Genomic DNA, 112,355 nt, shown 5'->3' on the forward strand with positions numbered 1-112,355 from the left:
GACCCCAGGCGGGCGAGGTACCTCCGGCCTCGGGGACATCTCCGTTCTCCACGAAGAACTTCTCGTGCCCTCCTGGTGTGAACAGGAAGAGCATCCGCGCGTCGGCGTCCCCGACGTTCTTGAACCGGTGGCGGGTCCCTCTGGGGATGAAGACGAAGTCCCCGGGACCTGCCATCTGAACTGGCATCGCCGTTGAGGAATTCGAGCTGCCCAGACAAGACGTAGAACGCCTCGTCCTCGTTGCCGTGGCTGTGGGCCACAGGCCCGTTCCCGGGTGGTGCCGACGGCCTCGGCAAACCCGAGGGAGCCGTTCGTCTCCTCCGCCGTGATCTTGATCGTGTACGTGTCGCCCGCGAGCCACCGCCGGGCGCCCTCGAGTGCCGCACGAACACGCCGCCGCGGGTGGTCCAACGCGGGTCGTCCTTGCTCGGCACGAGAAACGGGAAACTCATCTGATTGCTCCTCGGAGGCCGGTCATGTGTCATGCGTCTGGGCGTGAACAACGGTTGCAGGAACAGGGCCTGGACGTACCCGGGTTCACCACGGGGGAGGTCCCTGGCGTCCAGCCGGTGGCGAATCCGGGTTCATCAGGCTCACACGGCCGAGCGACGACAGTGGTCAGGTGCTCGGAGCGTCATTGGTGGGGTTCGAGCGCGGTGACCGTGACGGTCATCCACGAGCGCGGCGGCAGGGTTCCGAGCACCCGGTCGTGGAGTTCGTCCTTGTCGGCAGCGCGCCAGGGCTACCGACGCTGCGCAGCTCTCCGACCGGTCGCCACAGGCGCGCCAGGTGGCCTTCGGCGGCCAGTTCGCGGGCGCGCACCGCCTCGGCAGCGCGGCGGCGGTCGACTCTCTTCGGGCGTGGTGCCCTCGGGAATGGTGGTGGTGATCTCGACCAAGTACTCGTTCATGGTCCTCTGCCTTCCTCGACGGCGCCGGCGGCAACGCCCCAGGGCTTCTGTGGTGGCGCGCTGAGCCATGTCCTCATCGTGCGCCCGGCACCTGCCGTCGCCACGACCGGTGTCCTCCTGGTGATAGGCGGAGCCTCCCACCGGCCGTAGCATCGGCGCGTGGAGCTTCGCCAGCTGCGCTACTTCGTCGCGGTCGCCGAGGAGCTGAACTTCGGCCGGGCGGCAGCCCGGCTGCTGATCGCAGACCGTCGCTGTCCCAGCAGATCAAGGCGCTGGAACGGGATCTGGGAGTGGCGCTGTTCGAGCGCGACCGGCGTTCGCGGCGCTGACCGCGGCAGGCATCGCGCTGCTGCCGCACGTGCGGTCCCTGTTGGACCGGGCCGATGACCTCACGATCCGGGCGCGGACGGCTGTCGGGATCACAACCGAAGTGCGCCTCGGCTACGTCAACTGGCTGCCACCCGATCTCGCCGCCGCCCGTGCCGCGGGGGTGGCAAGAGTGCACGTGGACGCGTGGATCGCGCCGTCCCACACTCTGGCGTCAAGGGTCGCGGAGGGCAGCCTCGCGATCTCGCCGTGTGCCGGGTGCGCCGAAGACCTGGAACGGCTCGGCCTGGTGGCGCGCCTGGTCGGCGCCGACCGGCTCTTCGCCGTGTCCCCGGCGCCCGTTCGGGTCCGGTGAGCGCGGGACACTGTCGTCCTGCTGGACGACGACGCCGCTTCCTGGTCGTCGTGGAACGACTATGCGCAGGAACCTCCCAGGACACGTGCCTGGTGAGCGGATCTCGACGGCGGTGACGGGCCCCGCGTTCTTCGACCACGCGCGCCGCTCCGGCCCGGCCGGTCGTGGTACTCGCCAGGCGGGCCAGACCGTCGCCCTCCCGCCCGACATCTGGTCCGGCGCCCGGTGGCAGGGCCGCGGGTGTACTGGACGTGTGTCGCTGGTGTGGCGCGACGGACGAGGAGCGTTCGGTGGTGCTCGCCGCGGCCGACGCACTGTGCGGCGAGGTCGGCGACCTCGGACTGCACGCACCGGACGTCTGGCTCCCGGCTGGTGACCCGTACCGGCCGGACTCCGCCGAAGGGCGCTGACCAGCGCTGGTAGTCCAGGCCTTCCAGCAGGGAGGAACCCGGTCCCGGGGCGGGGCCGGTAGGGCGTTGCCCGGCATGGGACACGGTGCCTACTGTCGAGGAACCGACCGGCGGCTGGAGCCGCGGTCGAAGAACCCCGCCCCCAGCGAGCCGCGTACCCGTGCTCGACGGGAGTCCAGGAGACATGTCATGAACACGTTAAACATCCAGAGGGTTGCCGTCATCACCGGGGCCTCCCAGGGCATCGGCGCAGGCCTGGTCGACGCCTACCGCAAGCTCGGCCACGCCGTCGTCGCCACCTCGCGCACCATCGCCCACGCCGACGACGCGGGCGTGCTGACCGTCCCCGGCGACATCTCCGACCCGTCCACCGCCGACCGCCTCGTCTCCGCCGCCGTAGAACGCTTCGGCCGGATCGACACTCTGGTCAACAACGCCGGCGTCTTCCTCGCCAAGCCCTTCACCGACTACACCGACGAGGACTACGCAACCGTGGTCGGCGTGAACCTGACCGGGTTCTTCCGCCTCACCCAGCTCGCCATCGGCCAGATGCTCGCCCAGGGCGGTGGCCACATCGTCAACGTCACCACCAGCCTCGTCGACAACGCCGACGCCCGGGTCCCCTCCGTACTCGCCTCATTGACCAAGGGCGGCCTGCAGTCCGCGACCAAATCCCTCGCCATCGAGTACGCGAGCCGCGGCATTCGGGCCAACGCCGTCTCCCCCGGCACGATCCGCACCCCCATGCACGCCCCCGAGACACACCAGTTCCTCGACGGCTTGCACCCCGTCGGCCGCATCGGCGAGATCTCCGACATCGTCGACGCCGTTCTCTACCTGGAGAAGGCGCCGTTCATCACCGGCGAGATCCTCCACGTCGACGGCGGCATGAGCGCCGGCCACTGAACACCCCCGACCTCCAGGAGTTTCGCCATGCACCACACCACCGCGAGCGAAGAGAAGATCCTGCGCGGCGTCCTGGACGGCTGGAAGGAGGCGGTCGACCAGCACCAACCCGACCGGATCGCCGCCCACTTCACCGAAGACGCCGTCTTCCAGGGCCTGCACCCCTACACCGTCGGCCGCCCCGGCATCACCGCCTACTACGACGCGCAGCCCCTCGGCCTGAGGGCCGACTACCGCATCCTGGAGACGCGCCGCCCGGCCGACCACCTGATCCTCGGTTACCTCAGCGTCGACTTCTCCTTCACCGACCGCCCCACACTCACGGTCAGCCTCGGCATCCTGCTCCAGGAGACGGACCACAGCTGGGCCATCGCCCACTACCAGGTCTCCCACCTGGCGTGACCACCACCCGCAGCCGCTCGTCCCCACGCCGGCCGTCGGGACGAGCTGCAGGAGTTCGCCCTGACGACCGAAGCCACGCCCCAGCACACGCACTCGGAAGCCGTTGTCCCCACTGCCCCTGGCCTTGGCCTTGGCCACTACGGCCGGACAGTCGACCGTAGGGCGGATGGCAGGGTGTCCACAGGTTGTCCGGTCAAGCGCCTCGTTGCCTTCCCCGGAGTTAAGCCGCCCGTAACCGATCGCCTCGGGTACGCACACCTGCTCTCCCGATGGTGGGCGTGCTCACCGGTGACCCAACCGCCCGAGACGTTCGAAGGACGACCTATGCACCGCCACCTCCGCGTTCCTCTCTGCGCCGCCGCGGCCCTGCTCCCGCTGGTGCTGACCTCCTGCGGCCAGAGTGCGGCCGACGACGGCTCCAGTTCGGCGGGGCGCGACCCCGACACCCTGGTGGTCGCGGCGATCCCCTCCGAGGACTCGAACTCGCTCGCCCAGGCCTACGCACCGGTCATCAAGCTGCTGAAGGCGGAGACCGGCAAGAAGGTCCAGATGCAGAAGGCCACCAGCTACGCCGCCGTGATCGAGGCGCAGCGGGCGCACAAGGCGGACATCGCCTTCTACGGTCCGCTCTCCTACGTCGTCGCCAAGGACAGCGACGTGGGCGTGGAACTGGCCGGCTCGCTCGTCACCGCGAAGGACGCCAAGCCGGGCTACCGCTCGTACGGCATCACCCTCAGCGGCAACAAAAAGATCAACAGCCTCACGGACTTCAAGAACCACAAGGTCTGCTTCGTGGACCCGACCTCGACCTCCGGCTACCTCTACCCGCAGGCCGGCCTGGTGGAGGAGGGAGTGAAGCCCGCCGACTACACCAAGGTGATGGCCGGCGGCCACGACGCCTCGGTGCTGTCCGTCGCCTCGGGCGACTGCGACGCGGGCTTCGCCTACGACACCATGGTCGACAGCGACCTGATCAAGCAGGGCAAGATCAAGAAGGGGCAGATCAAGGTCGTCTGGAAGTCCGACGAGATTCCGGGCTCCCCCGCCGCCGTCTCGACCGACCTGGAGCCCGGCCTGCGCAAGAAGGTCATCGACACCTTCCTGACCAAGGCGAACGCCGACTACATGAAGTCCAAGGGCTACTGCTCCGGCGACGGCTGCATGATCGACGGCAACTGGGGCTTCACGAAGGTCGCCGACGCCGACTACGACAGCGTCCGCGCCGTCTGCGACGCCACCAAGGACGCCCAGTGCAAGGCGGGCTCGTGACGGCCGCCGTCCCGGCCGCCGCCGACACCCCGCGCGTCGCCGCCGCGGCGGACGGCGGGGAGCCGGTGATCCGGCTCGAGGGTCTGACCAAGCGGTTCGGCAGCGGCAGCGGCTCTCTGCTCGCCCTGGACGACGTGTCGTTCGACGTGCGGCCGGGCGAAGTGGTGGCGCTGCTCGGGCTGTCCGGGTCCGGCAAGTCGACGCTGCTCTCTCATCTCGACGGTCTCCAGGCACCGACCGCAGGCGACGGCACCGTGCTCGGCACCCGCCTGGCCGGGGCCGGGCGGGCCGAACTGCGGGCGCTGCGCCGCCGGATCGGCTTCGTCTTCCAGCAGTTCCACCTGGTCGGCAGGCTCACCGTGCTGGAGAACGTCTGCACCGGCGCGCTCGGTTCGCTGCGCGGTCCCCGCCTCGGCCTGCCGACGTATCCGAAGGCCGTACGGGAGCGGGCGCTGGACGGTCTGGAGCAGGTCGGTCTCGCCGCGCACGCGTTCCAGCGCGCGGACACCCTCTCCGGCGGCCAGCAGCAGCGGGTGGCGGTGGCCCGCGCGCTCATGCAGGAGCCCGCGCTGCTGCTGGCCGACGAGCCCGTGGCCTCCCTCGATCCGGAGTCCTCCGCGCAGATCATGCGTCTGCTGTCCCGAGTCGCGAAGGAGCGTGAACTGACCGTGCTGTGCAGCCTGCACCAGGTCGACCTCGCCCTGTCCTGGGCGCACCGCGTCGTCGGCCTCCGTTCCGGCCGCGTCGTGATGGACGTCGCGACCCGCGGCATCGACCGGGCCACGGTGATGCGGCTGTACGAGGCGGTCGAGGCCGACGCCACGGTCTCCGTCGATCCGGCGCACGCGGACGGCACGGCCGTGGGCGAGCCGGTCGCGTCGACGGCCCTCGGGAAGGGGGCCTGAGTGCCCGTCGTCGAAGAACGTCCCCGCGTGGTCCCCGCCCCCGACCCGGGCGGAGAGGGCGAGCAATATCAGGCACGGCGCACCCTGGCCCGGCCGACAGCGGCCGGGCTGAGCGCGGCGACGGCGCTGCTGGTCTGTGTGGGCGGTGGGGTGTGGGCGTTCGTCGCGCTGCGCCTGAACGTCGCCACTCTCGTCGACAGCGCCGGCAACGGCGTCGATTTCCTGTCCCGGACGGTGCCGCTGGACTTCCCGCCCGCGGGCGAACTGCTGTCGCTGACCTGGCAGACGCTGGCCATCGTCATCAGCGCGACCCTGCTGTCGGTGGTGCTCAGCGTGCCGCTGGCCCTGCTGGCGGCCCGTAACACCACCCCCGGCCGGACCTCGCGGGGCGTCTCCCGCACGGTGATCGTGCTGTGCCGGGCGGTGCCCGAAGTGGTCTTCGCCATCGCCGCGTTCCGGGTCTTCGGTCTGGGCGGCATGACCGGTGTCGTGGCGCTCGGCATCCACTCCGTCGGCATGGTGGGCAAGTTGTACGCCGATGCCTTCGAGCAGATCGACGAGGGGCCGCGCACCGCGCTCCGCGCGACCGGGGCGGGCGCGCTCCAGCAGATCACCGGCGCCGTGCTCCCACAGGCGCTGCCCTCCCTGGTGGCGACCGCGCTGCACCGCCTCGACATCAACCTACGCGCCTCGGCCGTGCTCGGCTTCGTCGGCGTCAACGGGCTCGGGTACGCGCTGTCGACGGCCATCGGCACGCTGAACTACCGGCGGGCCATGGCCGTCGCGCTGGTCCTGCTGGTGCTCTGCTTCGTGGCCGAGTCGGTCTCCGGCGCCATCCGCCGCACGCTGTTGCAGGACGTGACCACCACGGCCCGGACCTCCCGCCGCGCGCGGCGCACCGAAGCCCTGCGGCTGACGCAGCTGCGCGAGCCCGAGCCGAAGCGGTCCCCCGCGCAGGAGGCGGCCGGCGCGCCGCGCACCCTGCCCCGCTGGGACGCACCCCGCCTGCGCCGCGCCACCTGGGTGGTGCTGGGCCTCGCCCTGCTGGTGGCGTCGGCATGGGGGGCGGGGCTGTCGTGGCGGACGCTCAGGCGCGGCACCGAGTCCTTCTTCCCGACGCTGGGCGACTTCCTGCCGCCCAGTACCGGCGGTATCACCGGGCAGTTGTGGGCCGATCTGTGGGTTACGCTCCAGATCGCGCTGGCGGGCACGTTCATCGGCGTGGTGCTCGCGCTGCCGCTGGGCGCCCTCGCCGCCCGCAACGTGGTCGGCTCCCACCGGGTGGCCCGCTTCTTCCGCACGCTCGTCCTGATGGTGCGGGCCGTGCCCGAACTGGTCCTGGCGATCGTGTTCGTCGTGGTGACCGGGCTCGGCGCCGTCGCCGGGGCGCTCGCGCTGGGCATCGGCTCGGTCGGGCTGCTGGGCAAGCTGGTGGCGGACTCGCTGGAGGAGACCGATCCCGGTCCGGCCCGCGCGCTGACCGCCACGGGCGCCCGCAGGCACCAGGTGTTCTTCGGCTCCGTACTGCCCCGGGCCTGGCCCGCGATCGTGGGACACCTGCTGTACCAGCTCGACGTCAACGTCCGTTCGGCGACGCTGCTGGGCATCGTGGGCGCCGGCGGCATCGGCTACGACCTGCTCAACGCCGCCCGTGTCCTGCAGTTCCCGGTGGTGACCTCGGTAGTGCTGATGGTGCTCGCCGTGGTGCTGCTCATCGAGGGCCTCGCCGTCTGGGTGCGCAAGGTCTACGCCTGACGCCCCGTGACACCTCCGGAGGCCGCCGTCCCGCAACGGGGTGGCGGCCTCCGGCTTTGCCGGTCCCCGAGACGGCCCGGCCGGAATTCCTGGCGCTACGACAACTGCTCCCACCGTTCACCTGCCGGAACCGGAACCGTTCATACCGCCAACCTGTCCGGACAACTCGCGAGGCGAGAGTGAACAGGTGCCCAGACGAAGCCGATACACCGAGATTGCCGAGGTGCTCGCCGCGGAGATCGCCGATCAGGCGGTCGGCACGCGCGTCGCGAGCGAGCACGAGATCGCCGCGCGTTTCTGCGTCAGCCGGGCCGCCGCTCGGTCCGCCGTACAGGAGCTGGAGGGCCGCTATCTGGTCCGCCGGGTCCGGGGCGCGGGCACCTTCGTCAACCGCCCCCTCGACTACGTGCTCTCGCAGAGCCGTGCCCCCTCGATGCACCAGACCGTCCGCGAGGCGGGCGGTGAACTGCGCACCGTGGTGCGCGAGGTAAGAACGGTCACGATCGAGGGTGTCGTCGCCGAGCGCCTGGAGCGCGAGGCGGGCAGCGCGGTCCATCTACTGACCCGGCAGTCGTACATCGACGGACTGCTCAACGGCTGGTCCCAGGAGTGGATCCCGGTCGACATGCTGCCGGAGCTGGACGCGGCCGTGCACGCCGTCGAGTCGCTGGACTCCATCCTGCGGCAGATGTGCGGAGTGACCCCGGTCCGCGCCTGGTGCCGGGTGAGCAGCGTGCTGCCGGACAGCCGTGTGTCGGAGGGGCTGGAGACGGAGAACAACCGGCCCGTGTGGCTGGTGGAGAGCCTGAGCCGGGACGCCGGGTCCGGGCGCGCGGTGATGTGCAGCTCCACCTGGTCCCGGCCGGACAGCACCCGGATCATCGTCGAACTCGACGGGCCGTCGGCCACCGCCTGATCCCTCGCCCCTGCCCCACCACTCCGTTCGTCCGATCCCACCCGTTCCCCGCTCTGCGGCAACGACGCCGGCGGCTCCCTTCCCTCCTCGTGGCGACGACGCCGTCGGCCTCTCGCGCCCACCGTGCCACCTTCCCGGTGCACGGCCGGGCCCGCCCGCCGACCTGCGCCCCCGCACGGCCCGGCGCGCCTTCCGCGCTCCAAGGCCCACGCCCACGGCGGCCCGAAGTCCCCCTGCAACAACGCCCATGCGACAAGGAGTTCCTGTGCCCTCCCCTGCTTCCCGTGAACGGCGGTGCGAGCTGCTGGCCGCCGCCGGACACGACGACATCGTCCCGCTCGCCGAGCGGCTGATCGCCGCGTCGGACGATCCCGAACCCACCGTGTTCAAGGGCCCCGAGACCGGGATGGTCGTCCTCCAGGTGCGTGAGCCCGTCGAGGAGACCCGCTTCTACCTCGGCGAGGTCCTGGTCACCGAGTGCTCGGTCGAGGTCGCCGGGGTCCCCGGCTGGTGCATGCGCCCCGGTGACGACCGGGTCGCCGCCCTCGCCGGCGCCCTGCTGGACGCGCTGGCCGAGACCGGCGGACCGGCCGCCGCCGAGATCGACGCGGTCTGCGCCGAGGTCGCGGCGCGGCTCGCCGCCGAGGAGGCCGCCGAGTGGGCCGACGTCACCGCCACCACCGTCACCTTCGATGAGCTGGTATGACCGAGACCCCCACCCTCGCCCCGCAGCCCCGTACCGCCGTCGGCTCCGGCCTTTCGGCCGCCGACCAGGTCCGTGCCCTGCGCCGTACGTCCGTCGCCTCGCAGCGGGACTTCACCGCGCTGCTCGACGTACTCGCCCGGCCGGGCCGGGTCCGGGAGCTGGAGGTACCCGAGGGCGCTCCCGCCGCCGCGCTGGCCGCCTGCGGTCTGCTGGACGTCGAGGTCCGCACCCACGTCCTGGCCTCGCCGGACGACACGCTGTGGGCCGAGGCGCTGCACGCCGCCACCTCCGCGCCGCACGCCGAACTCTCCCGGGCCCGCACGGTCGTGGCCCTGCGCCCGGTCACCGCCGACGACATCACCGCTCTCGCCGTCGGCACCCCGCTCGCCCCGGAGAACGGCGCCCGCCTGTTCGCGTCGGTCGACGCGCTCGACGGGGACGGACCGCACGACGTGGACCTGCTGCTGTCGGGCCCCGGGATACCCGACGGGTCCGAACGCCGGCTGCGGGTGCGCGGCCTCGATCCGACCGTGCTGGAGGCGCTGGCTCGCGCCAATTCGTCCTTCCCCTGCGGTGTCGACGTGTTCTTGGTCGCCGCCGACGGCCGCGTCGCCGGGCTCCCCCGCACCACCCGGGTCCGTACGGCGGAGGCCGCCTGATGGGGTACGCCGGAGTACGCGGCGGCCAGGAGGCCATCGCCGCCGCCGAACGCCTGGTGCGCGCCGCCCGCTACGGAGGCGAGAGCGCCTGGCTCGATCTGGACCAGATCACCGCCTGGCTCCCGCTCGGCACGGACCGGGTGATGGGCGAGGCGGGCCTGTGGGCGCCGGAACTGGCCGCCCGGGCCGTCCGCCAGTCGCAGGGCGACCTGCTGGAGGCGGCGCAGCTCCTTCGCGCCCACCGGTCGACGCTGCCCCGGCTGGGCTACAGCCTGCCTTCCGGGACCACCGACCTGCGCCCCGCCCGCCGTGTCGCGCCGGCACACCGCAATCCGCCCGGCGGCCAACTCCCGGGCCCCGCAAGCCGATACGCGCCCCGCATCCTCGACCTCACCCCCGAGGAATCGCTGCGCACCACCGCACACACGCGCGCCGACACCCCCGGGCACGAGCCCGATCACTCCCCCACCCGCCCCGCGCCGCTCGACGACGGTCTGGAGGCCTCCGGACTGCTCGCCTCGCGCAGCGACCCCGCCGACCCGGAGCCGTACGACATCACCCGTGCGCCCGCCCGGCCGGGCACCCCGCGGTCGGCGCGGCTGAGTGCGCTGGCCAGGGCGGAGACCGGGTCGCTGACGCACCTCTGGTACACGGCCACCCGCTCGCCCCGGCACAGCGCGTCCGACGTGGCGCTCGAAGTGCGGTACGGGCGGCTGCCGTTGCGGATGCCGCACCCGGTGACCGGTCGTGCGGTGACCGTCGCCCGAGTGCCGGTGACCGAGGCCCGCACGGTCCGTCCCGACGACCGGCCGCGCCTCGACGGCAGCCGTTTCGACGCGGGCTACGGCCTGTGCCTGGGCGACGCCGAGACCAAGGCCCTCGGGATGGCGGCGCTCGACCTGATGGTGCACCGCGACCCGGTGACGGACCGACTGGAGCAGAACGTGCTGATCGCGCTGGACGGCCCGGAGGCGTCCGGCTTCCTGGAACACCTCAAGCTGCCGCACTACGTGGACTTCCGCTCCACGCTGGACCGCATCCGTGCGGTGCACGCCGCCGTGGCCGCGCCCGAGCGGACGGAGGTGGCCCGGTGACCGTGATCGACTCCCCCACCACGACCAAGGCCACGCCCGCCTGGCTCGGGCTCGACCAGATACTCGAACGGCTCCCCCTCGCCGTGGACCGCGTGATGGGCGAGGCGGGCCTGTGGGCCCCCACGTACGCGGCGCGGGCCCTACGGCAGGCCGGGGGCGACCCGGTCGACGCGGCACACCTGCTGCGCGCCCACCGCACCGCGCTGCCCCGGCTCGCCGTCTCCGACCCGGTGCACACCGGCGAACTGCGGGTGGCCCGCCGGATCAGCTCGGCGTTCCGCAACCCGCCCGGCGGCCAGGTGCTCGGCCGGACGCTCGACTACGTGGGCCGGCTCCTGGACCTGCTGCCGGAGGGCCAGGGCCGCGAACGGCACCGCACCGCACGCCCGGACGACGCACACGACCACACGCACAGCCACGTCCATGGTCACCAACACGGCTCGCCAGAGGACCAGTTGGACAGGGGCGACGACGCAGTGGAGCGGACGCCCGGTCATGTCCTGTCCGTCTTCCGTGAGATGGGAGTGGTCGGCCCGGCCGCACCCCACGACGATCCCGACCCGTACGACATCACGCGGCGGCCGGTCCGCCCGGGCGTGCCCCGCTCGGCGTGGCTGCAGACGATGGCCCGCGCGGACACCGGGTCGCTGCTGCACGTGTGGTACGGCTCCGACTGGCGGCCCGCGGGCCACGAGGTTCCCGGTGAACTCCGGCACGGGGCCCTGCCGGTCCGCGTCGCCCACCCCTTCACCGGCCGGCCCGTCCGGGTCGCCGGGGTGCGGGTGAGCGAGGTGCAGACGTTCCACAGCCTGCCCAAGGCCGGCGAACTGCCCACCCACCTCGACGTCGGCTACGGCGTCTGCCTCGGCCACAACGAGCGCAAGGCGATCTCCATGGCGGGCCTCGACCTGCTGCTCGCCCACCACGACGGCGCGTCCGACCTCCAGTACGACGTACTGCTCACCCTCGACGGGCTGGACGCCACCGGCTATCTCCAGCACCTGCTCCTGCCGCACCACGTCGAACACCGCTCGGTCCTGGACCGGGCGGAGGCGGCCCGCGCGTACCACCCCCGATCCGAAGGATCCGCATGACCACCGCACCCGTCGGCCCGGCCGAGGGCCTGACCACCCGGCTGGCCGGTCCCGCTCCGCGGCCCGGCATCTTCGACGAACTGTCGCGGCGGGAGATCCGCCGCTCCATCCTCACCGCGCTCGCCGTCCCGGGCTACCAAGTGCCGTTCGGTTCCAGGGAGATGCCGGTGGCGCGCGGCTGGGGCTCCGGCGGTCTCCAGGCCACGCTCGCCCTCGTCGGCGAGGACTCCCGGCTGAAGGTGATCGACCAGGGCGAGGACGCCGGCGTCAACGCCTCCAACCTGCGCCGCCTGGTCACCGAGCACGTCGGCTGCGAGGAGGAGACCGACACCCGCGCCGCCGACGTCATCCAGTCCCGCCACCGCATCCCCGAGGAGCCCCTGACGGACGGTCAGGTCCTGGTGCTCCAGGTGCCGGGCGCCGAACCGCTCGCGGGGATCGTCAAGGAGATGGACGAGCAGCGGCGCATGCACGCCGAGGCCGACTACTCCAAGATGTGGGTCCGCCTCTACGAGGACGTCGTGCACAACGGCGTCATCACCGCGGCGGCCGGCTATCCGGTGCTCGTCGAGGGCCGGTACGTGATGACGCCGAGCCCGATCCCGCGCTGGGACGTGCCCAAGCTGAACGACTCCGAGGCGGTCACCGTGCTGTCCGCAGGGCGCGAGAAGCGGCTGTTCGCGGTGCCCCCGCACACCAGGGTTGAGCCGCTGACCTTCGAGGACCGCCCGTTCGAGGCGGAGTTCACGCCCGGCGCCGTGTGCCGGCTGTGCGGTTCCGCCGACACGTACATCGTCCAGGAGCCCGGTGCGGACGGCACGTTCAGCACCTGGGTCTGCTCGGACACCGACTTCTGCCGCCGGCGCCGTTCCGGCGACGCCCCCGACCCGATCCCCGGGCGGCCCTGGATCCCGGTCGCCGACGGCGGCGTACTGGACGAGGCCGAGGTCCGGCAGCACGACGAGGAGCAGCACGCGTGAACACCACCCCCGTTCCGCCCCCGTGGGCACTCAAGGTGAGCGGTCTCGGCCGCGTCTACGGTGATCCGGGCCCGGCCTCGCTGGCCGGCACCGGGCCCGAGTTCGGCACCGCGGTCTCGCCGCAGACCGGCGCGGTCGTCGCCGCCTGGGACGTGTCCTTCGACGTGGCGCCCGGCGAGGCCCTGGGCATCATCGGCGAGTCCGGCTCCGGCAAGTCGACCGTGATGCGGTGCGTGGCCGGTGACGAGCGGGCCACCGCCGGCGGCATCCGGCTGCGCGGCGTCGCCGACGGCGCGGTGGACCTCAACACCCTCGACCCGTCGGACCGGCGCCGCCTGCGGCTGCGCGACCTCGCGGCCGTCTACCAGGACCCGGCCGCCGGACTGAACCTGGACGTGACGGCCGGCGGCAACATCGCCGATCCGCTCACCGCCGTCGGATGGCGCAATTACGCCGAGATACGCGACCGGGCAGCAGCCCTGCTCCAGCGCGTCGAGGTGCCCCTGAGCCGCATGGACGACCTGGTGCGCACCTTCTCCGGCGGCATGCGCCAGCGCGTACAGATCGCCAAGGCGCTCGCCAACGAGCCGCCGGTGCTGCTGCTCGACGAGCCCACCACCGGTCTGGACGCCTCCGTCGCGGCCGGGGTCCTCGACCTGCTGCGGAGCCTGCTGGAGGAGACGGGGGTGGCGGCGGTCGTCGTCTCGCACGACTTCGGCGTCATCGACATGCTCACCCGGCGGGTCCTGGTGATGCAGCACGGCCGGGTCGTCGAGTCCGGCCTGACCGACCAGTTGCTGGAGGACCCCCAGCACCCCTACAGCCAGCAGCTCATCGCGGCGGCCCGAGGATGATCGCAGTGAACCCGACCACGACCCCCGTACCCGTTCCCGCGCCCGTCGGCCCGGTCCCCGACGACACGGTCCTTTCGGTGCGCGGCCTGCGCAAGTCGTTCACCCTGCACACCGTCGACGGGCGGACCGTGGGCGCCCTGCACGGCGTCGACGTCGACGTGCGGCCCGGCGAGCACGTGGCGCTGGCCGGCACGTCCGGCGCCGGCAAGTCCACCCTGCTGCGCTGCGTCTACCGCACGTATCTGGCGGGCGGCGGCGCCATCTGGTTCCGCACCTCCGACGGGTCACTCGTGGACGTCGCGGCGCTGCCCGACGCGGAGGCCGCCGACCTGCGCGGCCGGGAGATCGGCTACGTGTCGCAGTTCCTGCGTCCGCAGCCGCGCCGGTCCGTCCTCGACATCGTGGCCACCTCGGGCACCGCCCGCGGCATGGACCGTGCGGCCGCCCGTGACGCCGCCGCGGCGGCGCTGCGCCAGGTGGACATCGCCGAGAACCTCTGGGACATGCACGCCACCGTGCTGTCCGGCGGGCAGAAGCAGCGCGTCAACATCGCGGCCGGCACCATCGCCCCGCCCCGGCTGCTGCTGCTCGACGAGCCCGTGTCGGCGCTCGACCCGGCGAACCGGGAGGCCGTCCTCGGGCTGATCGCGCGCCTGGAGGACACCGGCACCGCGGTGCTGTCCGTCTTCCACGACCTCGACGCCATCGAACGCCTCGCGACGCGCGTGGTGGTGCTCGGCGGCGGCCGGGTGCTGGCCTCGGGCGCGCCCGGCGACATCCTGCACGACCCGACTCTGCCGCTGGAGGTGGCCCGATGAGCCGTCATGTCTTCGCTCACGCCCGAGCCGTACTGCCCGACCGCACCGTGGACGACGCGCTGCTGGTCGTCGAGGACGGCATCGTCGTCGCGGCCGGTCCTGTCGTGCCCGGCAAGGTGCCGGCCGAAGCCCAGGACCTGCGCGGCGCGCTGGTGATGCCGGGCATCGTCGACACCCACAGCGACGCCCTGGAGAAGGAGCAACGCCCGCGTCCGACCGTGGAGTTCGCCCCGGAGTTCGCGGTGGCGAGCTTCGAGGGCCGGGTCCGCGCGGCGGGCGTCACCACGATGCACCACGCGGTCAGCTACCAGACCAACGTCTACAAGGACCGCACCATCGAGCGCTCGCTGGAGCTGGCCGCGGCGGTGCGCGAGCGCGCCGCCTCCGGTCAGGCACTCGTCGACCACCGGCTGCTGCACCGCCTGGACGCGCGGGACGCCGATGCTCTGAAGGTCCTCCGGGACACCCTGGCGGCGCTCCCGGCCCAGGACGTGCCGCCGCTGGTGAGCTACGAGGACCACACCCCGGGACAGGGCCAGTACCGCGACCTCGACTCCTTCCGGGCGATGATCCAGCAGTCGGAGAACCTCGACGCGGAGGGGGCCGCGGCCTACGTCCGCGACCGGATCGAGTCCCGCTCGTCGGGTCTGGCCCAACGGCTGCGCACGCTGGAGCAGTTGGGCTCCTGGGCGCGGGCCGGCCGGGTGCGGCTGCTGGCGCACGACGTGGAGAGCGCCGAGCAGGTGGCAGAGGTGCGGTCCGCCGGCGCGGCGGTCGCCGAGTTCCCGACCACCGTCGAGGCTGCACGCGCGGCGAAGGCGGCCGGACTGCCGGTCGTGGCGGGCGCCCCGAACGTGCTGCGCGGCGGATCGCACAGCGGGAACGTCTCCGCCGAGGAGCTGATCGCGCTGGACCTGGTGGACAACCTCTCCAGCGACTACATGCCGACGACACTGCTCGCCGCGGTGCTGGACCTGGCCGGACGCGGAATCGTCCCGCTGCACCGCGCGGTGTCCCTGATCACCTCGGGCGCGGCCCGCACCGCCGGTCTGGACGACCGGGGTTCGCTGGCGCCCGGCCTGCGGGCCGACCTGATCGTGCTCACCGTGCACGGCGGCCAGCACACCCTGCGTATGTCCCTGCTCGCGGAGGAGACCCAGGACAAGGCGGAGGCTCCACTGTCGTTCGCTCGGCTGCTCGCCGGGGCGGTGACCCGATGACCGCCGCGCACGAGAACGCCCACCCCGCGCTGGCCGCCGCGGCCGGCGCGGCCCTGAGCGCCTATCGCGAGGCCCGCGCCGCCCACAGCCGCGAGGCACTCGCCGAGACGGTGGCGCAGGGCGCCGACGGCACCCCCACGATGCGGATCGACCGCCTGGTGGAGGACGCCGTGCTGCGGGCGCTCGACGCGCACCACGTCAACGTCCTTTCGGAGGAGTCCGGTTGGCTGGACGAGGGCTCCGAGATCTCCTTGGTGATCGACCCGCTCGACGGTTCGGCGAACGGCGCCGCGGGCGTCCCACTGACCGCGTTCGCCGGTGCGGTGTCGGTGGCCGGGGAGTTCACGGAGGCGTTCACGGTGTGGCTGGACACCGGCCGTTCCTGGTGGGCGCACCGCGACCGTCCGGTGCCGTACCGTACCTCGGGCCGCCGTGAGCTGGTCGGCTCGGCCCTGTCGATGCTGCGCCCGCACACCGCCGAGCCGGGTCCGGCGGCGGCCTGGTGGGCGGCGGCCTCGCGAGCCCATCGCGTCCGCATCCTGTCGACGACCTGCCTGGAGGCGGCGCTGGTGGCGGAGGGTGCCACCGACGCGTTCGCCGACGCGTGCTCCGACACGCACCGACTGGTGGACCTGGCGGCGGCCGCGGTCATGGTCCCGGCCGCGGGTGGGGCGGTCCTCGACACCCGGGGCCGTCTCCTCACCTTCGACACCGATCTCACCCGCCGCTGGTCGGGCGTCGTCGCGGCGACACCCGAACTCGGCGCCGAACTCGTGTCGGTGCTCGCTGAGGCGGAGGATGCGGCCGGGACCGGAGCAGGTAGTTCCACGGCCCCGCCCGGCCTCTGACAGGAGGAACAGGGAGCAAGCCCGACCACGTCCCCGGGTGAGGGCCGGCGCACCGGGCCGTCACCCGGCGGGCCCCACCATCCTCGAACTGGCCGACGACTTCGCGATGGAGATGGCCCAGCGGCCTGTGCTGCACGGCCTTGCGAAGAGCCTCGCCGGGGTACCCGGGTCAGTCGTCCGCCTGCCGGATGACGTGTACCCGGTCACCCCTCGGCGTCGCGGACCATGAGCGCGATCTGCACCCGGTTGTCGACCGCCAGCTTGGCGAACAGGTTGCCCGTGTGCGCCTTGACGGTCGCGATGCTGATGTGCAGCCGCTGGGCGATCTCCGGGTTGCCCAGCCCGTCCGCGATGGCCCGGGCGGTGTCGAGTTCCCGTTCGGTCAGCGCGGACAGTTGTCTCCGCGCGGCTTCGCGGGACGAGCGGCGGGCCTCGGATGACTGCGGCCCGGTGGCTGCGGCGATCACTCGTGCCGTGGCCGCCGGGGACAACACGGGGTTCCCGTCCGCGACTGTTCGCACCGCGTCGAGGATCCGGGCCGGCGGGGTGTCCTTCAGGACGAAGCCGAGTGCTCCGGCGCACAGCGCGCCGAGCACCAGGTCGTCGGAGTCGAACGTGGTCAGCATGAGCACCCGCGGCGGCACCGGCCGGGTGAGGAGTTCCCGCGTCGTACTGAGACCGTCACGGCCCGGCATCCGGATGTCCATCAGCACGACGTCCGGCCGCTGCTCTTCCACCACGGTGAGCGCGGCGTCCCCGTCGGCAGCCTCGGCCACGACGGTCAGGTCCGGTTCACCGTCGATGACGAGTCGCAGCGCCAGCCGCACCAGTTGTTCGTCGTCGACGATGACGACACGCACCGGCTCCGGCTCGTCGTCCACTCAGCTTCTCTCTTCGTGATCGTGGTTCGGCCAGGGTAGTCGCACCGCGAGGACGTACCCGCCCTCGTCTGTCGGGTGGTGTCTGAGTTCTCCGCCGGCGAGGGCGATCCGTTCGGCGAGACCGAGCAGGCCGAACCCTGATGCCGGCGGCCGAGTCGTCGTCCTGGCGGACGGGGAGTTGTCGACGCTCACGTGCAGTTCGTGCCCGGCCGCTCCTTCAACAGAGATGCGTACGTTGGCGTCGGGGGCGTGCTTGGCGGCGTTGGTCAGCCCCTCCTGAATGACCCGGTAGCAGGTTCGTCCGACGACGTCGGACGGTTTGCCCCGCACCGTGATGGTGAGCGTGACGTCCAGTCCGGAGGCGCGGGCGTCGTCCACCAGGTCCGGTATGCGGTCGAGGGAGGGCTGTGGCGGTTCGGGGCTGCCCGGGTCGGCGCGGAGCACACCGAGGACGTCGCGAAGTTCCTCCAGCGCCTGGTGGGAGCCGTCGGCGATGCCGCGGATCAGGGAGCGGTTCTCCTCAGTGGTGAGGCTGCCGCGGTGGTCCAGCACACCGGCCTGCAGGGCGACCAGGGAGATCCGGTGCGCGAGCACGTCGTGCATCTCCCGGGCGATGCGGTTCCGCTCCTCGGCCCGAACTTGCCCCGCCCGTGCCGCCTGTTCCCGTTCCGCACTCTCTGCCCGGTCGCGCAAGAACCGCATCTCGACACGTCGTGCGCCGATGGCCATGCCCATGGCCACCGCGATACCCGCGGTCAACGCCGTGAGGGCGAGCTGGAGCCAGGTCGAGCCGGGCGGGCTCGTGACCGGATAGAGCACGAGGGTGAGTTGCGACGCCGCCACGTACACGAGCGCGACAACTCCGATCGGCACCGCACGACGGCGCGTGGAGATCGCGCACAGCGCCAGCAGCGAGGCACCGATGGCGAGTGTCGACACGCCCGAAGCGATGGCGACGGCCATGGCGACCACCAGCGGGAACCGTCGCCGCCACAGAAGCGCCGCCAGGCAGCCGAGTGCCACCAGCGGATCACCGGTGACGAACCAGGAACACGTGCCGGTCGCGCACCCCGGCGGCAGCGCCGCTGCCGTGGAGAGCCAGAAGGGGATGCCCAGTGCCGCGGCCGCCGCCAGCCGCCAGGTCTGCTGCCACCCTCCGAGTCGTGGCGCGACGTCCTTGTCCATCCGGCCATTGTGGCGAAGCCGTGCGGCCGGATCAGCAGACCTGGGGACAGTCCCTCCTCCGACCAGAGGCGGATCACCGCTTCGCCTTTGGTCGAAGGTGGCTCAGGCCGCCGGGCCGATGTGCCGATGACGCCGGATGGACAGACTCGTGCCCGTCACCGACCGTTCCGGCGCGCGACCTCGTGCGTCACATCAGGAGGACACCCGATGCGCAAGATCTTCTCCCTCGCCCTCTCCGCCACCGCAGTCGCGGCGGCCGCGCTGTCGGGCGCATCGGCAGCGGCGACCTCGGACACGGTGGCGGCCACGCCGGACTCCCTGCGCTGGGGCCCGTGCCCACAGCAGGCCGAATCGAAGAAGGTCGGATCGCAGAAGGTCGGATCGCAGAAGGCCGAGGCGCCCGGTCTTGAGTGCGCAACGCTCGGCGTCCCGCTGGACTACCGCGATCCCGGCGGTCGGCAGATCGAGATCGCCGTATCCCGGCTCGCGAGCAAGGATCCTTCGAAGCGCCGCGGTGTGCTGCTGACCAACCCGGGCGGCCCCGGCGCGTCCGGGCTCGACTACCCGGCTCTCCTCGCCGGCGCCGGACTGCCCAAGGACGTCCTCGACTCCTACGACGTGATCGGCATCGATCCGCGTGGGGTCGGCCGCAGTACGCCGGTCACCTGCGACCTGACACCGCAGCAGCAGGATCGCGGCAACTTCCCGCCGTACGCGCACACCTCGGCCGACGTCGCCCGGGAGGCGCCGCACGCACGGGCCGTCGCCGAACAGTGCGCCACCTCACGGACGGCGTGGATGCTGCCGTACGTCACCACCGCCAACACCGCGCGCGACATGGACCGGATCCGGACGGCGCTGGGCGAACCGAAAATCTCCTACCTCGGCGCCTCCTACGGCAGCTACCTCGGCGCGGTGTACACGACGCTGTTCCCCGGGCGCAGCGACCGGATCGTGCTCGACAGCAACATGGGCCCCGAGGGCTACGGCCTGACGGACTTCCGCCTGCTCGCTCGCGGGATGGAGGACCGGTTCCCGGACTTCGCGGCGTACGCGGCCGCGCACCCGGAGAACGGTCTGGGCACCACGCCGGAAGAGGTGACGGCCAAGTTCTTCGAACTCGCGAAGCGGCTGGACGCCGCACCGGTCGGCGGCATCGACGGGACGCTGTTCCGCGGAGTGACGTTCGAACGCCTCTACGTCGAGGGCCTCATGCCCCAACTGGCCAAGGAATGGCAGGCGCTGGACAAGGGCAGGCCGCTGCCGCCTCCGCCGTCGGTCCCGGAGAACTTCTTGGCCAGTCATCTCTACGTGGCCTGCGGGGACTCGCGTTGGCCCGGCAAGGTCCGGGACTACCAGCTCAACGCCGCGGTCGACCGGCTCAAGTACCCGATGCTGGGCGGAAGCACCGGCAACATCAAGCTCTGCGCGTACTGGCCGGACAGCCGGGTCGAGCAGCCGGTGCGGATCGGTGACCGCGGCCCGTCGAACGTCCTCATGGTGCAGAACGAACGGGACCCGGGAACGCCGCTGGTCGGCGCCATGAAACTGCGCCGCGCCTTCGGCGACCGGGCCGCGATGGTGACCGTCGACCAAGGCGGGCACGGTGTCTACCCGTTCGGCCGCAACACGTGTGCGAACGACACGGTGACCGCGTTCCTGGCGGGCGGACAGCGCCCGTCCGAGGACCTCTCCTGCGCGGCGGAGCCGAAGTGAGAAGGAGCGCAACCGGGCCCCTCTCGCCGTGTCCCAGAGGTCAGGAACCAGCCACAAAGCAAGCACGGCAGGTGAGTCCTGGTCACGCCGTGGATCATCCCCTGAGTATCGTCCTTGCATGAACCTTCTGAGCCCGGACGATCCACGTGCGATAGGGCCCTATCGACTCCTCGGAGTCCTCGGGGAAGGGGGCATGGGCCGGGTGTACCTCGCGCGGTCCGCAGGAGGACGCACCGTCGCTGTGAAGGTTGTGCGGACCGAGTTCGCCAGACAGGACGACTTCCAGCGGCGGTTCGCCCGGGAGGTCGACGCCGCACGGCGTGTCAGCGGTCACTGGACCGCGCCGGTCCTGGACTTCGACACGAGTGCGGCGACCCCCTGGGTCGCCACCGGGTACGTACCGGGTCCCGACCTCCAGACCGTCGTCGCCGTCGACTACGGGCCGCTGCCCGAGCACTCCCTGCGCACCCTCACGAACCGGCTCGCGCTCGCCCTGGCGGCCATTCACGACGCAGGTCTCGTGCACCGGGACCTCAAGCCCTCCAATGTCCTGGTCACCGTCGACGGCCCGCGCGTCATCGACTTCGGCATCGCCCGTGCCCTGCACTCCTCGTCCGGGGCCGACTTCCACACCCGCACCGGCATGGTCGTCGGCTCCCCTGCCTACATGTCGCCCGAACAGGCGCGGGGGCTGGAAGTCGGCCCGCAGAGCGACGTGTTCAGTCTCGGGTCCGTCCTCGCGTACGCGGCGACCGGTCGGCCGCCGTTCGGCAGCCCCTCCATCGGACTGCACGCCCAGTTGCTCCGGGTGGCCGAGGAGGAGCCGGACCTGGAGGGCGTGCCGGACGAGCTGCTCGGGATCGTACGCCAGTGCCTGCAGAAGGCCCCCGAGGGCCGGCCCACGCCTGCGGAGCTCGTGGCCCGCACCGCCGCCGAGGAGGTGCGGCCGTGGCTGCCGGGAGAGGTCCTCGAGCAACTGGGAAGGCATGCGGCGTGGTTGCTCGACCTGGATCCGCAGGCTCATGCGTCGGAAGTGCCTACGGCTACACAGCTGGACGTAACGGCGGACCCTCCGACCGATGTACGGCCGGACACCCGACCGGACACTCCGGTGTCCGACGGCCAACCGCCACAGCCGAGCGCCCCGCCCGCGCGGTCACGGTTCAAACGGGCCCGATTCCTCGTCGCTGTCGTCGGTGTGCTGGTCCTCTCCGCCGGTGCGCTGATCGCGGCGAACTCCTGGGAAGGAAGCGGTGAGGACCCCGGTGGCAGCGGCGGTACGGACGGCAGCGGGGAGTCCGCCCCGGCAGCGGTGACCGTGCCCCAGAACTTCCTCGGGGCTTGGGAAGGCGTGCCGTTGAGCGACTCGCGCATCCGCGTCGAGTTCAAGAAGGACGAGCAGCATCTCACGGTCGCCAGGTCCTTCTTCCTGACCGGCACGTCGCTCTGCGTTGTCAACAAGGAGCCCAAGAAGGCGTCCAAGAGCTCGGTTTCCCTGGGTGACGCCCGCAACGAGAACGCCTTCGGCAGCGGCACGTGCACATTCCTGCCGTCGTACACGCTCAAGGCCCGCAGGGACGGCAGACTCAACTTTGCCACCGACAACGGCCGGTACAAGGCCGTCCTCTTCAAGGCCAGGACCGGCGATGCGCCCGTGCCGGAGAAGTACTTGGGGCAGTGGGTGCCCAAGGGCGAGGAGAAGCACCCGACGGCCCAGGTCACCATCGAGCAGGCGAAGACCGGGGACGTCTTCGCCAAGGGCTGGGACAACTCCTCCAAGAAGCACTGCACTTGGAAGGAGATCCTGGTGTTCGTCAACGACACCGGAATCGTCTCCAGACCGGTCTACCGACGCGGTGCGGCGGACCCCTGCGGCAGGGCGCCGACCAGCGCCCGCGGGTACGCCCTCGACGGCTCCGGCATTCTCTCGGTGGGCGGTCGCGCGGCACCGAAGATGGAGTTCGTCCGCAAGCCCGGTGCCTGACTCATAAGTAAGGGCAAGTTCATCAGCCGGGCTCAGGCCGGCGAGTCCGTCCGGAGCGCGGTGGGCTCGCCGGGACCCCTCTGAGGGCGTGCCGGTCGACTGTGGGAGCCGGTCGCGGCTGTGTGCCGGAATCCACTGGGGCTGATGCCGCGGATCCGTTTGAAGGCCGCGCTGAACGCGAACGCGTCGGAGTAGCCCACGGCGCGGGCGACTTCCCCGATGGTGGCCGCCTCGTCCTCGACCAGCAGGTCCGCCGCGAGCGTCATGCGCCAGCCGGTGAGGTAGGTCAGCGGTGGTTCGCCGACCAGGTCGGCGAACCGCTTGGCCAGCGTGGAGCGCGACACCCCGGTGCGTTCGGCCAGGGCGGAGACCGTCCACGGCGCCGTCGGTTCGGTGTGCAGCAGTCGCAGCGCGTCGCCGACCACAGGGTCCCGCTGGGCCGTGTACCACGCCGGTGCCCCACCGCCCGGCCGGTCGAAGTACTCGCGCAGCGCACACACGAGCATCCAGTCCAGGAGCCGGTCGAGGACCACCTGCTGGCCCGGGACGTCGGCGGCGACCTCCGCGGCGAGGTGGCTCCAGATGGGGTCGGATTCGCCGCCGCCGGGCACGCGCAGCACGCCGGGCAGCGCGTCGAGGAGCCGGCGGCTGAGCTCGCCGTGCACCGGGTACGCACCGACGATCAGCGTGGTCGCTCCGTCGTCGGCGTCACCACGGTCGTGCCAGCCGCGGCGGTGCCGGGTGCCCCCAGACTCGGGTGTCGCGCAGTGCTCGCCGCACGCGATGCGTTCGGCCTGCGTGCCCACCTCGTCCACGAAGGCGAACGGCATCGGGCCGCGCACGATCACCGTCTCCCCCGCACGCACCTCCTCGGCCGGGCGATGTTCCGGCACGATCCAGCCCGCTCCGGAGAGGACGGTGCACAAGGTCAGTGGCGCACCGTCCACGAAGTCCAGCGCCCAGGGCGGGGACAGGATCGAGCTGCCGAACAGCGAGCCCTGAGCCCGCACTCCACGTAAGAGATCACCGAACGCGTCCACACCGGTGAGGCTAGACGATGGCAAAGGCCATTCGGCTTCTCACCCATGGAATCGTCCAGGCCGGGGCTGTTGACTGCTGTCATGAGCAACGACAGAGTTCTCGTCCTCGGAGCCACCGGCAAGACCGGCCGGAGGGTCGCCGCCCGCCTGCGGCTGCGCGGCACACAGGTGCGGACCGCCTCCCGCTCCAGCCGGACCCGGTTCGACTGGTCCGACCCCGACGGCTGGGACACGGCGCTGCGTGGCATCACCGCCGCCTACGTGGTTCCTCCGCCCGTGCCCGGCCCGGTACACGAGTTCGTGACGCGGGCCGAGGCCGCCGGTGTGCGGCATCTGGTCCTGCTGTCGGGGCACGGCGCCGACTCCTGGGGCGATTCCACCTTCGGCCTCGAGATGCGCTCGGCCGAGGACGCCGTACGCGGCTCGGCACTGGACTGGACCATCGTGCGGCCGTCGAACTTCAACCAGAACTTCGACGAGGACCTCTTCCACGCCCCGCTGCTCGCCGGCGAGCTGGCGCTTCCGGCCGGAGCGGTCCCCGAGCCCTTCATCGACCTGGAAGATGTGGCCGATGTGGTGGACGCGGTGCTCGCCGATCCCGGGCCGCATGCGGGCAGGATCCACGAGCTGACCGGGCCGCGCGCACTGACCTTCGCCGAGGCCGTCGAGTTGATCTCGCGAGCGTCCGGTCTGCCCATCACCTACAAGCAGATCTCTCCGGCCGAATACATCGGTGCGCTGATCGAGACGAGCTGGAGCGAGGACGACGCCCGGCACGTCGCCGAGATGTTCGCCCTGATGGAGCGCGGAGTGATCGCCGGGGCGACGGACGGGGTCGCCGCCGTCCTCGGACGCGCGCCCCGAACCTTCGAGGACTACGTCCTCCGTGCCGCGGCGAACGGGGCCTGGCGGCGATGACCTCTGCCGCCCCGTCGCTTTCCCCTCCGGACCGCGTCCCTACGCGCGGGTGCGCAGCAGGTCCGCGGCGCGCTCGGCCACCGCGTACACAGTGGCCACGGTGTTCGCCGACGGAATGGACGGGAAGACCGAGGCGTCCGCGACCCGCAGCCCCTCGACTCCGTGGACCCGCAGGTCGGGGCCGACCACGCAGCCGGGATCCTCGCCCATCCGGCAGGTGCCCACCGGATGGCAATAGGAGGCCAGCGTCCGGCGCACGTACGCGCGCACCGCCTCGTCGTCCCGCGATCCCGGCCCCGGCAGAGCCTCCTCACCGCGCCACGGTGCAAGGGCGGGGGCCGCGCCAATCTCCCGGACCAATCGCACACCGGCCACGACCGCTGCCATGTCGCGCTCGTCGGCGTAGAAGTTCGGATCGAGCACCGGCGGGACGTCCGCTGCGGCGCTCGCCAGGCGTACGGTGCCGCGGCTGCGCGGGCGCATGAGGGCGACGCTGATGGTGTAGCCGTTCTCGGGACCCTTGATGGAAGGCAGATGCGTCGGGGCGTCGACGAAGAGGATCTGGAGATCCGGGGCGTCGAGGAGCGGGTCGCTGCGCACGAGACCGATGGCCTCGCCGAGGTTGCTGCTTTCGGGTGCGGAGATCGGCCGGGCTCCGCCGAACACGACGCTGGCGATCGGATGGTCGTGCAGCGCACTGCCCACCCCGGGCAGGTCCAGGACGGTCTCCACTCCCACGTCCGTCAGGTGGGAGTGCGGGCCGACGCCGGACAGGAGCAGCAGCTGCGCGGTGCCGATGGTGCCGGCGGCCAGGACGACCTCGCCTGCGCAGTGCGCGGTCACCGTCTCGCCTCCGGACCGGAACTTCACACCGTGGCAGCGCCCGCCGGTGATCCGCAGGCGATGCACCACGGCGTCGGTCACGACCGACAGGTTGGGACGGCGAAGCGCCGGTGCGCGGTAGGCGTCGGCGGCGCTCTGCCGCCTGCCGTCGACGATGTTCAGGTCCGTGAGGCCGAAGCCCTCATCCAGCCCGCCGCTGATGTCGGCGGCGCGGGGGTGTCCCGTCTGCGCGGCCGCCTCCAGGCACGCCTCGATCACCGGGTGCGCGGGAGCCGCCGGTGCGACCGTGAGCGGGCCGCCGGTCCCGCGCAGTGCGCGGTCCCTGCCCGGAGCGTTCTCGCTGCGCTTGAAGTACGGCAGCAGATCGTCGAAGCCCCAGCCCTTCGCCGCCTCCCCCGCCCAGCGGTCGTAGCCGGAGCGATGACCGCGGGCGAAGACCATGGCATTGATCGCGGACGAGCCACCCAGGCCACGTCCTCGGGGCAGGAGCGTGGCGGTTCCCGTGGCCGCCTGCTCCGCGGTGAACTCACCCCAGCTCGCCGGTCCTTGCAACAAGGTCGGCCACAGGGCGGGCACGCTCTGCGCGGAGAGCGTGCCCGACCCCCCGGCCTCGAGCAGCAGGACGCGCGCGCCCTCGTCCTCGGACAGCCGGGCTGCCAGCACGCAACCGGCGGTGCCCGCACCGACCACGATGAAGTCGTGTTCCGGCCCGGCCGTCCCCTGCCTCGTCGTAGCCATCGACTCGGTCCCTGCTGTCGGAGCGACTGGTGTGAGGGCGTCCTCGCGCTGGGCGGTTCCGTGTCCGTCCGCGGTTCCGCCTCTTTCGGTGCCGCCGCGTCGGCATTCTCCTCCTTCGCGCGGCGCGGCAAGGACGCGCGGATCAGCCATGTCGGCGACGACCGGCGCCGCCCCTCGCGCGGCCAGGGAGGCTCAGGTTCGTCCGCGCAGTGACCTGAAGGCCGCGCGGATCTCCCGGGAGAACAGGCGCGGCTGCTCCCATGCGGCGAAGTGGCCGCCCCGGTCGACCTCGTTCCAGTAGATGAGGTTGCCGTAGGCCCGCTCGCCCCAGCTCCGGGGTGCGGGGTAGATCTCGGCAGGGAACACCGTGACCGCGACGGGGACGGTGGGGATGTCGACGGCGTCGAAGGGGCCCCCGCCGCCGCGCGCGGCCTCCCAGTAGAGCCGGGCTGACGAAGTGCCGGTATTGGTCAGCCAGTACAGGGAGATGGCGTCGAGCATCTCGTCGTAGGTGAGGACCTTCTCGGGTTCTCCACCGCTGTCGGTCCACTCCGCGAACTTGTCGTAGTTGAACGCCGCCATGCCGACCGGGGAATCTGCCAGCGAGTATCCGATCGTCTGCGGGCTCTGGTTCATCATCGCCGCGTACCCGTAGCCGTCGCGGTAGAAGTGCAGCAGCCGGGCATAGGCGGCCTTCTCGCGCTCGGACAGTCCCGCGGGCGCCGGGTCGAAGTTGCGCAGGTGTCGAATGACGGCCGGCGGCACGGTTCCGGGCATGTTGACGTGAATTCCGAGGAGTCCATCGGGGTGCTGGATCCCGAGCTGGTGCGAGATGGTCGCCCCCCAGTCACCGCCCTGCGAAACGTACTTCCGGTAGCCGAGCCGCCGCATGAGCCCATGGAAGGCGCGCGCCGTCCGCGCCGGGTTCCAGCCGGTCGCCGTCGGTTTGGCCGAGAAGCCGTATCCGGGCAGGGTCGGCAGGACGAGGTGAAAGGCATCCTCGGCCCGGCCGCCGTGCGACGTCGGATCGGTCAGTGGACCGATCACCTTCAGCAGCTCGATGACGGAGCCGGGCCAGCCGTGGGTCATGAGCATCGGCAGGGCGTCGCTGTGCGGGGAACGGATGTGGGCGAACTGGATGTCCAGGCCGTCCAGTTCGGTGATGAACTGTGGCAGGGCATTGAGCTCGGCCTCGACCCTGCGCCAGTCGTAGTCGGTGCCCCAGTACTCCACCAGAGGGCGGATCTTGGCCAACTGCACGCCCTGCGTACGGTCGTCGACGGTCTCCCGCTCCGGCCAGCGCGTGTCCCGAAGCCGGCGGCGGAGCGCGGTGATCTCCTTCTGCGGGACCTCAATGCGGAAGGGCCGGACACCATCGACGTGCCGCACCGGGGCGGACGCACCACCTGCTCTCGCTGAGGAGGCGGCGACCGGCTCGCCCGGCGTCGCTGCTCGCGCCCCGCTGGGGAAACCGAACGGGGCGGCGAGGGCACCGCCGGCCGCGAGGTGCAGCAATCGCCGACGGCCGGTACCGGACCGGCCGGAGTTCTCGTTCGCACTCATCGAAAGCTCCTTCTCCCGGTGGCGGATCGTCGTCCGCTGCACCGTTGAGCTGGAATCCTGGATGCGCTCGGAATCTGTGCTGAAGGTCGTTCCTGTCGCCTTTGCGGGCGCAGACGCGTGAGGGACCTCCTTGCGTCGTGCCCTCCTGCGACTCGGGCCCACCGTAGGGATGCGACCGCCGTGCGGTGAGTGCCTTGTCAGCCTTCCGCCAACGATCACTGATCTGTCCGCCAGGGCGGTGCGCACATCGAGTGCACCCGAAGGGCGCCGGGGCCATGACCGGCAACTGTGTTCCGCCCTCTCAGTCGGCGTCCTTCAGGTCGCTCAGCGCGTCACCGAGGTGCAGCTCGGTGTTGCCGCGTGTCTGCAAACCCTGGCGGAACAACTCCGCCGTGCGCCGCTGCGCTGTCTCCCCCCGCACCAACTGCTGGAACAACGCGGCGTCCGCGCGCACGTCGGCGACCGCGGGCAGGCTGATGGCGTTGATGGCTTCCTTGGCCGAGACCAGCGCATCGTGCGGGAATCCGCCGATGCGCGCGGCCATGGCGGCGACGAACTCGTCCAGTTCGGCGTCGGGGATCGCCCGGTTGATCCAGCCGTAGCGTTCGGCGAGTTCCGCATCGAAGTCGGCCGACGTCAGTACGGCCTCCAGGGCCCGGCCCCGGCCCAGCAGCCGCGTGAGGTGCTGCAGGGCGCCTGCCCCGGGCGGTGCGCCGATGCCCACCTCGGGCTGGCCGAGAACGGCGTTCTCCCGCGCGGCGAACCGCATGTCACAGGCCAGGAGGAACTCGCTGCCCGCCCCTCGCGCGCGTCCGCGCACCTTGGCGATGGTGATGACCGGCACGCGGCTCAGCTTGTGGAACAGCATGCCCAGGGAGGCATCGCCCGGTCCCCCGGCCTTGCCGGCCTCCGCGGTGTACTCGGCGACTTTGGTCATGTCGACGTGCGGGAAGAAGAAGTCCGGATCCGCGCTGTCGAAGACCACCACGCGCAGCCTGCCCGGCCTGGCGAGCTCCTCCACCAACACGACCAGGTCGCGCACCACCGCGGGCCCGATGAGATTGACCGGCGGGGCATCGAAGGTCACGGACAGGACCCCGCCGTCCAGCCTGGTGCGAAGCGTCTCGTGCGAGGCGGTCATCGCCCCTCCTCTGAGCCCGGAGCACGCCGGTCGGATGCCAAGGCCGGCGCCGACGATGGTGTCACGTCCGCGCTCGAGCTGCCCGCGGCGTCTCGCGGCTCACCCGGGCGTCTGTCGTGCGGCTCCTTCGCCCGGCTGCTCCGCGAGCCACCGCAGCGCCGACAGGCTGGGCATGAAGAGGTACTCACCGCCGCGCAGCACATTGAACGTCTCGATGCCGTGGACGCGGTGGCGGACGGGCTGTTTGGGGATGGTGAACGTGGCGCCCTCGTCCTGCAAACCCGACGTTCGGGTCGCGCTCGGTCCCCAGGTCCATGAAGTTACCGCTGTTGATCCACTCCTGTTGCAGGAACTCCATGGTCGCCATCGCCTTACCGCTCAGGAAGATGAAGTAGATGCCGCGCGGCACCTCGTCCTCGGTCTCGGAGAGTGCGTCCGGGTCGTACGGCGCGCCGTAACTGGTATGGCTCAGGGGCGCGAGGTGAGCGCCGGAAGGTGTGCGGGTCCGCCAGCCGGATCGGGAGGGGGCCGGGCAGCCGCCACGGGATGGGTTCTTCGTGCGGCCGCCTCTCCACTCAGACGTCTACCACCGGCCGCCGAGGCCCTGCAACGGGTCAGGGACGGAAACAGGCCGAGGTCAGGCGTAGGCGTCCTCGACGGCGACGCTGCGCACGGTGCGCAGCGTCGACCGGAGGCTGTCCAGATCGGTGGAGCCCAGGGCCAGGCGGATCGCCTGTGGTGTGTGCGTCGTGGTGGCGAAGGGCTCGGCCGTGCTGACCGAGATGCCTCGGCGCGAGAGAGCGGCGGTCACGCGGTCGGCGCGCGCATCGTCGGGCAGTGGCAGCCAGGTGAAGTAGGACGAGGGATGGCCGATGTGCGGGAGGTCCGCCAACTCCTGCCTGACGAGCGCCTGGCGCGTCTTGGCGTCGTCTCGTTTCCGCGCTTCCAGGTGGTTCACCGTCCCGTCGTCGAGCCAGCGGCAGGCGATTGCGGTGGTGAGGGCGGGGGTGTTCCAGGTGGTTGCCCGGATGGCGCGTTCCAGCGAGGGCACCGCGGACGGCGGGGCGAGGACGAAACCGACGCGCAGGCCGGTGGCGATGTTCTTGGACAGACCCGAGACGTGGACGGTGATGTCGGGGGCGGTTGTGACCAGGGGCGGTGGAGGGTCCTCGGCCAGGTAGGCGTACGAGGCGTCCTCGATGATGAGGGGACCGTACTGTCGGGCGATCTGGACCAGGCGAGTGCGGTCGGCTGCCGGCACGACCCAGCCCAGAGGGTTGTGCAAGGTGGGCATGGTGTAGATCGCGCGCACCGGGCGGGTCGCGCAGAGTTGCTCCAGGGCATCGATGTCCGGCCCGTCGGCGGTGGTGGGGACGGGCTCCAGGTCGAGTTGGAGGGTGTGGGCGAGCACTTTGAAGCCCGGGTAGGTGAGTGCGTCGACCGCGACGACGTCCCCGGCGCTCAACATGGCCATGACGGTGATGGCCAGTCCGTGCTGGGCGCCATTGGTGATGAGGATCTGATCCGCGTCCGCGGAGATTCCCCGTCGTCCGAGGTGTCGTGCGATGGAGGCCCTGTCCTGTGGACGCCCGCGGTGCGGTTGGTAGTTCAACAGCGAGTCGAGATCACCGGAGCCAGCCACCTCGCGCAGAGCCTGCCGCAGGAGATCGGCCTGGCCGGGCAGCGACGGGTAGTTGAAGTTCAGGTCGACCATGTCCGTGGCGACGGCCTGCTGGTCGATGCCGTGACCGGCGGGGACCGCGATGTCGCGCACGAACGTGCCGCGGCCACGCTCCCGACTCACCAGGCCCATCGCTTCCAGCTCCGCGTACACCCGGGTCGCGGTCACCACGGCGATGCCTTCGCGGGTGGCGAGAGCGCGGTGGGTCGGCAACCGGAAGCCCGGGGCGAGGCGCCCGGTCCGGATGTCGGATGCGAGCGCGTCGACCAGCTTCTTGTATCGCGCGGCTGCCATGCACCGCATTGTATCCATGACAATTCTTTGACTGTCCTACATGCGGGTCCCTACCGTCGAGTTCCGCTCCTCCGGAAAGGACAGCCGTCGTGCACATCGCCATCCTCACCTTCGAGGGCTACAACGAGCTCGACTCGCTGATCGCCCTCGGCGTGCTCAACCGCATCAAGTCCGACGACTGGCGCGTCACCATCGCCACCCCCACACCCAAGGTGACGTCGATGAACGGTGTGGCCATTGAACAGATGTCCACCCTCGAGGAGGCGTGCGCCGCTGACGCCGTCATCGTGGGCAGCGGCATCGCCACCCGCGAGGTCACCGAAGACCCGGGCATCATGAATGTCCTGCACGGCCTGGACCCCTCACGCCAGCTCGTCGCAGCCCAGTGCTCCGGCGCGCTCGTGCTCGCCAGGCTCGGCCTACTCGACGACATCCCCGCCTGCACCGACCTCACCACCAAGCCGTGGGTCGTCGCCGCCGGCATCGAGGTCCTCAACCAGCCGTTCTACGCCAAGGACAACATCGCCACCGCGGGCGGATGCCTGGCCTCGCACTACCTCGCCGCATGGGTCATCGCCCGCCTCAAGGGCCATGACGCCGCAGAAGGCGCGCTGCACTATGTCGCGCCGGTCGGCGAGAAGGAGGAGTACGTCGAGCGCGCCTGGCGCAACATCACTCCCTATCTGCCCGCGGTTGCACCGGCGGTCGTCTGATCTGCCGGTCGCAGACAACGGCCGACCAGGAAGCCGCGAGTGCCGACGCACATGCGGTCTCGTCCCCACCACTGGGCATCGGTCGAGCAACCCCGCCGCTCAGGACCGATGTTGGCGAGGTTGCTCGCGCCCGGAGCCTCCGATGACGTTGTCGGTCACTCCTGGGGGCTCCAGGTGCCGTCGAGGGGAACACCGGCGGCTGCGGCAACACGGTCGCGCGAATCCAGCAGGCGGTGCTTGAGCGGGGCCACGTCGACGCCGACCAGCGCTCCGTCGCGCTTCACGATGCGTCCGGCGACGAGGACGGTGTCGACGATGCCGGGGTGCCCCGCGCTGACGACGGTGCCAGCCGGGTCGGTGACCGGGAAGACGGTCAGGTCGTCGGTGCGCAGGACGATGACGTCGGCGTCCTTGCCGGGTGTGATGCTGCCGGTCCGGTCGCCGAGGCCGCAGGAGCGGGCGGCGTCGATGGTGGCGAAGTGGAGCAGGTCGCGTGCACGCAGACCGCCGTCCAGGCCGCGCTGGGCGGAGAAGGCGGTGCGCATGGTGGAGAACATGTCGCCGCCGACCGAGGGGACCACGTCGATCGACAGGGTGGGGCGCAGGCCGACGGCCAGGGCGCGGCCGGTGAGCGGGGCACCGAAGCCCATCTTCAGCTCGACGTCGGGGCTGACGGACAGGAAGCTGCCGGCGTCGGCGAGCATGCGCAGTTCGTCGTCGCCGATGCCGTTGCCGTGGACGAAGGTGGTGGTGGCGCGCAGCAGGCCGTGCCTGTGCATGTCGTCGATGGGGCGGTGGTCGCCACCGGTGTGGAGGCTGGTGCGCAGGCCGAGTTCGTCGGCGACTTTCAGTTCCCGTGCGAGGGTGTCGATACCGGTGTCGTCGGCTCCGCGCAGGCCCCAGGCCATGGTGACCAGTCCGTCGCCGTCGAGTTGGGAGCGGACGCGGCGGATGTCGGCTTCGACGGAGATCGGCGTGGCCCATCCGGCGCCGAGGCAGAACACCGACCGCGCGGGGGCTTCCTGCAGGGCGGCGACTGCGGCGTCTTCGTGGGGGTGGCCCTGGGCGACGTGGTACCAGTCGAGCATCGTTGTGATGCCCGAGTGCAGGGCTTCCAGGCGGCCCAGGAGGGTGGCCGCGTACACGTCTTCAGGCGTGTAGTGGGGCTTGACGGTCCCGTGCATGGCCTTGGCCCACTGGGCGAAGGTCCAGTCGGCGCCGATGCCGCGGAACGCGGTCTGCCAGGTGTGGCGGTGGTTGTCGACGAAGCCGGGCATGACGATCCGGTCGGATGCGTCGATCATTTCGGCATCGGGCGCGTTGATACGCTCGGCAACCTCGATGATCTTGCCGTCCTCGATGAGGACGGCGCCGTGGGCCAGGTCGCCCACGGCCGGGTCCATGCTGATCACGGTGCCGCCGGCAAGCAGAGTCTTCATGAGAGGAAATCCTTCAACTTCAGTGGTGCGAGGGCCTGCCTCCCCGGCCTGCCGCCGCGGGCGGGCAGGCCGGGGGCCCGGCCTTGTCACGGGATCGGCGGGGCGGATGCCTTGTCGGCCGCGGTCAGGACGTCGGCGACGAGGTCATTGGTGTCCTCAGTGCCGGCGGCCAGTCGGACGAGGCCGGGCGGAACGGCGTCGGTGATCTGTTGGTCGCTGAGCATGCCGCGCCACATCGAGGCCGGGTGTACGGCGAGGGACTCCACGCCGCCGAGGCTGGCCGACCGGCGGGGGTAGCGCAGGTGGCCGAGGAAGGCGTCGGCCACCTCGTAGCCGCCGCAGAACTCGACGCTGAGCACGCCGCCGAATCCGCTCATCTGGCCGATGGCGACCTTGTACTGGGGATGGCTGTCCAGGCCCGGGTAGTGGACGCGGCTCACGGCCGGGTGTTCGCGCAGGGTAGCGGCCAGTGCCCTGCCGTTGTCGTTGTGGCGCGACATGCGCAGGGGCAGGGTCCGCAGGCCGCGCAGCAGCAGCCAGGCGTCGATAGGGCCGAGGGTGGCGCCGGTGAGCAATCCGGTTTCCCAGACACGGTCCAGGATCTCGGCGGGGCCTGCGACGGCGCCGGCGGAGACGTCGGAATGTCCGTTGAGGTACTTCGTCGCACTGTGCCAGGTGACGTCGATGCCGAACTCGGCCGGACGCTGGTTGAGCGGGGTCGCGAAGGTGTTGTCCGCCATGGTAATCACCCCATGGGCGCGCGCCAGTTCGGCCACCGCTCGCAGGTCGGTGATCTGCAGGAGCGGGTTGCTCGGGGTCTCCACCAGGATCAGGCGGGTCTTCGGGGTCAGGGCCCTCGCCCATGCGTCCGGGTCGGTCTGGTCGACCAGGGTGGTCGTGACGCCGAGTCGGGGCAGCAGGTTCAGCAGCACCGATGCGGTACCACCGTAGGTGGAGCGCTGGCCGATGACGTGGTCGCCGGCCGAGATCAGGGCCAGGACGGCGGTGGTGAGCGCCGCCATCCCGGAGGCGGTGACCATGGCCGCCTCGGTGCCTTCCAGTTCGGCGACGACGGCAGCCACCTGTGCATGATTGGGGTTGCCGAAGCGGGTGTAGAAGTCCTTGCCGCGCGGCTCGGCCGCGCCCCGCGCGAACGTCTCGGCGTCCTCGGCGGAGAAGGCCACGGTCTGATAGATCGCAGGCGCCACTGCACTTTCGGGATGTACGTGGCGGTCGGCGTGCACGGTGACCGTGGTGTTGCCCGGCATGGCTGCCCCTTCCGAGATGCGACGCAACGTCCCCTCCACTGTGGTGGCCGCTCCGGCACCCCGAGACGCCTGGACGCAATCTTGGCAAGATATTGCGCCCAACTGAAACATGTCCTTGTGCAAAACCAGCCGAGTCAGCAATATTCTGCTACTCATGGATGATGTGGATCGGTCGATTCTGGCCGTACTCGAACGCAATGGGCGGATCAGCAACAACGAGCTCGCCGCTCAGGTAGGACTGTCTCCCTCGCCGTGCCTGCGGCGGGTACGCAATCTGGAGGAGGCCGGGGTCATCCGCGGCTACCGGGCCATCATCGACCCGGCTGCGGTCGACCGCGGGTTGCGGGTGCTCGCCGGGGTCCGACTGGCACGGCACACCCGCCCGGAGGTGATCGCTTTCGAGGAGGGCGTGATGGCACTGCCCGGTGTCCTGGCCTGCCACCACATCACCGGCAGCTTCGATTACCTGATCCAGGTCGAGGTGGCCGACCTGCCCGCGTACGAGGAGTTCCACGCCAACCAACTCGCCGCACTGCCCGGCGTGGCCACGGTCAACAGTTTCGTCATCATGAAGACGCTCGGCACTCCCTGACTCACCCAGCGATGGCCGGGCGGGCAGGGCAGGTCAGGCAGGAGACGCCCTTCCATGTGAAGCCGTCCTGACCGCTCTCGCCCTGCTCGGCCGACGCGGACCATGATGGCGACCAGCAGCTTGGAGAGGCCCAAGGGCCGATCCCCGGGAGGAAGACGATGTCGTTGCTGGCGGTGTGCCAGACGGAGACAGCCAGTTCCTAGCCTCGAGCAAGGCCGAGCCACCTGGGCAGCAAGCCGAGGTAGAGCCGGCCGAGCAGGCCGAACGCGACGCCTGGAAAACGGAGTTGAGGGCGACCAGCACGGCGACCGCCTCGCGGTCGCCGCAGGCCGAGTCGTTCCACCGGAAGGCAGCGCAGAGCTGCCGGGCTGGGCTCAGCCGCGTGCCTACCCCTCCGGCGCGGCAACGGTCGCGACGGTGTCCAGATAGAACCGAACCCATGCCAGCCGCCCGTCGCGGACACCGTGGATGGCCGCACCGCGCGCCAGATACAGTTTTCCGTCTTGCGTATTTCCGCGAATCTCCCACTCGCTCCAGATCTTGTCCCCGTCCGCAACGGACTGCAGGACCGTCCCCACGAGATCCGGAACGTATGCGAAGAGCCCTGACCAGTTCTTCCTAACCCCCTCGCGCCCGACGAAGTTCCTCTCGGGGTGCAGTGGGAGCTCGGAGACGAAGTCCTCCGTGAAACAGTCGACGAATGCGTCCACGTCGTGCGCGTTCATGGCCAGTTCCATGCGCCGCAAGATGTCCGTCGCACTCATCGTGTTCTCCAGTCCGGTCGGCGAAGAAAGACGCTGTTTGTGTCCGTTGAGGATGTCAGCAGTGAAGGCCATGGCGCACAGATCACTGTCCCCGACGGCCAACAGATCACAGCCCAGAGCGATGTCGCCCTCACGGAACGGTCCGCCCGCACGCTGGCTCGTCCTTCGCCCCAACCTGCACCGCACTCTTGCCTCCTGGCGCGACCCGTGGCTACCTGGCGACGGCACAGTTCGACGCACAGAAGATCGCCGACGCCTCCGCCTCTCCCCCGATCTCCTCCGGCCAACACAGTCGCCACCGTCTACGCCGTGGCCGAGCAAGCCGCGGACCTGATCCGCGCAAGGCGCTGAACGCTTCCGCTCCGGGAGGAACTTCCACATGAACGCACTGTCCACCAGGTTCACCGAGCAGTTCTCCGTTCAGTATCCGCTGGCCTGCGCCGGCATGGCCTTCGCCGGTGGTACTGCCAATCTGGCCATCGCGGTCTCTGCGGCCGGCGGCATCGGTGCCGTGGGCGCCGCGCTCCTGCCCACCGATGAACTGCGCCGCCTCATCCACGAGATCAGGAAGGGCGTCGGAGACGCCCCGTTCAACGTCAACCTGATCAGCTACTTCGACAACACCGATGCCGTACGCATCTGCGCCGAGGAGCAGGTGCCGATCGTGTCCTTCCACTGGGGCCACCCGCCGGCGGACCAGCTCAGGCAGCTCCGTGAATCCGGCGTGTCGGTGTGGGAGCAGGTCGGATCCGCCGACGCGGCCAAGCACGCCGTCGACGACGGTGTGGAGGTGGTCGTCGCCCAGGGCTGGGAAGCGGGCGGCCACAACTACGGAGGCCTGCCGACCATGGTCGGAGTTCCGGAGATCGTGGACGCCGTCGGGGACGATGCCCTCGTCCTGGCCGCGGGCGGAATCACCGACGGCCGCCAGGCCGCCGCGGCCCTCTGTCTGGGCGCCGACGGCGTCTGGGTCGGCACCCGCTTCGTCGCCTCGGCCGAGGCGCAGGTGCATCCCGAGCAACACCGCCGCATGCTCGCCGCCCGGGGCGAAGACACGGAACGAAGCCCGATCTTCGGCCCCGAATGGCCGGACTTCAACCCCATGCGCGTGCAGCGCAACCGCGTGGTCGCCGAATGGACCGACCGGCTCGACGAGGTACCGACCGTCCGGGACACCCTCGATCAGGTCGGCACCACGGTCTTCCTCGGAGAGGAGCAGGTGCTGCGCAAGTTCAGTGTCCTGCCGCCCCTGCCCGCGACCGAGGCCGACTGGGAGGAGATGCCCTGGCTGATGGGCCAAGGCGTCGGCCTCATCCACGACGTGCAGCCGGCGGGAGACATTGTGCGGACCATGATGAGCCAGGCCGAACAGGTCCTGACCGGGCACCGGACCTCGTCGTAAAGCCCCTCCCGGCCGACGCCACGCATCGCGTACAGCCGGTCCCGTTCACTTCTGCACCTCCAGGCCGGAAGAACTGGAGGTGTGGGGGGTCTCAGCCCCGCGCCGAGGGAATCGTGAAGGTCGGAGTCCGCGGGGTCAGCTTCTTCGTGTACGCCTTCAAGTAGGTGTCGAGGTATGGCGAGCGCTCGCCCTCGGTGGCCTGGTCCTTGGAAGGGTCGTCTACGGAGAGGTCGAGGCGCGCACCGGTCACCTCGATGCGGTCGCCGGTCGGGGTGTCGATCCACCCGCCGTCCTGGACGGTGCCGGTCTCGACGGCCAGGGAGTGCCCGGCCTTCAGCCACCAGTCGGTCGACTTCAGGTCCATGGCGACGTGCCCGGAGGCACCGGCGAGGGCGACTTGCTCGTCGAACATGACAGCGGAGCCGTCCGGTGCGACGTCGTACAGCTTGACCATGACGCTGCCGCGCCCCTCGGTGCCTGTCGGCTTCAGGCCTACCGGCCGAGCTCGGCGGTCACGATGTCCGAGAGGCGTTGTGCGGTGGTGAAGTCGGGGGTGAGGCGGTTCTTGGTGAGTGCGAACGACGTCCCTGTGGCGGGGTCGGCGTAGGCGTAGCTGCCTCCGCCGCCGGGCCAGCCGAACGTGGTCGGTGCCTCGTCCGGCGGGGCGCCGATGCGGCCGAGCGGGTAACCCAGGGCCAGCCGCGCCGGGTTGCCGAAGACCTGGTCGGTGCCTTCGAAGGCGGGAGCCGACAGCTCCGCCAGCTGGTCCGGGGCGATCAGCCGGCCGTCCAGGACCGCCGCGTACACGGTTGCGATCCCGCGTGCGGTGAAGGTGCCCACGGATGGGATGTCGGCCTGGAGGACGGTGGAGTTGTTGCCCATCGAGGCCCGGGGTTGACGTTCCCACGGCGCCAGGACGCTGTTGTGCTCCGCCGGCTCGGCGGGGTGCGGTTCGGCGTCCTCCAGCCGGGCGAGGCGGGCGAGTTCGGCCGGGGGGACGCCGAAGTACAGCTCACCGGTGATCCCGAGGGGCGCGGCGATCCAGTCGTGCAACAGCCGCCGCACCGGCCGCCCGGTGACCCGGCGCGCGATCTCGCCGACGAGGAAGCCGAAGGTGAAGGAGTGGTAGCCGGTCCGGGTGCCGGGCCGCCACCGTGGCTCCGCCCCGGCGAGCGCCGCGCACACCCGCGGCCAGTCGGCCAGGTCGTCGGGGCCGAGCCCGCCCGGCATCGCCGGCACACCCACCGTGTGCGTCAACACATGGCGCAGGGTCGCGGTCTCCTTGCCGTACGCCCCGAACTCCGGCCACACCTGCGCCACCGGTGTGTCGTAGCCGACCAGATCGTCCCTGACCAGCAAGTGGGCGATCAGCGCGGCCAGACCCTTGGCGGTGGAGAAGCTAAAGAACAAGGTCTCCGGGGTCACCGGCCGCCCCGTCGCGCGGTCGGCGACACCGGCGACGGCATCGACGAGCCGATGACCCCGGTGGTGGACGGCGACCTGCACGCCGGTCTCGGCCCCACTGCCGACGAGTTCGTCCAGGACGTCCTGGATCCGTTGCTGGAGGGTCGTCACAGCTCACCGCGCAGTACGGCGTGGCCGGTGTCGGCGTCGAAGGGCACCGACGCGTGCTCATGCACGATGGTCCAGGCGCCGTCCTGCCGGCGCAGACAGCTCGTCGCGCGCACCCACATGCCGACCTCGGTGCCGTCCCGCATCGTGCCGCTGATCCGGACCAGGAAGTGACAGAACGCGAGATCGCCCTCGGCGGTGATCTCCAGGTCGCGGATCTCGTGCCCGATCCCGGTGCCGTACAACGCGATCCAGCGCTCCAGCCGGTCCGTCGGATCCTCGTCGCGGTGGACGAACGGGCCGACCGCGTCGAACAGCACGAGGCCGTCGTCGTAGGCGGCGGCCGCGGTGGCGGCGTCGCGGCGGCCGAACGCCCGCGTGCGGGCCTCCAGCAGTGCGCGGATCTCCCGCTCGCTGTCCCGGCTCATCGTGGGGCCACCTCACGGCCGAGGGCGTCCAGCCAGTCGCCGGTGCCCCGTTCGCGCCACTCCGGCTGTTCCCGGCCGTCCAGGAAGGTGCCCTGTTCGGTGAGGAGCAGGCGGGTCCCGTCGCCGTCGCGGGCGAACCGCACGGTGGTCAGGGACACGGTCGACAGGACCTCGTCGGTGAACAGGGCCGTGGTGTAGACGATGCGCTCGTCGGGGACGATGTCGTGGTACTCGCTCCGTGCGACGAGACCGCCCTCGTCGCCGCCCCCGTCGCCGTCACCTCCGTGCACGACCTCGGTCCCGCCGACCCGGAAGTCCAGCGAGTAGCGGCCGTCTCCGGCCGCGAACCACTTCGCCTTCGTGTCGCGGTCGGACCAGGCCGCGAAGACCGCGGCCGGGGAAGCGGTGTAGGTCCGCTCCAGTGTGAACGTGCTGTGTTTCACCGAGTGGCCGGTCATGATCCTGACTCCTTCGACTGATCGTCGAGGACCGCGCCCAGACGGTCCAGGCGCTGCTCCCACGCCGCGCGCTGGCGCCGCAGCCACGCCTCTGCGTTGCGCAGGCCCGCCGTGTCGATCTGGCAGGTGCGGACCCGGCCGACCTTCTCCGACCGTACGAGTTCGCTGTCCTGCAGCACCCGTAGATGCTGGACCGTCGCGGCGACGGTCACCCCGAGCAGGGTCGCCAGCTCGCTCACGGTGGCCGGACCACGGGTCAGGCGCTCGATCATCGCCCGCCGGTTCGCGTCCGCGAGTGCGTGGAAGATCCGGTCCGCAGCCTCCGCCTCACGCTTAAGCATGTACTTAACTTTAGTCGCCGGGTCCATAAAGTCAAGTGGAGACTTAAGTGTCTGGCCGTGTTGGTGACGGGCGCCAGTCGGCGGGATGAGGCTCTTGGGCCGCGCGTGATCGGTGGACGGGATGCCGGATCGGCGGGCATCGTCCAGGGAGGGACCGGCAAGGCCACGGAGGCGGCCGGAACCGGCACGGGCTCCCGGTGGAGGGATCGACGGCCGGCCGCTACCACTTCACAGTCCGTCACGGTGGCGAGAGCCTGGCCGCGGCGCCCCCGTTATGTTCTCCGCGGTCCTGCAAGAGGGCCGCTGGCCTCCGGGCCCGGGAGGTGTCGTCGGAGGCGCTGATGAAAGGGTCCGGCCACCGTCCGGTCCGGTGCAATGCCGGGCAGTTCGCGGGCGGCAGGTCTGCATGACGTGGATGCGCGAGAACGACACCGAAGCGCAGGCCGGCCGCACCAAAGGAGTTGAATCACGATGTTCGACACCGGCGACATCGGCGTGTTCCTCGGCCTGGACGTCGGCAAGTCCGCCCATCACGGCCATGGGCTCACTCCGACCGGCAAGACGGTCTTCGACAAGCCGTTGCCCCACAGCGAACTCAAGCTGCGGGCCGTCTTCGACAAGCTGGCCGCGAAGTTCGGCACCGTCCTTGTCGTGGTGGACCAGCCAGCCTCGATCGGCGCCCTGCCGCTGACCGTCGCGAGGGAGGCGGGCTGCAAGGTCGCCTACCTGCCCGGACTGGCGATGCGGCGGATCGCCGACCTCGACCCGGGCGAGGCCAAGACCGACGCGAAGGACACCGCGGTCATCGCGGACACCGGCCGCACCATGCCGCACACCCTGCGATCGCTGGAGGTCACCGACCCTGGAGGCATGACGAGTGCACCGATGGTCGTCCACCCGCCGCTCGGCGCGGGCGGTCGGCGGGTGACTGCGCGCGGCGAGGTCCTCGGCCTCGCGCACTCCGACGCGGACGTGTTGGAGTTCCTGCGGCGGGCTGGGCTGGAGGGCGGGGAGCAGCTCCTTGATGACTCGGCATGGGTGAAGTGGCGGGGCGGGCATGCGCACCACTACGAGGCGGCGTGAGGGTTCCTGCTCTGCCCGCCCTCGTGCCTATCCGTCGTCAGAACCTGGGTTCATCCGTGATAGGACCGTGCGGGCTTTGCGTTCCACGAGGACCGGAACGAAATCGCGTATCGGCACGTCGTCGAAGCGGCTGTATGCCTGGCCTACGGCTGTCTCGACGTCGGCGGGGCTGTGCGTCGCGCTGTAGATGTTTGTCAGGCGCTCAACGATGCCGCGGATGGTTTCACCTTCGGATGTGTCGGTCACGGTGTCACCTGCCTGAGATCTTGCCTTCGGTTTCTACCTGGTTCCCCCGTGGACTCGAACTGCTGCGAGAGGCGTTGCAGCGTGCAGGAGTGCCATTGCCCAGAACCGGCCACGAGCGGTGGGCCTGCAGCGCGAGACTCACCAGCGTTGCCAGTAGGTCAATGTCCGCCGCAGCGTCGAGATGGAGAGTCACCCATGGCGAGTTGGGGACCAGCTGGGCCGGGCTTGCTTCCCGGAGGTGATCTTCGAATCGCCGGATGGCCCCTTCTGTCAGATGCAGGTCAACATCAGTGTCGGAGTGGAAGTGGGCGATCTCGGCGTGGGCCGAGGTGAGTGCCCTACCGATGCCGCAACCTGGCTCCGCCTCGGTGAGGTCAGGCCAAGTCGCAAGTTGCGCGAACGCACGCGCGGCCAGCGTCATATACCCATGATGGTCTGCTCTTTGAGCGGCGGCCAACGTGTGAGGGATCCGTAATCAATATGAAGCGCGATCCGTTCCGGTCGCTCAGGAACGGACCGAATCGATTCGTCACGAGATGTTCCATGTTTCAGAACCCGAAGGGTACCAACCCTTGCCCCCGGACCTTGAGTTCGGCCTTGGCCGCGTCGAACGAGCCGGCGGTGAAGCCCCCCGGGAGACGATCTTCGATCCTGAGCTGAGTGTCTTCGTCATTGAAGATCTCCCACGCGACATACTCGTCCTCGGCGGTGATGACGCCGTGCCAGGTATTGCCAGTGCCCCTGGTGGAGATGTCGAGCACGGCTGTGACCGGGTACTCAGTGCCGCTGGCGATGACGGTCGCAGGGCCGTCGTATGTCGTCATGTAGGCATGGTGGACGACGTCGGCACGGCCGAGCCGAGGGTTTCGAGCCTGATTCCGCCTCGTCCGAATCAGTCCGCACCCCGGTCGGCCCAACAGCTCTGGGCTGATGCCCACGGGCGCCGGTTCAGCCCCGCGAAGGGGCACACCACTGCACGCCCGTGCGCACCCGGTGCAATATCCCGTCGATCACCTGCCGATGGTCTCGCCACCGGCCACAACGCCTGTTGCTGACTGGCAGGAGCGGCCACAGCCGTTGCCACTCGGCATCCGTCAGATCACCCCGCCTCATACCCGGGCCATCGCGCAAGGCAGGGGCGAGTCACATGATCGACCGGACAGCTCATCCCTGCAACCGCACAGACCACCCAGGGAATGGACCCCGAGCGCAGCTGTTGGCGAGAACCGTCAACTAGTACTCCAGCAGCGGTTCGCTATCTGGCCTGGTCAGAAGCGTCGCCGGGAGTGTAGTTGGCTGATGGCGGATCAGGGACCGTGTTGGCAGATGACCCTTCCAACGAGTGGATGGAGAACTGTCTGGGCTGTGAGCCGGGCAGCCTCCCGGCGTGATCGACGACCTCCCGGACGCAGCCTGGGACCGGGAACTCAACGACCTCTTCCTCCGTATCGGGCACCGCTTCGGACGCGCCGACCTACGACGCCGCATGCGCGACTACGTCCGCGCCCTACTCGGTCCGGTCGGCCGCAAGAACGGCTGGCAACTGGCCGAATACGCGGGCCACCACACCCCTGACGGCCTGCAGCGGCTGCTGAACGGGGCTACCTGGGATGCCGACAACGTCCGCGATGACCTACAGACATACCCGCGGTCCGCCTCGCGGCCGGTCTCTTTTCGTTGGTGGCGGGGTTCGATGAGGGTGGCTTGGCTGTCGCCGCGCTGACGTTCTCTTCGCGATGCTCCACGGCGGCACACCTCCTACCAATCGGACTGCATCGTGAACAATGCAACGAGGTCCGTAAGGCCTCTGATCGCCGCAGCCGAGCAGGAGGTCGCCGTACCCGCCCAGGAGTTCATTTCGGCTTTTCCTGCAGGGCACCGGGACGCCCGCAGCAGTGCTTGAACTTGCGCCCTGTGCGCATCGCGCAGGGGCAGGCGCTGTTCCTTCCGGGTCGTCTCACCGTCAGTGGCACCGTGGCTCCCACTGTTTGCCCCATAGCCATCGCACGGATCAGATGTTTGTCGTCGTCGGCCACCATCCCCGTCAGGTGCCGGCCGACCACCACGATCAATGCTCCGCGGGCTGCGTACCGGTACCAGTGTGGCGTGAAGCCGAGTCGCATGCCTGTCAGCAACTCCCCGCCCGGGCCGGTGAGCGAGAGCTTGTTGCCCATCAAGCAGGCTCTGACCTGGTCGCCCTGGGTAGGCGGGATCGTACTCAGGTCGAGCCCGCCCCCGTCGTGCACTTCCAGCATGGGGCGCAGGTCGATGAAGCCCGCCTCTCGATAGCTGTCGAGCATGAGGTCCTGGAGGCCTTCGCCGCCCGGTGCCCCCGGTGCCATCAGACCGCCGTGACAGTCGAGGATCACACCGGCCGTGTCGTCTCCGAGCACGATGCACTCCGCATCAACCCTTGTCGTGACGACCTCCTTCGGCGCCTGGGTCATCTCCACGATCCGAGAGCTCGCACAGTTGCTGTGGGCCAGGCGTGGGATGTGATGGCCCGTCTCCTGGTGTCGTAGCAGCAGGAGTTCGGAATCTGCAGACTCATCGATCCGCAGATCACATGCCACGCAGGACTGTCGGGAGACGGCAAGGTGCCTGGCCGAAGCACTTTGAGACCGAACGGCTCCATCGCGGGGGCCACTGTCGGGGCGACGGCGATCCTGCGGCGATGCCAGAAGAGCGTCTGTCCCACGACAAGTTCGGTGCCGGTGTTCGTGGCGACGTCTGGGGTATCGGAGGCTTGGCGAAGTCGTCGATCTCTGAGCTGTAGTCGCCCCAGGACGGCCTCGACGATCCGCGGGTCGGACACTGACGGCTCGATGCGCAGCAGGTCCTGGGCGTGGGCGTCTCGCTCCCGGATGCGGCGAGGCCGTCCAGGGCGACCACGAACAGGCGCGCTTCAGCCGCCCGGGCCCAGCGCCGCCAGTGATCCTGGTACAGGACGAAGCTGACTCGCATACGCATCGAGCCTGATCGGCGTCGCCCAGTGCTGCAGGGCGGGCAGAACGGCCAGGTTGAGCAGGCATTGTGCGCGCAGGCGGTCGTCGCCGCTCTGTTCGGCCAAGGTGAGGGCAGCGGCAAAGCGCTCGATCGCCGGCTCGTGGCGATCCTCCAGGGCATGGTGCGTACCACACGTTGTTGTGCAGCGCGGCCTCCAGGGACGTCATCCCGACCTGTTGCTGCACGATCGGCAGGATCCCAGTGAGGCGTGCGAGCGCCTGCTGCTCGTCCTCTGTCGCCGCCCTCGCCTTGCAGTCGGGTCGCCCTCGGCGTGGTCTCGGCCGTGAGCAGCATGGGCAGGATTCATCTGTGTTCGGGCCAGTTGGACAGCGCGGTGGCCTCCTCGGTGGCTTGCGGCCATTCGTCGTTGCGGCTCAGTGCAGATTCGCCAGTGTCATGTACGGCAACGCAGGACCATGGCTGCGTTGCCCTCCGATGTTCACTCCCGTCGAGGGCCCTGGTGATCGCGGTCATGGCTTCCTTGTGGAGTCCTCGGTGCGAGTAGAGGACTGCAAGGCCCCGTTGCGCCTGGGCAAGGGCGGCACGTGGAGCGTTTGATGTCTCGGCGACGAGAGGCTGCAGGATGCGGGCACCCTCCTGCCACCGTCCGGCGATGTACCAGGGCCTCGCCCAGCGACGCCTTCATCTGGGCGAGGGCTGCTCTCCGGCGTGCCGTTCAGCGCTGCTGACCGCGTCCTCAGCAGCGTGACGGCCTCTTCGATCCTGCTCTGGTCCCACAGGTAGGCGGCGTAGCTTGTGCAGCGTCCACGCCATGAGGACAGGGTTTCCCACGTGGTCGAGCCATGCTGCGGGCTGCTGCGTGGAGTCCTGCGGCCGCCTCGTCGAGCCGGCCGACTTGCCCGCGGAACGCCGCCAGGTCCGCGAGGGCCCGGCAGCGTGCTCGTAGTCCCCAGCTCAGTCGAGCAAGTTGCGCACATTCGCCCGGGCTACTCGATCGACCTCCGGGATGTCTGCGCTGTCGACGGCCCGCCGTCCGAGGCGGAAGAGCGCCCAGCACTCGTCCCTGCTAATGTCTCGGGTGTCGCGGTAGATGGCCAGTGCGGCGCCGAGGGGATCTGCGCTGACAGCGGCCGCTCCTGTGGGCGCGTCGTCGGCCCGGGTCGAGAAGGGCTTGTGCGCCACTCGCGGCTTCCGGCGGCCCGTGCACGCTCGATGTCCACCGCGGCTTCCTGGGCCGCCTGCGCCATCCGCCCGGTCATACGCAGGAGCAGACTGAACGTTCCTCGGCCCCCCGGATCAATGTCGCCCTCAGCGAGAGAGACAACTTGCTGCGTTATCGAGGTATCGCTCGGCAAGCGCGTCCTGCACCGAGCAACGTGTACGCCTTGCCGAGCGCCCAGAGCGTGGGCCAGTACGGTCCGTTCGCCCGCCAGCCGCCAGAACCGCACGCCGTGACGTAGGTGAGAATCGCCTCGCGAGCACGGCGGTTGATGAGCAGCGACCCCATGGTCGAGATGCGTGAGATACATCAGGAAGGTGGTCAGCCTCGCGAGCGGCCTGCGCGCACGACGCAGCAACTCCATGGCCCGCTGGCTCTCTCCGAGGTGTGCGGCGTGTCGGGCCAGGTTGTGTGCAGAGCGGTCGCCGATCAAAGCGAGCCGTCTCGCCGGTGGATGTACCAGCCTCGTGCACACACTCGTAGACCCGCAGAGATATCGCTCAGTGGCCGCCCTGCCATAAAGGGCGTCATCGTCGAGGCGAGGTCTGTCTCGGTCCACGCCTGGTACGCCCTGGCGGACTCGACGAGCGCGACCGCCCGCGAGTCGGTCCGCGTCCAACTGCCGCAACGCCTCAGTGTTGCGTCTCGGCTGGCTGCGCGGCCGCACTGATCGAGGAAGCCGATCGATTCCGTCGCCACTTGCGCCGCGCGGCCACCATGGCATAGCAGGCCCGGCCCAGGACGACCTCGCGACGCTCGTCGGCCGGGACTTCACTGGGACTGCAGCCTCGCAAACCGGTGGAGGATCCCGTGGAACACAGAGCCGCTCGTCATCCAGCTGTTCGACGAGGCACAGCTCGAACAGGGCATCCAGCTGGTCGGCCGTGGCCTCCAGAGATGCAAGGTCCAGTTCGTCGGCGTGCCCACCCGCATACGCGGCCGACGTCCACGGTGACGGACATGTGCGGCAGGACACCGAGGTGACGGGCAGCTCTCCTGCTCGGGGGTGAGGTCTACAACGCTGCGCTCCAGCACGGTCTGCACGGCCGACTGTCCAGCTTTCAGGGCACGCATCCCGTGCGTCCGGGGTGGGAGATGTCCGCGGTGAATCGGTCGGCATCGACGCGCGGCCGGCTCTTCAGGTGGGCGGCGGCGATGTGCAGAGCGAGGGGGTGGCCGGTGCATGCCCGGGCGAGTTCGACGCTCTGTTCGTCCGTCAGCCGCCCGGTCCGGCCGCCGATCTAACGAGATCGGCCGCAGACAAATCCTGCAGCGGGTCCAGCTCCAACACGTGCACCACTGTGACAGGCCGCCGTGAGCCGCGATCGGCTGGTGCACACCACGGCGCGAACGGACCGTCCATGGACAGCACTTCGAGAAGAGCCTCCTCGGAGGCGACATCGTCCAGGAGCAGCAGCACACGCCCTGTCGACAGCACCTCGCGCAGCATGGTGAGTCTGGCTGAACGCACTCGTTGAGGTAACGGGCCGCGGCACAGCGTGTGCAGCAGCGTCGAGACGAGGTCCTCCGCTCCGATCCGCCGGTGGCGAGCGCCAACGGAACGTGGAATTGCCCGTCCGGGTAGGCGGCCGCCACGAGCCGGGCCAGGTGCAGTGCAACCGCACTCTTGCCGATGCCGGGCGCGCCGGTCGCCACGACCGCAGCCGCACCGTCACCCTGGGCTTCCTCAAGCAGCTTGCGTCCCTCGGCAACGATCGCTTCCCGGCCGAACAGAGGGCGCGGAAGTCTCGGCAGGCCTGCTGCCGACCGATCCAGACAGGAGGACCGGGCTGCGGCGCCATGTAGCAAGCCTGGTACGTGCCGGTCTGCACAACCGTCTGCGCGCTCCCCCACTGATCTCGTTGTGCACCGTCATGCTGTGCTCCGCCGAATCGGGCGCCGAGTCCCCGCCATGTTCCGCTCCCCTCACGTTGGTCCGAGGCGGGCCACCCTACGGGTCAGGTCTGACAGACCAGCCGGCTCCGGGAACCAGGACAGGAGCCTGCCAAACGGACAGGCCCGACCGCGTGCCCCAAGCAAGTCGCACACCGGCGTATTGACGACCATGCAGCCCACTGCCGCAGCGAACGGCCGAATCGCCCGGCAATCGTCCCGACCGCTGCGATCGGGCCCTCCGATCGCGGTGCTGCTTCAGTGGCGCGCTGGTTCACGGGAGGGCGGCGCCGAGGGTGACGCCGAGGAGAGTGCCGATAAGTGAGTGACGGCCCGAAGGGCAGGCGTGTTGCGCCGGTTGCTTTGCGGCGGGCCATCAGGACGATGCCGTGGGCGGCGGCGATGAGGTAGCCCGCGAGGACGCCGAGGAACAGTGCGCGCCAGCCGTACCAGCCGAGTACTGCGCCGACGGTGAGGGCGAGTTTCACATCGCCGAACCCCATGGTTTTCGGCGGCCAGGAACATCAACAGGAAGACTGCGCCCAGCGCGAGGGAGCCTCAGCAGGGCGCTCGCGAAGGATCCTCGGGCGCCGGGTATCCCGGCGGCGAGGGCCAGGACGGCGAGGGCGAGGAGAGCCGTGGGCAGAGTGAGCCTGTCGGGAGGCGGTGTACGCGGGCGTCGACGAGCGCCAGCAGGATGGCGACGGGGGCGAGCGTCAGCCAGGCGATCGCCGGGATGCTGTCCGGTGGCCAGGGCCAGGAGAGCGCAGACCATGGCGCCGACGGCCGGGACTGTACGAGCTGTTGCTCCGACGGTCGTAGCGATGCCGGCCGGCAGGGCAGAACGGAGCCGTGCCAGGTACGGGCTCCGTGGGCAGCGGGTGCCCGTCGGGACACGTGGTGCGCCACGGGCCACGGTCGGGTACGCAGAGACGGTGGTGGGCGGCCAGCGTGCACCACCCTGCTGCAGCACCCCACCCGGCGGCCGCCACGACCATCCCTCACCATCAGTGCTCCCCCAGCCGCCGTATCCCTGCCTCATTGTGGATCACGTGCGTCACGCTCCGGCGGCGAGTCGGGTGCACGGTGGGCACAGCTCGCCGGGCGCAGGACCGGGCGCCCGCACAGGCCGTCCTGTCCCGCACTCCGTTTGGGCGCGGCCACGCCCAGCGCGGCGGTGCCCAGGGTCGGTGCGTCTGCGGGCTGTGGGGCACGGTCGGGGTGTCGCGGGCCCGGTCGGCGGCCGCGGCGATCAGCGTCAGCTGCTGCAAACGGGCAGCGACGAGTGCGGCCAGGGAGTGGTGCGCTGCTCCGGTGGCGGATAGGGGCGGCCGACCAGGGCTTCGCGGATGTGCTCCCGGCTCACCCCGCCTGCGAGGAGGCGGCCGACGAGCGGCGCCTGGTCGGCGAGCGTGGTGCCAGTCGCCAGCGCCGCATGGAGTTCCGGGTGATGCCGGGCGATCGACAACAGGATCTGCTCACCGCGGGCAGCCGTCGTTCCGTCCGTCCCTGCGGTGGATGCGCGTGTGGTGGGCGCGGAGGGAGGGAGGGGTTGGTGCTCTGCGGTTGGTCTTCTTGAAGTTCTTGTTCTTCTTATGTGTCGGATGAGCCAACGTAGGCTCAGCCAACGTAGGGAAATCCGACGTAGGTTGTGACCTGCAGGTTTGTGGGTCGCTGTCCAGGGACGGAGTCCGACGCAGGTTGTGACCTGCGGGAACTCGATACCCGTTCGTCGGGCTCGTCAACGGCGTCCGGAGACGGCCGGCAAAGGGGCGCAGATACGGTCACGCCGTCGGGCATGTCCGTGATGACGTACCGCGTCTCCCCAACCGTCCCCGCTGTCCGTACGCGCTCACGCAGCAGGTAGCCGTGCCGCTCCAGCTCGCACAACCCTGCTCGCAGGGCGTCGCGCTTCTCGGGGCCTTGGGCGAGGAGCATCTCGAGTGAGATCCCGTATCCCTCGCGGTGGCTGAGGAGTTCGACCAAGAGGCCGCGGGCCCGGCGGGACAGGCGCTGGTCGCGCACCGCCTGGTTGAACACGGATGTGTAGTGCGCGCCGAGCACATCGCTGGCCATCGGGCCGCGCTGGATCATTCCTCCGAACCCGCGGACTGCTCCACTCAACTGCCTGCTCCGTCCCATTCGGGCCCGCACCCCAGGAAGGAGTGTGCGGCCTTGGCCCAGGTCGGAGTTGACCCCTGGGGCGTACCGGGTTGCGTACCGATTCCCGCAGGCTGCGATCACATTTCCATCACGTTGTGTGACTGCTTGCCCGGTGCGCAGACCGGTACGCAAAGTCGCGCACCCGTCCGCCGGAGGGACTGCGCACCAGTTGCGCACCGGTCCACGGCACCGACTGCGCAACGTCGCCGACCACTGCGCACCACGCCCAGCCACTCGGTGCGCAAAGCCCAGTAATAGCCGCCGCCGGGTGCCGGTCCGATCGGTGCGCAGTGAGCTCGCGCGCACCATCGACGGCGCGGGTGCGCAGTGGAGTTGCACAGCGGCCGGGCGCTCCGACGCCGCAACTGCGCACTCCCCAGGGCCGGTACGCGTACGGTTTTCCAACGCGTACTGGTCGCCTGCCGTGACGCCGGCCCGACCGGCCGGGCCGCTGCCGGATTCAGGCGCACCGCCCCAGCCCCGGCTGATCGGTACGCGTTTTCGGGTGCGCTACGAAAGGCGTACCGAAACGCGTACCGGTCTGCGTCACCTCCCAGGTCAACGGCCCTGCGTTGACTCTCGGGACCCTCGTGGCCAGCCGCCAGCGCGGGCACCGGTCTGCGTTGGGAACGAGCCCCGACGGTCGACCGGTACGCGTTTCACGGGCCCGGAGAACGCGTACCGGCGCCCCGCCGATGCCGGTACACGTCGGCGCAGCACCCTGTGCGCAGCTCTCGACGGCAGGACTTGCGCAGTGCTCCGCGGAGCAGGCCGGGGGCTGCTGCGCACTGTGGCCGGCGGAGCTTTGCGCAGTGGCCTCTGGCGGCGGTGCACTGCGCAGCCGGGACGGGGTGCTCGACGGCACTGCGCACCGCACTGCGCACCTCGCCCCGACCCCTTGCGCACGAGGCGTTCAGTGCTGCGCACCGGTCCGCCACAGCGCCGGAGAGCCGGTGCGCAACACAGCGCCGTCCGGCTGCGCACCTCCATGTCGGGACGATGCGCAGCCGCGCAACACGCCCTGCACCGCGCCGCGTTGGCCACACAGAGTGAAGACGCACCGGCCGGGGCACGGGCGCTCCTGCTCCGTGCCGTCCCAGAACGCGTACCGGTGAGGTCGGCCCGCCAGGCAGCCGGCGTGTCGGCGAAGGCGCTGAAGCCGCCCCGCCGTTGGGGGTGCGGGATGCGGCACCCATCGGTACGCGTTCTGTGCCGGCCCCCGCACAACGCGTACCGGTAGGCGTACCGGTCGCATCGTGACCCACTCGCAACCGCAGCTCCCAAAATCGGTACGCGGACCGGTACGCCCTGCTGCTGGCTCATGGCATCACCTCGTTTCCCCTCTCCTTGAGAACGCTGATGCCAGCACCCTTTATCCAGGCGCCGCCGATGGCGGCCGGGCTCGACCTGCGGCGCACGCGCCGCACCGTCCGGCTCGGCCGATTCAGTGTGTGGGCCTGTCTGTTGGCCGGTCCTGCCGGACTCGCCGCGGCCCTCATCCAGCCGGCCACGACCGTCGTCGCGCAGGCCGCGCCGGCGCCGGTGCGCACGTCCGCCGCGGTGGCGCCGGCCGATCCGTCCGGCTACGTCGCGGAGTTCGTCGACGCGTGGCTGCGCTCGGATGCCAATGCTCCTGACAGCTCCAGCGCGATGCGTGCGCTGCGGCTGGCTCCAGGGGTATTGCTGCCCGAGCCGGGCGAGGGTGCGAAGGCGCCGCAGAAGGTGACGGCGGTGCGCAGCGTGGCCCGCGCGGGTGGCCGGTGGTCGGTCACCGCTGCCGTGCAGTTTGCCGACGGGGTGCGCTACTTCGCCGTGCCGGCGGCCGCGTCCGCTGCCGGGGACGCGGTCACGGTGACGGGGTGCCCGCGCTGGTGGCCGGGCCCGTGGCAGCGAAGGCGACCGCCTCGGCCTACAGGGTGAATGTCTCCGGCGGCCCGCTGGTGGACACGGTCAAGCGACTTCCTGTCCGCCTATCTCTCGGGCAGCAGTGAGGTCGACCGCTACCTGGCGCCGAAGACCTCGCTTGCGGCCGTGGATCCTGCACTGACCGATCAGGTCGACGTCGATGTGGTCGCCGCCCGCGAGGAGAGCGCGGCCGGCGAGCACGTGCCGGGGGACGGCACCCGCGTGCACGTCCAGGCGTCCGCGAGCGCCCGCACCGCCCGGGGCAGGTGGCCGCCGTCCTACGAGCTCATCCTCGTTTCCCGCGGCGGTCGTTGGGAGATCGCAGCGCTCACCTCGGGTGGAGGCGAGGCGAAGTGAACTCCGTGCATCAGGTGGTGCTCGCCGGTCAGCTGGACGATCTCGGCACCGGCTGGATCGACATGTTCAAGGGCCGGGCGGATGCCGGTCTCAAGGTCGCTCTGGCCTGCATCGTCCTGTACGTGCTGGTCACGCGGTTCAGTCTGAAGGCCGGGGTCGGTGCGCTGCTGCTGATGGTTCTTGCGCTCGGGATCTACAACGCCCGGGAGCAGTTGGCGGACAAGGTCGAGGACGAGGTCACCAACCCGGCCAAGGGTGCCGCCCGCCAGCACGTGCCCTATCCTCGTCCGAGCTGGCGCCGGGTGTGCGGGTGCCCGGTCTTGCAGGTGCGGCGTGAGCGCGGGGAGCGAGCCGGTGCGCACGGCCCGTTTCTATACGACGGCGCGTCGTCTGCCGTGGGTGATCGGGAAGTTCGCCGACTGGAGGATCCCGCTCGGCCCGTTCAACGCGGTGCAGGTCGCGCTCATGTCGCTGGGCGGCCTGGTGCTGGTGAAGACCTCCTCGTTCTGGTGGTCGCTGGCGGGTCCCGTCCCCTGCCGTCGTGCGGGCCGTGGCCATCTTCGCCGCCGCCGCCACAGGTCGCCGGCCGCACGCCGGTCGGTGCCGCGCTGGGTGTCCTGGCGCGCGTGGTCCAGCCGGCGGGCGGCCGCACATCGGCGGCCGGGCGGCGCGGGATCGCCGTCCGCAGGCGGTCTGCGGCACCTCACCCTCCAGCCCCTGGCCTCCGGCCGGCACCTCCCCTCGCCCAGCCCCGCGACGGCACCAGCGGGCCCGGCCCGTGCACGCCCGGTGTCCTTCGGCCGCGCGCCCCGCCGCGGTTCGCCCGCAGCTGCCGCAACTGCTGTCCTCGGCGTCGGCCGTCGGCCGCTCTCCCGGTCCAGGTCGCCCTCCTCGCCGCAAAGGAGCGGAACTGATGCGTGTCCCGATCCGGCATATCGCCGGTCATCTGCTGTGGTCGGCCGACGGGCATACCTGGGCCCTGTACCGCCTGCATCCGGGCGCCGATGAGCCCGGCCATTCCACCGAGGCCGAGTCACCGGCACCTATCTGCCGGCCGCGGTGCGCGAGAGGAGCAGCTGCAGCGCATCACCCAGTTGGTGCGCTCGCTGTCGGGCGAGCCGCGCCTGTTGGGGGTGTGTGCCCAGACTGATCCGGCGGAGGTCGCCTGGCGGATGCTGGAGGGTCTGCACGACGAGGACAGCGGCGAGCTGCGGCCCGAGGCCCGGCCCTGGGTGCAGCATGTCGAGGCCGCTCTGGATGTGCTGGACGGGCAGGAGATGCACCGGCGCACCCTGTGGCTGGCCGTCCCGTTGTCGACGGACACGGTGGGCAGGCGCGGCATGGTGGCTCCGGTCTGTGGGCCTGGGCGCGTTCGGGAGTTGTCGGATGCGCTGGGCCTGCAGCCGTCCCCGGTCAGTGGCAGGGACGTGGCCCGCGCCCGGGAGAAGGCGGTGCAGATCGAGGCGCAGATGGCGGGCGCCGTCCCGTTCCGGCCGGTCCGGCCGGCGGAGATCGTGTGGCTGGTCCAGCACGCGCTGCATCGTGGTCTGCCCGAGCCTCTGCTGTCCGAGGCGACGGCGAGCTCCTTGTATGCGGGACGTGTGCGCGAGGGCTGCTCGCCTCGCCCAGCTACGCCGATCTCGGTCAGGTCCGTCTTGAGGAAGGCGGCACGCCCCGCACCGGGCGGGCTGCTGGCGAGCGCACCGGGTGGCGTGGCCTGTTCGCGCGGCCCCGGGTATCGGGGGCGCGGGGACGGGCCGGCAGTGGTGGAAGGATGCCGTCTCGCCGATCCAGCGCCGGTGGCTGCAGGTCGAGTCCCCGGACGGCACCGGCTATCAGGCGCATCTGGTGCTCGCCGAGGCGCCGCCGGCCGTCTCCGTGCAGGCCGCCGACTTGTTCGCGCAGCTGGAAGTCCTCGACTTCCCGGTCGACTTCGCCGTGAGTCTGTCGCTGGTGGCGGCCGCGGAGGCCCGCCTGCAAGATCCAGCGCAAGCGCACCGAGCTCGTCGACCAGGTCGACCAGTACGACGCCCGCCCCACCGGGTTGCCCTCCGATCTTCCCGAGGCCGCCCGCGATCTGGGCGAGATGGACGCCCGCCTGGCCCGCACCTCCGCCGAGGTCGAGGTCCAGTCGGTCACCGTGCTCACCTGTGTGGGCACCGGCCGCCGAGCTGTGTGATGCCCGGGCGCGGGCGCGTTGGAGAAGCTGCTCGCGGGGGCCGACTACCGGATCCTGCGCCCCGTCGGCTTGCAAGGCGATCTGTTCCTGCTCGGTCTGCCCGGAAGTGTCCGACCGCTGACTCTTAAGGAGTTCACCCAGCATCAGCTGGCCGAGGACTGGGCGATGTCCGGGGCCTTCACCCGCAGCGAGGCCGGTGACCCCAACGGGATCCTGCTCGGCTTCGACCTCGACTGCGGCACGCCCCGCCCCGTCACCGTGAATGTGGCCGATGCGCCCAAGCAGGACGCCTCTCGCGTCCCTGGCCGTGATCGGGGATCTCGGCGGCGGCAAGAGCGTGCTGCAAAAGACGGTGCAGAGCGCGGTCGTGGACCGCGGTGCCCGCGCCATCTGCATCGACCGCACCCCGGTGCGCGAGTGGGCCACGTTCGCCCGCGGCTCCGCGCCCGGCCGCTGCCAGGTCATCGACGCCGCGCAGGCCGAACTCTCCATCGATCCGCTGCGCCTGTTCCCCGGGCCGGAGGGCCGCCAGTACGCGCTCAACTACCTCACCCTGCAGCTCGGCCTCGGCGCCATGAGCATTCAGGGCGAGGTCCTGCACCACGCCGTCGAGCAGGCCGCCGCCCTGCCGGACGCCTCCATGGCCAAGGTCATGGACGCCCTCACCCAGAGCGCTGCGGCGGTACGGGCACACGCGCCGATGCGGCCGCCTCGGTGGCCGGGATGCTGCGCCTGGTCACCAGCAACCCGCTGGCCCGGATGGTGTTCGACCCGACGCTGCCGGTCGCCCGGCTGAACGGCTCGAGCAGCGCGGACCTGATCGTGATCACCACGGCCGGTCTCACCCTGCCGCCGAAGGCCGCGTTCACCCATCCCGAGATCCTGCACCAGCAGCCCCTCGAAGCTCTTGATCGGCCGGGCCGTGCTGTATCTGATCGCGGCAATGGCCCGCCAGGCCGCGTTCGCGGACCCGTCCCGGTTCTGCGCGGTGGTCACCGACGAGCTCTACTGGCTGACCAGCTCGGCCGAGGGCACCGCACTGGTGCACGAGATTCTCCACGACGGCCGCAAGCACCATGCCGGGCTGTTCGCCGGCTCGCACGACGAGCGCGAACTGGGCCCCGACCGCGGCCTGTTCGCCTACAAGGCCCTCTCCCGCACCGCGGACCGCGACCGTGCGCGCCGCGCTCTGGACTTCATCGGCCTCGACGGCCGCGACGACGACCTGCTCCGGCTGGTGACCACCAACCTCTCCCCCGTCGGCATTGCCGAGCGGGCCGGCGAGATCCTGCTGACCGGCCCGCGCCAGAACACCGGCCGCATCAAGGTCCACATCCCCGCCCTGCCGAGGATCGCCGACCACATCCGCACCACCCCCTCGACAGCCCGCGCGCCCCGGCAGCCACGCCCCGGCTCGGGAACGAGGGGTCCGCATGACGAGCCCGCCTGCGGAACTACCGGCGTGTGCCGCCGCCTACGCCGTGCTCGCCACCGTGGTGGCACTGCTGATCACCGCCATCATGCTCGTGACGCACCACGCCGGGCGTGCCGGAGGTCTGGTGGCCGCAGACCGGCAACGCGTTCGCCGCCTCCCCCACCACACGCGCCACCGAACAGGCCACGCGCAGGCGCCACCGCCACCGGCGTGCCCGACAGGCCCAGTGGCCCGGCCGCCGCCCCGGCGCACACAGTCGAGGTGTGTGACGCGATCGTGGGCCCGGGGCGAGGCGTCTGCCTGGGCGCCCCGGCCCCCGCAGCCGGGCCGGTCGCCTCACTCACGCCGGCCCACTCGTGGCCGCTGGGCGTCCTCGCCGTCGGCGTCACCACCCTCTGCATCCTCAACCGCCGCCGCCGGAGGCGATCGCGGGGACGCCCCGATGGCGGCACGCTGCGCGCGGCCGGGTTCGTGGCCGTGCTGGTGACGGTATTCCTGACCGTGAACACCTCCGTCGCCTACGCCGCCGGCAGAAGCCGACGGCGTAGGCGGGCTGCTCGCGCCCCTGGAACTGGACACCGTGGAGGGCGCCCCGCTGCAGGGCTATGAGCTCGGGGCGCAGGGCGGCAGCGTGTTCTCGCTGATCTCCACACCCAGGCCATGGTGCTGGGCGGACTGTTCACCATGGTGAGGGTCGTGGTGGGGCTGGGCTGCTGGGCCGTCGAGGTCGCCTACCGCTTCCCGCTGCTCCAGCTGCTGGCCCACCCGGTGCAGCGGCTGTCCGACGTCTACACCGACATCGTCGTCGAGGATCTCGGCCTCAAAGCACTGCTGCTGGCATGGGCGTTCGTGCTTCGGTCTGGTGCTGGTCGTGCGCGGCAAGCACAGCGCGGATTCGGAGATGGGTCTCACGCTGGTGCTCGGGGCGCTGGCGGCCTCGGTGTTCGTCACCCCAGCTTCCTGCTCGGCAAGGACGGGCCCGTCCTGCAGGCGCAGTCGGCCGCGGCCGAGGTCGCACATCGGACGGTCAGCGCGCACTCCTGGGGCGGAAAGATCTCCTCCGACGATCCGTGCGCGGGCCTGTCCGGACCGGCCCTCGACAAGTGCTACGGCATCCAGGACGCGACCACACCGGACGCGAAGAAGATCGCGAAGCCGATTCAGGACGCCGTCACCAACTCGCTGGTCGTCAAGCCGTTCATGCTCCTGCAGTACGGGCGCATCCTCGACCCGGGCAGGCCACCGACCGCAAGGCCTATGCCGCGCACCTGAAGTGGGTGTCCGGCGGCTACGCCACCAAGACCGAGAAGACCAAAGACAAGGACGATCCGTGCCGACTGCTGCGCGGGCCGGGCCGCAAGTACTGCGAACGCGAGCCCGGCGACAAGGGACCGGACACGCTGCCCGAACTCACCCCGGGCGGCCAGCTGCTGGACAACGTCGCCCCGGTCCTGTCGAAGGACGATCAGGAGTTTGCCGCCTTCCTCACCGACCTGAAGAAGGCCGGGCCGGTCGGCAAAGCGTGCGCGGAGTATGCCGCCCAGCCGTCCTGGTGGCGCGTCGCCGCGGTGGTGATGGTCTTCCTCGCCGCGCTGCTCATCTGCGCGCTGCTGCTGTCCGCGGCCATGGTGCTGCTGGGCGTCTCGGCGGTGTGTGCCGGCGCGGCCGCGGCAGGGGCGGGGTCACCTTCGTGTGGGGGATGCTGCCCGGGCCGAGCAGGACCGTGGTGTGGAAGTGGCTGGCGCTGTTCGGCATCTCGATGGCCGTGATCCTCGCCGATGCCGCGTTCATCCCGGCGGTCGGCATCACCATCGACGTGATCCTGACCGACGGCCCCGACCTCTGCTGAGCGAACGCCTCCTGCTGATCGTCGTGCTGGCGCTGGCCGGTCTGGCCTTCCACCGCCGCCTGCTCGTGATGATCACCTCGTTCGGGCAGCGCCTCGCGCTGCGGATGCGCTACGCCAAGATCGGCGGCAGCCATCTGGCCGGCGACTCCGACTCGGTGCCGCCCTCGCCATGAACGGCGTCGGCAGCTCTGCGGGCAGAGCCTTCACCGGCGGATCCCTGCGCGGCCGCGGCCTGACCGGGCTCGGCCTGAGCACCGGGCACCTGTGGCAGGGCGTGGTCGCCGGGCTGAGTGACGGGACCGGCATGCCCGGCGAACCGGGCCGGCTGCTGCTGGCCGATGCGAACGCCGAGGCCTCTCGCGGTCTGGCCCCCGTCGGCGCCGCCATCGGCACTGCCCGTCTCTGCGGCCGGCGGTGCCTGGGCGGCTTTGGTCGGCGGGCCCGCCCGGCGCCGACCGGCTCGCCCGGCTGCGCAAGCCCACCGCCCACGGCGAGAACCCGGCCGCAGACCGCCCGCGCCAGGCGAGCGCCGCAGCGACCACCACACCCGCCAACGGCGCCCGACAGCCGGCGGAGCGCCCGACCGCTACCGCAACGAGCACGGCCAGATCGTCGCCCCGGGCACCGGCGAGATCCTCCACGACCAAAACACCGACCGCACGCTGCTGTCCACCCGGGCCCTCAACCGTCTGGTGCGACTGCGCGGCTACCGCATCGCGCCACACCGGCGGCCGCCTGCTGTACGGGGCGACGATGGGCCTGCCCGCAACCACCCGCCCCGCAGCTCCGCGCTCCGCTCGACGCCACCACCGACGTCCGCCAGCAACTGCAGGTGTGGGGCAACACGCTGGACCAGGACCGCCAGGCCGCAGGGCAGCATGCTCCAGCAGCCCGAACCGCCCGCGCAGCAGCCGCCGCCTGACCCCGGGCCACGGGACTGCTGCCCGCCGGCGCGGCCCAGCGCCCCGACCGCGGCCACCCCAGCGAGCACCCCCGCCAACAGCGCACCGGCGTCGGCGCCGCGACCGGGCTCCCCTCCGGGGCGTGGACTGCTGCCACTGCCCCCTCGCGGCGCCAGCAGCCAGACCACAGACAGCTGCGCGGTCGTGGGGCGGAATCACAGCTTCCGGGCCCGGCGCGATCGGCCCCAACCCCGCCCCCGCCCCCGCCCCGGTCCAGCAGCCGCTGCTCCCTTACCGCCGCCGGCAGCACCCGCCGGGTGCAACGTCCCCGGCCTCGGCTCTCCGGCGGCCTTGGCTCCTCGGCCGCCGCACGTCTGGCAGGCGCAGGAGATGTTCCGCCGCCTCCAACAGGACAACGCCCCCAACCCGCCTCCGCTACCCCTTCGACGACGACGGTGACGGCGGTGAGGGCACATGAGCCGTCACCCGGCCGCGGCGCCTGCCGCCGCCGCTCCGTACGACCCGCCGCGCCCGCCGCCTGGCTCAAGTGGGCGCTGCTCCTCGGCCTGCTGCTCGCTCTGACGGTGTGCTGCATGGCGCCGCTGTCCGGGGCCGCAGGCACGATGGCAGTGCTCACCCAGCAGGAGAACAGCGATAACGGCCTGGCCGAGGCGGGCAGCAACGCGGACATCCCGCCGCGCATGCTGCACGCCTACAAGAACGCGGTGAAGCGCATCAGCACGGTGGTGCCGAAGTGCCGGGGATGCGCTGGCCGATCCTGGCCGGGATCGTCAAGGTCGAGTCCAACCACGCCGCCGGCCGCACCATCGCCAACAACGGGGACGTTAGCCCCAGGATCTACGGGGTGCTGCTCAACGGCAGCGGGGCGGGCGGCAACACCACGGTGTTCACCGACACCGACGACGGCAGGTGGGACGGCACCGCGACCGGTGAACGCGCCGTCGGACCGTTCCAGTTCATGCCCGCCACCTGGCAGTCCACCGGTCAGGACGGCAACCGGGACGGCGCCCGCGACCCGCACAACGCCGACGACGCCGCGCTCGGCGCCGCCGCCTACCTGTGCGGGCGCGGCCGCAACCTCACCCAGACCGGTCAACTGCGGGCGGCAATCCTGCAGTACAACCGCAGCACCGAATACCTCACCAACGTGCGCCGCTGGATCGACCAGTACACCGCCGCCGCACGCGCAGGAGGAAACGCCGACCTGAGCAAAGTGACGGGCAGAGTGCGCACGGTGCTCCAGGCCGCGCTGTCCCAGCGCGGTGTCCCCTACTCCTGGGGCGGCGGCAACGCGTCCGGCCCGTCGAAGGGCATCTGCTGCTCGCCCAGCGGCAAGTCCGGCACCTCCATCACCGGGTTCGACTGCTCGGGGCTGACCACCTATGCGTTCGCGCGCGTCGGGATCCGGCTGCCGCGCACCGCGGCCGCGCAGGCCTCCCGGGGTCAGCGCATCTCGGCCTCGGCCGGTCACGGAGCTCTGCGCCCAGGGGACTTGGTGTTCTTCGGCTACGCGCCGGGCCGGGACTCCACGATCTACCACGTCGGCATCTACGCCGGCGGCGGCCGCATGATCAACGCTGCTCGGCCGGGCACCGTGGTGCGCTACGACCCGGTCGACGCCATGCCCGGCTATGCGGGAGGGGCCCGCCTGCTGTGACCACCACGCACGCGTCGAGGCCTCCGGGTCGTGGCTGGCTGCTGCTGGCCCTCTCCATCGCCCTGGCCATGGTCGGCGGCTGGCTGCTGCTGTCCCCACCCCGCGCCGTGCCGGCTTCCTCGTCACCTGGTGCGGCGGGCGCTCCCCCGGGCGTCGCGTCTGCCGCGTCCGGCGCCGCTGCCGGGGCCGGACGCGGCGCCGCCGGACCGGCCGTGCGTTCCACCCCGCCGACGGCCACACCGCCTACCGGACCCAGCCCTGAGACCGAACTGCCGCCGCGCGGCGAGGGAGTTGCCGGGGACCGGGCCATCCAGCAGCTGCTGGACCGTGCATGGCCCGCCGACCTCCCCGCCGAACAGGCCCGGCCCCTGGTCACGCTCGGCCGCACCGTGCTGCTCGCCGACCTCACCGGACTCCACCGGGCCGAGTTCCCGACCGCGTTCCCCACGGCGGCCGCCACCGGGACGGCGGTGGTGAGGCCAGCCTTCAGTCGGATCCGGATCCAGGCGGCCATCGCCCGCCGCGACCCTGCCGTGCCCGGCCGGGCGATCGTGCACCTGGTGTGGGCCGGCGCCGATCGCGGCGGCACTTACACCGACGGCCGCCTCACCGACCTCACCTTCCGCCACGCTCCAGGAGACGACCGATGGACACCCCTGCCGCCCACCACCTCGTAACCGCGCCCCTGGCCCTGCCCGGCGTCGCCGACGCCGCGCTCGACCTCGGCCGCGGCCTGGGGTGGCTTGTCCTGAACTGGTATGTGCCCCTTGCCGTCGCGCTGGTGGGCTGGCTGGCGTGGGAGGTCCTCACCCGGCAGGCCGCGACGAAAGCCTCGCGGCAGCGGTTCGTGCTGCGCATGACGCCCGCCTCCTACTTCGATCCGGACGCCGAACGCATCCTGCGCCAGGGCCTGAGCATGCTGAAGGCCGCGAACGCCCTGCCGTGGTGGGCACCCAAACGCAGCCGCACGGTCCGCATCCGGATGCGCTCCGACGCCGACCACCCCCTCGCCTACCAGCTGGAGGGCCCGCCCGGAGGCGCAAAGTTCCTGCGCACCAGCAGCTTCGGGGACGCCGTCACCATCGCCCCACCCGACCCGGAGGCCGACGAGCCGGACGACACGCGGGACTTCGTGGTCCGCGGCGAGCTGGTGCTGCGCGGCAGCCCGGCAGCCTCCCTGCGCGCCGTGCCCCTCGACCCCGACCCGCTGCAGCCCCTCGCGGACGCCCTCGCCACGCTCAAGACCGAACTCGGCGACCTGGTGGAAATCTGCGTGGACCTGCAGCCCGCCCCCCGCCTCGCCAAGCGCCTGCAGCAACTCCAACTCCTCCGGCAGGCCCGCGACAGGGAACGGCGCGAGGCCAGTGCCGCCGCCCGCACCGCACACCGGGACACCACCACCGACTCGCTGCGCACCCTGGTCCACGACACCGGCCGGCCCACCACGCCGGTGATCGTGCCCCAGCCGCGCCGGATCGACCGGGACCAAGTGCTCGGCAAACTGGCCGGACAAGCCCCGCTGGCCCGGGTGCAGATCCTGATCCGCTGCGCCTCCAACCGGGAAGGCCGGGCCCGCGCCCTGCTCTCCCACGTGCAGGGCAGCTTCACGGTATTCACCCAGGAGGCCCGTCTCACCCCGCGCGGACTGCAGCTGCTGCGCTGGCGCTGGGGACCCGACCAGCGTCCGCTGATCACCAGCTGGCAGCGGCGCTGGGACAGCGGACAGTGCCGCCCGCCCCGCACCAACCTGGCCCGACTGCCGGAGATCGCCGGGCTCCTCAAACCCCCCACCACCCACTGCACGCTGCCGCTGCTGCCCACCCAGCTGCCCACCTTCCAGATGGACGCCCTCCCCGAGATGAGCGGCCTGCTGCTGCAGGGCGCCGTGGTGGAGGCCGACGGCTCCCGCCGACTGATCGCCACCCTCGAAGACGAGACGCTGTTCGAGACCGGGCTGGGCAAAGCCGGCGGCGGCAAGACCGAACGCGCCCTGGCCCAGGCCATCATGGTCGCCCACGTCGGCGGCGGGCTGCTCTATGTGGACCCGCACCGCGACTCCTTCGAGCGCGCCGCCCCCTACCTCGCCCACCGCCACATCATGGCCCGCATCCAGCTCATCGACCTCACTCCCGGCCACGACACCGACCCCATCGGCAGCTGGAACCTGCTCGACATGCGACCGCGCCGCCCCCGCCACGACGTCGTCGCCGCCCTCGTCGACGGACTCGCCGCCGGCATGAACTGGGACGAGGCCAACGCCCCACGCGGCCTGACCATCCTCACCGCCTGCGTCCAGGTCCTGGTCGCCGTCAACGAACACGCCTGCCACGACCAGCAGTTCCACGCCCAGACCACCGTCTTCCACATCCGCGCCCTGCTCACCGACAAAGACTTCCGCACCCGCGCCCTGCACGCCGTATCCGGCGACCTGAGCGAGGACACCCTCTCCTGGTGGCGCACCGTGTTCCCCACCCTCCCCTACGACGCCTTCGGCATCATCCTCAACCCCCTGGCCCGCCTGGCCGCCAACCCCGTCTACCACGCCTTCCTCGGCCAGCCACTCAGCCACTTCGACCTGCGCACCGCCATGGACACCCGCCGCATCGTATGGATCTGCACCGCCGGCAACAGCCCCACCGACCGCCTCGTCTCCTCCCTCATCACCCACGAACTCCTGCGCGCCGGCCGCTCCCGACGCGACACCCCCAGCCATCAACGCGTCCCGTTCCGCGCCTACCTCGACGAGCTCATCACCATCGCCGGCAGCGCACCCGAATCACTGGCCGCCATGTTCGAAGACCTCCGCAAATTCCAGGTCCGCATCCACGGCATGACCCAAGCCCTCAGCCGACTGCCACAACCCGTGCGCGACGCCCTCCTGCAGAACTCCTCCACCCTGGCCACCACCACCGGCTCCCGCAAAGTCATCACCGCAATCACCGCCGAGTGGGGCAACAAACCCACCCCCGACCAGGTCATCGCCCTGCCCCGCTACCAGCACTACGCCAGCTTCACCATCGCCGGCCAACGCATCGGCCCCCTACGCCTGCACGGCATCCACCTCGACACCGACCTCCACCACCTGGCCCGGCCCAAAGCCGTCCCCGCCCTCCTCGACGCCGCCCACCAAGACACCGGAAGCCAAGCCCTGAGCGAACAGACCAAGCACACCACCGCGCAGACCGACCGGGTACGCACCTACCTCAACAACATGGCAACTCCGGCAAATCCGCAGACGGGAGGCGCAGCCGCACCATCCAGTGGATTTGCAGCCCTCACCAAATCATTCGAGTAACGGGCTACCCGATCGGTATCTGCTGCCGAATGGAGGAGACGAGTCGCCCGCGGACCTGCAGTGCCCATAGACCGGCAGCAGTTCACCGGTGGTACGGCAACGTTCCTCGACGCCAGTGACCTGCTCTGACCTTCCCTCACCCGGTGTCCTGTACTTCCGGTTCCTCGCACACGTCCGAGGCCACCCGGGCCTGGCTGGCAACGCACCCACGAATCATGGCGCATTACACCCCCAAGCATGCCTCCTGGCTCAACAGGTAGAGATCTTCTTCTCCCTGATGGCCCGTGCCGTCCTGCGCCACGGCGACTTCTCCTCCCGCACCGACCTGCTGGACAAGGTCACCGAATTCGCCATCGCCCACAACGAGACGGCCCGCCCGTTCCGTTGGAACTACGAGGGCCGGCCCCGCCAGACTGGGGAGGAGAGCACCGCCGCTGCGAAGGAACCGTGCCATGCCCACTGACTCCGTCCTGCAGATCAAGATCACTCTGGCCGACATCCGCCCGCCGGTCTGGCGGCGGCTGCAGGTCCCGGCCGACCTCACACTCGACCGCCTGCATCTGGTGATCCAGAGGGCAATGGGCTGGGAGAACTACCACATGCACCTCTTCCAGACCCCTGCCGGCGACTACGGGCACCGCGACAGCGAGCTCGGGCACCGTGACGAACGCAAGGTCCCGCTCTACGCGGTTGCTCCCGCCGTCGGGGACAAGATCAGCTACACCTACGACTTCGGCGACGACTGGGTGCACCGCATTGAAGTGGAGAAGGCCCTGCCCAAGCAACCAGGCACCGCCTATCCACGCTGCATCACCGGCCGTCGGGCCTGCCCGCCCGAGGACTGCGGCGGCCCATGGGGCTACGCGAACTTCATCGAGGCCATCACCGACCCTGGGCATGAAGAGCACGACGAACTCCTGGAGTGGGTCGGTGGCGCCTTCGACCCCAGCCAGTTCGACGTCGAAGACATCAACAATCGCCTTACCGCGCGATAGCCATCGGCGGAACATGTTGCCGGATTCCAGGAAGAGCTGGTCGGCGCGTCAGGACGCGAAGTGGGCTGATCGGCGGGGCGGATATCGTCCTGGCATGACACAAGAGTTCGATCTTGCCGCATCGCTCGCCCGAGGCATCGAAGGCCGCAGTGGCGCGTGGACCTTCATCCAAGGCTTCGCCGACCACTGGGTCGGCGCTGCGCTGGGAAGCAATGACGGATGGACGCTGGCCGATCTCGACGCTGCCGAGGAAAGGCTGGGTGTCCGGCTACCGACGGCATTGCGCGAGGCGTATCTGCTGTTCGGACGCCGGCAAGATCTCACCAGCAACCACGATGCGCTGCTCGGCCCTGCAGAGCTGTATGTCGATGACGCCAAGGAGGCACTGGTCTTCCGTCACGAGAACCAGGGAGCCGCATCCTGGGGCATCCTCCTCGACAGCCTCCAGGATGACGATCCTGCGGTGTTCATCCGGCTTGACCTTGCCGACAGGAGCGCCGAGCGGTGGGAGGACTGGCTGGAGCGTCTTTCCCTTTGCTTCGTCGAGATCATCTTGTCGGAGTCCCTGCAGGCCGATGAAGAGCTCTGCGACTTCCTCGACCCGGACGGCGACAGCCTCGAACTGCTGGAGACGAACTCCGTCCGACTGCTGTTCCCGGCATACCCCATCGGCGAGGAGACCCGGTGGTTCCTGGGGCAAGACGTCCTTCTGCGCGATGACGACGGCGCGGCCGTCCTGGCCCGTGGCCGGACGGCGGACAACCTTGACCGCATTCGTGCCCTGATCCCGGGCGACTGGCTCAACGACTACTGCTGACCGGGCAGAGCGCTGCCCACCAAGCTCGTCAACGAGCGCGTCGAAGCTGCTGCCGACGAGAACCACACGGCCACAGCACCGCACCCCACACGAATGCGGGGCCCTTCTCGCTTCAGTCGCTGACGGGCTGCGCCTCGTGCGCCTTCGCAATAGCGTCGATACGGTGGGCGAGGTCGAAGTCTGCGGCGGTCAGCCTGTGGCCCGCGTCATGCGTGGTGATCCCGAAGCGGACCTTCCCCCAGCGCAGATCGACGTCGGCATGGTGACCGACGAGTCGTTCAACGTCCGCGACATGCACGATCATTGCGACGCCGCCGTGATAGCGGATCCGGAACGTCTTCGTGATCTCGTCGCCATCGCGGCGCCACCCTGGCGCGCCGTCAAGCGCGATCACGATCTCGTCCTCGGTCAGCGGGATCGGATTGTCCGCCACCCTTCACTCCCCTCGGCCACGGGCGCCAGGGCCTCTGTCAGCACCTGGCCAATCGAGGCATCGTGCCATGGGCAGGCCCATGGCACGTGGGCGTCCCAAGGCCGTCCGTGCTGAGCGGTGGCGGCCACGTTGGCAGTATCCGGTTCTGAGGGGCCGCGGCATCGCCGCGCGTACTCGCGCCGCGATCCGGCGAGTCGCAGACCAGGAGATGTGGTCCAACACGGTCGCCAAAGCACCCGAGTTGTCTCGTGTGGGCTTTCTAGGAACCCAGGCGATACCTGGATGCCTCTGCGTTTGATTCGCCGAGGGTGGGAGATGCCCGTGATGATCTGCAGTGGGCGATGCTGCGTCTTCCCTCCGGAACCGCGAGGGATCCGGGGCGCTTGATCACGCGCATCGATGAAAACTCGAGCGCCGCACCGTGCCGGAGCCCAGCTGTAATGAGTGGTCAACGATCAGCTGGTGGTGGACCAGAGCGCATGAACGCTGACGGCTCCCACAGACGTCGGCCTGGTCGGCTGCTGTGCCAGCGCCGTACTGTGCCCGAGTGCGCTATTTGGTGGAGTCATTCCTTCTCGGGGCCTTGAGGCGGGGTCGCCCGGTTGAGCAGTTTCTTGGGCCGATTGGCTCACCCGACCGGCCCGGTGTGCGGTATGCCGAGATCCGGCCCGTCGGAACCGCATTCGAGGTCTACGTCCATGCCATCGAGGACGGACACGACACCATCGTGGACCTGTACGAGCTCCCGCCGTTCGATCAGGACACCGACGAAGAAGACTTCGGCCGACTCCTCGCCTCGACCGACGGCCCGCAGGACGCCCTGGACTTGGCTGAGGAGTACACAGGCGCCTCTCGAGGACGCTGGGTCAACCAGGGGATCGCTCAGGACGAGTATCTCGACTTCGTGCGAGCGGGCCGCCCGTCGGATCGGTCACCGGGCGGCCACGCCTGGCCTGGCTCACGGACCGAACCGTGAACCACTGCCTCTTTTCGGACCGCCGACACCAGGCATAACACCCGTACCACCTGGGCGACTCGCCGGCCGCCCGGACGCAGCCGCGCCACAGGCCACGAGAGGACTGCCACCATGCGCGCACTGGCCCGCGGGGGCGACGTTCGGGCCGGTGGTCCCGGTGCCCCATGCCGCGGGCGCGGGGGCGACTCATGCACGGCATCGCGCTGTGGTCGGCGCCACGGACGATCCCCGCGCCTGAGGGGGCAACTCCTGCGTCGTCGCCCATCGCGACTGCCCAGGCAACCCATCGCCCCGGCGCACACCCGTGGGCATCCAGACTTCCGCCCCCAGGGAACCCGCTCAAGCAACCTGTCGGATCATCACGGTGAGTCGCGGAGATGCGGGTGAAGGCTGGCTGTACCCGATATCTTCGTACCCCCAAGACCGGTACAACGCATGCACCTTGCCGTTCCCGGCCGCCTCGTTGACCATGAGCGTCACATACGGCTCGTCACGGTGCGCGAGGAACTCGTCGTGGATGCGACGTGCAATGCCCGTGCCGCGCCATCCAGGTCGGACGCCGATCTCCTTCAACGCCACGGTCGGGTGGGTCGTGTACTTCTCAGGCGGTACCGGATCGGTGCGCTGCCAGTAGCGGTCTCCGCTCTCGATCCGGTTGCCGTACGCGTAGCCAACCGGGTGGTTGCCCTCGTAAGCCAAGACGGCCTGGAACCCGGGTTCGTAGCCGTGCCGGTCCAGCCGCTCACCGAACGCGGTGACCGCATAGTTCGGCAGGTGCAGCAGTGGAGCGCGCACTTCGGCGTACACGTCCAGCAGATCGCCGCGGGCTGCGTTGAGTTCGGTGAACGATCGGAGTTCAATGGCGGGTGCCGAGGTCATGCTGTGGCCCTCCAGGCGGCGGTGTGCTCGGTCCAGGAACGTGCGGTCGCGCTACCCGGAGCGGTGGCCCGCAAAGCAGCGCCGAACTCCTGAAGCATGCGGGAGACTCGCGCATGTTGGGTAGCCGCATCTTGCGGGACCATCATCGCGGAACGCGTCGCCGCGTCAGCGTCGCCCTGCGCAAGTTGGGCGTGGGCAAGGCGGCTGGTCGCAATGGCGAGGGAACGCCGCATGTGCGGCCGCAGAGCAGCCAGGCAGCGATGGGCGTGGTATTCAGCAGTGGGCCAGTCGCCAGCCGCGAGGTAGGCACTGAGGGCGAGCGAGTGCAACTCGGCGTCGTCGTAGAAGGCATTCAACCAAAGCGGCCGCGCTTCCTCAGTAGCGCGCCCCATGGCTTCCTGCGCCTGGTCGAAGGTGCGGTGCAGGGCCGTGCGCTCGTGTGCTACGCCCTGGATAGCCAGCTGCCGGGCCAGGCCTAGCGAGGCGAACATCGGGTCGCGGCGGGTGATGTGGAGATGCCTGGCCACGTCGTTCGCGGCCCGGGCATCGGCGGGGCGACCGAGGTGGCGGTAGAGGCTGCCCGCATGGGACCAGATGCGGAACTTGATCGCTTGGTCGCCGGACAACTCGGCGAGGGTCTGCGCCTCACGCATGTGCGTGATGGCGTCCTGGTACCGGCGGCCGTCGATGGCGGCCCACATCGCCGAGGAGCGGAACGAGGCGGCCGTGGCATACAGGCTGGACCTCACCCGCTGGGTAGCACTACCGGAGTTCTGTAGGTTCAGCGCTTCGTCGGCGAGTGCGGTTGCACGCCGCTCAATGTCCGGCTGCCCGCCATGCCGGTGGTCGCTGGCGATGACCTTGGCGAACTTGCCTTGAAGGTTCGCGACGTCAGTCATGCCGATCTTGCGGGTAGAGGCGGCGCCCGGAGCGGCAGCAGCAACAGCCGCCGCCGTGACTCCGGCGACTAAGGAACGGCGGTGCATAGGGTGCTCATCCTCCAGCTCTGGAGCTTGCGCCGGCGCAGGCCAGCCCCGTGGGACAAACCCTAATTCGAGAGCGGTCCTCCCCGTGACCTCTTGCAGCGCCTTCCGCGTCGCCGCGTTGGGCCACTTGACCCGCCCTGAGCGCCAGTCCCTGACCTGGCGACCGTCGTATCGTCCGGGTCGACCCGTCAGTCTCTCCAGGGCCGAATTCGCAGCCTGCGCGAGACTGTTGGCGCTGTGCTGGTGTTCTTTCATCCACGCCTCAAGAGCGATGTTCCGCGTGGCGTCCATGACCGCACGGTAGACCGGTAAGCCACTCACCGTCAGGTAAAGCGAAAGTCAAAAACCCCTAAGCGGCGCAGCGGAGAGCCTGCGGCATCCCCTAACTCCGCACGTTCGCGGCGCAGTTACCTGGGTAGCGCGGCGCAGGCCGCATGACCGATCACCCCGGACGAGCAGGAGCACCCCATGAACTCCTCCATTGGCCGAAGCAGCACCTTGAGTGCTGTACGCCTGGCAAGCATCGGGGCAGCTGAGGGCGGTGCTCTGATCCGTGCTTCTGCGCTGGGATCGGACCAATCCGTGGTTGCGCCGTCGCCAATCGCTGCTGCCGTGGAACGCTCGCCTGAGCGCGTAAGGACGCTGCGTCGTATCGGCCGATCGTGGCTGCTGAACATGTGCCGCATGCCCAAGGATCGTGCTGAAGCCGTTTTGGTGGTGATCTCCGAGCTTGTGACGAACGCGGTGCTCCACGGCTCCAATCCGTCGATCGGCTTGCGTGGCTACTTCGTAGCTCCTGGTCAGGTTTGTTTCGAAGTCATTGACGGGACGATCTCCCCCGTCCCTGAGATCCGCGAGGGCGACCTGCTTGCGGAGTCTGGCCGTGGACTGCCGCTCGTCGACGGTCTGATCGAGGAGTTGGGCGGCAGCTGGGGCTTCACGGAGGACGGAGCAATGGCTTGGTGCCGCGTCCCTGTCATCCGCGCAAGCAAGCTGCCGCCAGAGAGCCGACAGTGACGACGGGTTCCACCTCAGAGTCGTGGTCGCCGCCGCCGGACGCCGGCTACCTCGCCCACGTCTTGGCTCGGATGATCGCCTGGGAGCCGCTGGACATGGACGTTCTTCTGGATGACGTAGCCGACGCTCTCGACGAGGTACCGGTCGCCGCAAAGGACGTGCCGCCTCTGGCCGACCGACTGGTCGCTCACCTCAACCGACTGGGCGCCATCGCCATTGCGGCCAAGATCGATGAGCACGATGAGGATGTCGCCCGCACAATCAGCCACGGCGCTCGCCTGCGCGCTGTGGCGCTGCCCGACGAGCCGGACCTCGCACACGGTCACCTCCGCCGCATCGGGTGGGCTGTCAGTGAACTCGCCGACCAGCTCGTCAAGATGCGTTGTCTGAAGGGACCAGCATGATCACACGCTTCCGGCAGTATCCCCAGGGCCCTCGCAAACAGGGCGAGGGCGGCGAGGTGCTGCGGTTCGTCGAGCACGGCCACCGCGTCCCGATGGTGCCCGTGTCCGACGACGGCATCGCAGTAGACATCCCCGATGATCTCGCCCGCACCACCACCTTGCACTCCCGCCACCCTGCAGCACCTCCCCGCCTTCGACCGCCGACTCCTCTGCTCATTACCGCCGCAATGCCCACACCCCCTGCCCGACGGCCCATCACCTCCGGCTGGACCACCGCGTGAAGTACCTGGGCTGCCTTCGACTTCGACCCCCTCCAATTGGTGCTTCTGCGGTGGTGACCGACGCCGTCGCCTGGATCGTGGTGCGGCGCGCCGGTGCACACACCTGATCCTTGTTCCCCTCTTTCGTGATCGCCCGGCATGGCTGGGCAGGAAGTCCTCACCGATGTCACAGACTCAAAACGACCCGGCCAATGCGGCGGCGCTGCGCGATGAGATGGTGCTGCGACTGCGCGAGCAGGGTGTCCTCACACCTGCGATCGAGCACGCCATGCAGGCAGTGCCCCGCGAGGTGTTCGCCCCCGGCGTCCCTCTCGTCGAGGTCTACAGCCCGAATGACTCCGTGATCACAAAGTGGGACGCGCACGGCATGGCCACCAGTTCGGTGTCCGCCCCCTGGCTGCAGGCCGTGATGCTCCGGCAGGCCGGCATCCGCAGCGGCATGCAGGTTCTGGAGATCGGGTCCGGCGGCTACAACGCCGCGTTGATGAAGGAACTCGTCGGCCCGGGCGGCGAGGTGACGAGCGTGGACATCGACCCGTTCGTCACCACCCGGGCCCGCCGCTTCCTGACCCAGGCCGGCTACGGCACCGTGAACGTGATCCTGGGGGATGGCGCGCTCGGCGCCCGCCACCACATGCCCGCCCACGGCTGGGACGCCATCGTCGTCACTGCCGGCGCCTGGGACATCTCCCCCGGCCTGGTCCACCAACTCGCCGCCGCAGGGCGCCTGGTGGTGCCGCTGCGGATCCACGGCTTCACCCGCTCCATCGCCTTCGTCTGGGCGCAGGGGCATCTGGTCAGCGAGTCCATGCAGGAGTGCGGGTTCGTGCCCATGACGGGCCTGGACCAGCACGATCAACAGCGCCTTCTCCTGCACGGCGAGGAGATCGGATTCAGCTTCGGCGAACACGACGTCCCGGATCCAGCGCGCCTGACCGCGGCACTGGAGAGCGAGCCGGTGCGCGAGTGGACCGGGGTGTCTATCGCCCCGACGGAGTCGTTCGGCACCCTGCAGATGCACCTGGCCACGACGCAGCCGGGCTTCGCGATCCTGTCGGTGGACGAGGACACGGACACCGGCCTGGTCGTCCCGCTCAACCGGCACGCCACCCCCGCCGTGGTCCGCGACGGCTCGCTCGCCTACCTGACCAGACGCCCTGCCGGGGATCTTGTCGAGTTCGGCGTGATCGGGCACGGCCCGCAGGCGCCCGTCCTGGCCGGCGCGCTGGCCGCCGCAGTCAGGAAATGGGACAGCACCTACCGCCACCGCACGCTGCACGTCCGCGTGTACGCGATGGGCACCCCCGACCAGCAACTCCCGCCCGGGGAACCGGTCCTCGACAAGCGGCGCAGCCGCCTCACCTTCTTCTGGACGTGATCCTCAGCCAGGCGCATCCTTCCCCGGCGGGAGGCACCCACCTGGGGGTCTGCAGAGAGTCAAGCCCGTCTGGTCTGCGTGGACCAAGCTGCGCTCCTGGTTCGGTGCAAACCGCCTGCAAGACCCGATCGGCGTCCCGTACGAGCAGACTGAGTCCGCGGTCTGCCAACGACACTCCCCTTCCGCACGACGATCTGCGGCTGAGCTGATGGCGCGTCTCACAACTCGTCCGCGTGATGCCCGGCCTTGAGGTCGTCGACCTGGCCGACCTGAAACCCGACCCTCTATCGTGCAATGGTGGGGCCGCCCTGGTTGATAGAAGGCTGAGCTTGTTCTTTAACCTCTGGCCTCGAACAGAGTGTCGTACGACGTCACTCGGCACCAGGACGCCATCGCCTGGACGGCGCCCTGCGCGCGCTCCAGGCGCCGGCTGGCTGGCTGGCTGCCGAAGTCGCCTGGTTCATCGTGCAAAGCGGCCCGCCTCACTGTGCAGGTCGCGTGCACGGCGGACGAAACAAGACGGGTCTGAGACCTTGGGAAGTCGGCGTCGAAGGCCCGGGGCGGCCCTGGCGAGTGCCCCTCGACGGAGTGCTCGGCTACCCGCCACTATTTGCTTATGTTTCGAGGGAGATGGCGACCGGGGCAGAAGCGGCGGGCCTGGCAGAACCGGGCGTGGCGGAACGGATGACCGAGTTCTACGACTCGCTCACGAAGCTGGAGAGAGCATCCCTCCCACAGGTTGCCGTCAAGTACGGCCGCACGCTCGACTCCTGCCACGAGGTTCTCCTGAGCGAGAAGATCAGCTCCACCTCCCCGTACTACGTCGGTCTGTCCTCAGAGATGGGGAGCTTCACGCATGTAACCAAGCGGGTTGTCCTGGTCACGGACACGATGCTGTTGTCAGATCACGGCGTCGGGACGGTGCACGAACTCGGTGTGCACTACAGAACGCAATCGTTCCAGGTCCTGCCGGGGCCGGGGGCGCCGGGGGAAGGCGGCATACACTTCAGCGAATCCGCTGAACAGCGATACGGGATGGTGACCGAGGATCTCGCCGAGTTGGGGCGGTGGCTCCTTGAAGCCGAACCTCTGCTGCGCAGGGGGCTTGTCTGGTACGCGCCAGTCTTCGTAGAGGGGCCGTCCAACGGATTTAGTTCGCAGCTTGACCGATCTGCCAACAGGTCGGCAGGTCCACTCCCTTCGTTCCACGACGGGTCTATCGACTACGTGATCAGACACGGGCGGGCCGTGGATCTGTCGAGGACCAAGCCCCTTGCAAGCCGCGTGGTCCGGCCGATCCTGGAGATCGATCTGCCCTGCATCGACGGGCTCAGCCTCAGCGACTTTTGTCAGGTCACCAGCGAGGAGTTCGACTCCTATCGCCAGTTCCGCGACTTCATGCGCTCCCGGCTCCTCGAACTCGACGATGCACTGGAAGGGGTTGACTCCCAGGTGGCCCTGGAGAGGGTTGCGCTCTCCATCCGTGACGAAGTACACGCAGCCACCGCTGAGATGAGCAACGCAGCCCGGTCCCAGGCCCTCAGCCGATCCGGTGCCGTGTTGGGCACGACCAGCGCCATCCTCGCCGCAGTCCGCCCTGAGGCGCTCCAAGGAGCCCTCGCGACCAGTGCGACGCTCGCGGCCGGCGCAACCGGCCTGTGGCCCACCGTCCAGGCCTTCGCCGAGAACAGGGCTCAACGTACACACGGCAAGTGGCACTACGTCTGGGTCCTACAGAAGAACTCCGCACGCTGAGCTTGGTATTCAATCTTTGCGAGCTTTGAGGCGATTACGTTCGGTTATGGTCTCGGGTCGTCCAACTCTTTTGCCCGCGCCGTGACGAGTGGCGGGATGCCGGTTGCGCGAACCAACTGACGCACCCGGTCTGGGTGTTGAGGGTCTTGGTGCACGGGCGGGGCAGTGCAGGTGCGGGCGGAGGTTCCGAAACCCCCGCCGGACTCTTGCGGGAGTAGGTCGGGCGGGCGCGGTCGGCCTTTCGCCAGGGCGGCGCAGATCGGCGGCGGCCTCTCGAATGAGCCTCAGCTGGGTGTGGTGTGTGTTTCTCAAGGGCCTCTCCTTCGGTGATCTTCGGTTTCCCCCCTCGTCGGCCGCGGGCCGGCACGACGAGGTGATCTCGTAGTCCAGCAGGCCCCGCGCAGCAAGGGCGCCGGCGCGGCCCACCCGCTCACGGATCGCGGTTCCGGTCTCGCCGTGGTCGAGAAGGAATCGCACGAGGCTGGAGCAGTCGACCCCTTCAACTCGGCTTCCTTCATGACCAGTTGTAGTACTAGCCATGTCGTCGACAGCGACACTAGAGTCGTGCGTGGCGTGCGGGGCCGACGGTGGGGCGGGGGGAGTTCCTGATGGTGGCGGAACACGTCGAGGACGAGGGCATCGGCCTAGCGGTCGCGCTCGGAGCCATACGACGCGAGCTCGCGCAAGCGGTGGCCGCGGCCGAGGCAGAGGGCGGCCCGGTGCGGCTCGCGGTCTCCTCGCTCGAACTGGAACTCCAGACGACGCTGAGCCGGTCCCACGGCGTGAACGGCGGTATCCGCGTCCACGTGATCTCTGCGGGCGGGCAGCGCACCGAGGACCGCAGCGAGGTGCAGACGCTGAAACTCCAGTTGAACGCAACGACCCCTGACAACAAGCCGATCTCGGCGGGCGACACGCTGAGCCGACGGCCGAGGTGACGTGCCGGTGACCTCCGGTGTGGATGTCGCCCAAGTCGCTCGCGTGGTCGTCGGCCTGCCCGACGACAAGTGCTGCGTGGGCAGTGGCTACCGGATCTCGGAGCGGCTCGTCCTGACGGCGAGGCACGTGCTCACGGGCGGCGAAGCCGTGCATGTCCGGCTCGGCGGGGAAGAGTTCGACAGACCGGCGGCGGAGGTGTGGCAGGACACGGATCTGGACGTGGCCCTGCTCCAACTCGAAACGTCACCCGCTTATTGCGCTGACCCGGTTCTGCTGGGACGCGTGGACCGCACCCGGAACGCCGAGGTGACCACCCACGCGGTGGGCTTTCCCGGCTGGGCCGTGATCGACGAAAGCTCCCCTGATGCGCCGGACGACATCTGGCGCGGCAGCACAACGGTCCGTTGCCGGATCCTCACCAGCGACGTCGGGTCGCCGGACACGCTGCGCGTCGTCGTGGACGACGCCCCCGACGTCCTGGCGGCGCCAGACCCGGGCACCAGTCCCTGGCAGGGTATGTCCGGGGCGGCGCTGATCAGCGACACCGGGTTGCTGGTCGGCATCGTCAAGGAACACGTGCCGGCGGCGGGGATCGGCAGGCTGGAGGTGACGCCTCTCGACCGCATCGACGACGAGGGGTGGCGGGCTGCCCTGAGGCGCGAACGCGTGGACCCGCGCCCCCTGCTCGTACTGCCCGACAACTGGAGCCGGACCGACGGTCTCCACCAGCACCACAGCTGGTATGCCGTCGTCAGGAACATGGCGTCGCATTCGCTCGTCAAGGAGAGGCTCCCGTACGTCGATCCCGGCGACAGCAGTTCGCCCGGCGAGATCCTCACCCGGCTCGCCGACCTCGCCAAGAGGCCGGGCCTGCCCGCCGGACTGATCATCGACGGGGCGGCCGGAGCCGGTAAATCACGGCTGTGCCTGGAGGTCGCCGTGCGGGCTCAGGAGAGCCGGGACTGGCTGGTCGTGCACGTGACCCAGTCCGCACCCCTGCGTGATGTGTGGGACAGCGTCCGGGGCCTGGCGGGCCAGGTGCTCGTCGTCGCCGACGAGATCGACTGGATCGCCGACCCGGCGACTACCTACAGCAACGTATTCAGCGAGGCCGAGGGCAAAGGCGTCCGGCTTGCCGTACTGACGACCGTTCGCCGCAGCCGGCGGGAGGACGAGGCGCTTCAACTGCTGGACCCGTGGAACACCTTCACGTTCGTCCACGTCCGGGAGGACCCGGAGTACCACCGGGACATCACCCGGCAGATCGTGCAGAGCCTCGCATCCGACGCCGTGAATCAGCAGGACGACGGCTACATGAAGGAACGCTGCGCCGGTCCTCCGGAGGTCAGCCGGTTCTACGCCACGCACCTCAACCACAAGGCGCAAGCCGGTGAGGACGTCAGGGAAGCCGCGCCTTCTCCCGACTCCGACTTCGGCTCATGGCTCAACGCCATCCTGATCAACATGGGGCTGCCGCTCCTCGGGGACGACGTGCCGGACCGCGCGGCAACGGCCGTGGCTCTGACCGTCGCCCACTCACCCTGCCGGCTCAAGGACGCACTCGACTTCTTCGCTCCGGACCCCCGCGACCCGCGCCGAGAAGAGGGCGCAACGCTCTTGGGCAAGCTCCTCGACGACAACCTGCTCGCCTCCCGGAACGGCGTCCTACAGCCCGTGCACGACGTCTACGCCGACCATCTGCTCGGCTTCGCCGTGCTCAAGAAGGGCCAGAAGTCCGTGCACGGCGTCGGCCTGCGCCGGGTCCTGAACTCAGGACTGGCGAACGGTTCCGCCCTCACCCGGGTCGCCGTCGCGGTGGACCGCCTGCGTGACAAGCTGGACGAAGAGGCGGTCGACGCGCTGACCCGAGTGGTGGACGACTGGTGCGTCGCCCACCGTGCCGATGTCCAGCGCCTGGTCGTGGCAGCGGATAAGGACGGCTACGGCCGGGAGCTTCGGGCCCTCCTCCTGCGGGAGACATGGCGCCCGGTGGTGCTGCGCGAGTTCGCAAAGCCGTGGCTGCGCGACCACTACGCCAAGGCCAGGGCCCGCAACACCATCCTGGCCGTGGCATCGCAGTTGCCCGACAGCGACCGCTACCTCTCCGAGTGGATCTACATCCACGGTGAACGGCCCGACGCCGCACGCGCTCTCCACAAGGCCCTAGCAAGCGACCTCGATCCTGGGAACCGGGAATGGACAACAGACCAGGCCTACGAGTGGCTCACGCGGCACCCGCTCACGATCGACGCCAGCTTCCCTCTGCAACGACTCCTCGATACGCGGCTGGACGTCCTGCCGCGCGGCGACGCGCGTATGAACCAGGTCCGGAACTGGGCGTTGCGCTGGTTGCACCGTCACGGCACGACAGATCAAGCCGGCTACGTGGCGAGGCCACTGCTCAAACACCCCGAACTGACCGGCGCGGACCTCGAACGGACGGCCCGTCTCCTCCTCGACACGGTGGCCCCCGGCGACCCGTCGGCTGCCACCTTCGCCCTCGTAGCCGTGTTGAGCAGACACCGTATGTTGCGGGATCTGCCCGAAGACCTGTACGGGCAGGCCGTCAGGGACTCCTTCGCCTGGCTGAACCATGAGGCCGGTTACGGGCTGCGGCCCGCTGCTGCGTACCTGCTCAGAGAACTGATCGTCCCCGGACTGCCCGGACGGGACGGCCTGCCGCATGCCGTGCAGGCGGCGTGGAACTGGTTGAACGTGAATGGCGGCCGACACGTCGAGATGGGTCTGCTTCTTCCCCCGCTGCTGAAGAATGCGGCCAAGACCAGTGCTCGCGACCATGCCGCCCTCACCGAGGACGAACAACAGCACCTTGCGGTCGTGGCCATGGACTGGCTGGCGGCAGATGACGGCTCCACGTGGCTGAGTGTCAGCGAGGTGACCGGGGCACTCCTGAGCACCAGACTGCCGGACGGGGACCCGGAGCGGCTGCGGTGGCTGGCGGACCGGGCGCTGGCCCTGCTGCGGGACCGACCCGGCCCGAGCGTGGCACGCTCCGTCCTGACGCCGCTGCTGCATCGCACGAACCTCGACACCGACACCCGCGTCCGCGTGCTGGCCGCGACGTTCGTCCAGCTTGCCGCGGCTCCCGACAGCCCGCACCTGGCCTACCCGCTGACCGCGCTCCTGCGGCGCTCCGATCTCACCAGTGACGAATCCGCCCGGACGATGGCCGCGACGCTTCACTGCCTGGACAAGAACCCCAGAGCCCCCGGCGTCCTGGGCATGCTGATCAAAGCGCTGAACAGCCCCCTTGCGCATTCGGCCGATCGCGCACAGTTGGCGGCGCGGTCCGTCCGGGTGCTGTCCCTGAAGGCCCTGGTGCCGGAGAAGAACCGCAAGGAACCCAGTCTCGTCAGAGCCCTCCGGAACCACTGCGCAGAGCATTCTCCCGAGTGGAACCGTTTCGTCGCCCGCGCCTGTGACCTGCTGAAGCATGCAAGGTACCCGAAGAGAGCCGAGCCGGCGCTCGAAGACTTACTGAAGGGCTCCGAGCAACTCGAGGCTCCCGTCCTGGACCGGCTGTGCACGGCCTGCGTCGACTGGTCCGCCGTCAACGATTACGACAACCGGTCGATCAAGTTGCTGGCGCAGGTGCTCGACAACCGCAGTTCCTCGCCGCGGGTACGGCGCCGCGCGACGGAGGTCGCACGGCAACGGCTTCGGACAGGCGGCGAGCGGAACGTGCGGGACGCGGCGAACGGAAGGCTGCTGCAGGCCCTGCTGTCCGGCGGAGATTTCCCGGGCGCGGAAGCGATCGAGCAAGTTCTGGACGTCGCGTTGGACTGGCTTGCCCTCCAGTCGAACAGGCAGGCCGCGGTCGGTCCGCTGCTGGTGCAGGTGGCGCACTCGCTGGAGCACTCACCGAGGCGACCCGAGGCCGAGCGTCGGACACGGCGGGCTCTGGACCTCTCGGACGCTTGGCTGCGCGACCGTCCCGAAGACAATAGCGAACGGCGTCAGCAGGTCGAGGGCCACCGGCGCCGCCTGGCCGCGCTGCTGGGGGTCGACGACTCCGGTTGAGGTGAGTCCGCCCGGCCGGGCGGGAAACCGGGACTCGTCACTCGGGTCAGCTGCGGCACGGACCCGGCCGATCTGCCGGCGTACGTCCTCGCGCTCGTCCTCGGTGAACTCCTGCCCGCGCCCCCGGGGGACCAGGCGGCCCAGGGTGGCCCCGAAGCCATGGCACGAGCCGACCAGGTCGAGGTACTTGAGGGTGTGCAGCCAAGCCCATGGCGCGACGGACCCGCCCGGATCAGACTGCATCCGGGCGAGCGCCGTCATCCCGGCAAAGACCGCACGGGCAACGTAGGGGGCTGCGCTCCCTGTGAATCATGGTCATCGGCGGCCGCCATCTCGGGGGAACAGCGCCGCGAGCAGCGTCCGCAGCACGGCGAGTGCAGCCTTACGCCGGTCGTCGCGAGCGGACCAGACTGCAGGCAGAGCGACCCCGCAGAAAACGACCAGGACGATGACGCTCGACAAGGCGGCGGCCACAAGCGGGGCCCATGCTTGGCGGATTGCGATCAGACTCGCCAGGACGCTTAGAAGGCCTCCGGCGAGCCACCGGTTCACGGGTCAGTACACATCAAGAGATCATCCCCTTCCAGGTCCAACTCACAGTAGTCGCAGGCACGTTGGAACGCGTCGCAAATCCGTAAATTTCATGGTCGAGGGCTGGTGGGACACCGGGCACGAGTTCGGCCGGTATCCCAAGGGTGTAGCTCTCTTCCGGAGGCGGCCCCGATGGTTTGAGCTGGGGAGATCGTGGTTGTGGGTGATGGCGGCGTGGTCGGGTCTCTACCGTGTGGGTGGAGGAGGCGACGCTGATGGGGTCGTTGATCGGGGAGTTGGAGGCGCGGGAGGCGGCGGCCCGGGCCTGGGTGCGGTCGCCGCCGTCCTTCACGAGTGACGGAACCGCCGGGGCCGCACCGTGCCGGGGGCCGAGCGGGGCGGGCCGCTCACCGACTAGCATCGCCGAGTTCGTGCCACCCACCGGCCCGGGCATCGCGGCACGGCGTACAGGGGAGCTGACACGGCATGAGAACGAAGAGCGCAGCGGCGTGGGCGGTAGCGGTGCTGATGCTCGGCGCAGTCGTCGGCGGCTGCGCCGAGCCATCGGACAAGGGACCGTCCGGCAGCAGCGCGAAGCACACGAAGTCCCACCGCGAACCCGAGGACAAGCCTGATTCACGGGTCGTCGAGCACGACGACGACCACACCGTCCTCGAACTGTCCGACGGCCGGCAGGTGTCCCTCCGCTTCACTCGCCGCGGCCTGGAGGCACAGCATCGCGACACCTCTGACGACGCCTGGTCCGCCCGGAAGACGGTCTATGAGACCGGCACCAAACCGTGCCAGGGCATCAGGGCAAAGGCGTACCGGGACACCGTGTGGCTCGCGGCTGGCTTCGGCATGTACTGCAGGGACGGCGAAGAACCGCAAGAGGTGGTTGCGGCTGTCGCCACCGGGGACCTCTCCTCCTGGACCACCGACCCGACCAAAAACAACCTCGTCTGGCCGAAGGTCCGCATCCGCGACGGTGGCGCCCGAGTGGACTTCGTCCATCCCATCTGGGTGCAAACCACCACGCTGACCTGGCGCAAAGGCTCCGGATTCGCCGAGGTGGCCACGGAGTACAAGCCCATCCACCCCTGGTTCGTGGGCCGGTGGCGAGCCACGGACGGCAGCCAGCAGCTGACCATCCACCAGGTCGGGCCGGGCAGACGCGCACGCGTGGTCATCGAGACCCGCACCGGCCCGCGTTGCAAGGGCAGCGCCATTGTCGCCGGCATCAACCAGCACGACCTGTCCATGAGTAACTTCAAGCTCGATCAGGGCACCAGGACCGTCAACTGCCCGCTGGATGAGCTCAAGTACGACTTCGACGTAATGTCCTCGGACGGCCCGCTGCGCCTACGCAGTATCGGCAACCACCCGAAGACCGTCCTTACCTATGAGCGGGCGGGCTGACGTACGACTTCGCATGAGGAGCGGCGTGGTCGGGTCTCTACCGTGTGAGTGGAGGAGGCGACGCTGATGGGGTCGTTGATCGGCGACTTGGAGACGCGGGAGGCGGCGGCCCGGGCCGGGTGGAGGCGCCCGAAGCGGAGCTCGTCCGGCTGACGGCCCGTCTGGAGGACGAGCGGGAGGCATGGTCGCGGCCGCGGATCGTCCGGGAGACGGTGGCCGAGGTGATCATGGATCTGGGCGGGTCCGGAGCGACCGCACCGGTGGCCGGCGGCGCGGAGCCGGAGAACCCGGTGCACCCCGGGGTGCAGGTGGTCGGGGCGATCACAGTGCCGCACTGGCGCCGGGGCTGCCTGCTGCGGTGCTGCCGGACGTCTACCGGGACATCAATGAGGTCCTTACCGACGCCGCGAAGCCGATGCAGGCCCAGCAGATCGTGCCGCGGATCGGGCTGCCCGCGGTGACCGAAAAGATCGAAGGGATGCGGGGAAGCTGAAACGGCTGGTGGAGCGGGGCCGGCTGACCGAGTACGAGCCCGGACGGTTCACGGTGGCCCACCCCGGCGACGGTGTGGAGCCGGCGAACTCCCGGAACAATAAAGGCTCTTCTCTCTAGCTTCGGAGGTAACCAGCCAGACCTAAGCACCCAAGAAAGAAGAGCCGTGGTGGAACCCTAGTGCACGTCCTGCTCGACATCATGCACGTCAGCGAGGCCGTCTGGGCTGCCGCACACAGCCTCCACCGGCCCGGCACCCCGGCAGCCGAAGCCTGGGTCGCCGGGCACCTGACCACGATCCTCCACAGCCGGGCCAGCCGCGCCGCCGCGGAGATCACCGCGCAGGCGGAGCGGGCCGGCCTGCGCGGAGCGAAACGCGAAGCCGCAGACACCTGCGTCCGCTACCTGGACGGCCACCTTGACCAACTCTGCTACGACACCGCGTTGGCCTAGGGCTGACCGATCGTCACCGGCCCGATCGAGGGAGCGCATGCAGGCATCTCATCGGGACCGTCTGGAGATCACCGGGGCAAGGTGGGGGCTGAGCGGAGCCGAGGCCGTTCTCAAACTCCGGGCGGTGAAGGACAACGGTGACCTCGACGCCTACTTCGCCTTCCATCTCGCCCGCGAGCACGAACGGCTCTATTCCACCTCTGACCAGCACGAATACGACCTCACGGTCTGAACCGCAGGCGTCCCCCGGGGAGAGCTACACCCGTATCCCACTGTCATCTGGGTTCCCCGCACGTACAGGATGGGCCGCTGTACGCCGTCCACCAGATGCCGTTGGTGCCGTCCACGGTCGAGAATGCCTTCCCCCGCATCATCATCGAGGCGGCCCTGCATGGGCTACCCGCTCTCGGCTCGGACCGCGGGGGCATCACCGAAGCCATCGGTGACAGCAATCGCCTTGGCCGCCGCTATCTCGCAGACCGACGCGGTGCTCGCGGGGCGGCAGGCCCCACAGCAGGCGCGACGCTACGTCAGGCCGTGCCTGCCCGAGCTGGCAGGCTGCGGCATCATCCCCGCATAGCCTCATGAACGGCATCGATATGCTCCGTCCACCAGTGCAGCAGCGCCTCGTCGTCGAGGAACAGGTCGTCGAACCCGGTGTCACCGTGCTCGTAGTGGAACAGCAGCTGCCAGAAGTCGGTGAGCCGCTTCCACCACAGCCGGTGCACCGCGTCGTCCAGCGCCTCCACCGGCACGTTGACGACGCTGCGGTAACCCGCGACGAACGCCCCGGACCCGCTCCAAGTCAAAGACACCCGCAACACCGAACTGGACCTGCGCGGTGCGCGCGACCTCCTCGGCGTAGGGCCGCACCCCGAGCCGGTCCCAGTCCAGGACGGCCGCCAGCCGGCCGTTCCGCCACAGCATGTTGCGGTACTGGAAATCGCCGTGGGTCCACCCGTACGGACCGGCAGGAACGTCGCCGGCCGGACGGTCCCCTGCGAACTTGTCCAGCAGCTGCTTGCGCTGCCGCAACAGTGCTGCGGCCGACTGGTCGAACTCTGAGGGGTGTTCGAGTGCAACCGGAACCTCAGAGGTGGGGCAGGTCATCTGAACTGGCCTGCCCTGCAAGGCGGGTGGGAAGGATGTCGCGGCCTCGGACGGCACGGCCATACAGCAGCACCTGGGTGCAGGCATCACCCACGCCTCCGACCTGGGAAAGGCGCGTTGGATGGTGGAGCGCGGACTCGCCCGGCTCCAATTCAGGCGACTCCGTATCCGCTGCGAGTAACGCGCCGATCGGGACGCGCCACCGGCGCCGTCCTGAGGATCAGGGCGGCGTTCGACCGGCTCGGAACGACTGCCTGACAAGCCAGCCTCTTGCTGACGTCGTGGTGTGAGCGCCGGTGGCCGAGGGCAGTCCCGGCAAGGCTGCCGCCATCGCCCGCACGACCGGGCACGACGTCGCCACCCGGCGCCCGCAATCCTTTGTAGAACCCAGTCCGTCCGATCACTGGCCCCATGGGCTACTGCCCGGTATACAGGCGAAGTTGGGTCCGCCGGGCACGAGCCGCCGAGCGGCCGGGCGCCTCTGACGTCCCGCGCGCCCTGGTCGCCGCCGCCCGTTCGCGGACTGCCGGACGTTCAGGGGAGGGCATCATGACGCATCGGACGCATCTGGGCGAGAGCGCATCCAAGCGACGCACCGCCATCGCGCTGGCCGCGCTGAGCAGTTGCGCGCTCACCGCCGGCTTCACCGGCACGGCCTCGGCCACGACGGAGCACACGCACGGAACAGCCCGCACCGCCTACGTGGCGCTGGGCGACTCCTACACATCCGGCCCCGGGATACCGACGCAGGTCGACGCCAACTGTGCCCGTTCCGACCACAACTACCCGTCGATCACCGCGCGCGAGCGCCACATCACCTCGTTCACCGACGTGAGCTGCGGCGGTGCGACAACCGCCGAGATGTGGCAGGCGCAGGGCACCAACAGACCCCAACTGGACGCGGTGACACGCGACACCGACCTCGTGACCCTGCAGATCGGCGGCAATGACATCGGCTTCGGCTCGATCATCAGCACCTGCGCCGCTCTCAGCGCCAACGACCTCTCCGGCAACCCCTGCCAGCAGCACTACAAAGCCTCGGGCCACGACCAGTTGACGCAGCGAATCCTCCAGACAGCGCCCAAGGTCGCCCGCGTCCTGCGGGAGATACACCACAAGGCACCCCACGCGCGCGTGGTCCTCGTCGGCTACCCGGACCTCCTTCCCGACGACGGCACCGGCTGCTACCCCGACGTCCCGTTCGCCGCGAAGGACTTCCCGTACCTGCGCGACACGGGCAAGCGCCTCAACCTGATGCTGCGCGCGGTGGCGCTGCTGAACCGGGCCGACTACGTGGACACCTACGGGCCGACGGTGGGCCACGACATGTGCAAGGCCCCCGCCGACCGGTGGATCGAGCCGCTGCGCCCCGCATCTCCCGCCGCCCCGGCCCACCCCAACGCGAAAGGCGAGGAGGTCATGGCACAGGCGCTCATGAAGACCCTCAGCAGGGGGAACGGCCATCACTGATCCGTTCAGCCGGTGATGCCTGCGCTGTTCGCCCGTGCGGAGCGGGCTCGTCCGCCCGGCGGACGCTGCAGGCGGCGGGTGCCGCGCCTACGCGGCAGCGGCCAGGGCCTGGTCGCGGACGCGTGCGCAGCTGCGGGTGATGAGCCGGGAGACGTGCATCTGGGAGATACCGATCTTCTCGGCGATGCGGGCCTGGGTCATGTCCTCGAAGAAGCGCAGGTAGAGGATTTCACGTTCGCGGGCGGGCAGGGCACGCAGGCCGGCCTTGGCTGCTTCACGGTCGGCGATGAGGTCGTAGGCGCCCTCGGTGGTGCCCAGGCGGTCGGCAAGACTGAACCCGCTCTCGTCGTCAGGGCCGGTCTCAGCGTCCAAGGACAGGGCCTTGTAGCTGTCCAGCGCTCCCATACCTTCGCGGACTTCATCGACGGTGAGGCCAGCCTTGGTCGCCACTTCGGTGAGGCCGGGCTCTGCGGTGTGTCCCTGCTCCGGCTCGTTCATCAGGTCGCGGCGGGCGGTGCGGACCCTGTTACGCAGCTCCTGCACACGGCGCGGGACGCGGACGTCCCAGCCGTGGTCACGGAAGTGGCGCCTGATCTCGCCGGTGATCGTCGGAACCGCGTACGCCTCAAAGACTCCCTGGTCGGGGTCATAACGCTCGATGGCCTTGACCAGACCGACCGCGGCGACCTGCTTGAGGTCGTCCAGGCTTTCGCCACGGTCACGGAACTTCAGCGCCAGACGCTGCGCCATGGGCAGCCACGCCGTCGCCAGCTCCTCCACCAGTACATCCCGTTCACGGCTGGTGGGTGCCGCGGCCAGCCGCCGGAATGCGGCAGCGGTGTCGGGGGCGTCGTCGTGCGAGTGACGCGTGGTCATGAGGGTCCTCCTGTCGCTGCTGCCGGAAACGAACTACGACGAGCAGCGCTGGACCAGACGTCTCGACACACTGCTCCTCGCAGATGCGCCTGTTGTCCCAAGCACGTGACATCCGCCTGCCCGGCGGATCCGAAGGCAAACAGGCCCTGTGTCAGGCGACGTGTTGAACCGCGGCCGCAGCGGCTCCTCCTAAAGGGCCGCGCGGGGGTGGGCCGTTGGCGCCGGGCTGGCGCTGGCCATCGGATCTGCCGCGCCGTGTGCGTCTGCCGGCCTGACCGGCGCGCCCCGGGATCACGCACCGGATTCCCCGCTTTCGCAGGTAGGGCCGGTTGGCGTGGCAGGAGGCGGTCTGGGGTCCGATCCCGGCACGACTCATCGCGCCGGGCAGACGCACAGCGGCGCAGGACTGGGACGCGCTGAGGCGGACTCGGCACGCAATCGGCAACCGGCTGGCAACTCTCCGAAGGGACGGCCTGAGACAGGCGCCGCCCCCTACACCTTGGGGATGACCCACTCGACCGGATCACGGCCTTCAGGTGCGTACACAATCGTGTCGGGGCGCGTGCCGTGCTCCAGCGAGAAGGTGATCTTGCCTTTCAGGCAGGTGCCCGCCATGACGCGACCGGCCTCGCCCGTGGGATATTCGGGCTTGGGCACTCCGCCGCCGGACAGCAGTGGCGCGTTGAGGCGCGTGTCGTCGGGGAATCCGAGCGCCCACGGGTCCTGGGCGACGAGGACCGTCGTGCTGGTGGAGTCTGCGCAGACCTTCACTTCGAGGACTGCCCAGGTGGGGTTCTTGAAGTCGGCCGCTTCAGCGGGCAAGTCGACGCTGACGGGCTGTGTGTAGGTCAGAGCAGTGGTGGTGCCGCTGATGTGGCTGCCGTCGTTGTCGGTGTCGCTCCAGTGGTGTCCCTTGCCGAGCTTGAGCGGCCCACGCGGCTTGGTCTTGGCTGCGGGCGAGGCTGCAGGCCTTTTGCTGGCTTCGGGCGCTGCGGCTGGTCTGGGTGCGTTGCTGCTGCAGCCTGTGGCGGTGCCGAGGAGCAAGCCGCCTGCGAGAAGTCCGGTGATGATGCGGGTGCGCAAGATTCCCCCTGAGATGTGCTGTGGTGACGATGCATCATCCGTGACGCGAAGAGCTCGTGAAGGCGATGTGATGCTGCTGTGATGTGACACGCGCCGACGGGTTGCCGCATCCGGTCCCCCGCCTCGTCACCAGGTCTTGCGCCCAGCCCGCGGGCACGACACCCGTTCGGCGTCGTCCAGGCGGCTGGCGTCCGAGACGATCCATCCCGCAATGTGCCCCAGGACGCCCATCGGCACGAGGAGCCCGCGACCCGCGTGCTCCGTGAACCTCGACTCCGAGTACAGCGCCAGGGACTTGCCCGGCTCTTTGCATGAGGGCCCGATCAGATCGCCACCCGGCAAGACGTCATCCGCGAGCCTGAGCGCGTGGACCCGCCCGGCGAGCGCGGCAACCCCCTCGGCGCCGATCCGGACCGGCCGTCAGCACGTTTCGCTCGTACAGGAGTGCGGACAGCAAGGCAGCCGGGCCGGGCAGGCGTGCCCAGTCATCGCCGCGAGCACAGGCCGCTGTCTGCTCCATCTCCGTCAACGGTACCTGCAGCAGCTCAGCGAGCCATGGCAGCCGCACCTCGGGACCCGCTTGCCGCGCTCCCAGCGGGACACCTCGGTGCGCGTCACGGACTGTGTGCCGGACACATCGCGCAGCATCACGCTCGGCCCAGGCGTCGGCTGGAGCGGCGCCGACAGCCAAAGCCTGGGCTGTCGCACCCGTCTGTCTGCTCTCCGATCCCACGGAAGCAGGTCGGCTGCAGAGGCGCGAAGACAAGCCGTGCTGAATAGTTCAAAACGGCCAGGGTAGCCACTAGCCATGTTAGAGACACTCGCAAGCGCGCCTGAATCTCTCGCGCGAGCGCACTCTCCAGGTGGAGCGCCTCGACACGCCCGAGCGCGGCCTCGGCGCGGAAGGCTGCACCGACGGGTACTCGCCTACCGGGACGTACGGATCGTTCACGCGCCGGCTCCAGTGGCCCAGGCCGACAGCTTGCTGCTGGTCTACACCCGCCGCATCGTCGGTCAGATCACGTACGAGGTATGCGAATCCTGTGCGAGCGGGGTGATAACCGAGCTGTGGGTCACGTCTCCGCTGCAGGACAGCGGTCTGGGAACCCGCGCCGTGGCGCACCTGCGCGCCTGCTTCCCCGGCGTCACCTGGCGCAGCGGACTCGAACAGCGCCTGCCGCGTGACCTGGCCCACCGCATGCGCCTGCCTGACGCCCGCAGCGGGCAGGCTTGTGCGCACCGAACTGCTGACCGGCGCGATCCGGCTGTGACGTCGCGCGAGGGGGGAATGAACGGCCGGTCCTTCGGGGCGCCAGCGGCAGTTCACGGGACGTAGAAGTGGATGGATGAGGGTGGATGCGGAGCGGGAGTGCTGGGAGTTGCGGTCGGGAGCTGGTGTGGGTCCGTTGCAGTTCGGGATATCTCCAGCCGAGGTCGCCCAGGCGCTTTTGGTCCCCAGACCGCAGGAACGGGCTGGCGGTCCGTATGAGCAGGAGGACTTCCCGGGTGGGATGACAGCGTTCTACGACGCGGACAAGCTTGCCTGTGTTGCGCTGGATCCGGTCACCGGCCCGCAGGTCTTCCTGTCGGGCTTTCCGCTGGCGCTAAGCAATCCAGAGCAGGTCCAGCAGTTCCTGCTGGACCACGCTGCGGAGCACGGGAACTGTTTGCTCCACACGCCTGATGACTCGCTTTCCCTGACAGAAGTCGGGATTCTCCTGCGCTTGCAGCAGGTCGGGCAGCGCGCCCTCCCCGTCCGCTGTTCGTGAAGGAGGAGTGGTTGGAGTCGGAGTACTTCCGAGACCACCTCCGCTGGAGGGCGCCTCAGACTGAGTGCTCGAGCAGGCGAACTGACGCGAGACTCTGCGTGCACGTCGTGATGAGACGCCGCGGGAATTGAACTCGACGATCTCGGTCGGCAAGGTGTCCGGGTACGTGCTGATCTTGTTCCGGACGACCTGTGGGATCGGCCCGCCCCGTTGCTGCCCCCTCCCGAACGACGGCACCGGCATCCCGGCGGTTACGTGTTCCTCACCTACGTGTTCCTCACCGAACAGCACGCGCCGACGTCCAGTTCGTGCCTACGAGACAGCCCTGGTCGTCGTCCTGGGCACCCAACCGCCCTCCGTCTGACCGACGCTCTCGACGCCGGACCGATCATGACCGAGACTGCGATGGACCCCGGTGCACGGGACGCCCTCGCCCCCAGCGCCGAACCGGCCGACCTCCTGGAGGACCGATGCCCCCTGCCGAGACCAAGCGGGCCCTCGTCGTCCGTGGCGGCTGGGACGGGCACGCACCCGTCGCCGCCACCAACCGCTATGCCGGCGTCCTCAAGGAAGACGGCTACGAGGTGACCGTCTCCGACACCCTCGACAGCTACCTCGACGCGCACCTCCTCGCCGCAACCGACCTCGTGGTGCAGTGCTGGACGATGGGCGACATCACCGCCCCGCAGCTGGAGGGCCTCAGCCGGGCCGTCCGCGCGGGCACCGGTCTGGCGGGCTGGCACGGCGGCATCGTCGACGCGTTCCGCTCCGACACCCGCTACCAGCTGATGACGGGCGGTCAATTCGTACACCACCCAAGGGAGTTCACCACCTAAGAGGTGACACCCGTCCCCGGCAAGGAAGACCACCCCGTACTGGACGGCATCGACGCCTTCACCGTCACGACCGAGCAGTACTACGTGCATGTCGACCCCGCCATCGAGGTCCTCGCCACCTCCCCGTACGCGCCTGACCCCGACCATCCCGAACTCCAGGGCACGGTCGTGCCGGTGACCTGGACCCGACACTGGGGCGCGGGCAGGGTCTTCGTCACCACGCTCGGGCACAGCATCGCCGACCTGGAAGTACCCCAGACCCACGCGATGATCAGGAAGGGCATGACATGGGCGACCCGCTGAAGAAGCAGTCACCCCTGCGTATCGGGGTGGTCGGCACCGGCCAGATCAGCGGCGCGTACCTGCGGACGCTCAGCGCCCTGCCCGAGCTGTCCGTCACCGCGGTCGCCGACCTCGACGAGTCCCGTGCCGCCGCCGTCGCGGCCACACTCCCCGGCGCCCGCGCCCTCCCCACGAAAGAGCTGTACACGGCCGAGGACGTCGACCTCGTCCTCAACCTGACCGTCCCCGCGGCGCACGCCGACGTCGCCCACGCCGCCATCTCCGCCGGCAAGCACGTGTACGGAGAAAAGCCCCTGGCGGCGACCACCGCCGAGGCACGGGACGTCCTGGCCGCCGCCGACGCCGCGGGCGTGCGCATCGGATGCGCCCCGGACACCGTGCTGGGCACAGGAGTGCAGACCGCCCGCGCCGTCCTGGACACCGGACGGATCGGCACGCCCATCGCGGCGACCGCCTTCATGGTCACCCCGGGCCACGAACTCTGGCACCCGGCCCCGGAGTTCTACTACCAGCGCGGCGGCGGCCCGCTCTTCGACATGGGCCCGTACTACCTCAGCGCCCTGGTCACACTCCTCGGCCCGGTGCGCAGGGTGACCGGCATGGCATCCACCTCGCGCCCGGTACGCACCGTTGGCAGCGGTCCGCGGGCCGGGACCGAGTTCCCGGTGGAGGTGGCCACCCACGTGACGGGCGTCCTGGAGCACGAGGGCGGAGCGCTGTCCACGCTGGTCATGTCCTTCGACGTCTGGGCCGCCGACCTCCCGCGCATCGAGGTGTACGGCACGGGCGGTTCCTTGTCCGTGCCCGATCCCAACGGCTTCGACGGTCCGGTGCGCCTCTTCGACGCCGGGGCGGGGCACTGGCAGGACGTTCCCGTCCGGGGCGGCTACCCGGGAGCCGACCGCGGTTACGGCATTGCAGATCTCGCCCGTGCACTCGATGAAGGCGTCCAGCACCGCGCGAGCGGAAAGCTCGCCTTTCACGTTCTGGAGATCATGGAGTGCCTGCTCACCGCGGCCGAGACCGGGCGCAGCGCCACCGTGACGAGTGCGGGTGAGCGCCCGGCCGCCGTCCCCGCACAGCCGCAGCCCGGACCCGCGTGAGCACACCCCCGCCTGTCCGGTGCCGGCGAACGCCGCCGGACGGGGGCGCGGGGGTGTGATCAGGCAGGAACGGTGAGCGGAGGCTGCTCGAGCACGCCGCGGCTTGTACTCCACCAGCTGGATGCCACAGGGGGGCTGACATGGCGATCCCTTCCTGAGGTGGCACAAGAGTGGCCCGTTCCCACGCCACCAACTCATCAGCACTGCCGAGCGGACTGGAACCCGAGGCCAGCAGCGTACGGATGCGGAACGTCCACGCAGAGAGCGACTTTGTCCATGGCGGCGGCCACCCTGGAGATCCGAGACTCGGCCGTGAACCCCCGAACGTCTCGTGGAGCCCCGACGGCGACCCCAAACCCGGCAGCCGAACCGACTCCCAGCCCCCTCCCCTGCCCCGCCTCGAAGGGAACTCATGACCAGCGCGCCCCCACCCGCCACTGCCACCCCCCGGCAGACGGTCCTGCTGATGACGGACGCCACGCGATGGGACCTGCTCGGCTGCTACCGCGACACCGGCGTCGCCACCCCGCACCTGGACCGCCTGGCCGCATCCGGCACCCGGTTCGAGCGCGCGTACACCACACAGCCCGTGTGCGCGCCCGCCCGCTCCGCGCTGTTCACCGGTACCTGGCCGCACACCAACGGCACCTGGTCCAACAACCTCGCCCCCGGGCTCGACGTGCCCACCCTCGGACAGCGCCTGAGGGACCGCTCCGTCGAGGCCGCCTACATCGGCAAATGGCATCTGGACGGCACCGACTACTTCGGCAACGGCCGTTGTCCCGACGGCTGGAACCCCGAGTACTGGTACGACATGCGCACCTACCTGGAGGAGCTGTCGCCCGACGAGCGGCGCGCCTCCCGCAACCCCGCCACGGTCGAGACTCCGGGCGTGGACGCCGAGTTCACCTACGCGCACCGCTGCACCGAGCGTGCCCTGGACTTCCTCACCGACCACGCGGACGCCGACTTCCTCCTCGTGGTGTCCTACGACGAACCCCACGACCCCGGCATCACCCCACCCGAATACGCTGCCCGCTACCAGGACTTCGTCTTCCCGGACGACGAGAACGTGCGGGACGACCTGACCAGCAAACCCGAGCATCAGCGGGTCTGGGCCGGCCCGCGGCTGACGGAGGAGCGCGGCGCTTACGAGCGGCGCGGCGCGCGCTACTTCGCCGCCCAGGAATTCGTCGACGCACAGATCGGGCGGGTGCTCGACGCGATCGATGCCCTGGCCCCCGGCGCCCTCGTCCTGTACACCTCCGACCACGGCGACATGCTGGGTTCGCACCGGCTCTACGCGAAGGGACCCGCGATGTACGACGAGATCGCGCGCGTGCCGCTGCTGGCCCGGCTGCCGGGAACGACACCGCCGGGGTCGGTGGCACCGCACCCGGTCTCCCACATCGACATCGCACCCACCGTCCTGCGCCACCTCGGCCTCGCCGTACCGGAGTTGATGCCGGGCACCGCACTGCAGGACGCCTTGGCAGACCCGGCCGTGCGCGTGAACGACGCCGTGTTCGTGGAGTTCGGACGATACGAGGTGGACCATGACGGCTTCGGCGGGTTCCAGCCCATGCGGGGCGTCTTCGACGGCACGTACAAGCTCGTGGTGAATCTGCTCTCCGGCGACGAGCTGTACGACCTGGCCGCCGATCCCGGGGAGCTGCGCAACCTGATCGACGAACCAGCCCACGCTCTGCGGCGCGACGCCCTGCACGAGCGGCTGCTCGACTGGATGAACACCACCCGCGACCCGTTCCGCGGCGCCTACTGGGAGCGTCGGCCTTGGCGCACGGACGCATGCGAGGCGACCTGGGACCATGACGGGATGACCCGGCAGCGCCCCGACGACCCGGGCTATCAGCCGCGACTGCTCGACTACGTCACGGGGCTGGAGATGGTTCAGTCGGTACGGGCGAAGGAGCCCCCGCCCGGGACTCCAGCTCCCTGAACCGGGACGGCGGCATCCCGATGCGGCGGCCGAAAAGACGGCTGAAGTACGCGGGATCCTCGTAGCCGACCATGCGGGCCACCGTCGTGGTCGGCAGGTCTGTCCCGGCGAGCAGTTCCTGCGCGCGCCGAAGGCGCACCGACAGTATGAAGTCCTTGGGGGCGCGGCCACTTGCCCGGCGCACCAGGGCCCGCAGCCCCACGAGCGTGAGTCCGAGACGCGCCGCGTGGTCGTCGACGGACAGCTCCAGGAAGGCGTCCCTGGCCAGGGCCTCCAGCACGGCGCGGTCGCCGGCCGGGCCGCTGCCCTGGTCGCATGCTGTCCGCAGGGCGAGCAGCAGTTCGTGCACGGCGACCGCGGCCTCGACGTCGGCCAGCGGGTTGCCGGGGCGCGCCGCGCGCATGATGCGGGCGGTGACAGCACCGATCTCCGTGGTCGAGGCCAGTGGAACCACGGGGCGCTCCGGTGTGATGTAGCCGAGCCTGGTGTACGTCGCGGTCGCCATGCCCGTGAACGCCACGAACGTCTCGTCCCAGCCCGCACCGGGATCGGGGCCGTAGTGGTGGGCGACCCCGGGGATCAGCCAGAGCAGTGCGGGCGCCGTGACGGCGGTCCGCTCCCCGCGCCCGTGCCTGAACCAGCCCGCACCCGCCGTGACAACGACCGCGACGTGACGGTCGACGGTCCGCGGCCCGACAACGGGCAGGACACCGCGCTGCACACCGGTGCCCAGGCAGACCAGTCCGAGATCCCTGTGCACCGCGTCCGGCGTGAAGAAGCGCATCCAGCTGTAGTGACCCATGACCGGCCCGATCCTGCCGCATCCCTCCGCCGCACGCCATGGCCCCCGTCCCGCATCCCTACCGCCGCCTCGTCGTCGAGACCACCGACCCGCGCGCCACCGTGGCCATCGTCGAGGGCGCCATCCCGAAATGACCTGCCGCCCCCCTGCGAAACCACGTCCTGGACGAGCACCGGGTCGTAGACGGGCAGGGTGAAAAGACTCGTGCGTGCTCGGCCCTGACCTTCGCCCTACATCCGTGTTGCTAGGGTCCAACCCGAGGCCGGTTGCCCCCGTGTGGAAGCACCTACCGGGGCAGTGGGGCCGGCCTCGCCAAGCTCCAGCGACCCTGCATCCCCCGTCAGGGTCGCCGGCTCAAACCGCGTCGTGAGCGTGAGCGCGACCGCCCTGCCACTTCGCCACGACGAACCGTGCACATTCCGCTCGGCGTCGGGCCGCAGGAACTCGACCACGTCGGCGTCACTGCGGGCCAGGCCGAACATCTCGTTCTTCGCAGGCACCCCGCACCCTCTGTCGGCGAGGCAGGATGCACGATCATCGGCAGCTGTCCCAAACAGGCCGGCCTGCCTCCGGTGAGATCCGAACACACGCGTGGCCGGCTTCACGAAATCACCCGGCGTCAGGTTCCGGGCCCTCGGGCTCCGCCTGCGCTCGCATCGCCTGGAGCCCGGCAATGCGTTCGTCCGCTGCGATCCTCATCCGCTCCGTCTCAGCATCGAGATGGTTCTTACGGCGTTGAGTTGTGGCTTCGATCTTCGCCTTGGCGATGCTGGCGGCAGCGGTGAAGGAGGCGGCAACCGCCCCTCCGGCAAGGATTTCATTGGCGATCTCGGGTTCGGCTCCACGTTTGAGTGTCTCGTCGGCGCTCTCGACAGGACTGTCCCTGCGGGGTTTGCGTTGCGTGGCGCGGCTGTGCAGGACGATGTCGCCGTCCATGAGCGCGACGTCGGCGCCGGACACGTGGACGATCTTGACAGCCGTTGTCTCCACCGAGGATTCGGGCTCCGGCTGCGCATCCACGTTGCGCTCTTCCACCGGAACGTCGGGTGCATTCTCGTCAGCCACAACGACAGTCTGCCCCAAAGTTCTCACAGCGATAGGCCTGTTGCTCACCTGCTCATGTGCCGTCGGCCGGCTCGTCACGGGCCCTCACGAAGCGACCGACACCACGACACCTGCACTCGGCGATGCATGTCGTCCCTGTACAAGTGCGCCGACGTCGACTTCCTCCACAACGCCTCGGCGCCCCTACCCCTTGCCGAACGCACCGCCTTCGGCCTTCACGCCCGCTGCGTGAGGTCGACCACTGCCAAGGTCGTCGGTTACGTCCCGTTCTTCTTCTACCTGCTTCTGACGCAGCGACAGCGCGCCCCCGCTCCCCGCGCGGCCAAGGCCCGATGCGACCAGCCTCAAACCGCCACAGAACGCACTCGGTGCATTCGGGCGCACACCCTCACATCCGGGCTCTCAGCACATCGACCTCACAGCCTGGCGCGAACGGGTCGAAGTCGTGCTCCACCAGCCAGCGAACCCCCAGCAGGCTGCGCAGCGACCACCAGGCGCGGACCACGGCGGGGTCGACGTCCCTGCCATAACCCGCGACGACGTCGTCCAAGTGCTCCTCGTGTCCAAGCGTCAACGTGGCCAGGTCGAACAAGGCGTCGCCCGGGCCCGCCTCGGACCAGTCGATGATGCCCGTGACCTCGTCACCGTCGACGAAGACGTGGTCGGCCTGCAAATCTCCGTGCACGAACACGGGAGGCCACGCCCGCAGCGCCGCTTGGGCGACGTGCCGGTTGCGGGACACCAGGTCGGCGGGCAGGACACCGTTTGTCACGAGCAGCGCGCACTCTCTGTCGAGTTCGGCCGCGAACTCGTCGGGCCCTTGACGGCGTCGGCCGGTCCACGGCGGCAACGGCGCGTCGTGCAATCGCCGGGCGGTGGCACCGGCGGCAGCCCAGGCACGCGGCGAGGCGGTCGACGGCTGACCGAGGCGGCCGAGCGCCGTCCCCGGCAGGGCGGCGATCGCGAGCACGGACGGTCTCTGCCACAGCATCTGCGGGGTCGGAATCGGCGCGAGAGACATCGCCTTGGCCTCGACGTCCATCCGCGCCTGGTCGGCGTCCACCTTCACGAATACGTCGCCGACGCGCAGGGTCGCACGCTCGGAGTGGGCAACGACAACTTCGACCTCATCCATGGGCGACCAGTATCCCGGGGGTGATCGTCGACGTCGCCGGGTTTTCGCGTGCGGTGACCGGCTCGCCTCAAGGCAGCGGTGCGGGCTGCTGCCCGTGGTCGTGCCCGCCGCGTCCTAGGCGGTCCCCTTGCCCTCGCAGGCGGGCGGGCATAGCCGCGTACCGCCACCCGCAGCCGGGGCGAGACCACAGGTCACACCGTTCAACCGCTCTGCCAAGGCTCCCGCTTGGCCGGGGAGGCCGGGACTCCCGTCATGACCGTGCCACACTTTGTGAAGGTGCTGTACGACAACGCCCTGGTTCATCGGGACCTAGATCCTCGAGAACCTGTTGGCGCGCCGCTCACAGACTGCCCGTCGCTGCCGTGAGCGCATGCAGCAAGTCAGCCAGGTTGAACGTCCTGTGGGCCCTCATTCGTGACGGACGGTGCTTCCAACGTGAACTCCCGGTCACAGCAGCGGCTTGACAACATCATTAGGAGGTGACATCACTCTGTGGGGCGCCCACCGAAGGAGGAAGAGCGCCGAGACCACCCTGGCTTCCTAATGCTGCTGTCAAGCTGGCGGAGTACGACTCAGCGGCCCGGGTGAGTGCGAGGGCACATGCTCACCTGGCGTCCTCGTCTTCGGCCATGTCGTACTCGTCGACGCCGAGCTCCGCGCCAGTGGCACTGAGGAAGCCCAGGACCTTGCGGTCCAGGTGCCAACCGAAGAGGTTGGGGGCGTCAGCGGCGCCCAGCTCGGCTTGGTCAGTGTCATTGAAGTAGCGCACGACGTTGAGCACTGCTCCGCCGCCAGTACTGGCCAGACGCCTGCTGAGGTCAGAGATGCGGTCCGTGTGGGGCTGGAGTCTGTCGAGAATGCGGGTGATCTGCTCGTCGACGCGCAGGCCAGGTTCCCGGCAAACGACCATCCACGAGTGGTCGACCGGGATCACTGCCGGTTTGGTGATCCGGCTGCCGCGAACGGTTACCTCGTCAGGAGTGATCCCTAGCTGTGAGGTCATGTCGTCTGCCGAGGTGTGCGTGCTGAACAGCGCGAAGTAGGCGTACTGGTGAAGTGGCATCCCGTGGAGGGTAGTCGCACGGGAGTGGGCCGACCGTGATTATGCGCGCCCCGACAGTCAGGCAGCTGCGGTGACCGGCGGTGCGATCTGGTAGAACCGGCGGTCGCGGATCAGGGCCCAGATGACGTTGACGCGTCGGCGGGCGAGGCCGAGCACGGCCTGGACGTGCTTCTTCCCTTCGGCGCGTTTGCGGTCGTAGAACTTCCGTGAGTTCGGGCCGTAACGGACGCTGGCCAGCGCGGAGGTGTAGAAGACCCGCTGGAGTCTGCGGTGGTAAACGAGCGGGCGGTGGTGGTTTCCGCTGACCTTGCCCGAATCACGCGGTCGGGGGGCGACGCCAGCGAAGTCCGCCAAGGCGTCCGGGGAGTCGAACTCGTCCAGGCTGCCGCCGACGGCGGCGAGGAACTCGGCTCCGAGAGTCGTACCGATGCCTGGGATGTTTAGGATGATGTCGGCGAGCTCGTGCTCGCGAAACCTGCCCTCGATGAGCTTCTCCAGCTCGGCGATGTGCCCGTTGAGGGCCATCACCTCCTCGGCCAGCGTGTGGACCAGCTTCGCGATGGTCTTCTCTCCGGGGACGGCGGTGTGCTGGCGTTCGGCGGCCTCGACGGCCGCTTCGGCCAGGGTGCCGGCATTGCGGACCTTGCGGTTGGCCAGCCACTTCGTCAGCCGAGTGGCCCCGGCACGGCGGATCGCGTCCGGAGTCTGGTAGCCCGTCAGCAGCCTGAGTGGGCCGGTATTGGTCATGTCCAGGGCCCTCTCCAGGGCCGGGAACACGGACAGCAGGATGCCACGCAGTCGGTTGACCACGCGAGTGCGGTCCTCGACCAGGTCGACCTGGCGCCCGGTCAGCAGCCTGAGCTCGGTCGCGGCCTCGTCGCTGGGACGGATGGGCCGTAGGTCGCGGCGCATCCTCGCCTGGTCGGCGATCACGTGGGCATCACGGGCATCGGTCTTGTCCTCGCCGCGGTAGCCGTCGGAGGCCCGGTTGACCAGCCGGCCGGGATGTAGAGGACCTCCTGGCCGTGGCTGACCAGCAGGGCCAGCAGCAGTGCGGGCTCGCCGCCGGTCATGTCGATGGCCCAGGTGACCTGACGGCCGTCAGCCAGGTCGAGAACGTCACCGATCAGCTTCAGCAACTCGGGCTCGTCGTTGGCGACCCGACGCGACAGCAGCGTCTTGCCGTCCGCGTCCAGGGCGAGGCCGTGATGGTGGCCCTTGCCACTGTCGATCCCTGCCCATATCCGGCTCATCGTGCTCCTGACGTGCTCGTTCGGACTCGTCGTGCCACGGACGACCTCGCCGGCATTGCTCTACACAGCGACCTGTTCGCACTTCCTAATCGGCGGCCGAGTCGACGTGGGGCGCTGAGCGGCGAAGCCAGGGAAACCACGAGACGGCAGCCGCCTGATAGCCACACCCAGCACCCCTGGGCGACCCAACCCTACGAATGGCTCGATCAACCAGACCAAGAAGGTAGAGCCGCGCTGAGGTCGTTCCGCGCGGCCCGCCCCAACAGCACCCCGATCTTAGGGATCCCGGACGACCTGTCCGTCGACAAGGGCGAGAAGAGCCAGCGCTGGGCGAAGAAGCACAGGAGCGAGTCGTGCTTCGCCCCGACCTACGCGCCCTGGACCATTCTCAACGAGGCGTACTTCGGGCCGCTGCGGCAGTTCACCATCGCCAACTCAAGCACCACAACGACACGGCGAAGACCCGCGCCCTGCAGGCCTACCTGCGCTGATGCAATGCCAACGCCCGCCACCCCCGACGTCCTCGCCACCCAGCGCCGCGAACGCGCCCGCGCCCCGCAGCGAGAAGGGGCACCCGCCGAGGCGGACACCCCCTCGCCACCGCGGGTGCCTCGAAACTCATCCGGTCACCGAACTAGCCGGCGTAAGGGCTGCCGCCGAGCCAGGTGGTGCCGTCAATCAGTTCACGCACCGCATCCAAGTGACCGCTGTGGCAGGAGACTTCAGTGAGTACGTGGATCAGAATGTGCCGCACGTCAGGCAGCCGCCAGGTCGGCCAGATCTCCACAGGCCAGGCGGCAGGCTCCTGCTCAGGTGTGGCGCCGGCGAGTTCGGCGTCCGCCCGCGCGATGGCCGACCGGTAGTCGGCGAAAACTTCTTCTGCACCCATCCCCTCGGGTACGTACCAGTGCGCCTCCGTGCCCGCCGTGAGCTGTCCGGACACATCCGGCGCGCCCGCGATCACACCGGAAAACCAGAAGCGTTCAACATCCAGGGTGAGGTGGCGTACCAATGCCAGGCAGCTCCAGCCGCTGGGCAGCACCGGGCGCCGCAGGTCATCCTCCGAGAGCCCTTCGAGGATCCCGACGACATGCTCGCGCTGGCGGTCCAGGGCGCCCTTGAGGGCTTCGAGTTCCGCGTTCACCGGGCGGCGCACAGTTCGGCGAGGCGGTCCAGAGTGCTGACCATCTGCGTCTGCCACCAGGCTCTCCCGCCGTCCACCTCCGCGCGTTTGTCCTCCGGCATACGCGAACCGTCGAAGATCTCGGTCACCACCGTCGCACAGCCTTCATCCGGGACCAGGTCGAAGATCCACCTGTGGCCCCACGCGGCCCCGGACACGGTGGCATCCGGATGCCCACGACCGGGCCTCGGTTCCCAGCCGATGCGGCGGCCCGGCTCGTACTCGACGACGCGGTTGATCATCTCGTAGTCGCCGTAACGCTCGTTGTGCATCCGCATCTCGAATACATCCCCGACTCCCGAGACAACGGCGTCGCAGACGCCACCGCGCAGCATCCCCGAGCCGTCGAGGTCCATGTGCCGTCCGGGATCGGCCAGGATCCGGAAGATCTCCCCCGCCGGGGCTCCGATGTGCCGGGACACCGCCACCACGGCCTCGCCTGCCGTACTTGTCATCCACGCGCCTCCGTTAACCACAGAGCATGAGCCTGACTCCGGCCAGGACGCTACACGGGGAGTACGACAACACCGTCCCCGGGCACGGGCTGTCTGCCGCCCACCGAATCAGTTCCGGGAAGGACTCGCCCCGGCAAACCTTCCCGGTCAAAGCGCTGGCCAGTACGCCCTTGCCACGCGGGCTTCCTCCCCCACGCTCCGTCATACTTCAGGGGCAAGCCAGCCCCGACGGACACCGGGCAGCACATGACGTGCAGCGACCGGGCAGCAGAAGGCCCAGTGAGCACCGCGCCCCGCGACCCCTCACCTGTCGCGGCAAGCCCCGCCGCTGCTGACCAGCGGGGTCAAGGTCTCCCAGCAGCCAGCCGCACCAAGGTCATGTCGGGGGCATGGGATCGGCTCTGTGCCCGCGCTAGGTTCGCGGGATGCAGCAGCCTCCGGAACCAGTTCCCGCGCTCCTCGATGGCCCGGCCGTCGACGTCTCCGACGCCCATGAACTTCTCCTGTGCTATCTGGAGTGGTATCGCAAGGCGCTGATGCGCAAGCTCACCGGGCTGTCCGACGACCAACTCCGCGCACCGGTCGAACCGCTTGGCTGGTCGCCGCTCGGCCTGGTTCAACATCTCGGCTGGGTCGAACGCCGATGGCTGCGCTGGGGGTTCGCCGCCGAAGAGATCGTCGCCTATCCTCCCGGCGGAGACACCGAGGAGTGGACGGTCCCTGCCAACAGCACCACCGCCCAGGTCATGTCCGCCTACCAGGCGGAGGTGACGGTCTCGAACTCCCTTGTGACAACTGCAGCCTTGAGTGACAAGGCGCGTCTCGGGGGCCGCTTCACGGATCCCGAGCAAGCGCCCACGCTCGGACGGATCCTCTTTCATCTGCTCCAGGAGTACGCCCGTCACGTCGGCCACCTCGACGTCGCGCGCGAGCTCATCGACGGCGAGACCGGCGAGTGAGGCACCTGGGACTGCTGATGCGTTAAGGAACAGTCTTGAGGTGCCACTCACCTGTCTGATGCGGCATCGCGAGCGCAGTGCAGCTACTTCGGCTAGCTGCGAAGCGGCCACTCCCACCTGCCGCCCCACTCGGTCGGGTGCAGCCGTGTGCCGGTGTGCTCTTCGCGCCGCGCCTGGAATCCGAGGAGCTTCCGGTCGGCAGTGTCGGGGCTGGTACGGCCGTCGACGGTGAGGGTCACGTGGCAGCGGCTGGGCGGAGCTATGGCTTCATGATCGACCATTGGTGAGATCTGGGCTGGCGTTCCCCCACCAACTTACATTCGAGCACGCCAACGACCTGCTCAGCACTCCTGCATCGACCTGTTGCGCTTCCTGGAGCGCGTCAGGAACGGGACCTCGCGCCCACCAGTGAGCGCCCCCGGAGTGGCTCATTGAGCGCGTCGTCCACAGTGACCTTGCCCTGGCCTTGCACGTCGGCGACTGAGCGGTGGGCAAGAACAGCACCGCCGCAACCCGGAAGGACGCGCTGAGCGCCATCACCGACAGGATCGAGGCATGCCCGTTTAACCGGCCCGACACCGTCCTCGGCGTGCCGGGCTGAGCGAAGGCGAGCCACCGCGCGGGGTCACGGCAACGGTGGCTCTCTCTACTCTTCTGTCTCAGCGCGCCCTACGGATGCAGGTCGTCAACCCGTGCACGCGGCAGTCTTCTCACCGGAGTTGGGGAAAAAGGTGCGGTCCTCGGCCCATCGCGCTTACCCCGTGGTGCGCCGGGCTGCCCCATGCGCCAAGGCGCACACCTGCCGCACGAGGACGGGCCCGTACCGAACAAGTCGATAGATGCAGGCCGGCCGGTTGGCGCGCCCCGTCAGCGCTCTGCCAGGGCGGCAGGCCGGCAGTCCCACTTGACCGGCGTGCTGTTCCAGTTGCCATAGGCGACCCCGGCATCGGTCAGGGCCACGACATGGCCCGTGGGGTAAGGGGTCGTGTCGGTGGGCAACGAGCGCACCGTGCCGTCCGGTTCGGTGAGCTGCAGTTTGACGTAGTACGAGGTCAGTTCGACCACCGCGCCCCGGGCGTTGACCGCCTGCGGCGAACCCGTGAACGCCTGCGGGGATGCGGCATCTGCGCGCCACACCAGCATCGACGAGTCGCCCGTGTCCGGGATCACCTGGCCGATCACGTTTCCGCCGCGGACAGCCGTGGCGCGCGAACCGTCCTGTGGCGGCGTCCCCGGCAGGCGCTCCACCGAGCCGTCGGGCAGCCAGCGCACGGCGTGGGTCACGCCCGAGTCAGTGGAGGTCCAGCCGACCACGGAGCCGTCGTCATCGATGTCCTGCGCCTGCCCCCTGGTGTCCCCCGCGGGTAGCGCGAGCTGTCGTACGGTGCCGTCGGGAGCCCAGAGGACCGGCAGGAAAGCACCGCCGTCGTGGCTCGAACCCGCGGCGGTCCCCTCCGCGTTGACCGCGGCCGGGAAGCCCGACGCCCCGGCGCTCAGGCCAGGCAGCGTGTGAAAGGCGCCGTTCCGGTAGGACCAGCCGCGCCCTCCGCCTTCCGGGAAGAAGTCCGAACCGACCATCTCCCCATGGGAGTTGACCCCCGTCACCCCTGGATGGTCGGCGCCCAGGATCTGCGGCTGTGCCACGCCGTCGGTCCACAGAGCCAGGCGGCTGACGAACGACGCATCCTCGACGAAGCCGGCCTGGTAGTGGCCTGTCGGGTCAGCATCGGTGACGCCTGCCCGCCGGGTCCCGGCCGGAGCCTCGAACATCTGCCGGGGACAGTACCCGGCACTGGCCGATGATGCGGGCGCTGCCAAGGCCGGAGCGGCGGGCGGAGTAAGGCCCGCGCCGAGACCGAGCACGGCCGCCACGAAGGCGAGACGGACGTATCTGGCACGTGTGAGCAACAAGGTTCCCCCTCTGAGACGCAGGACGCGTGATGCCGGTCGGAGGAGATCATGGTGGCGGCCCCACGAAACCGGACTTCGCCTGCCCGTCACCAGGTGTTCTTCCGCCGCTACCGGTCCCGCACCGCCCCGTGCCGCGCGCAGGCGAGCTTTCGCCGAGGACGCCGCGGTCGCCGCTCGCGTCTCTTGCAACGGGCGCCCCCGGGCTTCCCTCGCCGTCCGAGGCCCGGGCGGTCCCCGTCTTGTACCGAGCGATGGCCCGCCTCGCTCTGCCCCTCGCACCCTGACGTCTGCCTGCACGCGCCGCGAACGCCGCCGTGGGACATCCCCGTCCCGCGGCTCCACGCACGCCGGGGCATCGAGCAGCGCCCCCGCATTCGGGGCCGCTCCGGCCGCCCCGTATGCGCGCTGCCTTCACCGCTCCTACGCTGGAAACATCTCGGGGTTGTCGATGGAAGGCTTCGCCATGCCCCGCCCCGTCTGGACCGGCGCGATCTCGTTCGGCCTGGTCACGATCCCCATCAAGGTCACGGCCGCGACCGAGGATCACTCAATCCGGTTCCACCAGTACCACCTGGAGGACATGGCCCGCGTCCGCACGAAGAAGATCTGCGAGATCGAGGACCGCGAAGTCACCCAGGCAGAGATCGGCAAGGGCTACGAGTACGCCAAGGATCAGATCGTCGCTATCTCCGACGAAGAGCTGCGCGAGATCCCGCTGCCCACAGCGAAGGCCATCGAGATCGTCGCGTTCGTGCCCTACGAATCGATCGACCGATCCGCATCGGTGAGGGCGCTACCTCGAAGTCGACGGCCAGGTCGCAGCGAAACCGTATGTCCTGCTCAGACATGGCCCTGGAGCGGAATGCTGTAGCGCCGCCGTCGCGAAGTTCGCCTGGCACGGGCGGGAACGACTGCCTGCTCCGGGTGGTCGAGGCGTCATCGCTCTCCACGCCATGAAGTGGCCCGACGAGATCCGCTCCCGGAGTCCTTGCTCCTGACTCCGTCGACATCACCGACAAAGAGATCGACGAGGCCATCCTCCTGATCGACTCGATGACCCGCGAGGAGCCAATCGCCGACGCCGACTGGGCCACCGACCGCTACACGGACGCCCTCTCCGACGTCATCCGCGCCAAGTCCCAGGGCAAGAAGCCACCGACCGTCGAGGCCGAGGAAGCGCAGCCGGGCAGGTAGTCGACCTCATGGCGGCCCTGGAACAGTCCGTGCAGAAGGCCAAGGCATCCCGCGGCGACAGCGGCGACGCGCGACGGTCCACGAGATCAAGCCGAAGAAGAAGGCAGCGAAGAAGGCGCCGGCCAAGACGACCGCGAAGAAATCCGCGGCGAAGAAGACCACCAGCAAGAAGACGGCCGCGAAGAAGCCAAAGACCGCTTGACCAGGCGCCCTATCGCGCTACCCTCCGTCGCGCCGACCGCCTCCGGGGTGCTGATCGGTCGCACACGTCGCACGAGGGCACCGTGAACTGCGTCAGCCGCCCGTTGAGCGCTATGCACGCCTGGATCGCATCCAGGGGCATGGGACCGTCCCGGATCACCCAGCAGTCCGCCCGGTGCAGGTGCGGCTCCGGGCGCTGGGCTTCGACTCCGCCGTGAAGCACGGTCACCGAGCTTGGCCCACTGCTCATCCAGCTCACTGATGCTGCGCGTTCTTACGCCGAGCTGGTAGCGCGGTAGGCGGCCATCGGGCGGCGCTGAGCCGGTCGTGGCGCCTCCCCTCGCTCAACTTCTTGACGGCGCTCTCTTCAGGCCCGGGGTGGTAGCCCAGCCAGGTCCGCTGGATGTGGTGCCGGCTTATGCCCGCTCAATATTGGTCTACCAGCCCACATGCTCGATGGCGCGGGCTCGTCGTGGCGCCTCCAACATCCACAGGCGACGCCTCGACCAGCCCACAGCCGCGGGCCCACCGCGTCATGCGCTGACAGGCGGCGAGACCTCTCGGGCCGGGAGCGACCTACTCCTCGGCTCCGCGAAGGGTGCCGCGTGACCTGCCGGAGTTCTTCTCGACATCGAACCGCTGAGACCTTGCTCGTCGGCGTGCGCGGTGACCGCGGCCTGAGCCTTCGCGGCCGCTCGAACTAGCCGCGCGCTGCGCTTCAGCGGTCGCCCGTGTCGAGGTGTTCCATCTTGCGACCCTCGTCGTCGGCCGCTCGCTGCAATTCGATCAGTCACCGGGAAGATCCACGAGCGATCTTAAGCAGGCGCGCGGTGATCGGCGCGGTGGACGCGACGTAGCGCCCACCCACCAGAAAGACGGAGGCCTTTGACAGTGACCGAATCCGGCCGACCGCGGCACTCGGACGGAAGATTCACCTGATCACCGACCGGAACGGACTACCCCTGCCTCCCTTGGCATCTAGGGCGCGAACGAGCACAACGGTCAGCTTGGAGCCGCTCGTCCTGAGCAATCCCGCCCATCCGCTCCTCGCTGTGGACCCCGGCGCCGCAAACTGGCGAAACTCGCACGCCGACAGGGGATACGACGACGTCCACCGGCGCCGATGGCTCCGTCGGCGGGGCATCCGCCGCCGCATCGCCCGCAAGAGCGTCGAATCACCGAAGGACTGGGGCGACATCGTTGAGTGGTCGAGCGAACGTGTCCTGGATGGCTGTCCGCCAACGGCTCACCGCCGCTACGAACGCAAGGCCGAACACTTCCTCGCCTTCGTCGGCATGGCAGCGATCCTCATTGGCTAACACCGATGGGCGGCACCGATCAGCGCCTGAGCCGGCCCCGCTGCACGTCGAAGCAGACCAGTCCCATGGACTCCGCGGCAGCCACCGCGTAGGCGGATCGCCTCTCCTCGGCCATGCTCCACCGCATGGCGAAGTAGATCAGCGGGCCGCTGGCCTCATCAATCAGCGGACCGGTCGACCAGGGCGAGGTGTCCTCGTCGTCCTCAGTGATGTCGCACCACCGCTCAAGCAGCACGGAGACGTAGGCCGCGATGCGTTGCGACGGAGGGTACTCCACCTCGCCGTCGATGTAGCGGTCGTAGAGGTCGCTGAAGACCTGGCTGGCAGTCCTGCCATCCGCCGGCCTCTCGCCTTCCCAGACAGCAAGGTCGTAGCTCATGACCGGAGGCTCTCATGCCGCTCCGACACCCACAGGAAGCAACGTCTAGAAGGTGCCGCACGAGACTGTGAGCGATCTCCAGGAGGCACGCGCAGCGCCAGATTCGAAAAATTTACCTCTGCACATCTCTGGCATATGACAAGCATGGATGGCACACTCCTCCGCCGTGCGCAACTCGGTTAACTACGTGTTCAGTTTCGACATCTGTAGCCCCAAGTTGCCCGTGATTCTTACAGAGTTGGGACACACAACCAGTCAACCCGTGGGTACTGTGGCCGCAACGCACGGAGATCAAGGCCGCTCACGGCCACTTTCGGAGATCGGATCGGAGGCGCCACCGAGTGGAGAGGCCACAGCAGACTCACGCTCACACGGGGAGACTTCATGACACGACCAGGACACCACCAGGCATATTCCGTTGTTCGCAGGCGAAAAGCGGGCGCTCAATCGGTTCTGTACTTGCGGTTGCTGCCGCGCGCCACCGCAACCGCACTCACCGCCTGCTCTGCCACCAGCAATGAGGGTCCGGAAGCGACACTCGCCCCATCCACTCCAACGACAGCGTCGAACGAGTCGAGGTCCGCGCCCAGCCCCAGCCATAGGCCGCACCCCGATGCCGCCCTCAAGAAGACCGTCTCAACACCTACGACCGCATGTGGGACGAGAGCAGGCTTCAGCGCCTACGCGCAGGGCAGCGTCAAGGGCACCGATCTTCGGAAGTTCTCCGCTGGGCCTCGCCTTAGCGGACACACGGAGATCGCCATGGACTCCTACCGCGAAAAGGGCATAGTCGCCCAGGCGCTCCGACCCACGACGTCACACTCACAGGGCTGAAGCCGGACAAGAAGGCGCCCTGGGCCAGCCTGACTGACTGCCTTGACACCAGCCCTGGAAGCGTGTGTACGAGAAGACCGGTAAGCCAGCGGAAATGCCGAAGAACCGCGTCTTGAAGTACGCGACTAGGTCCAAGCCGAGAAGTGGGGGAAGGAATGGAAGATCGTCGAGGTCAAGCCATCCGCAACGTCCTGCTGATCGGCACCTTCAGCGTAGCGCTTCTGCACCCCGCCACAACCGCGATTTCGCCGATGTGCCACTGCTGGATGCAACGCACCCGACCCGTTCATTACCTGTGAAGCCAGCGGTGAAAGCGGCCAATCGGATGGCACTCCCGGCCAGGTTGGCGAGCAAGCGTCCCCACAGGCAGCACTGAGAAAGTGACACAAGACCTCAGACTGCAAGGTGAAGAAGCTTGACCCACAGCCACCGCCAGACAGTGCGTTTTATAAGGGCGAGGGCAAGACCGTGTACGAGCGTGTCTCGTCCTGGTGGAGGCGCAACAGATCACTTTGGCGTTGTCGAGAGGGTGCCGCCGTTCCAGCCATCGACCCAGCAATTGTCGCCCAGCAGGCAGTGGACCAAACGAAGTTGCAGGTCCTGGCAAGGCGCGAGTCTCGCGCACAGGTGCGAAGTGCGCGGTCGGGGTCCCGATGTGGTTGTGGGTGACCCCGAGTGCGACGACGTTCGACCGAACACGCGTCGGCGTCGGCGGGAGGGGTGATCGGTCTCCGCGACGGCGAAGGTCTCGAAGATCGTGTGGAACATGGGTGATGGCGAGAAGGTCGTCTGCAACGGCCCGCACTCCGTTCACGAGCACGCGCAGCGGCGTCGAGTCGCCGGACTGCGCCGCCACTCTACCAGGAGCCCTCCACTCAGGAGCCGGGCGCGAAGCGATCGGCTGTCGGCGACCGCGTACTGGGACGTGACGTGGCAGGCCAGCACCGGCGAACAGGGCCAGATCCCGACGACCCGGCAGACCGATGTGAGCGCCACCGTGCGTGAGTTGCAGGCGGTGGGCAGCTGACACGCGCCGGACCGAGCAGCGGATGAAAGGCAATCAAGCGAGCAGGACGGAAGTGCCTCCGCAGACAGTAAGCCCGACGACGGCGTCGTGACCCCGGTGGGGGTGCGCAGGCGAAGTGGCAATCACGTCGTCGTCGGCCGGGGATGCTGGCGGTGCGGCGGTGGCGTGTATCGCGGCGTGTGCAGTGGGCAACTACTGGTACTGGACGCAGAACGGGCAGCGGCAGCCGGTGATCGAGCTGGCCCGGGATGTCCCGCCGGCAGTGTCATCAGCGACAGTGACCTGCAGTGAGGCGTCGGTTGCGCTGGATCCGTCGATGAAGGTGGCGGGAGTCCAGCAGCGCGACGAGGTGGTGCCGGCATGCGCGCGGTCTCCGCGCTGCAGTCCGGTGCGCTGCTGCACCCCGGCAGGTCACCCGCACGACACTGGTGAAGGCCGGTGAGCAGCTGGTCGGCTGGCGCTGAAGCCGGGGCAGTTGCCGGATTCGGTGCTGCGGCCGGGTGACACGGTGCAGGTGGTGTTCACCAGTGACGATCCGGCGGCCGATGCGGCGAAGGATACGGCTGGCCCTGCGTCGGTGCAGGCGCGTGTGGTGCGGGTCGGTGCGGCGCGGGAGTCGACGGGTGAGCGGGTCGTGGACGTCGCGGTGCCGCGCTCGCAGGGCGGCAAGCTGGCTGCCAGGCAGCGTCCGGTGATGTGGCGCTGGCGGTGAACGGGGCGAGTGGCTGATGGCGGTCATCGCGTTAGCCGGTTCTGCCCGGGCGCCCGGTGTGACCACTAGCGCGTTGGCCCTGTTGCGGAGTTGGCCGCTGGAGGGCGATCGGCGGATGCTGCTGGCCGAGTGCGACCCGGACGGAGGGGCGGTGCTCTCCGGCGCGTTGCGGGCAGTCTGTCCGCGGATGTGAGCCTGCGGAATCTGCGTCTGTGTCGCTGAGGGGCGAGCAGTCGTTGCGGGATGCGTTCTGACGCAGCTGGTGCGTTTATCGGATGACGGCGGGGTCAACGACGGCCGGCATGTACTGCTGCCCGGATTGACCGAGCCGTCGCAGGCGGCGGGTTTGGCGCCGGAGTGGTCGCAGCTGGCGGAGTTGTTCACGGTGATCGACCGATGCCGACGCTCGCCCATGACGTGATCGTCGATCTGGGCCGGAGCGGCGCGTACGGGCCCTCTCGGGTGCTGGCACAGCGTGCGGATCTGGTGCTGCTGGTGGTGCGGGGCACGCTGCGCAGTGTGAACGCGGCCCGGGGACGGATCGGGATGCTGCGCCAGGTGTTGAGAGTGATCCGATCGTCCCACGCCGCGCTCGGCATCCTGCTGATCGCCGAGGGCACCTACGGCCACCGTGAGGTGGAGGAGGCGCTCGAGACGCGGGTGGTTGCGACGTTGCCATGCCGGCCTGGTGAGGCGGCGGTGCTCTCCGATGGTGCGCCGCAGGACCGCAGGTTCACCAAGGGCCCTCTGCTGCGTGCTGCGCGTGAGGCGCGTACGCCGATCCGGCAGCAGGCCGCCTCGCGGCGCCAGCGGTTGTACCTTTCGCCGATGCAGCAGCGGCTGGCGGAGGTGCGGCGTGCGCGCTGAACCCGTCTACAACGGCCCTCCCCGTCCCACCCCCCGCGCCGCCAGGCGCCCGCGGGCCCTGGTGGAGTGTCGGTCGCCGGCGTCGTATCGGGCTACGGCACTCCCATAGCTTCCTCTGCCACCCGCACTGCAGTCGCTGTGGCATCCGCCCTCTGTGCCTGCCGCTGGTGGGCAGGCGGTGGACTATCGGGCTGCCCAGGAGATCAAGAAGATCGTGCTGGAGCGCCTGCACGGGAGAGCAGCACCGCGCTGTCTCCCCAGGCCAAGGAACAGCGGGGCCGTCATCTGATCAACGAGCAGGTGGCGATCTGGTCGGACGCGCACGGGCTGTCGACCGGCGGCACGGTCGGGCACGCTCTCGAGCAGGAGCTCGCGTCGCTCGCCTTCGACATGTGCTTCGCGCCGGGCGGCTACAGCGCTACTCTGGACGACGAGCTGGTCGAGGACATCTGGCTGGAGGGCTTCGACGCGGGTCTTCCTCAAATACAGCGGCCGCCATGAACCGGCCCAGGTGGCCCGCGTCGCGGACTCGGAGGAGGAACTGCAGGACCTGGTGCGGGACTCTGATCCGCGCCTCCGGACAGAACGGGCGCACCTTCTCCACACACAGCCCGGATGTGGAGCTGCGGCTGCCCGACGGTTCCCGCCTGCAGGCGCTGGGACCGGAGATCACCGGAGGGCGCACCCATGTGACCATCCGCCGCCACCGCTATCTCGACATCGATCTGCCCCGCCTGGTGCAGCTGGGCACGGTGAGCGAACAGGCTGCCGACCTGCTCGCCGCTGCAGTGCGCGGGCGGCTGAACGTCATGGTCGCCGGGGAACAGGCGTCCGGGAAGACGAGACCCTGCTGCGCGCCCTGATCAAGCAGATCCCGCGCACTCAGCGGTTCGGCACCGTGGAGACCACGTTCGAGGGGCTGGCCGACCCGGCGTTCCACGAGCATGTGGTGCCGATGGAGGCCCGGTTCTCAACGGCGAGCGGATCGGCCCGGCCGGCGCGGCCGCAGGCGAGATCACGCTGATGGATCTGATGCTGCGGGCGAAGCGGATGTCGCTGACCCGCACCATCGTCGGGGAGGTCTGCGGGCCGGAGATCACCGCGATGATGCAGGCGATGACGTCGGACCGGCCCGGCAACATGTGCACGATCCACGCCTCCGAGCCGGCCGCCGTGTTCGACCGAGTCGCCGAGCTGTACCTGCTGGCGCAGGCCAACTTCACGCCGGAGCTGGCCTACCGGCAGATCGCCAACGGCCTGCACCTGATCGCCTTTCTGTCGGTCGACGACAGCATCGGACGTCCCGCGCCGCTATCTCTCCCACATCTGGGAGATCACCGATCGGCCACGACGGCCGGCCGATGTACAACGAGGTGTGCTGGCCCGGCCGACGACCTGACGGGCCAGCTGTGCCCAGGGCGCGCTCAGCGAACGCAGACGGCACCGCCTGGAGCGGGCCGGCATGACCTCGCCGCCGCTGTCCGCCCAGGCCCTCGCCTATGCCCAGGGAGGCCGGTGTGATCACCAACCTGTGGTGGGTGGCCAATGGCACCCTGCTCGGCCTGGGCCTGGTCCTGACGGTGGCCGGCTTCGTCGGTACCACCGCGCCCAAGAAGCCGCTGCCCTGGCAGCGTGAACGCGGCACGGTGGCCCGGCGGTTCGCCGCCCAGCGGCGGATCCTGCTCGGCCTCGCGGTGCGGCTGCGCTCATAGGGGTGTGGCTGGTCACCGGCATGGTGATGGCCGGGCTCATCGTCGGCGCCGTCATCGTGGGCGGGCCCTGGCTGCTGTCCGGGCCAGCCATGACCGGACACAGATCGCCCGCCGGGACGCACTCGGCGACTGGGCGCAACGCCTGTCGGAGATGGTGCGGCTCGGCAACGCGCTGGAGAAGGCGCTGATCGCCTCCCGCAAGCATGCGCCGGCCGCGCTCGCCGCGGAGATCTGGGAGTTGGCCGACAAGGTGCAGGCGCAGTGGCCCACCCACGAGGCCCTCAAGGACTTCGCGCACGGTTTCGACGATGTCACCGGGGACAAGGTGTGCTCCGCGCTGATCCTGGCCGCCCAGGACCCCGGCCCCGGGCTCGCGCAGGCCATGGAGGACCTGGCTGCCTCGGTGCGGGAGGAGGTCAAGATGCGCCAAGGCATCGAGGCCGACCGGCAGAAGACCCGCACCACGGTCCGCACCTCACGTTGATCACGTTGGGGATCGTCGGGCTCGGGTTCACCGTGCCCCAATACACCGGCGTGTACGCCACCGTGATGGGCCAGTTGGTCCTCGCCCGCTCGCGGCGGGCTTCGTGGCAACCCTGGTGTGGGTGCGCCGCTACGCCACCCGCGGGCACACCGCCCGCGTCCTGGTCCCCGACTCCCGCAGCCCCGTCACCCCACCCACTCAGGCAGACGAGGCGCTACCGGCAACGCGGGCGGGAGTCTCGATGCACACCCTGACCATGGTCATCGTGTCCGGCGCATTGGGCGGCGCCGGGGTGGCGCTGCTGGTGAACGAACCGCTGCCGGCCGCTCCGAAACTCGGGCCGGCGCTGGAGCGCCTCCACCCGGCGCCTGCTGCGCCCCAACAGCCACGCGCCGAGACTCATTCGGCGCAGGCGCAGATAGCGTGGCTGGTCAAGCGGCTGCCCGTCCGGCTGCCGGCCAGGACCTGGACCTGCTTGGGCAGAGCGCGGAGATGTTCTTGCTCAACAAGGCGCTGCTCGTGCTGCTCGGCTTGTTCGCCCCCAGTATGTTCATCGCTGCCTGGACGCTGCTGGGCATCAGCGTCCCGCTGTATGCTCCCGCGGTCGTTGGCGTGGTCCTGGCGGCCGTGTTCTGGTTCGTGCCCGACCTGATGCTCCGGCGCGATGCAGGCACCGCGCGCGCCGAATGCGCGCACGCCATCGCCGTCTACCTGGAGTTGGTCGCCCTGCGCCTCGCGGCCGGGATCGCGATCGAGAGCGCCCTCGAGCAAGCCGCGAATGTGGGCCGCGGCTGGGTGTTCGTGCGCCTCCAGGATGCCCTCGATGCGTGCCCGGGTGGAGCGCACCGCCCAGTGGGCGGCCCTCAGCGACCTCGGGGAACGCCTCGACGTCCCGGTGCTCGCCGATGTCGCGGACTTCGTCCAGATGTCCACCCAGGAAGGCGCGTCCGTCTACGACACCGTGCGCCACCGGGCCGCCAGCCTGCGCACCGAACAGCTCAACACCGAGGCCGCCGCGGCCAATGCGAACACCGAGAAGATGCAGGCCCTCGCGGTCCTGTGTGTCCTCGTCATGGCGGCCCTGGCCTTTCCTGCCCTCCTGAACGCCTTCAACCAGAGCTCCTGAACGGAGAACCCCCATGTCCGACCTGTTCCTGAAGACCGGCATGCTGCTCGCCCGGATACCGGCCGCTATCAGCCGACGTGTCGAGGAAGCGCACGAGGAGATCACCGAGCGTGGCGATCGCGGAGACAACCCGGTCGTCACGGTGATCCTGTGGGTGGCCGGGATCGGCATCGCGGTCACGATCGTCGCCGCCCTGGTCGCCCTCGGCAACCGGGCCAGCAGCAAGGTCGACAACGTCGACCTCGGCGGCTGAGACGACTGACCCGATGCGCAGACAGTGGGACGACCGCGGCTCGTCCCCGATCCAGCTCGCCATCCTCTTCCCCGCCGTCATCCTCATCACCTTCCTCCTCATCCAGGGTGTGCTGTGGGCGTACGCGCGCAACATCGCCTACATCGCCGCCCGTTCCGGAGTGGCCGCCGGCCGGATCTACGAGGCCACTCCCCGGCGATGCGGCTCGGCGCGCGCACGGCAGGCGCTGGACGATCTGGCGGGCAACATGCTCACCGGCACGCAGGTCAGCACCGCCGGCAGCAGCCCGGACACGATGCGCGTGCGCGTCGGTGGGCAGGCGCTGTCGATGCTCCCGGCTTCCATCTGACGGTGCACGCGACCGTGACCGGACCGATCGAGCACTGGACCGTGAAGGGACAACGGTGACACAAGCCGATACCCCACCGCGCCGAACGTGGGCCGCGGCGCTGCGCGAAGACCGGGGCAACGCAGCGATCGAGGCCGCGATCACGGTGCCGGTCCTGATCGTGCTGGTGCTGCTGTTCATCGCTGGCGCCCGTCTCGCGCGGGCCGGGCAGAAGACCGATGCCGCAGCACAGGCCGCCGCCCGCTGTCCGCCTCCTCTTCAGCGCACCCCCGGCCAAGGACAGGACGCCGCGCAGAAGGCCGCACGGCAAGCCTTGTCGGGCGAGCAGCAGGCCTGCTCCAGCATCGATGTCGGGCCGACACACGCCGGTCTTGCCGTACCCGTGGGCACGGTAGTCGGCGGTGACCGTCACCGTGGCCTGCCGGGTGCCGGTGGGGATCTGGTGCTGATCGGCGGTGGGCCCGGCGTCCGCACCGTCAGGAGTTCTTTCACCTCCGTGGTCGACGCATATCGAGGCCGATCGCGAGGCGCCGCCAACGGGCCGCGCAATGGCGGCAACTGCGCTTCGATGACCGCGGCGGGGTGAGCATCTTCGTCGCCGTTATCACCGGCCCCCTCATTCTCCTCGCCGGGCTGCTCACCGTGGATGCGTTCGGGGCCCTGCGCGCCCGGCAGAACGCCGACGCGCTCGCCATCGAGGCTGCCCGCGCCGCCCAGCAGGCCGTCGACCTCGACACGGCGATCCCCGCCCACGGCGTGCGCGTCGACCCTGGCGCCGCCACCACCGCCGCCCACACCTACCTGGCCCGGGCCAGCGCCCGGGCGCACGGTCGCATCACCGGCGCCGGACGCAGGATCACGGTGACCGTCACCGGCACCTACCGCGGCGTGTTCTACCCCCACACCTACCGCCGCAGGTCTCCAGCACCGCCACGTTGCTGTACGGCACGACCCAGCCCGAGGACGGTGAGAACCCATGACCCGCTCCCGCACCCGCACCCGTTCCCCTGTCACCGAGGCGGTCGCGGCGCACGGCGGCGCTGCTGCTGCGCGCCCTGGGCGCGCTGCTCGCGCTCGCCGTCACCGTGGGCGGGCTGCCGTGGCTGCTGTGGCAGGCCAGCACGGCGCTCGCGCCGGGCGGCTGGGACGCGCTGCAGCACCTGTTCACCCGCCAGGACACCGGCAGTGTCGCGCTGCTGGCCGTCT

Annotated in this window: 112 protein-coding genes and 11 pseudogenes (2 of these 123 cut by a window edge); 75 read left to right on the top strand and 48 right to left on the bottom strand. The window is 69.8% G+C overall.

Annotated features, from left to right (window positions below; all coding sequences use genetic code 11):
- Together RBJ77_RS48755 and RBJ77_RS48760 are read right to left on the bottom strand one after the other, a co-directional pair.
- On the bottom strand, positions 1 to 187 hold the 5' portion of the coding sequence (locus tag RBJ77_RS48755) for a cupin domain-containing protein (protein ID WP_372350838.1). It extends 128 nt beyond the left edge of the window; the window shows 187 of its 315 coding nt (coding positions 1-187); its start codon is at positions 185 to 187; its stop codon lies off the left edge, out of view.
- A 447-nt stretch (positions 188 to 634) separates the two neighbouring features.
- Positions 635 to 910 (bottom strand): annotated as a pseudogene (locus tag RBJ77_RS48760) (muconolactone Delta-isomerase family protein).
- A 159-nt stretch (positions 911 to 1,069) separates the two neighbouring features.
- On the opposite strand from RBJ77_RS48760, the pseudogene RBJ77_RS48765 reads away from it, so the two are divergent.
- From RBJ77_RS48765 to RBJ77_RS48850, 18 genes and pseudogenes are all read left to right on the top strand, one after another.
- A pseudogene (locus tag RBJ77_RS48765) lies at positions 1,070 to 1,141 on the top strand (LysR family transcriptional regulator); the annotation flags it as partial.
- 41 nt (positions 1,142 to 1,182) lie between these two features.
- Positions 1,183 to 1,239 carry a hypothetical protein gene (locus tag RBJ77_RS48770; protein WP_372351535.1) on the top strand — a complete coding sequence of 19 codons (57 nt, stop codon included), beginning with the start codon at positions 1,183 to 1,185 and terminating at the stop codon, positions 1,237 to 1,239.
- A 101-nt stretch (positions 1,240 to 1,340) separates the two neighbouring features.
- Positions 1,341 to 1,592 carry a hypothetical protein gene (locus tag RBJ77_RS48775; protein WP_372350839.1) on the top strand — a complete coding sequence of 84 codons (252 nt, stop codon included), beginning with the start codon at positions 1,341 to 1,343 and terminating at the stop codon, positions 1,590 to 1,592.
- Between the two features lie 599 nt (positions 1,593 to 2,191).
- Positions 2,192 to 2,908 carry an SDR family NAD(P)-dependent oxidoreductase gene (locus tag RBJ77_RS48780; RefSeq protein ID WP_372350840.1) on the top strand — a complete coding sequence of 239 codons (717 nt, stop codon included), beginning with the start codon at positions 2,192 to 2,194 and terminating at the stop codon, positions 2,906 to 2,908.
- Positions 2,909 to 2,935: 27 nt separating this feature from the next.
- Positions 2,936 to 3,310 carry a hypothetical protein gene (locus RBJ77_RS48785; protein ID WP_372350841.1) on the top strand — a complete coding sequence of 125 codons (375 nt, stop codon included), beginning with the start codon at positions 2,936 to 2,938 and terminating at the stop codon, positions 3,308 to 3,310.
- A 324-nt stretch (positions 3,311 to 3,634) separates the two neighbouring features.
- Complete coding sequence (locus RBJ77_RS48790; RefSeq protein ID WP_372350842.1) at positions 3,635 to 4,579, top strand: phosphate/phosphite/phosphonate ABC transporter substrate-binding protein; 945 nt, start codon at positions 3,635 to 3,637, stop codon at positions 4,577 to 4,579.
- Positions 4,576 to 5,484 (top strand): phosphonate ABC transporter ATP-binding protein, encoded by a 909-nt coding sequence (gene phnC / locus RBJ77_RS48795; protein WP_372350843.1) that lies wholly within the window; start codon positions 4,576 to 4,578, stop codon positions 5,482 to 5,484. The genes RBJ77_RS48790 and phnC overlap by 4 nt, the downstream gene beginning before the upstream one ends.
- Positions 5,485 to 7,239 (top strand): phosphonate ABC transporter, permease protein PhnE, encoded by a 1,755-nt coding sequence (gene phnE, locus RBJ77_RS48800; RefSeq protein WP_372350844.1) that lies wholly within the window; start codon positions 5,485 to 5,487, stop codon positions 7,237 to 7,239.
- Between the two features lie 187 nt (positions 7,240 to 7,426).
- Complete coding sequence (locus RBJ77_RS48805; protein ID WP_372350845.1) at positions 7,427 to 8,155, top strand: GntR family transcriptional regulator; 729 nt, start codon at positions 7,427 to 7,429, stop codon at positions 8,153 to 8,155.
- Between the two features lie 265 nt (positions 8,156 to 8,420).
- Positions 8,421 to 8,861: a phosphonate C-P lyase system protein PhnG gene (gene phnG, locus RBJ77_RS48810; protein ID WP_372350846.1), complete on the top strand. Its 441-nt coding sequence runs from the start codon at positions 8,421 to 8,423 to the stop codon at positions 8,859 to 8,861.
- A complete protein-coding gene (gene phnH, locus RBJ77_RS48815; protein ID WP_372350847.1) occupies positions 8,858 to 9,520 on the top strand; it encodes a phosphonate C-P lyase system protein PhnH in 663 nt (220 codons plus the stop codon). The genes phnG and phnH overlap by 4 nt, the downstream gene beginning before the upstream one ends.
- Entirely contained in the window at positions 9,520 to 10,614 is a 1,095-nt protein-coding gene (locus tag RBJ77_RS48820) for a carbon-phosphorus lyase complex subunit PhnI (RefSeq protein ID WP_372350848.1), read from the top strand. The genes phnH and RBJ77_RS48820 overlap by 1 nt, the downstream gene beginning before the upstream one ends.
- Positions 10,611 to 11,708, top strand: a complete 1,098-nt coding sequence (locus RBJ77_RS48825; protein WP_372350849.1) for a carbon-phosphorus lyase complex subunit PhnI — start codon at positions 10,611 to 10,613, stop codon at positions 11,706 to 11,708. The genes RBJ77_RS48820 and RBJ77_RS48825 overlap by 4 nt, the downstream gene beginning before the upstream one ends.
- Positions 11,705 to 12,688 carry an alpha-D-ribose 1-methylphosphonate 5-phosphate C-P-lyase PhnJ gene (locus tag RBJ77_RS48830; RefSeq protein WP_372350850.1) on the top strand — a complete coding sequence of 328 codons (984 nt, stop codon included), beginning with the start codon at positions 11,705 to 11,707 and terminating at the stop codon, positions 12,686 to 12,688. The genes RBJ77_RS48825 and RBJ77_RS48830 overlap by 4 nt, the downstream gene beginning before the upstream one ends.
- The gene (locus RBJ77_RS48835; protein ID WP_372350851.1) at positions 12,685 to 13,542 is read left to right on the top strand and encodes an ATP-binding cassette domain-containing protein; all 858 of its coding nucleotides are present in this window, start codon (positions 12,685 to 12,687) and stop codon (positions 13,540 to 13,542) included. The genes RBJ77_RS48830 and RBJ77_RS48835 overlap by 4 nt, the downstream gene beginning before the upstream one ends.
- Before the next feature lie 5 nt (positions 13,543 to 13,547).
- Positions 13,548 to 14,360: an ATP-binding cassette domain-containing protein gene (locus tag RBJ77_RS48840; protein ID WP_372350852.1), complete on the top strand. Its 813-nt coding sequence runs from the start codon at positions 13,548 to 13,550 to the stop codon at positions 14,358 to 14,360.
- A complete protein-coding gene (locus RBJ77_RS48845) occupies positions 14,357 to 15,580 on the top strand; it encodes an alpha-D-ribose 1-methylphosphonate 5-triphosphate diphosphatase (protein ID WP_372350853.1) in 1,224 nt (407 codons plus the stop codon). The genes RBJ77_RS48840 and RBJ77_RS48845 overlap by 4 nt, the downstream gene beginning before the upstream one ends.
- Positions 15,577 to 16,428 (top strand): inositol monophosphatase family protein, encoded by an 852-nt coding sequence (locus RBJ77_RS48850; protein ID WP_372350854.1) that lies wholly within the window; start codon positions 15,577 to 15,579, stop codon positions 16,426 to 16,428. The genes RBJ77_RS48845 and RBJ77_RS48850 overlap by 4 nt, the downstream gene beginning before the upstream one ends.
- 203 nt (positions 16,429 to 16,631) lie before the next feature.
- Here RBJ77_RS48850 and RBJ77_RS48855 read toward each other — a convergent pair whose 3' ends face one another.
- Positions 16,632 to 17,309, bottom strand: a complete 678-nt coding sequence (locus RBJ77_RS48855; protein WP_372350855.1) for a response regulator — start codon at positions 17,307 to 17,309, stop codon at positions 16,632 to 16,634.
- Positions 17,310 to 18,494, bottom strand: a complete 1,185-nt coding sequence (locus RBJ77_RS48860; RefSeq protein ID WP_372350856.1) for a histidine kinase — start codon at positions 18,492 to 18,494, stop codon at positions 17,310 to 17,312.
- Between the two features lie 207 nt (positions 18,495 to 18,701).
- Between RBJ77_RS48860 and RBJ77_RS48865 the strand changes: the two genes are divergently transcribed.
- Together RBJ77_RS48865 and RBJ77_RS48870 are read left to right on the top strand one after the other, a co-directional pair.
- Positions 18,702 to 20,210 (top strand): alpha/beta hydrolase, encoded by a 1,509-nt coding sequence (locus RBJ77_RS48865; RefSeq protein ID WP_372350857.1) that lies wholly within the window; start codon positions 18,702 to 18,704, stop codon positions 20,208 to 20,210.
- A gap of 118 nt (positions 20,211 to 20,328) precedes the next feature.
- On the top strand, positions 20,329 to 22,194 hold the full coding sequence (locus tag RBJ77_RS48870; protein ID WP_372350858.1) for a serine/threonine-protein kinase: 1,866 nt from the start codon (positions 20,329 to 20,331) through the stop codon (positions 22,192 to 22,194).
- Positions 22,195 to 22,226: 32 nt separating this feature from the next.
- On the opposite strand, the gene RBJ77_RS48875 is transcribed toward RBJ77_RS48870, so the two are convergent.
- Positions 22,227 to 23,234: an AraC family transcriptional regulator gene (locus tag RBJ77_RS48875; RefSeq protein ID WP_372350859.1), complete on the bottom strand. Its 1,008-nt coding sequence runs from the start codon at positions 23,232 to 23,234 to the stop codon at positions 22,227 to 22,229.
- Between the two features lie 81 nt (positions 23,235 to 23,315).
- Here RBJ77_RS48875 and RBJ77_RS48880 point away from each other — a divergent pair, with 81 nt between their 5' ends.
- Positions 23,316 to 24,152 carry an NAD(P)H-binding protein gene (locus RBJ77_RS48880; protein WP_372350860.1) on the top strand — a complete coding sequence of 279 codons (837 nt, stop codon included), beginning with the start codon at positions 23,316 to 23,318 and terminating at the stop codon, positions 24,150 to 24,152.
- Between the two features lie 39 nt (positions 24,153 to 24,191).
- Here RBJ77_RS48880 and RBJ77_RS48885 read toward each other — a convergent pair whose 3' ends face one another.
- From RBJ77_RS48885 to RBJ77_RS48905, 5 genes are all read right to left on the bottom strand, one after another.
- Positions 24,192 to 25,733, bottom strand: coding sequence for a GMC family oxidoreductase (locus RBJ77_RS48885; protein ID WP_372350861.1), 1,542 nt, complete (start codon positions 25,731 to 25,733; stop codon positions 24,192 to 24,194).
- 192 nt (positions 25,734 to 25,925) lie between these two features.
- Complete coding sequence (locus RBJ77_RS48890; protein WP_372350862.1) at positions 25,926 to 27,296, bottom strand: epoxide hydrolase family protein; 1,371 nt, start codon at positions 27,294 to 27,296, stop codon at positions 25,926 to 25,928.
- A gap of 301 nt (positions 27,297 to 27,597) precedes the next feature.
- Positions 27,598 to 28,437: an enoyl-CoA hydratase/isomerase family protein gene (locus RBJ77_RS48895; protein ID WP_372350863.1), complete on the bottom strand. Its 840-nt coding sequence runs from the start codon at positions 28,435 to 28,437 to the stop codon at positions 27,598 to 27,600.
- A 99-nt stretch (positions 28,438 to 28,536) separates the two neighbouring features.
- Positions 28,537 to 28,716 carry a hypothetical protein gene (locus RBJ77_RS48900; protein ID WP_372350864.1) on the bottom strand — a complete coding sequence of 60 codons (180 nt, stop codon included), beginning with the start codon at positions 28,714 to 28,716 and terminating at the stop codon, positions 28,537 to 28,539.
- Between the two features lie 358 nt (positions 28,717 to 29,074).
- The gene (locus RBJ77_RS48905) at positions 29,075 to 30,412 is read right to left on the bottom strand and encodes a PLP-dependent aminotransferase family protein (RefSeq protein ID WP_372350865.1); all 1,338 of its coding nucleotides are present in this window, start codon (positions 30,410 to 30,412) and stop codon (positions 29,075 to 29,077) included.
- A gap of 89 nt (positions 30,413 to 30,501) precedes the next feature.
- Here RBJ77_RS48905 and RBJ77_RS48910 point away from each other — a divergent pair, with 89 nt between their 5' ends.
- Positions 30,502 to 31,125, top strand: coding sequence for a DJ-1/PfpI family protein (locus RBJ77_RS48910; protein WP_372350866.1), 624 nt, complete (start codon positions 30,502 to 30,504; stop codon positions 31,123 to 31,125).
- A gap of 155 nt (positions 31,126 to 31,280) precedes the next feature.
- Here the strand turns inward: RBJ77_RS48910 and RBJ77_RS48915 are convergent, their stop codons facing one another.
- On the bottom strand, positions 31,281 to 32,564 hold the full coding sequence (locus RBJ77_RS48915; RefSeq protein WP_372350867.1) for an amidohydrolase family protein: 1,284 nt from the start codon (positions 32,562 to 32,564) through the stop codon (positions 31,281 to 31,283).
- An 86-nt stretch (positions 32,565 to 32,650) separates the two neighbouring features.
- Positions 32,651 to 33,973: a PLP-dependent aspartate aminotransferase family protein gene (locus RBJ77_RS48920; RefSeq protein ID WP_372350868.1), complete on the bottom strand. Its 1,323-nt coding sequence runs from the start codon at positions 33,971 to 33,973 to the stop codon at positions 32,651 to 32,653.
- Between the two features lie 13 nt (positions 33,974 to 33,986).
- Here RBJ77_RS48920 and RBJ77_RS48925 point away from each other — a divergent pair, with 13 nt between their 5' ends.
- Positions 33,987 to 34,424 (top strand): Lrp/AsnC family transcriptional regulator, encoded by a 438-nt coding sequence (locus RBJ77_RS48925; protein WP_372350869.1) that lies wholly within the window; start codon positions 33,987 to 33,989, stop codon positions 34,422 to 34,424.
- A gap of 205 nt (positions 34,425 to 34,629) precedes the next feature.
- Here the strand turns inward: RBJ77_RS48925 and RBJ77_RS48930 are convergent.
- Positions 34,630 to 34,769 (bottom strand): annotated as a pseudogene (locus RBJ77_RS48930) (arsenical-resistance protein); the annotation flags it as partial.
- A 41-nt stretch (positions 34,770 to 34,810) separates the two neighbouring features.
- Positions 34,811 to 35,260, bottom strand: coding sequence for a nuclear transport factor 2 family protein (locus RBJ77_RS48935; RefSeq protein ID WP_372350870.1), 450 nt, complete (start codon positions 35,258 to 35,260; stop codon positions 34,811 to 34,813).
- Between the two features lie 307 nt (positions 35,261 to 35,567).
- Here RBJ77_RS48935 and RBJ77_RS48940 point away from each other — a divergent pair, with 307 nt between their 5' ends.
- Positions 35,568 to 36,590 carry an NAD(P)H-dependent flavin oxidoreductase gene (locus RBJ77_RS48940; protein WP_372350871.1) on the top strand — a complete coding sequence of 341 codons (1,023 nt, stop codon included), beginning with the start codon at positions 35,568 to 35,570 and terminating at the stop codon, positions 36,588 to 36,590.
- Between the two features lie 91 nt (positions 36,591 to 36,681).
- Here RBJ77_RS48940 and RBJ77_RS48945 read toward each other — a convergent pair whose 3' ends face one another.
- Genes RBJ77_RS48945 through RBJ77_RS48965 form a run of 5 tightly spaced genes read right to left on the bottom strand, consistent with a single transcriptional unit; the run spans position 36,682 to position 39,389 of the window.
- Positions 36,682 to 37,044 carry a hypothetical protein gene (locus tag RBJ77_RS48945; RefSeq protein WP_372350872.1) on the bottom strand — a complete coding sequence of 121 codons (363 nt, stop codon included), beginning with the start codon at positions 37,042 to 37,044 and terminating at the stop codon, positions 36,682 to 36,684.
- Between the two features lie 38 nt (positions 37,045 to 37,082).
- Positions 37,083 to 38,165: a serine hydrolase domain-containing protein gene (locus tag RBJ77_RS48950; protein WP_372350873.1), complete on the bottom strand. Its 1,083-nt coding sequence runs from the start codon at positions 38,163 to 38,165 to the stop codon at positions 37,083 to 37,085.
- Positions 38,162 to 38,590: a nuclear transport factor 2 family protein gene (locus RBJ77_RS48955; RefSeq protein WP_372350874.1), complete on the bottom strand. Its 429-nt coding sequence runs from the start codon at positions 38,588 to 38,590 to the stop codon at positions 38,162 to 38,164. Before RBJ77_RS48955 ends, RBJ77_RS48950 begins: the two co-directional genes overlap by 4 nt.
- Positions 38,587 to 39,048, bottom strand: a complete 462-nt coding sequence (locus tag RBJ77_RS48960) for an SRPBCC domain-containing protein (RefSeq protein ID WP_372350875.1) — start codon at positions 39,046 to 39,048, stop codon at positions 38,587 to 38,589. The genes RBJ77_RS48955 and RBJ77_RS48960 overlap by 4 nt, the downstream gene beginning before the upstream one ends.
- A complete protein-coding gene (locus RBJ77_RS48965; protein WP_372350876.1) occupies positions 39,045 to 39,389 on the bottom strand; it encodes an ArsR/SmtB family transcription factor in 345 nt (114 codons plus the stop codon). The genes RBJ77_RS48960 and RBJ77_RS48965 overlap by 4 nt, the downstream gene beginning before the upstream one ends.
- 471 nt (positions 39,390 to 39,860) lie before the next feature.
- Between RBJ77_RS48965 and RBJ77_RS48970 the strand changes: the two are divergent.
- Positions 39,861 to 40,250: pseudogene (locus tag RBJ77_RS48970) on the top strand (IS110 family transposase); the annotation flags it as partial.
- Positions 40,251 to 40,259: 9 nt separating this feature from the next.
- A complete protein-coding gene (locus tag RBJ77_RS48975) occupies positions 40,260 to 40,472 on the top strand; it encodes a hypothetical protein (protein ID WP_372351536.1) in 213 nt (70 codons plus the stop codon).
- A gap of 27 nt (positions 40,473 to 40,499) precedes the next feature.
- On the opposite strand, the gene RBJ77_RS48980 is transcribed toward RBJ77_RS48975, so the two are convergent.
- From RBJ77_RS48980 to RBJ77_RS48995, 4 genes and pseudogenes are all read right to left on the bottom strand, one after another.
- Entirely contained in the window at positions 40,500 to 40,718 is a 219-nt protein-coding gene (locus RBJ77_RS48980) for a three-helix bundle dimerization domain-containing protein (protein WP_372350877.1), read from the bottom strand.
- A 4-nt stretch (positions 40,719 to 40,722) separates the two neighbouring features.
- Entirely contained in the window at positions 40,723 to 41,139 is a 417-nt protein-coding gene (locus RBJ77_RS48985; protein WP_372350878.1) for a luciferase family protein, read from the bottom strand.
- 127 nt (positions 41,140 to 41,266) lie between these two features.
- The gene (locus tag RBJ77_RS48990) at positions 41,267 to 41,542 is read right to left on the bottom strand and encodes a hypothetical protein (RefSeq protein ID WP_372350879.1); all 276 of its coding nucleotides are present in this window, start codon (positions 41,540 to 41,542) and stop codon (positions 41,267 to 41,269) included.
- A 145-nt stretch (positions 41,543 to 41,687) separates the two neighbouring features.
- A pseudogene (locus RBJ77_RS48995) lies at positions 41,688 to 41,831 on the bottom strand (transposase); the annotation flags it as partial.
- A gap of 274 nt (positions 41,832 to 42,105) precedes the next feature.
- Between RBJ77_RS48995 and RBJ77_RS49000 the strand changes: the two are divergent.
- A complete protein-coding gene (locus tag RBJ77_RS49000) occupies positions 42,106 to 42,441 on the top strand; it encodes a transposase (RefSeq protein ID WP_372350880.1) in 336 nt (111 codons plus the stop codon).
- 130 nt (positions 42,442 to 42,571) lie between these two features.
- On the opposite strand, the gene RBJ77_RS49005 is transcribed toward RBJ77_RS49000, so the two are convergent.
- The 4 genes from RBJ77_RS49005 to RBJ77_RS49020 form a co-directional block, all read right to left on the bottom strand.
- Positions 42,572 to 43,171 carry a YecA family protein gene (locus RBJ77_RS49005; RefSeq protein WP_372350881.1) on the bottom strand — a complete coding sequence of 200 codons (600 nt, stop codon included), beginning with the start codon at positions 43,169 to 43,171 and terminating at the stop codon, positions 42,572 to 42,574.
- Positions 43,172 to 46,120: 2,949 nt separating this feature from the next.
- Positions 46,121 to 46,354 carry a hypothetical protein gene (locus RBJ77_RS49010; RefSeq protein ID WP_372350882.1) on the bottom strand — a complete coding sequence of 78 codons (234 nt, stop codon included), beginning with the start codon at positions 46,352 to 46,354 and terminating at the stop codon, positions 46,121 to 46,123.
- 1,701 nt (positions 46,355 to 48,055) lie between these two features.
- Positions 48,056 to 48,265 carry a hypothetical protein gene (locus RBJ77_RS49015; protein WP_372350883.1) on the bottom strand — a complete coding sequence of 70 codons (210 nt, stop codon included), beginning with the start codon at positions 48,263 to 48,265 and terminating at the stop codon, positions 48,056 to 48,058.
- A 152-nt stretch (positions 48,266 to 48,417) separates the two neighbouring features.
- A complete protein-coding gene (locus RBJ77_RS49020) occupies positions 48,418 to 48,891 on the bottom strand; it encodes a hypothetical protein (RefSeq protein ID WP_372350884.1) in 474 nt (157 codons plus the stop codon).
- A gap of 1,428 nt (positions 48,892 to 50,319) precedes the next feature.
- On the opposite strand from RBJ77_RS49020, the gene RBJ77_RS49025 reads away from it, so the two are divergent.
- From RBJ77_RS49025 to RBJ77_RS49035, 3 genes are all read left to right on the top strand, one after another.
- Complete coding sequence (locus RBJ77_RS49025; RefSeq protein WP_372350885.1) at positions 50,320 to 50,880, top strand: hypothetical protein; 561 nt, start codon at positions 50,320 to 50,322, stop codon at positions 50,878 to 50,880.
- Positions 50,881 to 50,991: 111 nt separating this feature from the next.
- Positions 50,992 to 51,222, top strand: a complete 231-nt coding sequence (locus RBJ77_RS49030; protein WP_372350886.1) for a hypothetical protein — start codon at positions 50,992 to 50,994, stop codon at positions 51,220 to 51,222.
- A complete protein-coding gene (locus RBJ77_RS49035) occupies positions 51,219 to 52,136 on the top strand; it encodes a hypothetical protein (RefSeq protein WP_372350887.1) in 918 nt (305 codons plus the stop codon). Before RBJ77_RS49030 ends, RBJ77_RS49035 begins: the two co-directional genes overlap by 4 nt.
- Before the next feature lie 129 nt (positions 52,137 to 52,265).
- On the opposite strand, the gene RBJ77_RS49040 is transcribed toward RBJ77_RS49035, so the two are convergent.
- Complete coding sequence (locus RBJ77_RS49040; RefSeq protein WP_372350888.1) at positions 52,266 to 52,505, bottom strand: hypothetical protein; 240 nt, start codon at positions 52,503 to 52,505, stop codon at positions 52,266 to 52,268.
- A gap of 761 nt (positions 52,506 to 53,266) precedes the next feature.
- Between RBJ77_RS49040 and RBJ77_RS49045 the strand changes: the two genes are divergently transcribed.
- The 12 genes from RBJ77_RS49045 to RBJ77_RS49100 all read left to right on the top strand — a co-directional run bounded on the left by RBJ77_RS49045 (position 53,267) and on the right by RBJ77_RS49100 (position 64,372).
- Complete coding sequence (locus tag RBJ77_RS49045; RefSeq protein ID WP_372344137.1) at positions 53,267 to 53,401, top strand: hypothetical protein; 135 nt, start codon at positions 53,267 to 53,269, stop codon at positions 53,399 to 53,401.
- 307 nt (positions 53,402 to 53,708) lie between these two features.
- On the top strand, positions 53,709 to 54,197 hold the full coding sequence (locus RBJ77_RS49050) for an ATP-binding protein (protein ID WP_372344136.1): 489 nt from the start codon (positions 53,709 to 53,711) through the stop codon (positions 54,195 to 54,197).
- Positions 54,198 to 54,323: 126 nt separating this feature from the next.
- On the top strand, positions 54,324 to 55,445 hold the full coding sequence (locus RBJ77_RS49055) for an ATP-binding protein (protein WP_372350889.1): 1,122 nt from the start codon (positions 54,324 to 54,326) through the stop codon (positions 55,443 to 55,445).
- Between the two features lie 51 nt (positions 55,446 to 55,496).
- The gene (locus RBJ77_RS49060; RefSeq protein WP_372350890.1) at positions 55,497 to 56,108 is read left to right on the top strand and encodes a hypothetical protein; all 612 of its coding nucleotides are present in this window, start codon (positions 55,497 to 55,499) and stop codon (positions 56,106 to 56,108) included.
- A gap of 5 nt (positions 56,109 to 56,113) precedes the next feature.
- Complete coding sequence (locus RBJ77_RS49065; protein WP_372350891.1) at positions 56,114 to 56,605, top strand: hypothetical protein; 492 nt, start codon at positions 56,114 to 56,116, stop codon at positions 56,603 to 56,605.
- 103 nt (positions 56,606 to 56,708) lie between these two features.
- Positions 56,709 to 56,858: a hypothetical protein gene (locus tag RBJ77_RS49070; protein ID WP_372350892.1), complete on the top strand. Its 150-nt coding sequence runs from the start codon at positions 56,709 to 56,711 to the stop codon at positions 56,856 to 56,858.
- A 1,492-nt stretch (positions 56,859 to 58,350) separates the two neighbouring features.
- Complete coding sequence (locus tag RBJ77_RS49075) at positions 58,351 to 59,265, top strand: NlpC/P60 family protein (RefSeq protein WP_372350893.1); 915 nt, start codon at positions 58,351 to 58,353, stop codon at positions 59,263 to 59,265.
- Positions 59,262 to 59,942 carry a hypothetical protein gene (locus RBJ77_RS49080; protein WP_372350894.1) on the top strand — a complete coding sequence of 227 codons (681 nt, stop codon included), beginning with the start codon at positions 59,262 to 59,264 and terminating at the stop codon, positions 59,940 to 59,942. The genes RBJ77_RS49075 and RBJ77_RS49080 overlap by 4 nt, the downstream gene beginning before the upstream one ends.
- The gene (locus RBJ77_RS49085) at positions 59,912 to 62,560 is read left to right on the top strand and encodes an ATP/GTP-binding protein (RefSeq protein WP_372350895.1); all 2,649 of its coding nucleotides are present in this window, start codon (positions 59,912 to 59,914) and stop codon (positions 62,558 to 62,560) included. The genes RBJ77_RS49080 and RBJ77_RS49085 overlap by 31 nt, the downstream gene beginning before the upstream one ends.
- 277 nt (positions 62,561 to 62,837) lie before the next feature.
- Positions 62,838 to 63,023: a hypothetical protein gene (locus tag RBJ77_RS49090; RefSeq protein ID WP_372350896.1), complete on the top strand. Its 186-nt coding sequence runs from the start codon at positions 62,838 to 62,840 to the stop codon at positions 63,021 to 63,023.
- The gene (locus tag RBJ77_RS49095; RefSeq protein ID WP_372350897.1) at positions 63,013 to 63,555 is read left to right on the top strand and encodes a plasmid pRiA4b ORF-3 family protein; all 543 of its coding nucleotides are present in this window, start codon (positions 63,013 to 63,015) and stop codon (positions 63,553 to 63,555) included. Before RBJ77_RS49090 ends, RBJ77_RS49095 begins: the two co-directional genes overlap by 11 nt.
- A gap of 94 nt (positions 63,556 to 63,649) precedes the next feature.
- Positions 63,650 to 64,372, top strand: a complete 723-nt coding sequence (locus RBJ77_RS49100) for an SMI1/KNR4 family protein (RefSeq protein WP_372350898.1) — start codon at positions 63,650 to 63,652, stop codon at positions 64,370 to 64,372.
- 112 nt (positions 64,373 to 64,484) lie between these two features.
- Here the strand turns inward: RBJ77_RS49100 and RBJ77_RS49105 are convergent, their stop codons facing one another.
- A complete protein-coding gene (locus RBJ77_RS49105) occupies positions 64,485 to 64,805 on the bottom strand; it encodes a 4a-hydroxytetrahydrobiopterin dehydratase (RefSeq protein WP_372350899.1) in 321 nt (106 codons plus the stop codon).
- Between the two features lie 547 nt (positions 64,806 to 65,352).
- Here RBJ77_RS49105 and RBJ77_RS49110 point away from each other — a divergent pair.
- The gene (locus RBJ77_RS49110) at positions 65,353 to 65,781 is read left to right on the top strand and encodes a hypothetical protein (protein ID WP_372350900.1); all 429 of its coding nucleotides are present in this window, start codon (positions 65,353 to 65,355) and stop codon (positions 65,779 to 65,781) included.
- Positions 65,782 to 66,120: 339 nt separating this feature from the next.
- On the opposite strand, the gene RBJ77_RS49115 is transcribed toward RBJ77_RS49110, so the two are convergent.
- Both RBJ77_RS49115 and RBJ77_RS49120 read right to left on the bottom strand, forming a co-directional pair.
- The gene (locus RBJ77_RS49115) at positions 66,121 to 66,660 is read right to left on the bottom strand and encodes an N-acetyltransferase family protein (protein ID WP_372350901.1); all 540 of its coding nucleotides are present in this window, start codon (positions 66,658 to 66,660) and stop codon (positions 66,121 to 66,123) included.
- Positions 66,657 to 67,559, bottom strand: coding sequence for a hypothetical protein (locus tag RBJ77_RS49120; protein ID WP_372350902.1), 903 nt, complete (start codon positions 67,557 to 67,559; stop codon positions 66,657 to 66,659). Before RBJ77_RS49120 ends, RBJ77_RS49115 begins: the two co-directional genes overlap by 4 nt.
- A 555-nt stretch (positions 67,560 to 68,114) precedes the next feature.
- Here RBJ77_RS49120 and RBJ77_RS49125 point away from each other — a divergent pair.
- The 4 genes from RBJ77_RS49125 (at position 68,115) to RBJ77_RS49140 (ending at position 72,481) form a co-directional block, all read left to right on the top strand.
- Entirely contained in the window at positions 68,115 to 68,663 is a 549-nt protein-coding gene (locus RBJ77_RS49125; protein ID WP_372350903.1) for an ATP-binding protein, read from the top strand.
- Positions 68,660 to 69,067, top strand: coding sequence for a DUF6415 family natural product biosynthesis protein (locus tag RBJ77_RS49130; RefSeq protein ID WP_372350904.1), 408 nt, complete (start codon positions 68,660 to 68,662; stop codon positions 69,065 to 69,067). Before RBJ77_RS49125 ends, RBJ77_RS49130 begins: the two co-directional genes overlap by 4 nt.
- 444 nt (positions 69,068 to 69,511) lie before the next feature.
- A complete protein-coding gene (gene fxlM / locus RBJ77_RS49135) occupies positions 69,512 to 70,726 on the top strand; it encodes a methyltransferase, FxLD system (protein ID WP_372350905.1) in 1,215 nt (404 codons plus the stop codon).
- 684 nt (positions 70,727 to 71,410) lie between these two features.
- Positions 71,411 to 72,481 carry a hypothetical protein gene (locus tag RBJ77_RS49140; protein WP_372350906.1) on the top strand — a complete coding sequence of 357 codons (1,071 nt, stop codon included), beginning with the start codon at positions 71,411 to 71,413 and terminating at the stop codon, positions 72,479 to 72,481.
- 9 nt (positions 72,482 to 72,490) lie between these two features.
- Here RBJ77_RS49140 and RBJ77_RS49145 read toward each other — a convergent pair.
- A pseudogene (locus RBJ77_RS49145) lies at positions 72,491 to 72,778 on the bottom strand (transposase); the annotation flags it as partial.
- 311 nt (positions 72,779 to 73,089) lie between these two features.
- Between RBJ77_RS49145 and RBJ77_RS49150 the strand changes: the two are divergent.
- Together RBJ77_RS49150 and RBJ77_RS49155 are read left to right on the top strand one after the other, a co-directional pair.
- Entirely contained in the window at positions 73,090 to 73,419 is a 330-nt protein-coding gene (locus RBJ77_RS49150; RefSeq protein ID WP_372350907.1) for a trypco2 family protein, read from the top strand.
- A gap of 7 nt (positions 73,420 to 73,426) precedes the next feature.
- Positions 73,427 to 77,461, top strand: a complete 4,035-nt coding sequence (locus tag RBJ77_RS49155) for a serine protease (protein ID WP_372350908.1) — start codon at positions 73,427 to 73,429, stop codon at positions 77,459 to 77,461.
- A gap of 57 nt (positions 77,462 to 77,518) precedes the next feature.
- Here the strand turns inward: RBJ77_RS49155 and RBJ77_RS49160 are convergent.
- Positions 77,519 to 77,722 (bottom strand): annotated as a pseudogene (locus RBJ77_RS49160) (DUF6192 family protein); the annotation flags it as partial.
- 756 nt (positions 77,723 to 78,478) lie between these two features.
- Between RBJ77_RS49160 and RBJ77_RS49165 the strand changes: the two are divergent.
- The 4 genes from RBJ77_RS49165 to RBJ77_RS49180 all read left to right on the top strand — a co-directional run bounded on the left by RBJ77_RS49165 (position 78,479) and on the right by RBJ77_RS49180 (position 80,588).
- Positions 78,479 to 79,411, top strand: coding sequence for a hypothetical protein (locus RBJ77_RS49165; RefSeq protein WP_372350909.1), 933 nt, complete (start codon positions 78,479 to 78,481; stop codon positions 79,409 to 79,411).
- Positions 79,412 to 79,769: 358 nt separating this feature from the next.
- Complete coding sequence (locus RBJ77_RS49170) at positions 79,770 to 79,904, top strand: hypothetical protein (protein WP_372350910.1); 135 nt, start codon at positions 79,770 to 79,772, stop codon at positions 79,902 to 79,904.
- 179 nt (positions 79,905 to 80,083) lie between these two features.
- Complete coding sequence (locus tag RBJ77_RS49175; protein WP_372350911.1) at positions 80,084 to 80,356, top strand: hypothetical protein; 273 nt, start codon at positions 80,084 to 80,086, stop codon at positions 80,354 to 80,356.
- Positions 80,357 to 80,393: 37 nt separating this feature from the next.
- The gene (locus tag RBJ77_RS49180) at positions 80,394 to 80,588 is read left to right on the top strand and encodes a hypothetical protein (RefSeq protein WP_372350912.1); all 195 of its coding nucleotides are present in this window, start codon (positions 80,394 to 80,396) and stop codon (positions 80,586 to 80,588) included.
- A gap of 334 nt (positions 80,589 to 80,922) precedes the next feature.
- Here the strand turns inward: RBJ77_RS49180 and RBJ77_RS49185 are convergent, their stop codons facing one another.
- Both RBJ77_RS49185 and RBJ77_RS49190 read right to left on the bottom strand, forming a co-directional pair.
- Complete coding sequence (locus RBJ77_RS49185) at positions 80,923 to 81,171, bottom strand: hypothetical protein (RefSeq protein WP_372351580.1); 249 nt, start codon at positions 81,169 to 81,171, stop codon at positions 80,923 to 80,925.
- A gap of 37 nt (positions 81,172 to 81,208) precedes the next feature.
- A pseudogene (locus tag RBJ77_RS49190) lies at positions 81,209 to 81,553 on the bottom strand (phosphotransferase); the annotation flags it as partial.
- A 462-nt stretch (positions 81,554 to 82,015) separates the two neighbouring features.
- Here RBJ77_RS49190 and RBJ77_RS49195 point away from each other — a divergent pair.
- Positions 82,016 to 82,936, top strand: a complete 921-nt coding sequence (locus RBJ77_RS49195) for an SGNH/GDSL hydrolase family protein (RefSeq protein WP_372350913.1) — start codon at positions 82,016 to 82,018, stop codon at positions 82,934 to 82,936.
- A gap of 87 nt (positions 82,937 to 83,023) precedes the next feature.
- Here RBJ77_RS49195 and RBJ77_RS49200 read toward each other — a convergent pair whose 3' ends face one another.
- Together RBJ77_RS49200 and RBJ77_RS49205 are read right to left on the bottom strand one after the other, a co-directional pair.
- Positions 83,024 to 83,812, bottom strand: a complete 789-nt coding sequence (locus RBJ77_RS49200) for a SigB/SigF/SigG family RNA polymerase sigma factor (protein WP_372350914.1) — start codon at positions 83,810 to 83,812, stop codon at positions 83,024 to 83,026.
- A 492-nt stretch (positions 83,813 to 84,304) separates the two neighbouring features.
- Positions 84,305 to 84,895 carry a hypothetical protein gene (locus RBJ77_RS49205; RefSeq protein WP_372350915.1) on the bottom strand — a complete coding sequence of 197 codons (591 nt, stop codon included), beginning with the start codon at positions 84,893 to 84,895 and terminating at the stop codon, positions 84,305 to 84,307.
- 982 nt (positions 84,896 to 85,877) lie between these two features.
- Here RBJ77_RS49205 and RBJ77_RS49210 point away from each other — a divergent pair.
- The 5 genes and pseudogenes from RBJ77_RS49210 (at position 85,878) to RBJ77_RS49230 (ending at position 90,866) form a co-directional block, all read left to right on the top strand.
- Positions 85,878 to 86,231 carry an N-acetyltransferase gene (locus RBJ77_RS49210; protein WP_372350916.1) on the top strand — a complete coding sequence of 118 codons (354 nt, stop codon included), beginning with the start codon at positions 85,878 to 85,880 and terminating at the stop codon, positions 86,229 to 86,231.
- A gap of 175 nt (positions 86,232 to 86,406) precedes the next feature.
- On the top strand, positions 86,407 to 86,664 hold the full coding sequence (locus RBJ77_RS49215) for a hypothetical protein (protein ID WP_372350917.1): 258 nt from the start codon (positions 86,407 to 86,409) through the stop codon (positions 86,662 to 86,664).
- A gap of 470 nt (positions 86,665 to 87,134) precedes the next feature.
- Positions 87,135 to 87,803 (top strand): annotated as a pseudogene (locus tag RBJ77_RS49220) (ThuA domain-containing protein).
- Positions 87,788 to 88,906, top strand: coding sequence for a Gfo/Idh/MocA family protein (locus RBJ77_RS49225; protein WP_372350918.1), 1,119 nt, complete (start codon positions 87,788 to 87,790; stop codon positions 88,904 to 88,906). Before RBJ77_RS49220 ends, RBJ77_RS49225 begins: the two are co-directional and overlap by 16 nt.
- Before the next feature lie 466 nt (positions 88,907 to 89,372).
- Positions 89,373 to 90,866, top strand: a complete 1,494-nt coding sequence (locus tag RBJ77_RS49230) for a sulfatase-like hydrolase/transferase (protein WP_372350919.1) — start codon at positions 89,373 to 89,375, stop codon at positions 90,864 to 90,866.
- Here the strand turns inward: RBJ77_RS49230 and RBJ77_RS49235 are convergent.
- From RBJ77_RS49235 to RBJ77_RS49265, 7 genes and pseudogenes are all read right to left on the bottom strand, one after another.
- Positions 90,799 to 91,668, bottom strand: coding sequence for an AraC family transcriptional regulator (locus tag RBJ77_RS49235; protein WP_372350920.1), 870 nt, complete (start codon positions 91,666 to 91,668; stop codon positions 90,799 to 90,801). The two genes, RBJ77_RS49230 and RBJ77_RS49235, sit on opposite strands and share 68 nt — an antisense overlap.
- A 609-nt stretch (positions 91,669 to 92,277) precedes the next feature.
- Entirely contained in the window at positions 92,278 to 92,733 is a 456-nt protein-coding gene (locus tag RBJ77_RS49240) for a hypothetical protein (RefSeq protein ID WP_372350921.1), read from the bottom strand.
- 388 nt (positions 92,734 to 93,121) lie between these two features.
- Complete coding sequence (locus tag RBJ77_RS49245) at positions 93,122 to 93,868, bottom strand: phosphotransferase (RefSeq protein ID WP_372350922.1); 747 nt, start codon at positions 93,866 to 93,868, stop codon at positions 93,122 to 93,124.
- A 604-nt stretch (positions 93,869 to 94,472) separates the two neighbouring features.
- Complete coding sequence (locus tag RBJ77_RS49250; RefSeq protein ID WP_372350923.1) at positions 94,473 to 94,931, bottom strand: DUF4279 domain-containing protein; 459 nt, start codon at positions 94,929 to 94,931, stop codon at positions 94,473 to 94,475.
- Positions 94,932 to 94,988: 57 nt separating this feature from the next.
- Positions 94,989 to 96,184 (bottom strand): annotated as a pseudogene (locus tag RBJ77_RS49255) (IS110 family transposase).
- Positions 96,185 to 96,818: 634 nt separating this feature from the next.
- Entirely contained in the window at positions 96,819 to 97,328 is a 510-nt protein-coding gene (locus RBJ77_RS49260) for a DinB family protein (protein WP_372350924.1), read from the bottom strand.
- Positions 97,325 to 97,822, bottom strand: a complete 498-nt coding sequence (locus tag RBJ77_RS49265) for an SRPBCC family protein (protein ID WP_372350925.1) — start codon at positions 97,820 to 97,822, stop codon at positions 97,325 to 97,327. The genes RBJ77_RS49260 and RBJ77_RS49265 overlap by 4 nt, the downstream gene beginning before the upstream one ends.
- Positions 97,823 to 98,247: 425 nt before the next feature.
- Here RBJ77_RS49265 and RBJ77_RS49270 point away from each other — a divergent pair, with 425 nt between their 5' ends.
- Positions 98,248 to 98,781, top strand: coding sequence for a DinB family protein (locus tag RBJ77_RS49270; protein WP_372350926.1), 534 nt, complete (start codon positions 98,248 to 98,250; stop codon positions 98,779 to 98,781).
- 867 nt (positions 98,782 to 99,648) lie between these two features.
- On the opposite strand, the gene RBJ77_RS49275 is transcribed toward RBJ77_RS49270, so the two are convergent.
- Positions 99,649 to 100,551 (bottom strand): hypothetical protein, encoded by a 903-nt coding sequence (locus RBJ77_RS49275; protein ID WP_372350927.1) that lies wholly within the window; start codon positions 100,549 to 100,551, stop codon positions 99,649 to 99,651.
- Between the two features lie 589 nt (positions 100,552 to 101,140).
- Here RBJ77_RS49275 and RBJ77_RS49280 point away from each other — a divergent pair.
- Positions 101,141 to 101,563, top strand: a complete 423-nt coding sequence (locus RBJ77_RS49280) for a Ku protein (protein WP_372350928.1) — start codon at positions 101,141 to 101,143, stop codon at positions 101,561 to 101,563.
- Between the two features lie 182 nt (positions 101,564 to 101,745).
- Positions 101,746 to 101,886, top strand: coding sequence for a hypothetical protein (locus RBJ77_RS49285; protein ID WP_372350929.1), 141 nt, complete (start codon positions 101,746 to 101,748; stop codon positions 101,884 to 101,886).
- Between the two features lie 211 nt (positions 101,887 to 102,097).
- Here the strand turns inward: RBJ77_RS49285 and RBJ77_RS49290 are convergent, their stop codons facing one another.
- The gene (locus tag RBJ77_RS49290; RefSeq protein WP_372350930.1) at positions 102,098 to 102,337 is read right to left on the bottom strand and encodes a DUF6233 domain-containing protein; all 240 of its coding nucleotides are present in this window, start codon (positions 102,335 to 102,337) and stop codon (positions 102,098 to 102,100) included.
- A gap of 645 nt (positions 102,338 to 102,982) precedes the next feature.
- Between RBJ77_RS49290 and RBJ77_RS49295 the strand changes: the two are divergent.
- Positions 102,983 to 103,406: pseudogene (locus RBJ77_RS49295) on the top strand (transposase); the annotation flags it as partial.
- Between the two features lie 19 nt (positions 103,407 to 103,425).
- Here RBJ77_RS49295 and RBJ77_RS49300 read toward each other — a convergent pair.
- Positions 103,426 to 103,785 (bottom strand): hypothetical protein, encoded by a 360-nt coding sequence (locus tag RBJ77_RS49300; RefSeq protein ID WP_372350931.1) that lies wholly within the window; start codon positions 103,783 to 103,785, stop codon positions 103,426 to 103,428.
- A 2,336-nt stretch (positions 103,786 to 106,121) separates the two neighbouring features.
- On the opposite strand from RBJ77_RS49300, the gene RBJ77_RS49305 reads away from it, so the two are divergent.
- The 7 genes from RBJ77_RS49305 (at position 106,122) to RBJ77_RS49335 (ending at position 109,421) form a co-directional block, all read left to right on the top strand.
- Complete coding sequence (locus RBJ77_RS49305; RefSeq protein WP_372350932.1) at positions 106,122 to 106,358, top strand: hypothetical protein; 237 nt, start codon at positions 106,122 to 106,124, stop codon at positions 106,356 to 106,358.
- A 396-nt stretch (positions 106,359 to 106,754) separates the two neighbouring features.
- Positions 106,755 to 107,225 (top strand): hypothetical protein, encoded by a 471-nt coding sequence (locus RBJ77_RS49310; RefSeq protein WP_372350933.1) that lies wholly within the window; start codon positions 106,755 to 106,757, stop codon positions 107,223 to 107,225.
- A gap of 300 nt (positions 107,226 to 107,525) precedes the next feature.
- Entirely contained in the window at positions 107,526 to 107,726 is a 201-nt protein-coding gene (locus tag RBJ77_RS49315) for a hypothetical protein (RefSeq protein ID WP_372350934.1), read from the top strand.
- 116 nt (positions 107,727 to 107,842) lie between these two features.
- Positions 107,843 to 108,088, top strand: a complete 246-nt coding sequence (locus tag RBJ77_RS49320; protein WP_372350935.1) for a hypothetical protein — start codon at positions 107,843 to 107,845, stop codon at positions 108,086 to 108,088.
- A 160-nt stretch (positions 108,089 to 108,248) separates the two neighbouring features.
- Entirely contained in the window at positions 108,249 to 108,746 is a 498-nt protein-coding gene (locus tag RBJ77_RS49325) for a hypothetical protein (protein WP_372350936.1), read from the top strand.
- The gene (locus RBJ77_RS49330; RefSeq protein ID WP_372350937.1) at positions 108,743 to 108,937 is read left to right on the top strand and encodes a hypothetical protein; all 195 of its coding nucleotides are present in this window, start codon (positions 108,743 to 108,745) and stop codon (positions 108,935 to 108,937) included. Before RBJ77_RS49325 ends, RBJ77_RS49330 begins: the two co-directional genes overlap by 4 nt.
- Positions 108,938 to 109,088: 151 nt before the next feature.
- Positions 109,089 to 109,421: a type II secretion system F family protein gene (locus RBJ77_RS49335; RefSeq protein WP_372350938.1), complete on the top strand. Its 333-nt coding sequence runs from the start codon at positions 109,089 to 109,091 to the stop codon at positions 109,419 to 109,421.
- 399 nt (positions 109,422 to 109,820) lie between these two features.
- On the opposite strand, the gene RBJ77_RS49340 is transcribed toward RBJ77_RS49335, so the two are convergent.
- Positions 109,821 to 110,267: a hypothetical protein gene (locus tag RBJ77_RS49340; RefSeq protein ID WP_372350939.1), complete on the bottom strand. Its 447-nt coding sequence runs from the start codon at positions 110,265 to 110,267 to the stop codon at positions 109,821 to 109,823.
- On the opposite strand from RBJ77_RS49340, the gene RBJ77_RS49345 reads away from it, so the two are divergent.
- The 5 genes from RBJ77_RS49345 to RBJ77_RS49365 form a co-directional block, all read left to right on the top strand.
- Positions 110,245 to 110,547 carry a hypothetical protein gene (locus RBJ77_RS49345; RefSeq protein ID WP_372350940.1) on the top strand — a complete coding sequence of 101 codons (303 nt, stop codon included), beginning with the start codon at positions 110,245 to 110,247 and terminating at the stop codon, positions 110,545 to 110,547. The genes RBJ77_RS49340 and RBJ77_RS49345 overlap by 23 nt on opposite strands.
- Positions 110,548 to 110,560: 13 nt before the next feature.
- Positions 110,561 to 110,800 (top strand): hypothetical protein, encoded by a 240-nt coding sequence (locus RBJ77_RS49350; RefSeq protein ID WP_372350941.1) that lies wholly within the window; start codon positions 110,561 to 110,563, stop codon positions 110,798 to 110,800.
- Between the two features lie 13 nt (positions 110,801 to 110,813).
- On the top strand, positions 110,814 to 111,149 hold the full coding sequence (locus RBJ77_RS49355; protein WP_372350942.1) for a TadE family protein: 336 nt from the start codon (positions 110,814 to 110,816) through the stop codon (positions 111,147 to 111,149).
- 55 nt (positions 111,150 to 111,204) lie between these two features.
- Positions 111,205 to 111,735: a TadE/TadG family type IV pilus assembly protein gene (locus RBJ77_RS49360; protein WP_372350943.1), complete on the top strand. Its 531-nt coding sequence runs from the start codon at positions 111,205 to 111,207 to the stop codon at positions 111,733 to 111,735.
- Between the two features lie 499 nt (positions 111,736 to 112,234).
- Positions 112,235 to 112,355 carry the start of a hypothetical protein gene (locus tag RBJ77_RS49365; protein ID WP_372350944.1) on the top strand. Its footprint extends 206 nt past the window's final position, so only the first 121 of its 327 coding nucleotides appear in the window; it begins with the start codon at positions 112,235 to 112,237; its stop codon lies beyond the right edge, outside the window.

Origin of the sequence: Streptomyces sp. KL116D (assembly GCF_030766975.1) — a bacterium.
Lineage (GTDB): Bacteria > Actinomycetota > Actinomycetes > Streptomycetales > Streptomycetaceae > Streptomyces > Streptomyces longispororuber_A.

Coding starts and splice junctions, on each gene's coding strand:
- RBJ77_RS49300 (WP_372350931.1), bottom strand. CDS start 103,785: ATGAGCTACGACCTTGCTGTCTGGGAAGGCGAGAGGCCGGCGGATGGC.
- RBJ77_RS48975 (WP_372351536.1), top strand. CDS start 40,260: ATGACGAGTGCACCGATGGTCGTCCACCCGCCGCTCGGCGCGGGCGGT.
- RBJ77_RS48820 (WP_372350848.1), top strand. CDS start 9,520: ATGGGGTACGCCGGAGTACGCGGCGGCCAGGAGGCCATCGCCGCCGCC.
- RBJ77_RS49285 (WP_372350929.1), top strand. CDS start 101,746: ATGACCCGCGAGGAGCCAATCGCCGACGCCGACTGGGCCACCGACCGC.
- RBJ77_RS49165 (WP_372350909.1), top strand. CDS start 78,479: ATGAGAACGAAGAGCGCAGCGGCGTGGGCGGTAGCGGTGCTGATGCTC.
- RBJ77_RS48885 (WP_372350861.1), bottom strand. CDS start 25,733: ATGGCTACGACGAGGCAGGGGACGGCCGGGCCGGAACACGACTTCATC.
- RBJ77_RS49245 (WP_372350922.1), bottom strand. CDS start 93,868: ATGGATGAGGTCGAAGTTGTCGTTGCCCACTCCGAGCGTGCGACCCTG.
- RBJ77_RS49310 (WP_372350933.1), top strand. CDS start 106,755: ATGCCGACGCTCGCCCATGACGTGATCGTCGATCTGGGCCGGAGCGGC.
- RBJ77_RS49270 (WP_372350926.1), top strand. CDS start 98,248: ATGCAGCAGCCTCCGGAACCAGTTCCCGCGCTCCTCGATGGCCCGGCC.
- phnH (WP_372350847.1), top strand. CDS start 8,858: ATGACCGAGACCCCCACCCTCGCCCCGCAGCCCCGTACCGCCGTCGGC.
- RBJ77_RS48940 (WP_372350871.1), top strand. CDS start 35,568: ATGAACGCACTGTCCACCAGGTTCACCGAGCAGTTCTCCGTTCAGTAT.
- RBJ77_RS48925 (WP_372350869.1), top strand. CDS start 33,987: ATGGATGATGTGGATCGGTCGATTCTGGCCGTACTCGAACGCAATGGG.
- RBJ77_RS49200 (WP_372350914.1), bottom strand. CDS start 83,812: ATGACCACGCGTCACTCGCACGACGACGCCCCCGACACCGCTGCCGCA.
- RBJ77_RS49225 (WP_372350918.1), top strand. CDS start 87,788: ATGGGCGACCCGCTGAAGAAGCAGTCACCCCTGCGTATCGGGGTGGTC.
- RBJ77_RS48845 (WP_372350853.1), top strand. CDS start 14,357: ATGAGCCGTCATGTCTTCGCTCACGCCCGAGCCGTACTGCCCGACCGC.
- RBJ77_RS49350 (WP_372350941.1), top strand. CDS start 110,561: ATGTCCGACCTGTTCCTGAAGACCGGCATGCTGCTCGCCCGGATACCG.
- RBJ77_RS49215 (WP_372350917.1), top strand. CDS start 86,407: ATGACAGCGTTCTACGACGCGGACAAGCTTGCCTGTGTTGCGCTGGAT.
- RBJ77_RS49230 (WP_372350919.1), top strand. CDS start 89,373: ATGACGGACGCCACGCGATGGGACCTGCTCGGCTGCTACCGCGACACC.
- RBJ77_RS48865 (WP_372350857.1), top strand. CDS start 18,702: ATGCGCAAGATCTTCTCCCTCGCCCTCTCCGCCACCGCAGTCGCGGCG.
- RBJ77_RS49265 (WP_372350925.1), bottom strand. CDS start 97,822: ATGACAAGTACGGCAGGCGAGGCCGTGGTGGCGGTGTCCCGGCACATC.
- RBJ77_RS49280 (WP_372350928.1), top strand. CDS start 101,141: ATGGAAGGCTTCGCCATGCCCCGCCCCGTCTGGACCGGCGCGATCTCG.
- fxlM (WP_372350905.1), top strand. CDS start 69,512: ATGTCACAGACTCAAAACGACCCGGCCAATGCGGCGGCGCTGCGCGAT.
- RBJ77_RS49180 (WP_372350912.1), top strand. CDS start 80,394: ATGCAGGCATCTCATCGGGACCGTCTGGAGATCACCGGGGCAAGGTGG.
- RBJ77_RS48915 (WP_372350867.1), bottom strand. CDS start 32,564: ATGAAGACTCTGCTTGCCGGCGGCACCGTGATCAGCATGGACCCGGCC.
- RBJ77_RS49100 (WP_372350898.1), top strand. CDS start 63,650: ATGACACAAGAGTTCGATCTTGCCGCATCGCTCGCCCGAGGCATCGAA.
- RBJ77_RS49075 (WP_372350893.1), top strand. CDS start 58,351: ATGCGCTGGCCGATCCTGGCCGGGATCGTCAAGGTCGAGTCCAACCAC.
- RBJ77_RS49095 (WP_372350897.1), top strand. CDS start 63,013: ATGCCCACTGACTCCGTCCTGCAGATCAAGATCACTCTGGCCGACATC.
- RBJ77_RS49085 (WP_372350895.1), top strand. CDS start 59,912: ATGGACACCCCTGCCGCCCACCACCTCGTAACCGCGCCCCTGGCCCTG.
- RBJ77_RS48850 (WP_372350854.1), top strand. CDS start 15,577: ATGACCGCCGCGCACGAGAACGCCCACCCCGCGCTGGCCGCCGCGGCC.
- RBJ77_RS49355 (WP_372350942.1), top strand. CDS start 110,814: ATGCGCAGACAGTGGGACGACCGCGGCTCGTCCCCGATCCAGCTCGCC.
- RBJ77_RS48955 (WP_372350874.1), bottom strand. CDS start 38,590: ATGAGCCGGGACAGCGAGCGGGAGATCCGCGCACTGCTGGAGGCCCGC.
- RBJ77_RS48780 (WP_372350840.1), top strand. CDS start 2,192: ATGAACACGTTAAACATCCAGAGGGTTGCCGTCATCACCGGGGCCTCC.
- RBJ77_RS48945 (WP_372350872.1), bottom strand. CDS start 37,044: ATGGTCAAGCTGTACGACGTCGCACCGGACGGCTCCGCTGTCATGTTC.
- RBJ77_RS48880 (WP_372350860.1), top strand. CDS start 23,316: ATGAGCAACGACAGAGTTCTCGTCCTCGGAGCCACCGGCAAGACCGGC.
- RBJ77_RS48990 (WP_372350879.1), bottom strand. CDS start 41,542: ATGACGACATACGACGGCCCTGCGACCGTCATCGCCAGCGGCACTGAG.
- RBJ77_RS48985 (WP_372350878.1), bottom strand. CDS start 41,139: ATGACGCTGGCCGCGCGTGCGTTCGCGCAACTTGCGACTTGGCCTGAC.
- RBJ77_RS48830 (WP_372350850.1), top strand. CDS start 11,705: ATGACCACCGCACCCGTCGGCCCGGCCGAGGGCCTGACCACCCGGCTG.
- RBJ77_RS49025 (WP_372350885.1), top strand. CDS start 50,320: ATGCCAGCACCCTTTATCCAGGCGCCGCCGATGGCGGCCGGGCTCGAC.
- RBJ77_RS49125 (WP_372350903.1), top strand. CDS start 68,115: ATGAACTCCTCCATTGGCCGAAGCAGCACCTTGAGTGCTGTACGCCTG.
- RBJ77_RS49275 (WP_372350927.1), bottom strand. CDS start 100,551: ATGTTCGAGGCTCCGGCCGGGACCCGGCGGGCAGGCGTCACCGATGCT.
- RBJ77_RS48895 (WP_372350863.1), bottom strand. CDS start 28,437: ATGACCGCCTCGCACGAGACGCTTCGCACCAGGCTGGACGGCGGGGTC.
- RBJ77_RS49020 (WP_372350884.1), bottom strand. CDS start 48,891: ATGATCCAGCGCGGCCCGATGGCCAGCGATGTGCTCGGCGCGCACTAC.
- RBJ77_RS48965 (WP_372350876.1), bottom strand. CDS start 39,389: ATGCTTAAGCGTGAGGCGGAGGCTGCGGACCGGATCTTCCACGCACTC.
- RBJ77_RS49060 (WP_372350890.1), top strand. CDS start 55,497: ATGGTGCTGGGCGGACTGTTCACCATGGTGAGGGTCGTGGTGGGGCTG.
- RBJ77_RS49290 (WP_372350930.1), bottom strand. CDS start 102,337: ATGAGCAGTGGGCCAAGCTCGGTGACCGTGCTTCACGGCGGAGTCGAA.
- RBJ77_RS48790 (WP_372350842.1), top strand. CDS start 3,635: ATGCACCGCCACCTCCGCGTTCCTCTCTGCGCCGCCGCGGCCCTGCTC.
- RBJ77_RS48960 (WP_372350875.1), bottom strand. CDS start 39,048: ATGACCGGCCACTCGGTGAAACACAGCACGTTCACACTGGAGCGGACC.
- RBJ77_RS48905 (WP_372350865.1), bottom strand. CDS start 30,412: ATGGCAGCCGCGCGATACAAGAAGCTGGTCGACGCGCTCGCATCCGAC.
- RBJ77_RS49115 (WP_372350901.1), bottom strand. CDS start 66,660: ATGACCTCGGCACCCGCCATTGAACTCCGATCGTTCACCGAACTCAAC.
- RBJ77_RS48890 (WP_372350862.1), bottom strand. CDS start 27,296: ATGAGTGCGAACGAGAACTCCGGCCGGTCCGGTACCGGCCGTCGGCGA.
- RBJ77_RS49140 (WP_372350906.1), top strand. CDS start 71,411: ATGACCGAGTTCTACGACTCGCTCACGAAGCTGGAGAGAGCATCCCTC.
- RBJ77_RS49010 (WP_372350882.1), bottom strand. CDS start 46,354: ATGCTGCGCGAGGTGCTGTCGACAGGGCGTGTGCTGCTGCTCCTGGAC.
- RBJ77_RS49345 (WP_372350940.1), top strand. CDS start 110,245: ATGCGTGCCCGGGTGGAGCGCACCGCCCAGTGGGCGGCCCTCAGCGAC.
- RBJ77_RS49090 (WP_372350896.1), top strand. CDS start 62,838: ATGGCCCGTGCCGTCCTGCGCCACGGCGACTTCTCCTCCCGCACCGAC.
- RBJ77_RS49150 (WP_372350907.1), top strand. CDS start 73,090: ATGGTGGCGGAACACGTCGAGGACGAGGGCATCGGCCTAGCGGTCGCG.
- RBJ77_RS48935 (WP_372350870.1), bottom strand. CDS start 35,260: ATGGCCTTCACTGCTGACATCCTCAACGGACACAAACAGCGTCTTTCT.
- RBJ77_RS48870 (WP_372350858.1), top strand. CDS start 20,329: ATGAACCTTCTGAGCCCGGACGATCCACGTGCGATAGGGCCCTATCGA.
- RBJ77_RS49195 (WP_372350913.1), top strand. CDS start 82,016: ATGACGCATCGGACGCATCTGGGCGAGAGCGCATCCAAGCGACGCACC.
- RBJ77_RS49235 (WP_372350920.1), bottom strand. CDS start 91,668: ATGGGTCACTACAGCTGGATGCGCTTCTTCACGCCGGACGCGGTGCAC.
- RBJ77_RS49120 (WP_372350902.1), bottom strand. CDS start 67,559: ATGACTGACGTCGCGAACCTTCAAGGCAAGTTCGCCAAGGTCATCGCC.
- RBJ77_RS48785 (WP_372350841.1), top strand. CDS start 2,936: ATGCACCACACCACCGCGAGCGAAGAGAAGATCCTGCGCGGCGTCCTG.
- RBJ77_RS49250 (WP_372350923.1), bottom strand. CDS start 94,931: ATGCCACTTCACCAGTACGCCTACTTCGCGCTGTTCAGCACGCACACC.
- RBJ77_RS48860 (WP_372350856.1), bottom strand. CDS start 18,494: ATGGACAAGGACGTCGCGCCACGACTCGGAGGGTGGCAGCAGACCTGG.
- RBJ77_RS49335 (WP_372350938.1), top strand. CDS start 109,089: ATGGTGCGGCTCGGCAACGCGCTGGAGAAGGCGCTGATCGCCTCCCGC.
- RBJ77_RS49325 (WP_372350936.1), top strand. CDS start 108,249: ATGGATCTGATGCTGCGGGCGAAGCGGATGTCGCTGACCCGCACCATC.